The 114,820-nt window shown below is 60.3% G+C and carries 99 protein-coding genes and 1 tRNA gene (1 of these 100 running past the window's edge); 54 read left to right on the top strand and 46 right to left on the bottom strand.

What is annotated here, in order from left to right; translation table 11 throughout:
- Positions 1-613 precede the first annotated feature (613 nt).
- The 7 genes from ACP3TA_RS02030 to ACP3TA_RS02000 all read right to left on the bottom strand — a co-directional run bounded on the left by ACP3TA_RS02030 (position 614) and on the right by ACP3TA_RS02000 (position 10,021).
- Positions 614-1,498, bottom strand: coding sequence for an ATP-grasp fold amidoligase family protein (locus tag ACP3TA_RS02030; protein WP_033651313.1), 885 nt, complete (start codon positions 1,496-1,498; stop codon positions 614-616).
- A gap of 50 nt (positions 1,499-1,548) precedes the next feature.
- Entirely contained in the window at positions 1,549-2,844 is a 1,296-nt protein-coding gene (locus ACP3TA_RS02025; protein ID WP_072626982.1) for a lysine N(6)-hydroxylase/L-ornithine N(5)-oxygenase family protein, read from the bottom strand.
- A 1,042-nt stretch (positions 2,845-3,886) separates the two neighbouring features.
- Positions 3,887-5,089, bottom strand: coding sequence for a lactonase family protein (locus ACP3TA_RS02020; protein WP_080273418.1), 1,203 nt, complete (start codon positions 5,087-5,089; stop codon positions 3,887-3,889).
- Between the two features lie 232 nt (positions 5,090-5,321).
- Entirely contained in the window at positions 5,322-6,740 is a 1,419-nt protein-coding gene (locus tag ACP3TA_RS02015) for a cytochrome c (protein WP_047026457.1), read from the bottom strand.
- The gene (locus tag ACP3TA_RS02010; protein WP_033644658.1) at positions 6,737-8,392 is read right to left on the bottom strand and encodes a GMC family oxidoreductase; all 1,656 of its coding nucleotides are present in this window, start codon (positions 8,390-8,392) and stop codon (positions 6,737-6,739) included. Before ACP3TA_RS02010 ends, ACP3TA_RS02015 begins: the two co-directional genes overlap by 4 nt.
- A gap of 3 nt (positions 8,393-8,395) precedes the next feature.
- The gene (locus ACP3TA_RS02005; protein WP_033644660.1) at positions 8,396-8,968 is read right to left on the bottom strand and encodes a sorbitol dehydrogenase family protein; all 573 of its coding nucleotides are present in this window, start codon (positions 8,966-8,968) and stop codon (positions 8,396-8,398) included.
- A gap of 977 nt (positions 8,969-9,945) precedes the next feature.
- Positions 9,946-10,021 (bottom strand) — tRNA-Phe (locus ACP3TA_RS02000).
- Positions 10,022-10,723: 702 nt separating this feature from the next.
- On the opposite strand from ACP3TA_RS02000, the gene speF reads away from it, so the two are divergent.
- Positions 10,724-12,889 (top strand): ornithine decarboxylase SpeF, encoded by a 2,166-nt coding sequence (gene speF, locus ACP3TA_RS01995; protein ID WP_163966516.1) that lies wholly within the window; start codon positions 10,724-10,726, stop codon positions 12,887-12,889.
- Between the two features lie 48 nt (positions 12,890-12,937).
- Here the strand turns inward: speF and mltC are convergent, their stop codons facing one another.
- From mltC to mutY, 3 genes are all read right to left on the bottom strand, one after another.
- Positions 12,938-14,014, bottom strand: coding sequence for a membrane-bound lytic murein transglycosylase MltC (gene mltC, locus ACP3TA_RS01990; protein WP_033644661.1), 1,077 nt, complete (start codon positions 14,012-14,014; stop codon positions 12,938-12,940).
- 63 nt (positions 14,015-14,077) lie between these two features.
- Complete coding sequence (locus ACP3TA_RS01985) at positions 14,078-14,350, bottom strand: oxidative damage protection protein (protein ID WP_004937404.1); 273 nt, start codon at positions 14,348-14,350, stop codon at positions 14,078-14,080.
- A complete protein-coding gene (gene mutY / locus ACP3TA_RS01980; protein ID WP_089197427.1) occupies positions 14,347-15,447 on the bottom strand; it encodes an A/G-specific adenine glycosylase in 1,101 nt (366 codons plus the stop codon). The genes ACP3TA_RS01985 and mutY overlap by 4 nt, the downstream gene beginning before the upstream one ends.
- Positions 15,448-15,622: 175 nt before the next feature.
- Here mutY and trmB point away from each other — a divergent pair, with 175 nt between their 5' ends.
- The 5 genes from trmB to ACP3TA_RS01955 all read left to right on the top strand — a co-directional run bounded on the left by trmB (position 15,623) and on the right by ACP3TA_RS01955 (position 19,095).
- Positions 15,623-16,342, top strand: a complete 720-nt coding sequence (gene trmB, locus ACP3TA_RS01975) for a tRNA (guanosine(46)-N7)-methyltransferase TrmB (protein WP_004937410.1) — start codon at positions 15,623-15,625, stop codon at positions 16,340-16,342.
- On the top strand, positions 16,342-16,668 hold the full coding sequence (locus tag ACP3TA_RS01970; RefSeq protein ID WP_004937412.1) for a YggL family protein: 327 nt from the start codon (positions 16,342-16,344) through the stop codon (positions 16,666-16,668). Before trmB ends, ACP3TA_RS01970 begins: the two co-directional genes overlap by 1 nt.
- A 215-nt stretch (positions 16,669-16,883) precedes the next feature.
- Positions 16,884-17,807 carry a glutaminase B gene (gene glsB, locus ACP3TA_RS01965; protein ID WP_046688541.1) on the top strand — a complete coding sequence of 308 codons (924 nt, stop codon included), beginning with the start codon at positions 16,884-16,886 and terminating at the stop codon, positions 17,805-17,807.
- 30 nt (positions 17,808-17,837) lie between these two features.
- Positions 17,838-18,560, top strand: coding sequence for a DUF2884 domain-containing protein (locus ACP3TA_RS01960; protein ID WP_046687803.1), 723 nt, complete (start codon positions 17,838-17,840; stop codon positions 18,558-18,560).
- Positions 18,561-18,660: 100 nt separating this feature from the next.
- A complete protein-coding gene (locus tag ACP3TA_RS01955) occupies positions 18,661-19,095 on the top strand; it encodes a DUF29 domain-containing protein (RefSeq protein ID WP_016930094.1) in 435 nt (144 codons plus the stop codon).
- Between the two features lie 37 nt (positions 19,096-19,132).
- Here ACP3TA_RS01955 and hemW read toward each other — a convergent pair whose 3' ends face one another.
- From hemW to ACP3TA_RS01925, 6 genes are read right to left on the bottom strand one after another with little or no spacing between them, the layout of a single operon-like run.
- Positions 19,133-20,275 (bottom strand): radical SAM family heme chaperone HemW, encoded by a 1,143-nt coding sequence (gene hemW / locus ACP3TA_RS01950; RefSeq protein WP_033644669.1) that lies wholly within the window; start codon positions 20,273-20,275, stop codon positions 19,133-19,135.
- A complete protein-coding gene (locus tag ACP3TA_RS01945) occupies positions 20,268-20,861 on the bottom strand; it encodes an XTP/dITP diphosphatase (protein ID WP_089197426.1) in 594 nt (197 codons plus the stop codon). The genes hemW and ACP3TA_RS01945 overlap by 8 nt, the downstream gene beginning before the upstream one ends.
- A gap of 17 nt (positions 20,862-20,878) precedes the next feature.
- Positions 20,879-21,169, bottom strand: a complete 291-nt coding sequence (gene yggU, locus ACP3TA_RS01940; protein ID WP_004948014.1) for a DUF167 family protein YggU — start codon at positions 21,167-21,169, stop codon at positions 20,879-20,881.
- Positions 21,166-21,720 (bottom strand): YggT family protein, encoded by a 555-nt coding sequence (locus tag ACP3TA_RS01935; RefSeq protein ID WP_033644671.1) that lies wholly within the window; start codon positions 21,718-21,720, stop codon positions 21,166-21,168. The genes yggU and ACP3TA_RS01935 overlap by 4 nt, the downstream gene beginning before the upstream one ends.
- Before the next feature lie 31 nt (positions 21,721-21,751).
- On the bottom strand, positions 21,752-22,573 hold the full coding sequence (gene proC / locus ACP3TA_RS01930) for a pyrroline-5-carboxylate reductase (RefSeq protein ID WP_089197425.1): 822 nt from the start codon (positions 22,571-22,573) through the stop codon (positions 21,752-21,754).
- A 19-nt stretch (positions 22,574-22,592) separates the two neighbouring features.
- Complete coding sequence (locus ACP3TA_RS01925) at positions 22,593-23,300, bottom strand: YggS family pyridoxal phosphate-dependent enzyme (protein ID WP_089197424.1); 708 nt, start codon at positions 23,298-23,300, stop codon at positions 22,593-22,595.
- A gap of 20 nt (positions 23,301-23,320) precedes the next feature.
- Between ACP3TA_RS01925 and ACP3TA_RS01920 the strand changes: the two genes are divergently transcribed.
- A complete protein-coding gene (locus tag ACP3TA_RS01920) occupies positions 23,321-24,343 on the top strand; it encodes a type IV pilus twitching motility protein PilT (protein ID WP_089197423.1) in 1,023 nt (340 codons plus the stop codon).
- On the opposite strand, the gene ruvX is transcribed toward ACP3TA_RS01920, so the two are convergent.
- From ruvX to ACP3TA_RS01890, 6 genes are all read right to left on the bottom strand, one after another.
- The gene (gene ruvX / locus ACP3TA_RS01915) at positions 24,340-24,762 is read right to left on the bottom strand and encodes a Holliday junction resolvase RuvX (protein ID WP_015379046.1); all 423 of its coding nucleotides are present in this window, start codon (positions 24,760-24,762) and stop codon (positions 24,340-24,342) included. The two genes, ACP3TA_RS01920 and ruvX, sit on opposite strands and share 4 nt — an antisense overlap.
- Positions 24,762-25,325 carry a YqgE/AlgH family protein gene (locus ACP3TA_RS01910; protein WP_004937452.1) on the bottom strand — a complete coding sequence of 188 codons (564 nt, stop codon included), beginning with the start codon at positions 25,323-25,325 and terminating at the stop codon, positions 24,762-24,764. Before ACP3TA_RS01910 ends, ruvX begins: the two co-directional genes overlap by 1 nt.
- Positions 25,326-25,470: 145 nt before the next feature.
- Positions 25,471-26,421 (bottom strand): glutathione synthase, encoded by a 951-nt coding sequence (gene gshB, locus ACP3TA_RS01905; protein ID WP_033644677.1) that lies wholly within the window; start codon positions 26,419-26,421, stop codon positions 25,471-25,473.
- Positions 26,422-26,431: 10 nt separating this feature from the next.
- Positions 26,432-27,163 carry a 16S rRNA (uracil(1498)-N(3))-methyltransferase gene (gene rsmE, locus ACP3TA_RS01900; RefSeq protein ID WP_033644679.1) on the bottom strand — a complete coding sequence of 244 codons (732 nt, stop codon included), beginning with the start codon at positions 27,161-27,163 and terminating at the stop codon, positions 26,432-26,434.
- A gap of 69 nt (positions 27,164-27,232) precedes the next feature.
- Positions 27,233-27,928 (bottom strand): deoxyribonuclease I, encoded by a 696-nt coding sequence (gene endA, locus ACP3TA_RS01895; protein WP_033644681.1) that lies wholly within the window; start codon positions 27,926-27,928, stop codon positions 27,233-27,235.
- Positions 27,929-28,029: 101 nt separating this feature from the next.
- A complete protein-coding gene (locus tag ACP3TA_RS01890; RefSeq protein WP_033644682.1) occupies positions 28,030-28,542 on the bottom strand; it encodes a SprT family zinc-dependent metalloprotease in 513 nt (170 codons plus the stop codon).
- Positions 28,543-28,891: 349 nt separating this feature from the next.
- Here ACP3TA_RS01890 and fumA point away from each other — a divergent pair, with 349 nt between their 5' ends.
- Entirely contained in the window at positions 28,892-30,538 is a 1,647-nt protein-coding gene (gene fumA, locus ACP3TA_RS01885) for a class I fumarate hydratase FumA (protein WP_033644683.1), read from the top strand.
- Positions 30,539-30,689: 151 nt separating this feature from the next.
- Positions 30,690-31,556, top strand: a complete 867-nt coding sequence (locus ACP3TA_RS01880) for a helix-turn-helix domain-containing protein (RefSeq protein ID WP_060660249.1) — start codon at positions 30,690-30,692, stop codon at positions 31,554-31,556.
- Here the strand turns inward: ACP3TA_RS01880 and ACP3TA_RS01875 are convergent.
- The gene (locus ACP3TA_RS01875) at positions 31,480-32,532 is read right to left on the bottom strand and encodes an XdhC family protein (protein ID WP_047573689.1); all 1,053 of its coding nucleotides are present in this window, start codon (positions 32,530-32,532) and stop codon (positions 31,480-31,482) included. The two genes, ACP3TA_RS01880 and ACP3TA_RS01875, sit on opposite strands and share 77 nt — an antisense overlap.
- An 8-nt stretch (positions 32,533-32,540) precedes the next feature.
- Complete coding sequence (locus ACP3TA_RS01870; protein ID WP_047573692.1) at positions 32,541-33,125, bottom strand: nucleotidyltransferase family protein; 585 nt, start codon at positions 33,123-33,125, stop codon at positions 32,541-32,543.
- Between the two features lie 208 nt (positions 33,126-33,333).
- Here ACP3TA_RS01870 and ACP3TA_RS01865 point away from each other — a divergent pair, with 208 nt between their 5' ends.
- Genes ACP3TA_RS01865 through ACP3TA_RS01855 form a run of 3 tightly spaced genes read left to right on the top strand, consistent with a single transcriptional unit; the run spans position 33,334 to position 37,906 of the window.
- Positions 33,334-36,123, top strand: a complete 2,790-nt coding sequence (locus tag ACP3TA_RS01865) for a xanthine dehydrogenase family protein molybdopterin-binding subunit (protein ID WP_047573695.1) — start codon at positions 33,334-33,336, stop codon at positions 36,121-36,123.
- Positions 36,120-36,674 carry a (2Fe-2S)-binding protein gene (locus ACP3TA_RS01860; RefSeq protein ID WP_015379038.1) on the top strand — a complete coding sequence of 185 codons (555 nt, stop codon included), beginning with the start codon at positions 36,120-36,122 and terminating at the stop codon, positions 36,672-36,674. Before ACP3TA_RS01865 ends, ACP3TA_RS01860 begins: the two co-directional genes overlap by 4 nt.
- The gene (locus ACP3TA_RS01855) at positions 36,671-37,906 is read left to right on the top strand and encodes a cytochrome c (RefSeq protein WP_122016813.1); all 1,236 of its coding nucleotides are present in this window, start codon (positions 36,671-36,673) and stop codon (positions 37,904-37,906) included. The genes ACP3TA_RS01860 and ACP3TA_RS01855 overlap by 4 nt, the downstream gene beginning before the upstream one ends.
- Before the next feature lie 63 nt (positions 37,907-37,969).
- Here the strand turns inward: ACP3TA_RS01855 and ACP3TA_RS01850 are convergent, their stop codons facing one another.
- Positions 37,970-39,346, bottom strand: coding sequence for an amino acid permease (locus tag ACP3TA_RS01850; RefSeq protein ID WP_004937488.1), 1,377 nt, complete (start codon positions 39,344-39,346; stop codon positions 37,970-37,972).
- Positions 39,347-39,977: 631 nt separating this feature from the next.
- Here ACP3TA_RS01850 and pdhR point away from each other — a divergent pair.
- From pdhR to yacL, 6 genes are all read left to right on the top strand, one after another.
- Complete coding sequence (gene pdhR, locus ACP3TA_RS01845; RefSeq protein WP_004937490.1) at positions 39,978-40,742, top strand: pyruvate dehydrogenase complex transcriptional repressor PdhR; 765 nt, start codon at positions 39,978-39,980, stop codon at positions 40,740-40,742.
- 165 nt (positions 40,743-40,907) lie between these two features.
- On the top strand, positions 40,908-43,571 hold the full coding sequence (gene aceE, locus ACP3TA_RS01840) for a pyruvate dehydrogenase (acetyl-transferring), homodimeric type (protein ID WP_089197421.1): 2,664 nt from the start codon (positions 40,908-40,910) through the stop codon (positions 43,569-43,571).
- A gap of 13 nt (positions 43,572-43,584) precedes the next feature.
- Entirely contained in the window at positions 43,585-45,465 is a 1,881-nt protein-coding gene (aceF, locus tag ACP3TA_RS01835; protein ID WP_033644691.1) for a pyruvate dehydrogenase complex dihydrolipoyllysine-residue acetyltransferase, read from the top strand.
- A gap of 233 nt (positions 45,466-45,698) precedes the next feature.
- Positions 45,699-47,123, top strand: coding sequence for a dihydrolipoyl dehydrogenase (gene lpdA, locus ACP3TA_RS01830; protein ID WP_033644926.1), 1,425 nt, complete (start codon positions 45,699-45,701; stop codon positions 47,121-47,123).
- A gap of 515 nt (positions 47,124-47,638) precedes the next feature.
- On the top strand, positions 47,639-50,236 hold the full coding sequence (gene acnB, locus ACP3TA_RS01825; protein ID WP_033644692.1) for a bifunctional aconitate hydratase 2/2-methylisocitrate dehydratase: 2,598 nt from the start codon (positions 47,639-47,641) through the stop codon (positions 50,234-50,236).
- A gap of 139 nt (positions 50,237-50,375) precedes the next feature.
- Entirely contained in the window at positions 50,376-50,738 is a 363-nt protein-coding gene (gene yacL, locus ACP3TA_RS01820) for a protein YacL (protein ID WP_004937507.1), read from the top strand.
- 32 nt (positions 50,739-50,770) lie between these two features.
- On the opposite strand, the gene speD is transcribed toward yacL, so the two are convergent.
- The 3 genes from speD to ACP3TA_RS01805 form a co-directional block, all read right to left on the bottom strand.
- Positions 50,771-51,565 carry an adenosylmethionine decarboxylase gene (gene speD / locus ACP3TA_RS01815; RefSeq protein ID WP_004937510.1) on the bottom strand — a complete coding sequence of 265 codons (795 nt, stop codon included), beginning with the start codon at positions 51,563-51,565 and terminating at the stop codon, positions 50,771-50,773.
- Positions 51,566-51,592: 27 nt separating this feature from the next.
- On the bottom strand, positions 51,593-52,456 hold the full coding sequence (speE, locus tag ACP3TA_RS01810; protein ID WP_016930071.1) for a polyamine aminopropyltransferase: 864 nt from the start codon (positions 52,454-52,456) through the stop codon (positions 51,593-51,595).
- A gap of 123 nt (positions 52,457-52,579) precedes the next feature.
- Positions 52,580-52,927, bottom strand: a complete 348-nt coding sequence (locus ACP3TA_RS01805; RefSeq protein ID WP_033644927.1) for a YacC family pilotin-like protein — start codon at positions 52,925-52,927, stop codon at positions 52,580-52,582.
- Between the two features lie 219 nt (positions 52,928-53,146).
- Between ACP3TA_RS01805 and cueO the strand changes: the two genes are divergently transcribed.
- Positions 53,147-54,841, top strand: coding sequence for a multicopper oxidase CueO (gene cueO, locus ACP3TA_RS01800; protein ID WP_122004413.1), 1,695 nt, complete (start codon positions 53,147-53,149; stop codon positions 54,839-54,841).
- Between the two features lie 98 nt (positions 54,842-54,939).
- A complete protein-coding gene (gene hpt / locus ACP3TA_RS01795) occupies positions 54,940-55,476 on the top strand; it encodes a hypoxanthine phosphoribosyltransferase (RefSeq protein ID WP_122004414.1) in 537 nt (178 codons plus the stop codon).
- 37 nt (positions 55,477-55,513) lie between these two features.
- Here the strand turns inward: hpt and can are convergent, their stop codons facing one another.
- Complete coding sequence (gene can, locus ACP3TA_RS01790; protein ID WP_015379031.1) at positions 55,514-56,170, bottom strand: carbonate dehydratase; 657 nt, start codon at positions 56,168-56,170, stop codon at positions 55,514-55,516.
- A gap of 211 nt (positions 56,171-56,381) precedes the next feature.
- Here can and ACP3TA_RS01785 point away from each other — a divergent pair, with 211 nt between their 5' ends.
- The 3 genes from ACP3TA_RS01785 to ACP3TA_RS01775 all read left to right on the top strand — a co-directional run bounded on the left by ACP3TA_RS01785 (position 56,382) and on the right by ACP3TA_RS01775 (position 59,527).
- Positions 56,382-57,305, top strand: a complete 924-nt coding sequence (locus ACP3TA_RS01785; protein ID WP_033644695.1) for an ABC transporter ATP-binding protein — start codon at positions 56,382-56,384, stop codon at positions 57,303-57,305.
- Positions 57,302-58,072, top strand: a complete 771-nt coding sequence (locus ACP3TA_RS01780; protein WP_033644696.1) for an ABC transporter permease — start codon at positions 57,302-57,304, stop codon at positions 58,070-58,072. The genes ACP3TA_RS01785 and ACP3TA_RS01780 overlap by 4 nt, the downstream gene beginning before the upstream one ends.
- A gap of 177 nt (positions 58,073-58,249) precedes the next feature.
- Complete coding sequence (locus ACP3TA_RS01775) at positions 58,250-59,527, top strand: polysaccharide deacetylase family protein (protein WP_033644697.1); 1,278 nt, start codon at positions 58,250-58,252, stop codon at positions 59,525-59,527.
- A 36-nt stretch (positions 59,528-59,563) separates the two neighbouring features.
- Here ACP3TA_RS01775 and panD read toward each other — a convergent pair whose 3' ends face one another.
- From panD to panB, 3 genes are all read right to left on the bottom strand, one after another.
- Entirely contained in the window at positions 59,564-59,944 is a 381-nt protein-coding gene (panD, locus tag ACP3TA_RS01770; RefSeq protein WP_004937544.1) for an aspartate 1-decarboxylase, read from the bottom strand.
- A gap of 145 nt (positions 59,945-60,089) precedes the next feature.
- Positions 60,090-60,944: a pantoate--beta-alanine ligase gene (gene panC / locus ACP3TA_RS01765; protein ID WP_046687790.1), complete on the bottom strand. Its 855-nt coding sequence runs from the start codon at positions 60,942-60,944 to the stop codon at positions 60,090-60,092.
- 23 nt (positions 60,945-60,967) lie between these two features.
- Positions 60,968-61,762 (bottom strand): 3-methyl-2-oxobutanoate hydroxymethyltransferase, encoded by a 795-nt coding sequence (gene panB, locus ACP3TA_RS01760; protein ID WP_004937548.1) that lies wholly within the window; start codon positions 61,760-61,762, stop codon positions 60,968-60,970.
- A 166-nt stretch (positions 61,763-61,928) separates the two neighbouring features.
- Here panB and qseB point away from each other — a divergent pair, with 166 nt between their 5' ends.
- Together qseB and qseC are read left to right on the top strand one after the other, a co-directional pair.
- Positions 61,929-62,591 carry a quorum sensing response regulator transcription factor QseB gene (qseB, locus tag ACP3TA_RS01755; RefSeq protein ID WP_033651337.1) on the top strand — a complete coding sequence of 221 codons (663 nt, stop codon included), beginning with the start codon at positions 61,929-61,931 and terminating at the stop codon, positions 62,589-62,591.
- On the top strand, positions 62,588-63,946 hold the full coding sequence (qseC, locus tag ACP3TA_RS01750; protein ID WP_047573704.1) for a quorum sensing histidine kinase QseC: 1,359 nt from the start codon (positions 62,588-62,590) through the stop codon (positions 63,944-63,946). The genes qseB and qseC overlap by 4 nt, the downstream gene beginning before the upstream one ends.
- Positions 63,947-63,951: 5 nt before the next feature.
- Here qseC and folK read toward each other — a convergent pair whose 3' ends face one another.
- The 6 genes from folK to thpR form a co-directional block, all read right to left on the bottom strand.
- The gene (folK, locus tag ACP3TA_RS01745) at positions 63,952-64,452 is read right to left on the bottom strand and encodes a 2-amino-4-hydroxy-6-hydroxymethyldihydropteridine diphosphokinase (RefSeq protein WP_004937558.1); all 501 of its coding nucleotides are present in this window, start codon (positions 64,450-64,452) and stop codon (positions 63,952-63,954) included.
- Positions 64,452-65,999: a polynucleotide adenylyltransferase PcnB gene (pcnB, locus tag ACP3TA_RS01740; protein ID WP_071883579.1), complete on the bottom strand. Its 1,548-nt coding sequence runs from the start codon at positions 65,997-65,999 to the stop codon at positions 64,452-64,454. The genes folK and pcnB overlap by 1 nt, the downstream gene beginning before the upstream one ends.
- A 61-nt stretch (positions 66,000-66,060) precedes the next feature.
- On the bottom strand, positions 66,061-66,972 hold the full coding sequence (gluQRS, locus tag ACP3TA_RS01735; protein ID WP_033644703.1) for a tRNA glutamyl-Q(34) synthetase GluQRS: 912 nt from the start codon (positions 66,970-66,972) through the stop codon (positions 66,061-66,063).
- Positions 66,973-67,167: 195 nt separating this feature from the next.
- Entirely contained in the window at positions 67,168-67,623 is a 456-nt protein-coding gene (gene dksA / locus ACP3TA_RS01730; protein ID WP_004937569.1) for an RNA polymerase-binding protein DksA, read from the bottom strand.
- 183 nt (positions 67,624-67,806) lie between these two features.
- A complete protein-coding gene (gene sfsA / locus ACP3TA_RS01725) occupies positions 67,807-68,514 on the bottom strand; it encodes a DNA/RNA nuclease SfsA (protein ID WP_004937572.1) in 708 nt (235 codons plus the stop codon).
- Positions 68,511-69,053 (bottom strand): RNA 2',3'-cyclic phosphodiesterase, encoded by a 543-nt coding sequence (thpR, locus tag ACP3TA_RS01720; protein ID WP_042785353.1) that lies wholly within the window; start codon positions 69,051-69,053, stop codon positions 68,511-68,513. The genes sfsA and thpR overlap by 4 nt, the downstream gene beginning before the upstream one ends.
- Before the next feature lie 190 nt (positions 69,054-69,243).
- Between thpR and hrpB the strand changes: the two genes are divergently transcribed.
- The 7 genes from hrpB to ACP3TA_RS01685 all read left to right on the top strand — a co-directional run bounded on the left by hrpB (position 69,244) and on the right by ACP3TA_RS01685 (position 80,939).
- The gene (gene hrpB, locus ACP3TA_RS01715) at positions 69,244-71,682 is read left to right on the top strand and encodes an ATP-dependent helicase HrpB (protein WP_175403936.1); all 2,439 of its coding nucleotides are present in this window, start codon (positions 69,244-69,246) and stop codon (positions 71,680-71,682) included.
- 118 nt (positions 71,683-71,800) lie between these two features.
- Positions 71,801-74,293: a bifunctional glycosyl transferase/transpeptidase gene (gene mrcB / locus ACP3TA_RS01710; RefSeq protein ID WP_033644705.1), complete on the top strand. Its 2,493-nt coding sequence runs from the start codon at positions 71,801-71,803 to the stop codon at positions 74,291-74,293.
- A 250-nt stretch (positions 74,294-74,543) separates the two neighbouring features.
- Positions 74,544-76,742, top strand: coding sequence for a ferrichrome porin FhuA (fhuA, locus tag ACP3TA_RS01705; RefSeq protein WP_426784486.1), 2,199 nt, complete (start codon positions 74,544-74,546; stop codon positions 76,740-76,742).
- Positions 76,743-76,790: 48 nt separating this feature from the next.
- On the top strand, positions 76,791-77,588 hold the full coding sequence (gene fhuC, locus ACP3TA_RS01700; protein WP_195880563.1) for a Fe3+-hydroxamate ABC transporter ATP-binding protein FhuC: 798 nt from the start codon (positions 76,791-76,793) through the stop codon (positions 77,586-77,588).
- Positions 77,588-78,496 (top strand): Fe(3+)-hydroxamate ABC transporter substrate-binding protein FhuD, encoded by a 909-nt coding sequence (gene fhuD / locus ACP3TA_RS01695; RefSeq protein ID WP_197771593.1) that lies wholly within the window; start codon positions 77,588-77,590, stop codon positions 78,494-78,496. The genes fhuC and fhuD overlap by 1 nt, the downstream gene beginning before the upstream one ends.
- A complete protein-coding gene (gene fhuB / locus ACP3TA_RS01690) occupies positions 78,493-80,481 on the top strand; it encodes a Fe(3+)-hydroxamate ABC transporter permease FhuB (RefSeq protein WP_046687784.1) in 1,989 nt (662 codons plus the stop codon). Before fhuD ends, fhuB begins: the two co-directional genes overlap by 4 nt.
- Positions 80,482-80,786: 305 nt before the next feature.
- Positions 80,787-80,939: a Hok/Gef family protein gene (locus ACP3TA_RS01685; RefSeq protein WP_004937610.1), complete on the top strand. Its 153-nt coding sequence runs from the start codon at positions 80,787-80,789 to the stop codon at positions 80,937-80,939.
- Positions 80,940-81,063: 124 nt separating this feature from the next.
- On the opposite strand, the gene metK is transcribed toward ACP3TA_RS01685, so the two are convergent.
- Positions 81,064-82,218, bottom strand: coding sequence for a methionine adenosyltransferase (gene metK, locus ACP3TA_RS01680; protein ID WP_033644710.1), 1,155 nt, complete (start codon positions 82,216-82,218; stop codon positions 81,064-81,066).
- Between the two features lie 908 nt (positions 82,219-83,126).
- Here metK and speA point away from each other — a divergent pair.
- The 3 genes from speA (at position 83,127) to ACP3TA_RS01665 (ending at position 86,706) form a co-directional block, all read left to right on the top strand.
- Positions 83,127-85,103 carry a biosynthetic arginine decarboxylase gene (speA, locus tag ACP3TA_RS01675; protein WP_028127388.1) on the top strand — a complete coding sequence of 659 codons (1,977 nt, stop codon included), beginning with the start codon at positions 83,127-83,129 and terminating at the stop codon, positions 85,101-85,103.
- A 194-nt stretch (positions 85,104-85,297) separates the two neighbouring features.
- On the top strand, positions 85,298-86,218 hold the full coding sequence (gene speB, locus ACP3TA_RS01670; RefSeq protein WP_004937606.1) for an agmatinase: 921 nt from the start codon (positions 85,298-85,300) through the stop codon (positions 86,216-86,218).
- A gap of 335 nt (positions 86,219-86,553) precedes the next feature.
- Positions 86,554-86,706 (top strand): Hok/Gef family protein, encoded by a 153-nt coding sequence (locus ACP3TA_RS01665; RefSeq protein WP_004937610.1) that lies wholly within the window; start codon positions 86,554-86,556, stop codon positions 86,704-86,706.
- A gap of 110 nt (positions 86,707-86,816) precedes the next feature.
- On the opposite strand, the gene ACP3TA_RS01660 is transcribed toward ACP3TA_RS01665, so the two are convergent.
- Positions 86,817-88,058, bottom strand: a complete 1,242-nt coding sequence (locus ACP3TA_RS01660) for an MFS transporter (protein ID WP_042785348.1) — start codon at positions 88,056-88,058, stop codon at positions 86,817-86,819.
- Positions 88,059-88,455: 397 nt separating this feature from the next.
- Between ACP3TA_RS01660 and ACP3TA_RS01655 the strand changes: the two genes are divergently transcribed.
- The 14 genes from ACP3TA_RS01655 to ACP3TA_RS01590 all read left to right on the top strand — a co-directional run bounded on the left by ACP3TA_RS01655 (position 88,456) and on the right by ACP3TA_RS01590 (position 101,425).
- Positions 88,456-88,773 (top strand): non-heme iron oxygenase ferredoxin subunit, encoded by a 318-nt coding sequence (locus ACP3TA_RS01655; RefSeq protein WP_004937614.1) that lies wholly within the window; start codon positions 88,456-88,458, stop codon positions 88,771-88,773.
- Between the two features lie 2 nt (positions 88,774-88,775).
- A complete protein-coding gene (locus tag ACP3TA_RS01650) occupies positions 88,776-89,084 on the top strand; it encodes a recombinase-like helix-turn-helix domain-containing protein (protein ID WP_019456046.1) in 309 nt (102 codons plus the stop codon).
- A 20-nt stretch (positions 89,085-89,104) separates the two neighbouring features.
- Complete coding sequence (locus ACP3TA_RS01645) at positions 89,105-90,148, top strand: aromatic ring-hydroxylating oxygenase subunit alpha (protein WP_033652735.1); 1,044 nt, start codon at positions 89,105-89,107, stop codon at positions 90,146-90,148.
- Entirely contained in the window at positions 90,145-90,900 is a 756-nt protein-coding gene (locus tag ACP3TA_RS01640; RefSeq protein WP_033644716.1) for an SDR family oxidoreductase, read from the top strand. The genes ACP3TA_RS01645 and ACP3TA_RS01640 overlap by 4 nt, the downstream gene beginning before the upstream one ends.
- 36 nt (positions 90,901-90,936) lie before the next feature.
- Positions 90,937-91,731, top strand: coding sequence for an IclR family transcriptional regulator (locus ACP3TA_RS01635; protein ID WP_004937625.1), 795 nt, complete (start codon positions 90,937-90,939; stop codon positions 91,729-91,731).
- Positions 91,732-91,840: 109 nt separating this feature from the next.
- Positions 91,841-92,782 carry a VOC family protein gene (locus ACP3TA_RS01630; RefSeq protein ID WP_047573726.1) on the top strand — a complete coding sequence of 314 codons (942 nt, stop codon included), beginning with the start codon at positions 91,841-91,843 and terminating at the stop codon, positions 92,780-92,782.
- A complete protein-coding gene (locus ACP3TA_RS01625; protein WP_241439494.1) occupies positions 92,779-93,990 on the top strand; it encodes an NAD(P)/FAD-dependent oxidoreductase in 1,212 nt (403 codons plus the stop codon). Before ACP3TA_RS01630 ends, ACP3TA_RS01625 begins: the two co-directional genes overlap by 4 nt.
- A gap of 23 nt (positions 93,991-94,013) precedes the next feature.
- Positions 94,014-95,270, top strand: coding sequence for an MFS transporter (locus tag ACP3TA_RS01620; RefSeq protein WP_426784485.1), 1,257 nt, complete (start codon positions 94,014-94,016; stop codon positions 95,268-95,270).
- 32 nt (positions 95,271-95,302) lie between these two features.
- Complete coding sequence (locus ACP3TA_RS01615) at positions 95,303-95,827, top strand: cupin domain-containing protein (protein ID WP_004937634.1); 525 nt, start codon at positions 95,303-95,305, stop codon at positions 95,825-95,827.
- Positions 95,827-96,645 carry an alpha/beta fold hydrolase gene (locus ACP3TA_RS01610; RefSeq protein ID WP_033644720.1) on the top strand — a complete coding sequence of 273 codons (819 nt, stop codon included), beginning with the start codon at positions 95,827-95,829 and terminating at the stop codon, positions 96,643-96,645. The genes ACP3TA_RS01615 and ACP3TA_RS01610 overlap by 1 nt, the downstream gene beginning before the upstream one ends.
- Positions 96,642-97,436 carry an SDR family oxidoreductase gene (locus tag ACP3TA_RS01605; RefSeq protein WP_033644722.1) on the top strand — a complete coding sequence of 265 codons (795 nt, stop codon included), beginning with the start codon at positions 96,642-96,644 and terminating at the stop codon, positions 97,434-97,436. The genes ACP3TA_RS01610 and ACP3TA_RS01605 overlap by 4 nt, the downstream gene beginning before the upstream one ends.
- A gap of 15 nt (positions 97,437-97,451) precedes the next feature.
- Positions 97,452-98,246 carry an aspartate dehydrogenase gene (locus tag ACP3TA_RS01600; protein WP_033644723.1) on the top strand — a complete coding sequence of 265 codons (795 nt, stop codon included), beginning with the start codon at positions 97,452-97,454 and terminating at the stop codon, positions 98,244-98,246.
- 16 nt (positions 98,247-98,262) lie between these two features.
- Positions 98,263-99,732 carry an aldehyde dehydrogenase gene (locus tag ACP3TA_RS01595; RefSeq protein WP_033644724.1) on the top strand — a complete coding sequence of 490 codons (1,470 nt, stop codon included), beginning with the start codon at positions 98,263-98,265 and terminating at the stop codon, positions 99,730-99,732.
- A gap of 52 nt (positions 99,733-99,784) precedes the next feature.
- On the top strand, positions 99,785-101,425 hold the full coding sequence (locus ACP3TA_RS01590; RefSeq protein ID WP_033644932.1) for a thiamine pyrophosphate-binding protein: 1,641 nt from the start codon (positions 99,785-99,787) through the stop codon (positions 101,423-101,425).
- 41 nt (positions 101,426-101,466) lie between these two features.
- On the opposite strand, the gene ACP3TA_RS01585 is transcribed toward ACP3TA_RS01590, so the two are convergent.
- Positions 101,467-102,219, bottom strand: a complete 753-nt coding sequence (locus ACP3TA_RS01585; protein WP_033654702.1) for a M48 family metallopeptidase — start codon at positions 102,217-102,219, stop codon at positions 101,467-101,469.
- A 238-nt stretch (positions 102,220-102,457) separates the two neighbouring features.
- Here ACP3TA_RS01585 and tkt point away from each other — a divergent pair, with 238 nt between their 5' ends.
- A complete protein-coding gene (gene tkt, locus ACP3TA_RS01580) occupies positions 102,458-104,452 on the top strand; it encodes a transketolase (RefSeq protein WP_033632127.1) in 1,995 nt (664 codons plus the stop codon).
- Positions 104,453-104,521: 69 nt separating this feature from the next.
- Here tkt and brnQ read toward each other — a convergent pair whose 3' ends face one another.
- From brnQ to ACP3TA_RS01565, 3 genes are all read right to left on the bottom strand, one after another.
- Positions 104,522-105,844 (bottom strand): branched-chain amino acid transport system II carrier protein, encoded by a 1,323-nt coding sequence (gene brnQ, locus ACP3TA_RS01575; RefSeq protein ID WP_046687774.1) that lies wholly within the window; start codon positions 105,842-105,844, stop codon positions 104,522-104,524.
- A gap of 213 nt (positions 105,845-106,057) precedes the next feature.
- Positions 106,058-106,939: a 2OG-Fe dioxygenase family protein gene (locus ACP3TA_RS01570; RefSeq protein ID WP_028127702.1), complete on the bottom strand. Its 882-nt coding sequence runs from the start codon at positions 106,937-106,939 to the stop codon at positions 106,058-106,060.
- 30 nt (positions 106,940-106,969) lie between these two features.
- On the bottom strand, positions 106,970-107,302 hold the full coding sequence (locus ACP3TA_RS01565) for a tRNA-binding protein (protein ID WP_004931561.1): 333 nt from the start codon (positions 107,300-107,302) through the stop codon (positions 106,970-106,972).
- A gap of 287 nt (positions 107,303-107,589) precedes the next feature.
- Between ACP3TA_RS01565 and ACP3TA_RS01560 the strand changes: the two genes are divergently transcribed.
- The 4 genes from ACP3TA_RS01560 to ACP3TA_RS01545 all read left to right on the top strand — a co-directional run bounded on the left by ACP3TA_RS01560 (position 107,590) and on the right by ACP3TA_RS01545 (position 112,676).
- On the top strand, positions 107,590-108,507 hold the full coding sequence (locus tag ACP3TA_RS01560) for a DMT family transporter (RefSeq protein ID WP_046687773.1): 918 nt from the start codon (positions 107,590-107,592) through the stop codon (positions 108,505-108,507).
- Between the two features lie 169 nt (positions 108,508-108,676).
- Positions 108,677-109,765, top strand: coding sequence for an ABC transporter substrate-binding protein (locus ACP3TA_RS01555; protein WP_046688539.1), 1,089 nt, complete (start codon positions 108,677-108,679; stop codon positions 109,763-109,765).
- 78 nt (positions 109,766-109,843) lie between these two features.
- Entirely contained in the window at positions 109,844-111,613 is a 1,770-nt protein-coding gene (locus ACP3TA_RS01550) for an ABC transporter permease (protein ID WP_046687772.1), read from the top strand.
- A complete protein-coding gene (locus tag ACP3TA_RS01545) occupies positions 111,606-112,676 on the top strand; it encodes an ABC transporter ATP-binding protein (protein WP_033652192.1) in 1,071 nt (356 codons plus the stop codon). Before ACP3TA_RS01550 ends, ACP3TA_RS01545 begins: the two co-directional genes overlap by 8 nt.
- 30 nt (positions 112,677-112,706) lie before the next feature.
- Here the strand turns inward: ACP3TA_RS01545 and ACP3TA_RS01540 are convergent, their stop codons facing one another.
- Positions 112,707-113,672 carry a PDR/VanB family oxidoreductase gene (locus ACP3TA_RS01540; RefSeq protein WP_096242582.1) on the bottom strand — a complete coding sequence of 322 codons (966 nt, stop codon included), beginning with the start codon at positions 113,670-113,672 and terminating at the stop codon, positions 112,707-112,709.
- A 41-nt stretch (positions 113,673-113,713) separates the two neighbouring features.
- Positions 113,714-114,820, bottom strand: the 3' portion of a protein-coding gene (locus ACP3TA_RS01535) for an NAD-dependent succinate-semialdehyde dehydrogenase (RefSeq protein ID WP_033644731.1). It continues 342 nt past the right edge of the window; only the last 1,107 of its 1,449 coding nucleotides appear in the window; its start codon lies beyond the right edge, outside the window; the stop codon is at positions 113,714-113,716.

Here is a 114,820-nt window from a genome sequence, read left to right as displayed (position 1 = left end):
ATATTAGCATCGGTACGCGCCCAGTAAAAACCTCTCCTTCGGGCGGGTATTTCAGTGGCGAAGTGCGGCCGGGGTCAGGCGGTGGCTGCCTGATGCTTCGCAGGGTTAATAGCAACTCATTGTTATTATTGGCAAGTCAGGAATAAGAAGGGTTACGATTAATTAGAAATGATTATGTTTTTTTGAGGGGGTAATCTGCTGATGGGTGCAAAAACACTCAATCATCAATGGGTGTTAGCGAAAAAAAAGCCCTATAAAATAGGGCAAAGACACACAACAACACCAGGGAAACTTTCCGGTATCTTATATTATAGCTTCCTATACATATAGAACATTTTATTATAAATATGTAAACGATTCTTATTAATGTTCTAATGCCATTGTTTTTCAAGGGGTTATGTCGCCCAAGGGGGAACGTTCCCGATGGCGGTGCAAGCCACTCCGCAGTGGATTAAGCGCAGGTGGCGGGGCGGTGCCGGCCCGCCGCCCCACAGTGAGATGCCGGCCCGCCGCCCCACAGTGAGATGCCGGCGGGCGGCCTGCGAAAACGCCGGCCGGTATCTCCTGTTTGATGGATGCGCAGGGGAATTGCGCCGCCTTTTGTTGATGATAATCAGTGCTGTTGCAGCGTCAGCATCTTGCCAAGCAAAACATCGGTCGGTGGCAGAATATCCGTATCCAGCCCGGCCGAGGGGGTAAAGGTCAGCTCACCGAAAATGATTTGGCCCTGAGAGATGTAGAAATCAACGCGCACGAACTCGAAGGGCGCTGACAAACGAGCGGCATACTCAAACAGCTCATCGTATCCCTCCGGTTTCACGAAGGCATCTATCTCCTCCTGGCTCAACGCCAGGCAGTCCTCGCTATAGCAAAGGAACTTGAAATCTTTGTCGAAGAAGTAATATTTCGGCGTCCCGGTATCCCTGCCGACGCACAGCAAGGTGCAGTATGGCACGCCGCGAAAACAATAAATTTTGTAGTCTTCAGGCCCGTGACCATTGGCCGATTCGATATACTTTTCTCCAATGATCTTTTTTTGTATCCCTTTGTAGTTGAGTTCTACATAGGTTTTCCAGTAATCGTCTTTCATCCAGCCATCGATCAGCTGGGAGGCGCTTTTAATGTTCAACGATTGTTTATTCTGGCAAATTAAATTATATCCTGAGCCGTGATTCCCCTTGATGACAAATTTCTCAGGCAGCGTTTCCCATGGGATCTCCTGTACCGAATCACAGGCAAAGTACAGCTCATTTAGGATCTCTTCACATCCTTTTGCCTTGATGTACTCTCTAACCGCATATTTATCTGCGCATTGAGTGACTAAGGCATTTTTACTGTAGTCATTCAACTTAAGGTGATTGATTTTTTCATTCCAGGTCGATGGCGCCTGCAAGTTCAGCGGTTTGCCAAATGCTCTTTTGTAGATCAATCTGGCCTTGAATTCGGGGGCCAATACGGCCAACTGATTCATAATGAACTTGTTTATTTGTCTTTTCATATCCGTAATTCCATCAAAGCATAGTGACAATGATTAAGACGTTCTTGTATTTAAAACGCGGGTGGCGCACCTTCACTGCGCCATTGAATGGCTGTCGGCGTTGTTCCCAGATCAAATGGCTGGTGGTCTAACGCCCGATTAAGAATGCGGGCCGAACGCCACGCCATCAGGCTCAGCTGAGGATCGGCAATGCCGTGATTATGCATACTGGCGTTCATCGCAAATAAGCAGTTCTCCGCCGGGCCTTCCCACTCAAAGGTAAAGTCCGGGGCTATGCGGTACTCGCCGTCCGCCGTGGTCAACAGTCGGTGGGCCAGAGGCGCAAGGAACTCAGGCGTCGCCGATTGATAACCGGTAGCAAAGATCACCACGTCCGCCTTGAAGGTTTCCTCGCCGTGATCGAGATGATGACGCGTTTCGAGTTGGTAGGCGTTATCCAGCGTGTGTTTTACGGCCGTCAGCGAACGGCTGGGCAGCAGGCGCACCCATAATTTCTCGCGCAGTACGTCGAAGCGGTGGTACATGGCGCGATAGATGGCCAGCAGCGACTCGCTGGTGATGCCGTCTGAGGTCATCTTTTGTTCGGCCAGCATATGCCGCTTGGCCGCGCTGTCCAGTGAGTAGAAACTCTCGACGTAATCTGGCGTGAAATATTCATTGGCAAAGGCCGCCTCATCAAGCGCGTTGTAATTGTTGCGTCGCGATATCCAGTCGAGTTGTTCTGGCTGCCCCCATTCCCCTTTAAAAATATTCAGGAACAGATCGGCGCCGCTCTGGCCGCCACCGACGATCGCCACGCGTTTGCCTGCCAGATTAGGGTTGCGCAGCATCATTTCGCTGGCGTGGAAACAGCGATCGTTTTGCGCCGTCACGCAATCCGGTAACTTTATTTTCTTGCCAATACCGATGCTTACGTGTCTGGCGTGGAAGATCTCCCGTGAGGTGGTCACCACGAACTGGCGTTGCCGATCGTCAAACTCGACTCGCTGAACGTCTTGATTGAACGCCAACGATCCCATCCCGCTTGCGGCCCAGGTGAGGTAATCGGCGAACTCTTCACGCGATGCGGTACGCTGTTCGGTCGTCAGGAAACGGTAGAATTTTCGGTTTTTTACCAGATAGTTGAGAAAGCTGTAGGGATTGGTTGGGGCAACCGCGCTCACCAAATCCTTTAAAAAGTTGGTTTGCATGTTGCAGTCAGCCAAAATCATGCCCGGGTGCCAGGAGAAATGAGGTTTGCGCTCAAGGAATTGCCCCGTAAATCCCTCGATTTCGCTCCCTAAGGCCGCCAGGCTAAGATTCGACGGGCCAAGGCCAATACCGATGATATCGAAACGCTGATTCATTAATAAGCTCCAGTATAATGAGAATAATACCCAGAAATACGGCTGCAAAGGGGTTGGCTTATAGCAACCAGGCTGCCTTTTTCTTATAAGTAAACGACATGAATTAAAAATAATTAAAAGATATGCGGGTTAAAAATGCGTCATTTTTAAATGCCCGTTTAGAATTCGGTAGCACATCAGGTAAAGGCTACGGGTGTATTTCTTTCCATGAAAGTCCCTGCGAAAGCTTGCGTATGTGTTTAATTAATATTCTTAAGCAATAATCTTAGAAACCGCGTTCATCATTCCATGTAAACGACACTCCGCAAAGAGGATAAGCCGCATGGGATTGGCATCGACTATTGACTGTTAACGTGTATACGCCGTTCTGCGTTCGGCTTGTGTTTCTTGAATCAGGTATTCGCTGCTTAGAATAGCGTTAAAAGGGATTCTGGGAAGGTGAAATAACATGATATTAGGCGTTGAGCGCTTTTTGAAAAGATGAAATTAAAGTGAAATTATGAAATCAGGCCGTTTTGATGGTATTTTTATCATTATATTCAATGTGTTATTATCTTTTGGATGCGAGAGCTATTGCGTCTTGGCGGCATGGGGTATCCGCTTTCACATCGGCCAATGCGCCCAGTTTTGTTGTTTGCGGGCCTGTATGGCGGGAAATTATCCCTATATGCATTAATTTCAATGAGTGAATGTTCATGTTATATACAGAGGCGCCTGTTGACGTTGGAAAAGCGCCAATTAAAAACCGATTGGCCGACAGTTGGACGTTTAGGTTCGTTTAGGTTCAGCGACGGCGTGACGTGCAAGGATATCCGTGTGCCGCCGGAACTTGCCTGAATGTAGCCGCCATGATATCAACCCGGTTTGAATTGTTTTGGCGTTTCTCTTTTATAATTCCTTTGCCGCTGATGATGATTCTCATTACCTGAGCGTTCACGTTATCGACACGTTAAACGCCATGGGAATGGGGTAAAGTATGGCGCTCGTGTGGGCAAGAGAATCGATGTTGGCGCTGCGACAAACGGATTGCCGCAGCAATAATTTACTCGTGGATAAATTTAACGTCAGTTGGCGTACCTATCTGGACGCTTACGCCGTTGCCATATAATTCGCCGGTATCCAGATCGCGTTGTAATACGGTAACGTTATTACTAAACACATTGGCGACTAGCAGAAACTTTCCGCTTTTATCGAAGGCGAAAGCGCGCGGTTCGATTCCGCCGGAAAGCGTGCGGCCAATCAGCGTGAGTTTGCCATTCTCCGGGTTAATTTTATAACCCACGATTTCGTTGGTTTTTTGGCGATTGCTCGCATAGAGGTATTTTCCGTCAGGGGAAAACGCCAGCCCGCCGCCGCCCTTTGCATCCGCGCGGGTGCTTTCCGTCAGCGCTAATGTCTGGATGTTCTCCAACCGATCGTTATTAATCTGGTAGGCAAAAATATTCGCCGACATTTCGCTGATCACGTAGGCGAATCTGCCATTTGCGGAAAAGATCATATGTCGCGGGCCGGTGCCCGGCGGAAACGACAAATCGTAATCCGGCGCGAGCCTGAACGGCGCGGCCTTATTTGCCGCGTCGTAGAAGAAGGCATGAATGATGTCGCCACCTAAATCGGCGGCGTACATCATGCGCCCATCGGGGGTGAAGTTGACGGAGTGAATATGGGCGCTGGCTTGCCGCTCGGCAACGGCCTCTGAGCCCTTGGTGAAGGGAAAGCGCTGCAGCACCTCGCCGAGTTCACCGTTCTGGAGAATGGGGGCCACGATGACGCTGGCATGCCCGGGGGCGTTGGAGTAATTGGCGGCCAATAAGTAGCGCCCGTCTGGACTGATGGCGGCATGCGTCGGCTCTTGTCCCTGCGAGTCGATGCCGCTGATGCGTTGCGGGTCGCCGCCTTTGCCGAGCCTGAGCGTGCTGATTTGGCCTTGCTGAGTTTCATTGGTGGTATAGGCAAATTGGCGATTTTTGCTCAGAACTATCCAGGAAGGGCTGTCCATTTTTATGCGATTCAATGGCAGCAGGCTGCCGTCTTCGTTGAGCGCCAACCGATACATCCCCTGGCTGGGATAAACGGGCGGCTGAACCCGATCGCCGTCTCTTTCCCCTGTCCAGGTGCCAATCAAAACGATTTGCGCGGTGCTGCCCGGCTGCGGCTGCGGCGGAGCGGCCTGGGTGATCCAGGCCGGCAATAATAAAGACAGAAAGGAAAACTTGGCGATGCTGGGGAACGTTGCGTTTTTCATGGTCGGGCTCCTGGCGTGATTGACTGTGTTTTGTGACCGAGGCGAACGGTGTACAGGGTTTATCGTCGTAGCGAGGCACCGCCCAGAATGAACAGGCAGACATAACCAAAATAGTGCAAAACGCCGGCGGGGCCTATTTTTAGCACATCATTGGCGTATGGCATCAGAGCCTTGCGCGCCGGCAGACAAGCTCCCTGCGGCCGCCAGCGTAGGGAGCTTTAATTGGCATGAATCACGCGCCGCGGCGTTTGCGCACCCGCCACGCGATGGCGGCCAGTAGCGCCAGCGCGCCGCCGCCCAACCCCGGTGCCATATAGGGCTGCATCTCGGCCAGCAACGGCGCTGGGCCCCCTCGTCTGAGGATCGCAACGTCTTCGGCGGTGACGTGCGCCGCGGGGTTGCCGTAATGTTGCAAGACATAGTTGCCGATCGCCGCAATCTGTTGGTCGTTCAAGGGATTGACATAGGATTGCGGGCCGAAATTCGGCATCAGGATATGTTGATCCCCGACGCGGCGCTCGACGCCGAACAAAATGGCCGAGATCAGATTGGAGGGATTGCGCGAGCCCGTCGCCGTGTTGTTGAACAGCGATGGATAGGCCTGGTTTTGACTGCCGCTGCCGTCGGGTTGGTGGCAGCTGGCGCAGTTGCCGCTGAACAAGGCGGCGCCGTCAATCACCGTCTCGTTGGCGGTCGGCGGATGCGCGCCGCGCAGCTCGGGTTCAACGTTGAACGGCTTGCCAAAGCTGTCTGCCGGCCGCGTATCGCGTCGATCTCTGATCGGCGGACTGTTTTTCAGGTAAGCGGCAATCGCGGCCAGATCGTCGTCCGACAAATATTGCAGGCTGTTTTCTATCGCTTCCGCCATGCCCCCCGCCGCCTGGTTTTTTCCCGCCGCGCGCCCGGTTTTCAAATACTGGATTAGCTCAGCCTGGCTCCATCCGCCAATGCCGCTGATCGGGTCGGAAGTAATATTGGGCGCATACCAACTGCCGACCATGGCGCCGGAAAGCGGTTGCCCGCTGTATTCAGCCAGTAACACGTTGCGCGGCGTATGGCAGGTATCGCAGTGTCCAGGGCCGTTGACCAGGTAGGCGCCGCGGTTCCATTGCGCATCTTCGCTGCTGTCGGCGCTGAAATGCCCCTCTTCCAGAAACAAACTGTTCCAGGCCGGCATGATAAAGCGCAGGTTAAAGGGGAAGGGCAGTTCGGTTCGCCTGTTGTGCTGAACGACGGGGGCGACGCCGTTCATAAAGTAGGCGTACAGCGCGTGAATGTCCTCGTCGTTCAATTTGACGTATGACGTATAAGGCATTGCCGGGTACAGCGGGGTGCCGTCCGCGCGAATGCCTTCACGCACGGCGCGGGCGAATTGCGCTTCGCTGTAGCGGCCAATGCCGGTTTCCTTGTCGGGGGTGATGTTGGTGGTGTAAATCACGCCTACCGGCGTGGCGATGCTGTAACCGCCGGCAAATCGCTCGCCGCCTCCCGTTTGGGTGTGGCAGGCCTGGCAGTCCGCTGCCACCGCGAGCCGCTCGCCTTTTTCAATCAGCTCGGCGCTGAAATACGGTCCTTCGTCGGCGGCGAACGCCGAGCCGCCGCCCGCCGCGAGGAGCAGCGCCAGCCAGGCTATCCTTGCAGGTTTTCTCATGATTTCACCGCCAGTTTGCGGGCAATGTCGTCCGCCGCTTTAAGGCCCAGGGCCGCCATCGTCAGCGTGCTGTTCACCACGCTGGCTGAAGGGATGGCGCCACCGCCGGGCAGCCACAGGTTCGGATGATCGTGCGCACGGCAATCGCCGTTCACCACGGAATTTTTCTCATCGTTGCCCATGATGGTGCCGCCCATAATGTGATTATTGGCATTCAGGCTGGTGGTGATGTTGAATTCATCGGCATCAAACAATTGGCCAATATGCTTGAGCTGCCGGTGCGCCGCTTCAGCCCCTTTTCGCACATAGTCCCCCACGTCATAGTAAATGTCCGGGCAAGGCAAACCGTGGGCGTCTTTGCGCGTTGCGCTCAACGTCAGACGGTTATTGGGATCGGGCAGCGGTTCCAGACTGATGGACAAATCGACGCCGTGCGCCGCGCGGCGGCGGATCTCGTCATCCAGCGCTTTCCCCACCAGGCCCTGCGCCAGGGCCTGACGCGTAGCCGGCAAAACGCGGTTGATGTTATTGAGGATCATCTTGTTGGCTGAGTAATGCTTGCGGAAATCCCCATCGCGCGGGCCGACCAAACAGCTGCTCTGCGCCGGGCCGCGTCCTGGCCACAGCGGCTCTTTCGCCAGGAAGGTGCAGTGAAAGCCGGAGTGATCCATCATATTGCGGCCAACCTGATCGGAGCTGTTGGCGATCCCATTCGGGTTTTGCGCATTGGCGGCCATCAACAGCAGGCGCGGGGTTTCGATGCCATTGCATGCCAGGACGAACGCGCTGGCGCTGGCTTTGTGCGACCGCTTTTGGTTGTCCAGCCAATGCACGGCGGTAACCTGATTTTGCCCATCGGTATCGATTTTGTACGCCACCGCTTCCGCCAGCACGAGCGCTCCTTTCATTTCGGCGCGTTCGATGTGATGGATGCCGTTATACATGGCGCCAATCGGGCAGATAGGTTGGCAGTTATTGTTGCCGCAGCAGGTGGGCCGCCCCTGCCATGGTCGCGTGCTGCGCCCTTGGGGGATCGGTACGGAGCGGTAACCGTGCGGGTTGACCACTTCGGCGAACCGCGTATCTCCGTGGGCCCAGGGCACCATATCCATGGGATAAGGCTTGCTGCGCGCTGAAGGCGATTGTTTGGCCGGATCGTTTGGGCCGGCGACGCCAATCGCCTCCTCCGCGCGGCAGTAGTAGGGCTCGAGATCGTCATAGGCGATGGGCCAGTCGCGGCCAACCCCGTACAGCGTTTTCATTTTGAAATCGTTTGGCAGATGGCGCCAGCAGGAGGCCGCCCAGTGCCAGGTCGTGCCGCCCACGGTGCGTAAATAGCCCTGCTTAAAGCTGTCCGCGCTTGGGCCACTTAACGCGACATAATCGTTTGGCGGAAAATAGAGCGGCGCGGTGGCGTAGGCTGATTGCGGGTACAAGCCTTGAAAATCGGAGCCCGCACGGTTATCAAACGGCATATTGCGCCAGTTTTCGACGGCCTGCGCGCGATCGATACGCAGGCCCGCCTCCAATACCAGCACGGAATAGCCTTGGCCGGCCAACTGGTCCGCCATCATGCCGCCGACGATCCCCGAGCCGACGATGACAATATCGGCCGAGGCATCGCCATCAGCCGTGAATACCGGTTTTTTCATGATTCAGCTCTCAGAGGGCAGTAAGGCGTTAACCTCAGGTGGGGCGACGGTCCACCAAAGCGGGCCGTTGCCGCAATAGGTGGGCACAATCAAGGCGTCTTTAACCGGGCGATACATCAGGGCATCTTTATAAGCGATGAGACTGGCGTTTGCCCCCTGGCCCACGGTACCGGTATACCAGGCGGTGACGATGGCCGAGACCAATGCCGAGAGCCCCAGTTGGCCGGCGATTTGCTGAAGTTGCCGGGCGCTTTGTCCGGCCTTCACGCGTGCGCTTAATCGCTCAACCTGTGATGAGAATTGCGGGTTTGCGAGGCTCAACGCAGTGAAAATACGAGCCGAAAGGCCAGGGTCAATATCCTGACGTTCTGTCAATTGCAGGGAGAGCGCGAAGAAACGGGCAAAAAGCAGGGGGTTTTGCGCGGCGGTATGCTGTTCCGCCAGCGTGAGGAATGGGGCGCCGGCCAATGCGGTGGCGACAAGCGTTGACGCCAGGCCGAGCAAGACATTTCTGCGGCTGACGCCCTTGCCATGTTGATCCGGCTGTTCGCCATTGTCTGATAAACCATATTCCATATGTTTTTTCTCAACGGGTGTTTAATGCCAGAGCCAAAAAAGGCCAAAATATCAGTGGGTGAGCAGGCTAAATTAAGCGTTCTATTACGGTGATATGACGATCTTCACCGATGTGATGTTTTAAGAACGCCTGTCGGTAAATTAGCAGCGGCAACGGACGGTATTTATCAAAAAATCACAAGGTGAGTGCCGACCGCATTTTTGGTTTATTTTTAATAACGGCAGGGGATTATGTGATGGGGCTCTGTTTAATTGATTGTTATTTAATGTTTTTATCGGTTTGTGGCTGTGGGTTTTTATCAGGCGCAGAATGAAAACATTAATGGTATCCCGTGTTTGCGTATTAATTCAAATGACGGCGAAAATAAGGAGGGTTGGGTTATGGCGCAAATGGAAATAATACAGTGCCGTAAACACAGGGCAGGGGGCGAGCATCAATTAAGACTGCGAATATAAAGGCCGAGATTTAGGTTAAAGAGATAGGAACAGGAGCACTTCTGCTCGGTATTCAAGGTCTCAGCGCTGGCGCCGCGTTGAACAGCGCTTTAGAGCTGGCCCGTAGGGTGAGGCCCTTGGCCGAATAATCGAACGCAGTTCGATGGAGAGTCCGTACCCCAGAAAGCGAAAAACCCAGCCATAGGCTGGGTTCTCTAAATATGGTGCCAGGACTCGGACAACCGGCGCTGGCGCCGCGTTGAACAGCGCTTTAGCGCTGGCCCGTAGGGTGAGGCCCTTGGCCGAATAATCGAACGCAGTTCGATGGAGAGTCCTGTCCCTGCAAAGCAAAAACCCAGCCATAGGCTGGGTTCTCTGAATAGGGCGACCGGACTCGGACAACCGGCGCTGGCGCCGCGTTGAACAGCGCTTTAGCGCTGGCCCGCAGGGTGAGGCCTTTGGCCGAATAATCGAACGCAGTTCGATGGAGAGTCCGTATCTCAGAAAGCGAAAAACCCGCCATAGGCGGGTTCTTCTAAATATGGTGCCCGGACTCGGAATCGAACCAAGGACACGGGGATTTTCAATCCCCTGCTCTACCGACTGAGCTATCCGGGCAACGGGGCGCATTAAACCGTATTGGCCGGATGGCGTCAATCGCTTTCTGTCACAAAGCCGATCGGTTGCTCTATTTTCAGGCAGCGAACCCGAAGCGCTAGAGCCTGTGGCGATATCGCCACCCAATAAATATGCATAAAAAACGTGTATTTATACCACTTTGTCAATATTGTTTTTTATTTTTGTTGTTAAATAACAATACATTACCTTTGCATTAACGCAGGCTCAACCCAGGTGATTCTCGCTTGAACCTCGTAACGAATCATGCAATCATTGCGCAAATTTTAGCACTCTCCGTTCCCTGACGGTGTTCCCGCTTCTTATAAGTCAGAGGGTTATTGGCATGACTGGTTTTGTCGCTCAAGCGCTGTCGCGCACCAGACCTCTGACGCCACCGTTCCGTCTTTGCTTGCTCCGAACGCCATCCGTCCGAATACGCCTGCCGATCATGCGGTAAGGCCGCCTGATGCTCGCTGTTAGGCATGCGTAAAGCCAGCGCTGCGGCCCTGATTTTACTGATGCCTGTCGGACGCTGCCATGATCAGTTCCCCCGATAGCCGCCTGATGATCCCCGATCATGAGCTGGTCACGTACGCCGCTTATGCTGCCGTGCCCGGGCATCGCTTTTACCGGGATAACCGCGTTATCTCATTACCGTGCCGATGGCACACCCTCATCCTTCACCGTTTGAGAGTCAGCATGATGAAAGAATTGAAAATCGCGACCAGCGCCAGCCTGGTCGCCACCATTGAGACGCTGCGCCAGATCGTGCGCGTAGAGCAGACGGACTACACCGACGTGGCGGCGGTAGTGGTATCGGTCGCCGACGTGAACGCCGGTATTCTGGCGCGCTTGCAGGCGACAGGATTCGACATTCCGACCTTCGTGGCGGTGGAAGGGGATGAGCATCTCTCGCCGGACTATCTGCCGTTTGTCAGTGGGGTTTTCGCGCTGCTGGCCGGCGCCAGCAAGCCGTTCTACATGGCGCAGTTGGAGGCCGCCGCCGACGCCTACGAGCAGGCGCTGTTGCCGCCGTTCTTCAAAACGCTGAAGACCTACGTCGAGATGGAGAATTCGACCTTCGCCTGCCCAGGGCACCAGGGCGGCGAGTTCTTCCGCAAACACCCGGCCGGCCGGCAGTTCTTCGATTTCTACGGTGAAACCCTGTTCCGTTCCGATATGTGCAACGCCGACGTCAAGCTGGGCGATCTGCTGATCCACGAAGGCTCGGCCAAGGATGCGCAAAAGCATGCGGCGCGGGTGTTCAACGCCGATAAAACCTACTTTGTGCTCAACGGCACCTCGGCGGCCAACAAGGTGGTGACCAACGCGCTGCTGACCCGCGGCGATCTGGTACTGTTCGATCGCAACAACCACAAATCCAACCACCACGGGGCGCTGATCCAGGCCGGCGCCACGCCGGTCTATCTGGAAACCGCCCGCAACCCGTTCGGCTTTATCGGCGGCATCGATGCGCGCTGCTTCGACGAGCGCTACCTGCGCGAGCAGATCCGCGAGGTGGCGCCGGAGAAGGCCACGGCGGCGCGGCCGTTCCGGCTGGCGATCATTCAGCTTGGCACCTACGACGGCACGATTTACAACGCTCGCCAGGTGATCGACACCATCGGCCACCTATGCGATTACATCCTGTTCGACTCCGCCTGGGTGGGCTACGAAGGTTTTATCCCGATGCTGAAAGAGTGTTCGCCGCTGCTGCTTGAGCTGGACGAGCACGATCCGGGCATCTTCGTCACCCAGTCGGTACATAAACAGCAGGCGGGGTTCTCGCAGACGTCGCAGATCCATAAGAAAGACGACCATATCAAAGGGCAAAAGCGCCACTGCAACCATAAGCATCTGAACAATGCGTTCATGCTGCATGCGTCGACCAGCCCGTTCTATCCGCTGTTCGCCGCGCTGGACGTCAACGCCAAGATGCACGCCGGCCCCGCCGGGCGCCGCATGTGGATGGACTGCGTCAAGCTGGGCATCGAGACGCGCAAACAGCTGCTCACGCGCTGCTCGCAGCTGAAGCCGTTTATTCCGCTGCAGGTGGCGGGCAAGGACTGGCAGGATTACGATACCGATCTGATCGCCAACGACGCGCGCTTCTTCACCTTCGTACCGGGGGAGACGTGGCACGGCTTCGAAGGTTACGCCCAGGATCAGTATTTGGTCGATCCGTGCAAGCTGCTGCTGACCACGCCGGGGATTGACGCCGCGACCGGCCAATACACCGAGTTCGGCGTGCCGGCCACCATTCTGGCCAACTTCCTACGCGAGAACGGCATCGTGCCGGAGAAGTGCGATCTCAACTCGATCCTGTTCCTGCTGACCCCGGCGGAGAACCCGGCCAAGATGGAACAGCTGGTGGAGATGCTGGCGCAGTTCGAACGCTATGTCGAAGAGGATGCGCCGCTGAGCGTGGTGCTGCCGACGGTGTACCGCAAGAACGAGCAGCGTTACCGCGGCTACAGCATTCGCCGGCTGTGCCAGGAGATGCACGATCTGTACGTCAGCTTTGACGTTAAGCAGCTGCAAAAGGAGATGTTCCGTCAGGATCATTTCCCGCCGGTGGTGATGAACCCGCAGGACGCCAACGTGGAGTTTATCCGCGACAACGTCGAGCTGGTGCCGATCGGCCAGGCGGAAGGGCGCATCGCGGCGGAAGGGGCCCTGCCGTATCCGCCGGGCGTGCTGTGCGTGGTGCCGGGCGAAGTGTGGGGCGGCGCGGTGCAGCGCTACTTCCTAGCGCTCGAGGAGGGCATCAACCGCCTGCCGGGCTTCTCGCCGGAGCTGCAGGGGGTCTACATCGAGAAAAAAGATCACGGCTGGAAGCGCATCTTCGGCTATATGATCAAGCCATGAAAAAAGGGCCGGTTCGCACCGGCCCTTCTTCTATCCACGCGGGAAGCGCTACTTTCTGCGGTAGCTCTTCTGCGCGGTATTCACTTTCACCAGATAGCGGCGCGACTCGGCTGCCGGGTGCTTGGTGGTCAGCGTTTGGTACACGTCGCCCGGCTGCATGCCGTTGATGATGCCCACCGCGCGCGTTCTGTCGCTGGAGAACACCCGCAGCACGCTGCCGGCGCCGCCGTTGTAAGCGGTGATCACCGCATAGCGGCGCGAGGTCGGGTTCTGAATGCCGCCCAGGTAGTTGTTCTGCAGGATCGCCAGGTAGGCGGTGCCGGTATCGATGTTGTTCTCCGGATCGAACAGGTAGCTGCGGCTCGGGGTGCCCCATTTACCGCGCATCTGGAACACATCCTTACCGGCGGTGTGCTGCACCACCTGCATCAGGCCCAGCGCGTCCGAACCGCTCACCGCATACGGGTTGAAGCTCGATTCGGTCTGCATGATAGCCAGGATCAGCGACTCGTCCACGCCATATTTTTCCGACGCCTTGCGCACCATCGGCAGATATTTATGCGCACGTTTGTCCAGGTGGTTCGGCACCAGTTGGATGGTGACCGAGTAGATGACGTGCAGGCCGGAGGTGCGTTTTTGCAGCTTGGTCTGCAGCAGGTAATCGGCGAAGTGCGCCGCGCGCCATTCCCAGCGGATCGGCGCCCCTTTGTTATCCAGCACCTGGCCGTACAGGAACGGCTCTTTGCTGATCTGGATATCGTTGGCGTCGGAATAGAGGTCGATCGAACCCGGATCGTCACCCATCAGCAGCGTGCTGATGATCGCCTGGCGCAGGTGCGCGGCCGGATCGGTGGTGGCGATGGTCTCGACGGTGATGGCGCCGGTGTCGAAGTTGATGTGGCTGCGGGTTTGGTATTGGTCGGTGTACTTGACGTAGTCTTTCGGCCCGGCGATCAGAACTTCGTTCAGACCCCAGATGTTCTCGATGTTGTGAGCGAATTGGCCCATCAGAATGTCGAAGCCGTTGGTGTCTTTGATCCAGGCTTCGTTGATTTCTTCACTTTTTTTGCCGGAACAGGAGATCAGCAAAGGCGCTATTACGAGCAAAGCTAAAATTTTCTTCATCTTAAAGCCGTTTGGAAGAAGTATAAGAGGATTGAAGCGGGCCAGCGCCTGGCCCCAACAGCGTTATTCGCTCGGCGGCGTATAGCCTTCGATGTGCACGTCGTGCCCTTCGAACAGGAATTTGATCATTTCCTCTTCCAGCAGTTTGCGGTCATCCACGTTCATCATGTTCAGCTTCTTCTCGTTGATCAGCATGGTCTGCTTCTTCATCCACTCGCCCCAGGCTTCCTTGGAGATCTCGTTGTAGATGCGCTTGCCGACGTCGCCGGGATAAAGCTGGAAGTCCTGGCCTTCGGCGTCGCGTTGAAGGAAAGTACAAAAAATGGTGCGGCTCATGCTAATTCCTCATCGATGGCGCTATCGCCATATAAGTTTTGTTGGATCGGGGGCTGCTTCGCCAGCTGTTGCAACAGGCGGTCCACCGGCGCTGCCAGCCCGACCGACGGCGGCTGCGCTAAGTTATACCAGAGACCCGCGCCCTCATCCATGCCGCTGCCCGCCGCGTCGAGCGACAGCCACATCGGCACGATATCGAGATGGAAATGGCTGAACGTGTGGCGAAACGCGGTCAGCTGTTCCAGGCGCTTGCCTTTCAGACCACGCTGCTGCAGCCAGAGTTCCAAATCCACGCGCGCGCTGAACTGCGGGAAGCAGAACAGGCCGCCCCACAGGCCCACCGCCGGGCGCTGCTCCAGCCACACGCGGTCGCCGTGCTGCAGCAATAAGAAGTAGGCGGTTTTTTCCGGCAGGGTCTGCTTGGGCTTCTTGCCGGGGTAGTTGGCCCAGCTGTGGTTGGCGTAAGACAGGCAGCCGACGTTGAGCGGGCAGAGCTCACACTTGGGCTTGGAGCGGGTGCAGACCATGGCGCCCAGATCCATCATCGCCTGGTTGAACTGGCCGACGCCCTGGGCCGGGGTGACTTCTTCGCTGATTTTCCACAGCCGGTTTTCGACCTCTTTTTTGCCCGGCCAGCCTTCCACCGCGTAGCAGCGGGCCAGCACGCGCTTCACGTTGCCGTCGAGGATCGGATAGTGCTGGCCCAGCGCCAACGATAGCACCGCGCCGGCGGTGGAGCGGCCGACGCCCGGTAAATCGGCGATTTCTGCGAAGGTTGTCGGGAACTCGCCGCCGTGCTGTGCGACAATGGTCTGCGCCGCTTTGTGCAGGTTGCGGGCGCGGGCGTAATAGCCGAGGCCGGTCCACAGATGCAGCACTTCGTCCAGCGGGCCCTCCGCCAGCGCGCGCACGTTGGGAAAACGGGCCATAAAGCGCTGAAAATAAGGAATGACGGTGGCAACCTGGGTCTGTTGCAACATCACTTCGGAGAGCCATACTTGATAGGCGGTTTTCTCCAGCTGCCATGGCAGGGTTTTGCGGCCGTAGCGCTGGTACCAGTCAAGCACCACCTGTGCGAATTGTTGTGCTTGCATCATGAAGAGTCGTTATCCGGCAGAAAATGAAGCGAGATTGCAGCATAGAGTCATGATGCTGTAAACCGGAACTTTCCGACGCCGCACGGCGGGTACAGAAGATGAACACTTGCTAAACCAATGTATCTTTGCATAATGCGCGTTTCCCTAATTGGCAGCCAAACAGACAGAAAGCACTATGATTAATGACGTCATCTCCCCGGAATTTGATGAGAACGGCCGCGCGATGCGCCGTATCCGCAGTTTTGTCCGCCGCCAGGGGCGGCTGACCAAAGGCCAGCAGCACGCGCTGGAGAACTATTGGCCGGTGATGGGCGTGGAGTATCAGGCTGACGCTGTCGATCTCGCCGCGCTGTTCGGCCGCGAAGCGCCGACGGTGCTGGAGATCGGTTTTGGCATGGGCGCCTCGCTGGTGACCATGGCGGGCAACAACCCGCAGCAGAACTTTTTAGGGATCGAAGTACACTCGCCGGGCGTGGGCGCCTGCCTGGCCGACGCCCATGAGGCGAAGCTGAGCAACCTGCGCGTAATGTGCCACGATGCGGTTGAAGTGCTGGAAAACATGATCCCGGACGGCTCGCTGGACATGGTGCAGCTGTTCTTCCCCGATCCGTGGCACAAGGCGCGCCACAACAAGCGCCGCATCGTGCAAACGCCGTTTGTCGAACTGGTGCTGCGCAAGCTGAAGACCGGCGGCGTCTTCCACATGGCCACCGATTGGCAACCTTATGCGGAACATATGTTAGAGGTTATGAACGGGGTCGCAGGCTACCGTAATCTTTCCAGCGATAATGATTATGTGCCGCGTCCGGATTCGCGCCCACTGACGAAATTTGAATTACGCGGCCAGCGCCTGGGACATGGCGTTTGGGACTTGATGTTTGAGAGGAAAGAATAATGGCTAAGAACCGCAGTCGTCGTTTACGTAAAAAGTTGCACATTGAAGAATTTCAGGAGTTGGGTTTCTCCGTAGCCTGGCGCTTCGCCGAAGGCACGTCGGTGGAAGATATCGACAGCACGCTGGATACCTTCATCGATGAAGTGATCGAGCCGAACGGTCTGGCGTTTGACGGCAGCGGCTACCTGCAGTGGGAAGGTTTGATCTGCCTGCAGAAGATCGGCCACTGCACCGACGAGCATCGCGAACTGGTGAAAAACTGGCTGGAAGCGCGCAAACTGACCGACGTTAAGGTCAGCGATCTGTTCGATATCTGGTGGGATTGATCGCGCTTGCCCGATGAGCGCGGCTTCGCGCCGCTTATTTCCCCCTAAATAATTGGATTCGCATCACGGCGGCAAGAGGGTGAGTCCCCAGGAGCTTACTTCAGTAAGTGACTGGGGTGAGCGCTCGCAGCCAACACAGATGCGGATTCAAGTATGACGGGGATGGATTTAAGGTGCCTTAACGGCGCCTTTGTTTTGCCTGGAGTGTGACCGAGGTGGTAACAACATTGGATAACGCGTTGCTGGAAGAGATCCTGCAACAGGTGCGCCCGCTGATTGGCCAGGGAAAAGTGGCCGACTACATCCCGGCGTTGGCGGAAGTGCCCGCCGATCGGCTGGCGCTCGCCGTGTGTACGGTGGATGGCGAACTGTTCCAGGCCGGCGACGCCGCGGAGCGCTTCTCCATCCAGTCGATCTCCAAAGTGCTGAGTCTGACGCTGGCGCTGACGCGCTATCAGGAGCATGAGATCTGGCGGCGCGTCGGCAAAGAGCCTTCCGGCCTGCCGTTCAATTCGCTGCTGCAGCTGGAGATGGAGCAGGGCAAACCGCGCAATCCGTTTATCAACCCCGGCGCGCTGGTGGTGTGCGACATGCTGCAAACCCGGCTCAGCGCCCCCAAACAGCGCATGCTGGAGGTGGTGCGCCAGCTGGCCGGCGAAGACGACCTGGCCTATGACCTGCGGGTGGCGCGCTCCGAGTTCGAACACTCCGATCGCAATGCGGCCATCGCCTATCTGATGAAGTCGTTCGGCAACTTCGAGAACGACGTGATCACCGTGCTGCAAACCTATTTCCACTACTGTGCGCTGCGCATGAGCTGCGTGGAGCTGGCGCGCAGCTTCGTCTATCTGGCCAATCACGGCCGCGATCTCAACGGCGAGACGGTGATCAGCCCGCTGCAGGCCCGGCAGATCAACGCCCTGATGATGACCAGCGGCATGTACGACGGCGCCGGCGAATTCGCCTATCGGGTGGGGATGCCGGGCAAGTCCGGCGTGGGCGGCGGCATCGTGGCCATCGTGCCGGGCGAATTGTCGATCGTCGTCTGGTCGCCGGAGCTGGATGCTTCCGGCAACTCGCTGGCGGGAACTGCGGCGCTGGAACTGTTGTCTCAACGTATCGGTCGTTCGATTTTTTAATCCCAATCTGGATGGGAGTCAGGAGAAGCTATGTTGAAGAAAACCGGGTTAGCCTTACTGCTGCTGGCGGCGACTGCCGCGCAGGCCCACGCCGAGTACCAATGCAGCGTTAAACCCCAGGACGATGTGATCATCAGCCCGCAGAGCGTGCAGGTGAAAGGCGCCAGCGGCGACCTGCAAATTTCGCCGGATGGTGACGTGATCCGCAACGGTCAGGCGCTGAGCCTGAGCGACAGCCAGCGGCAGAAAGCCTTCAGTTACCAGAGCGCGCTGCGCAAGCAGCTGCCGTGGATCGACGACGGCGCGCAGAAACACCTGGAGAAAGCCCGCGCAGCGCTGGATAAGGTGATCGTCAAAGAGCTGGGCAGCAACAGCAACGTGCGCAACCGGCTGACCACCCTGAATGGCCAGCTGAAACAGCAGATGAACCGCATCATCGAGCACCGCAGCGACGGCCTGACCTTCCACCACAAGGCGATTGACCAAGTGGAACAGGATGGCCGCAACATCGTGCAGCAGAGCATGGGCGGCGTGCTGCAGGACAGCCTGAACGAGATGGGCGTCAAACAGGCCGCCAACAGCGGCGGCAACCCGCTGCAGGCGATCATGGGCAATTTGGGCGGCTTGCAGAAGGCGATCCAGAACGAATGGAACAACCAGGAACAGGACTTCCAGAACTTCGGTCATGACGTGTGCAACCGCGTCACCGCACTGGAAACCCAGCGCAAGGATCTGCTTAACGCGTTGAAGTGATTTAAGAATCTTCTTGGTAGACCGTTTTTTGACCTTCTGAAGCTTATCTGACAGACTGATCAAACTACGTACAGATTTATGGATGTTTACGGAGGACGCTATGAGCCATACACGTTACGAAACCGATGTTGTTGCCTGGGCAAATGAACAGGCCGCTCTTTTGCGCTCCGGAAAATTGTCTGAGATCGATATTGAAAAGATCGCCGAGGAGATTGAGGACGTGGGGAAGAGCGAGCAAAGGGAACTTGCTAGCCGGATGACGGTGCTGATTGCACATTTGCTTAAATGGAAATATCAGCCGGCCAGGCGCGGAACCAGCTGGGAAAGAACGATTAAAGCGCAGCGCAAAGAGGTGCTTTACAGCTTGAAAGAGTCGCCCAGCCTAAAAGGTAAACTGAGCGATGCCGATTGGCTGGATGTCGTCTGGTCGAAGGCCGTTGCGCTCGCCACGGCCGAAACCGGGCTGGATGTGTATCCGGAAAACGGCATCTGGGAAACTCAGCAGATTCTGTCTCAGACGTTTTACCCGGATTAACACCAATAAAAAAGCGCTGATCATTCAGCGCTTTTTTTTACTCGTCGTCCGCCAGGAACAGTTCCAGCAGCGAGTTGAGGAACAGTTTGCCCTTCTCGGTGATCTGCCAGTGCTCCGCGGTTTCTTCCAGATAGCCTTTGGCCAGCGCTTCGTCCAGCTGCGGGCGAATGACGCTTTCCGTCAGCCCGGTGTAGTTGGCGAAGTCGGCGCGCGGCGCGGCTTCCAGCAAGCGGAAGCGGTTCATGAAGAATTCGAACGGCCGATCCGCCGCCGCCACCTCATGCTGCTTGTCCATGTAGTCGCCGCGCATAAAGCCGCGCGGGTGCTTGGTCTTGGCGGTGCGCAGGATGCGTCCGTCGCTGAAGGTCACCTTGCCGTGCGCGCCGCAGCCGATCCCCAGATAGTCGCCGAAGCGCCAGTAGTTGAGATTGTGCTGGCATTGGTAGCCCGGCTTGGCGTAGGCCGAGGTTTCATACTGCTGATAGCCGGCGGCGCTCAGCAACTGGTGGCCGCGCTCGAAGATGTCCCACAGCGCATCGTCGTCCGGCAAAACCGGCGGGCGCGAGCTGAACAGGGTGTTCGGCTCGATGGTCAGCTGATACCACGACAGGTGCGGCGGATTGAGGGCGATAGCCTGGCGCAGATCGTCCAGCGCCTCTTCCAGCGACTGATCCGGCAGGCCGTGCATCAGATCGAGGTTGAAGCTGCGCAGGCCGAGGCCGGTCGCCAGCGTCGCCGCGCGTTTGGCTTCTTCCGGGCCGTGGATGCGCCCCAGACGGTTCAGCTTCTCGGCACTGAAGCTTTGCACCCCGATGGAGATGCGGTTGACGCCGGCGCGCTGGTAGCCGCTGAAGCGATCGGCCTCCACGGTGCCGGGATTGGCTTCCATGGTGATTTCGGCGTCGTCGGCGACGCGAATGCGCGCCCGCACGCCGTCCAGCAAGGCTTGCATCGCCTCGGCGCTCAGCAGGCTGGGGGTGCCGCCGCCGATAAAGATAGTGCTGATTTCCCGGCCGCCGGCCAGCGGCAGGTCGGCATCCAGATCCGCCAACAGATGATCGACATACTCCTGATGCGGCACGTCACCCTTTAGCGCATGGGAGTTGAAGTCGCAGTACGGGCATTTCTGCACGCACCACGGGATGTGGATGTAGAGACTCAGCGGGGGCAGCTTAAGCATTGCGCATGGCTTCCAACATCAGCTTCAGCGCCTTGCCGCGGTGCGAAATCGCCCGCTTCTCGTCGCGGCTCAGCTCGGCGGCGGTGCGGCCCAGCTCCGGCACGTAAAAGATAGGATCGTAACCGAAACCGCCTTCACCGGCGGCCTGTTCGGTGATTTCACCGGCCCAGCTGCCGTGAAACACCAGCGGCGTCGGATCTTGCGCATGGCGCAGATAGACCAGCACGCAGTGAAATTGCGCGCCGCGCTGGCCCGGCGCCACGTCTTTCATCGCCGCCAGCAGCTTGTCGAGGTTCTGCCGATCGTCGGCGTCTTCACCGGCGTAGCGCGCGGAGTAGATGCCCGGCGCGCCGCCCAGCGCATCTACCGCCAGACCGGAGTCGTCGGCGATCGCCGGCAGGCCGGTGACCTGTGCCGCATGGCGCGCTTTCAGAATGGCGTTTTCGATAAACGTCAGGCCGGTTTCTTCGGCGGACTCCACGCCCAGATCGGTTTGCGCGACCACGTCCAGGCCGAAATCGGCCAACAGGTCGGCAAGTTCGCGCACTTTGCCCGGGTTACCGGTGGCAAGAACGACTTTTTGCATAATGACTACCTTGAAAATTATTCGATGAGCGCCGCGACCACGGCGGGGATCTGTTGCGGATTCACGATGCGTAACTGTTTATGCCGCCCCAGTTCGCCTTTCTCGATGGTGACGTTGCTTTTCGCCACTTTGAACTGCTTGGCGATAAACTTGATCAAATGGGCGTTGGCTTGACCGTCGACCGGCGGGGCGGTGATGGCGACTTTCAGCTCGTCGCCATGCAAGCCGATAATTTGGTCGCGGCTGGCTTTCGGCTGAATATATAGCCTGATCGCCAGCCCGTCCAGCACGGGAGTGACTGCACTCACAGCAGGAACCAGATCTCGCCGAACACATCCATGCCCAGGTAGTTGATCAGATAGAGGATCAGGATCACTACCATGGCGGAAAAATCGATGCCGCCCATCGCCGGGATGATGCGACGGATCGGCGCCATCAACGGTTCGGTCAGTTGGTACATCACGTAGTCGATCGGGCTGCGGCCCTGGCTTACCCAGCTCATCAGCGCACGAATGATCATCACCCAGAAGATCAGGTAGCCGGCGGACTTGACCAGCGAGATCAGGCCGAACAGCAGGTTATACGGGCTGAGCGACAGCGCGTGGCTTTGTATCAGCAGCAGCAGCGGGTACTTGATGGTCATCAGCAGGAACGCCAGCAGCAGCGAAGCGCTGTCGATAGGCCCAAGCGCTGGGATGATGCGGCGCAGCGGGCCGACCACCGGTTGGGTGATCTTCACCACAAACTGCGAGAACGGGTTGTAAAAATCGGTGCGCGTCCATTGCATCCAAATGCGCAGCAACAGCACCATCACGTACAGATCAATAACGGTCTTGACCAGGAAAGTCAGCGTTAGCATGAAGTGGTCCTTCTCCTTAACTCGGGGTTATTTAAAATAATTTTTCCATTTCTTGCGCACGGGAAACGGCGGCCTGCATCGCTTGCGCCACGGTTTCCGGCAGTTGGCGTTCGTTGAACACCCGCAGCGCTTCGGCGGTGGTGCCGCCTTTGGAGGTCACCTGCTCGCGCAGCGTGCCCAGCGGCGTATCCGGGTTGGCTTCAACCAGCGCGGCGGCGCCGGTAGCGGCCTGCTGCACCAGATCGCGCGCGGTCTGGCTGTCGAAGCCCATGCGTTCGGCTTCTTTTTGCATCGCTTCCATAAACAGGAAGAAATAAGCCGGGGCGCTGCCCGCGGCGGCGATCACGCCGTTGATGCCATTTTCGTCATCTACCCAGCAAACTTTACCGACCGAGGCCATTAAATCGCCGGTGTAGTCGCGATCCTGTTGGCTGACCTGCGCCGGCGCGTACAGCCCGCTCATGCCCTTGCCGACCAGCGACGGGGTGTTGGGCATGATGCGCACGATGTCCAGTTGGTCGCCGAGCAACTGATAGAAACGGCTGACCTGAATGCCGGCGGCGATCGACAGCACCAGTTTGCCGCCGAAATCGACCTGTTCGTGCAGCGGCTGACACACGTCGGCCATCATTTGCGGTTTGACCGCCAGCACCACGACGTCGGCTTCACGCGCGCAGGCGACGTTGTCGCCGCTGCTGACGATGCCGTAGTCCGCCGCCAACGCGTCACGGTTTTTCGGCGACGGGGCGCAGACGCTGATGGATTTGGCTGGATAGCCGCCCGCGACCAGGCCGGCGATGATTGCACGCGCCATGTTGCCGGCGCCGATAAAGGTAATCTTGCGATGTTGCATCAAATCCCTCGTCTGTTTGTCAGGCCTGCGAGTAGTCGCGGGCGCCAAAAATTGCGGTGCCGATGCGCACCAGGGTGCTGCCTGCGGCGATCGCCGCCGCCATGTCGTCCGTCATGCCCATCGACAGCGTATCGGCCTGCGGATAACGCTGACGCAGGGCGAGAAATGCGTCGTTCATCCGGCTGAATACCGCCAACTGCCGCTGATAATCCGTTTCCGGCGCCGGGATGGCCATCAGGCCGCGCAGCGCCAGATTCGGCAGCGCCGCGATCGCGTCGGCCAACGCCGGCAGTTCGTTCAACGCGATGCCGGATTTGCTCTGCTCATCGCTGATGTTGATTTGAATCAGCACGTTGAGCGGCGGCATGTCGGCCGGGCGCTGATCGCTCAGACGCTGGGCGATGCGCAGCCGATCCACGGTATGACACCAGGCGAAATGTTCCGCCACCAGCCGACTCTTATTGGATTGCAGCGGGCCGATAAAGTGCCACACCAACTCACCGCCCTGCGACGACTCGGCGAAATGCCGGATCTTGTCTACCCCTTCCTGCACGTAGTTCTCGCCGAAGGCGCGCTGGCCGGCGGCGATGGCTTCTTCGATCGCCGCCACAGGTTTGGTTTTGCTGACTGCAAGCAGAGCAACGTCTTCCGGCGTCCGCGCGCAGTTTTGCGCGGCGGCCGCGATGCGGTTTCTGACATCCTGCAGGTTCTGTTGGATAGTGCTCATTATTGACCCGGGAGAGTGATATGGATATCGATGAATTCGTGGCCCTTAGTGTAAAGCATAATGCTTCCGATCTGCACCTTTGTGCCGGTCATCCGCCGATGTTGCGCATCGACGGTGAACTGCAGCCGCTGGCGGCGGCACAAACGCTGACGGCGCAAGGCGCGCAGGCCCTCTGCGATGGATTGCTGAATGCGCAGCAGCGCGAGAGCCTGCGGCGGCTGGGGCAGGTCGATCTGGCGTTGCACAGGCCGAGCGGGGAGCGGTTGCGCGCCAACGTTTTTCAACAAAGCGCGGGGATTTCTCTCGCGTTGCGGCGTATCGCCGGGCAATCGCCTTCGCTTGCCGAGCTGGCGGCGCCGGCCATCGTCCCGGCGCTGCTGCGGCGCGCCGACGGATTGATCCTGGTCACCGGCGCCACCGGCAGCGGCAAGTCCACCACGCTGGCGGCGATGATCGACGAGATCAACCGGCACCAGCAGCGGCATATTTTGACGCTGGAAGATCCGATCGAGTTCCTGCACCGCAGCCGGCGATCGCTGATCCAGCAGCGGGAGATCGGCCGCGACAGCCACAGCTTCGATGCGGCGTTGCGCGCCGCGCTGCGCGAAGATCCGGATGTGATCCTGCTGGGCGAGCTGCGCGATACCGCCACCATCCGGCTGGCGCTCACTGCGACGGAGACCGGCCACCTGGTGCTGGCGACGCTGCATACCCGCAGCGCGCCGCAGGCGGTAGAACGGCTGGTGGACGTGTTTCCGGCGGAAGAGAAACCCTACGTGCGCGCCCAGCTGGCGGGCAGCCTGCAAGCGGTGATCGCGCAAAAGCTGATGAGGCGCCCCGGCGGCGGACGAGTGGCGATCTTTGAAGTGCTGACGGCGACGGCGGCGGTCAGCAACCTGATCCGTGAAGGGAAAACGCATCAGTTGGCAAGCGTGTTGCAAACCGGCGCGCAGTCCGGCATGCAAACCTTTGAGCAAGGTTTGCAGCAGCGGATCGACGCCGGTGTGTTGGGGGACTGCGCGGGGGAGGGAACGGGCGTTTAGCCCAGCTGCCGTTCGAACCAGCTTTCGAGGATAACCACCGCGGAGGCGGAATCCACGCTGCCTTTATCAAGCGCGCGGAAGCCGCCGCGATCGAACAGGTTGGCGCGCGCCTCCACGGTGCTCAGACGCTCGTCATGCAGATCGATCTGGATGCCGAAGCGGCCGTGCAGGCGGTTGGCGAACTTGCGCGCCTGGGCGGTAACGGGCTGTTCGGTGCCGTCCATGTTCAGCGGTAGGCCGACCACCACCAAATCCGGCTGCCACTCCTTCAGCAGTTTTTCGATTTTCAGCCAGTCCGGCGAACCGTCCTGCGCTTTGAAAGCCGGCAGGGCGCGGGCGCTGCCGGTCAACTCCTGGCCGACGGCCGCGCCGATGCTTTTGGTGCCAAAGTCGAAGGCGATAATGGTGCGGTTACTCATCAGGCGTGTCCTGCGTGGTTGGCGATGCTGCGAATGTCGATACCCAAAAGGTTCCCCGCCTCGCGCCAGCGGCTGGCGATCGGCGTGCGGAACAAAATGTCGGTGTTGGCTTCGATGGTCAGCCAGGCGTTTTCCAATACTTCCTGCTCCAACTGGCCCTTTTCCCAACCCGCATAACCCAGCGCCACCAGCACGTCGTCCGGTTGCTCCGGCGTGCCGAGCGTTTCCAGCACGTCTTTCGAGGTGGTGATCATGGTGTTGGGGGAAATTTGAATGCTGGCGCCAAAGCCGTGGCGCGGCGTATGCAGGATAAATCCGCGATCGTCCGCCAGGGGGCCGCCGGCGAACACCGGCTTGTCCAGGCTGATGGCCGGATCGCGCGCAGGCGGCATGATCTTCAGCTTGCTCAGCACCGTGGCTACCGTGAACTGCTCCACCGGTTTATTGATCACCAAACCCATGGCGCCTTCTTCATTGTGCTCGCAAATGTAAATCACCGAGCGCTTGAAGCGAGGATCCTGCAGCGTTGGCATGGCGATCAGAAAATGGTGCTGTAAATTCATGGCGTTAGTATAAGGTAATCAATGGGTGAGAAAATAAACAGCCGCCAGTATGCGGCTATACCCGCCGCCTTTCAAGCCGCGTTCAAAGGCGTGCTTTGGCGGGCGCGATGCAGGATAGCGGGCGGCAGGCCGCCCGCATGACGCATTACTTCGCCGCCAGGCGCTTTTCAATCGCGTCCATCAGCATGCCGGTAATCGAGATCGGGAATGCCGCCTCAATTTCGCGCGCGCAGGTTGGGCTGGTCACGTTGATTTCGGTCAGGCGATCGCCGATCACGTCCAGGCCGACGAAGATCAGCCCTTTCTCTTTCAGCGTCGGCGCGACAGCGCGGGCGATTTTCCAGTCGCTCTCGCTCAGCGGACGCGCTTCGCCGCGGCCGCCGGCCGCCAGGTTGCCACGGGTCTCGCCCTGCGCCGGAATGCGCGCCAGGCAGTAAGGCACCGGCTCGCCGTCGACGACCAGAATGCGTTTGTCGCCGTCCTTGATCGCCGGCAGGAAGTTCTGCGCCATGCAGAAACGGCTGCCGTGTTCGGTCAGGGTTTCGATGATCACCGACAGGTTAGGATCGTCCTGCTTCACGCGGAAGATAGACGCGCCGCCCATGCCATCCAGCGGCTTCAGGATGACGTCGCCGTGCTGCTGGTGGAATTTGCGGATGTGCGCGGCGCTGCGGCTGACCAGCGTATCCGGCGTCAGTTCCGAGAACCAGGCGGTGAACAGCTTCTCGTTGCAGTCACGCAGGCTTTGCGGCTTGTTGACCACCAGCGTGCCTTTGACTTCGGCGCGTTCCAGAATGTAGGTCGCGTAGATGTATTCGGTATCGAACGGCGGATCCTTGCGCATCAGGATCACGTCCAGATCGTGCAGCGCCAGATCCTGCTCGGCGCCGAAGCTGAACCAGCTCTCCTTGTCTTCCTTCACGCTCAGCAGGCGGGTGCGGGCGCGCCCGTCACCGGCGTGCAGATAGAGATCGTTCATCTCCATGTAGTGCAATTCGTAACCGCGGCGCTGCGCTTCGAGCAGCATGGCGAAGCTGGTGTCTTTCTTGATGTTGATGGAATCGATAGGATCCATCACGATGCCGAGCTTAATCATCTTTTCTCCTTTAACCCAGGTCGCCGAAGCGGACCTGCAGAGCGGTAATGGCGGTGAGCGCTGTGGTTTCGGTACGCAGAACGCGTGGTCCCAGCAGAATATCAGTAAATCCGTGGTCGGTGGTCATGGCGATTTCGTCGGCGGACAAACCGCCTTCCGGGCCGATCAGCAGGCGAACGCGGTCTACCGGCTGCGGCAGCGTGTTGATGCTGTGGCTGGCGCGCGGGTGCAGGTTGAGTTTCAGGCTGCCGTCCTGCTCGGCGCACCAGGCCTCCAGCGACATCGCCTCGCGGATTTCGGGAATGCGGTTGCGTCCGCACTGTTCGCAGGCGGCGATGGCGATCTTCTGCCATTGTTGGATTTTCTTCGCCAGACGCTCGCCGTCCAACTTGACGCCGCAGCGCTCGGAAAACAGCGGGGTGATGACGTTGACGCCCAGCTCGATGGATTTCTGGATGGTGAACTCCATCTTCTCGCCGCGCGAGATCACCTGGCCCAGATGCAGGTTGAGCGGCGATTCGATGTCCTCCACGCGGGCGTCGCCAAGGCGCACCAGCACGCTCTTTTTGTCCACCCGGACTATCTCGGCGTCGAACACCTGGTTGCTGCCGTCGAACAGCTGCAGCGCCTGGCCGGCGCTCATGCGCAGCACGCGCCCGACGTGGTTGGCGGCGTCCTCGCTGAGGGCGATCTCCGCCCGGTCGGTCAACGGCTGCGGATGGTAAATGCGGGGTATGCGCATGGGTAGTCTGATCCTGACGAAACGGCGCCGCGGGTTGGCGGCGCCATGAAAGATAAAGGCTATAGTAGGTTAGCTTTTCCGCTGCTGACAAGCCTGTTGAATATAGGGGTTGTGGTTGCCCTGCACCTTGGCGATACGTGCTTCACGCTGACATTCCCATTGGCTCACCGGATATTGCCGGTTCCACACCTCGAACAGTTGGGTTTGCTGGCGTGACAGCCGCAGCTGGTAGCGATCGCGCATGTAGAAGTAGGTGCGGGCAATGGCGCCGCGGGCGCGGGCGGGCGGCTCCGCCTGTTTATTCTTGAAGTCCACCTTCATTGGGCACTGCCCGTATTGGCCTGCGCCGCCGTTCCATTGGCTGTACATGAAGTTGTTGCGGTCGCCGTTCACTTCGCCGATCGCCGGCTGCAGGTTGTGCAGATCGGTTTCTATCTGGCGATAGGTGGCGTCCTTATTGCAGTTTTTGCGTCCGCCGTCTTGCCAGCACTGCAGTTGGTGGCCGAACTGCCAGGCCGGCACCACGTGTTCCCACTCGATGCGCTGCGCGCGCTGGGCGTTTTTACGCACCTGATAGCCGCAGCCGGCGAGATCCGGGATGCCCTTCTTGCCTTGCCAGTCGATGCGGCAGCCGCAGTAAAAGCTGCCCGGCGCATCCCGGTTAATCTTGGCCGCCGCCGCTTTGGCCTGAGAGAAGTTATTGATGCCGTGCGCCTGTACGGCGCCTGCGGCGAAAACCGCCATAAACAAAATTCTGCGAAGCATATTCCAAAACAGCTCAAAATTGGAAAAGCAGGCAGGGTAACGGAACTTGCCGGTAGTGGCAAATGGCGATATTTGCTTGTTTTAACGTATAAATCGTTTAACTAAAGGTTCTCGCTAGCAAGAAATTTCAGTTTTTCGCCGCACCGGCGGCAGCGGTATTCGCTTTCGCCGCGCAGCACGCGGTTATGGCGGCGAATGGTGAGCTGGTGCTGCCCACAGGCGCAGCGGTAGGGGAAGGTCTTGCTTTGCACCGAGGCGGTTTCGAAACGGTGAGTGCGGCTGGCGGGCGTCAGCAGCACGCTTTCCATCATCCAGCGCCATTCGCGGCCGTGCGGCGCCACCCGGCCGAATTGGCGAAACACCAGCAGGTGCGCCAGTTCGTGCGGCACCACTTCATCGATAAACGGCTGTTGGTTTTCCAGCAGCAGCACCGGGTTCAGGCGGATTTCCCAGCTTTGCAGCCAGGCGGTGCCCGCGCTGGTGCCGCGTTGCTGATAGACGATGCTGGGTTCGGGGAACTCGACGGCAAAATGCCGGCGGGCCAACTGCAGCTTTTCTCGCAGGCAGCGCATCACCGCTTGTTGCAGCGCGATGGGGATTCTCGGTTTGTTCATTGCGGCTAGCTTAAGCAATGGCGCGGCGGCTGACAATACGCACCGGCGCAAATCGCATCCGGCGCTTTTTCGCCACATTGATAAAGCGATCGCCACCGATGGATTGTAATCAATGTGTTAACTGCGGGATAATAAAGCGTGCATGATGAGCCTGTACCCGCAGTTCTCACCGAGCAAGGTTGAAACGCCGCCTGTGGCAATCCCTTACGCAAAGAGCGGTTATTTTGCGATTTGGCGCAATAACTGACTGATTAAAAATACGTAAGGTGAAGGCAGTTTTTTGACAAGGCGCCGCCTCGCGCGCCGCAAGTGTGAATTTAACGCAGCTGATGTTGCAAGTGAGAGATCAATGTCGAATAAACCGTTCCACTATCAAGATCCGTTCCCGCTGAAGAAAGACGATACCGAATATTACCTGCTGAGCCGCGACCACGTTTCCGTGAGCGAGTTTGAAGGCCAGGAAATACTGAAAGTTGCCCCTGAAGCGTTAACCCTGCTTGCCCAGCATGCGTTCCACGACGCGTCGTTCATGCTGCGCCCGGCGCACCAACAGCAGGTGGCCGATATCCTCAAAGATCCGGACGCCAGCGAAAACGACAAGTACGTTGCGCTGCAATTTCTGCGTAACTCAGAAATCGCCGCCAAGGGTATTTTACCGACCTGCCAGGACACCGGCACGGCGATCATCGTCGGCAAAAAGGGCCAGCGCGTCTGGACCGGCGGCGGCGATGAAGAAGCGTTGTCGCGTGGGGTGTACAACACCTACATCGAAGAGAACCTGCGCTATTCGCAGAACGCCGCGCTGGATATGTACAAAGAGGTCAATACCGGCAGCAACCTGCCGGCGCAGATCGATCTCTACAGCGTGGACGGCGAAGAGTACAAGTTCCTGTGCATCGCCAAGGGCGGCGGTTCAGCCAACAAAACCTATCTGTATCAGGAAACCAAGGCGCTGCTGTCGCCGGGCAAGCTGAAAAACTACCTGGTCGACAAGATGCGCACGCTGGGCACTGCGGCCTGCCCGCCGTACCACGTGGCGTTCGTCATCGGCGGCACCTCGGCGGAAGCGACGCTGAAAACCGTCAAACTGGCCTCGACCAAGTATTACGATGGCCTGCCGACCGAAGGCAACGAGCATGGTCAGGCGTTCCGCGATCTGGAACTCGAAGCTGAACTGCTGCAAGAAGCGCAGAACCTGGGGCTGGGCGCGCAGTTCGGCGGCAAATACTTCGCGCATGATATCCGCGTGGTGCGTCTGCCGCGCCACGGCGCCTCCTGCCCGGTCGGCATGGGCGTTTCCTGTTCGGCGGACCGCAACATCAAAGGCAAGATTAACCGCGACGGCATCTGGCTGGAAAAACTGGAGCACAATCCGGGTAAATTCATTCCTCAGGAGCTGCGCCAGGCCGGGGAAGGCGAGGCGATCAAGGTCGATCTCAACCGTCCGATGGCCGAGATCCTCAAACAGCTGTCGCAGTACCCGGTTTCCACCCGCCTGTCGCTGAGCGGCACCATCATCGTTGGCCGCGATATCGCGCACGCCAAGCTGAAAGAGCGCCTGGATCGCGGTGAGGGCCTGCCGCAGTACGTCAAGGATCACCCGATCTACTACGCCGGCCCGGCTAAAACGCCGGAAGGCTATGCGTCCGGTTCCTTGGGGCCGACCACCGCCGGGCGTATGGATTCCTACGTCGATCTGCTGCAATCTCACGGCGGCAGCATGATCATGCTGGCGAAAGGCAACCGCAGCCAGCAGGTGACGGATGCCTGCCACAAGCACGGCGGCTTCTACCTCGGCAGCATCGGCGGCCCGGCGGCGGTGCTGGCGCAGCAGAGCATCAAGAGCCTGGAGTGCGTGGAGTACCCTGAATTGGGCATGGAAGCGATCTGGAAAATCGAAGTGGAAGATTTCCCGGCGTTTATCCTGGTGGATGACAAAGGCAATGACTTCTTCCAGAAGATCCAGGCTGGCCAATGCGCCAGCTGCCTGAAATAAGCGTTGCCCCCTTCGCCGCTCGCGGGCGGTGAAGGGGGACTGTGTAAAGTCCTGTAGCTTGCTGGACGGCGAGTTTTAACCTGTATACCCTACGCGGATAGCACTAAAATTCGACTAATGGAATATCGGTAACATAAGGTTCGGCAAGCACATGGGAACGCAGGAAAGTCACATCAGGGAATTGCTGGTCTGGATTGAAGACAACCTGACCAATCCGCTGTCGTTGGATATCGTTTCCGCCAAGTCAGGCTATACGAAATGGTACCTGCAGCGCATGTTCAAGAAGCAGACCGGATTGTCGTTAGCCTCCTACATCCGCGCTCGTCGCCTCTACCTCGCCGCCTTCGCCTTGCGCTTCACGCAGAAGAGCATTCTGGACATTTCGGTTGAATATCAATTCGATAATCAGCAGACGTTCTCGCGCTGTTTCAAGAAACACTTCGCCGAGTCGCCCAGCGTTTATCGTCATGCCCGCAAACAGGACTTCAGCAATCTGGTGCGTTCACTCGCGGCCAGCCAGCCCGGCGATATTGAGGTTGAACGCGTCAGCATCGCCAGAGGGCAATACGCTTTTCACGGCAAGCAGTACGCTTACCACCTGGACATAGAGAGGTTGGATAAGTCGCATCTGCCGCAGCGCAGCGCGCTGCGGGCGCAGTTTTACACCTTGTTGGGCGAGCGCCCGACGCAAACCTATTCGTTTACCCAACTGGTGCCGGACGGCGAGCGGGTCAGGGTCGACTATACCCTGGGCGTGACGACGGACTATCCGCTGCGTGAAGGCGTGACGCTGGAGCCGCTGCCGGAGATCCACGGCGAGTTTTGCCGTTTTCGCTATTCCGGCAAGCCGGTGGCGCTCAATGATCACATCATTAAAATTTACACGCAGGTGCTGCCCGAAATGGGGCTGGCCCGCGGTGACGGGCCGGACATGACGGTGTTCAGCTATTCGCTGAGCGGGAAAGAGGAGCTGCATCTGGAGCTGCAGCATCTGGTGCCGGTGGTGCCGCTGCACTGATCCCGTCGGCGGCCGGCCGCCGGTTTTTCTGCTGCACGATCGCCGCCATCACCGCCAGGGCGATCTCCGCCGGCGTTTTGCTGCCCAGCGGCAGGCCGATCGGCGCATGGATGCGTTCCAACTCCTGCGGCGTGAATTCGGCAATCTGCTGCAACCGCTGGCGCCGCCGCGCGCTGTTTCTCAGCGATCCCATGGCGCCGATGTAAAACGCCGGAGTGTGGATCGCTTCCATCAACGTCAGATCGTCCATACGCGGATCGTGGGTCAGCGCCACGACGGCGGTATTGGCGTGGCAACCGCCGTCCTCAATGAACTTGGCCGGAAACTGGCGCAGCAGCGTCACGCCCGGTTTTAACTCGGCGGCGAAGTTATCCAGCGCCTCCGGGCGATTCTCGCACACCAGCACCTCAAACCCCAGCGCCACGGCGAAATCGGCGCAGTACAGCGCCACGCTGGACAGCCCGGCGATCAGCAGGCGCGGCGCGGCCGCGATATGCAGGGTAATCTGTTCGAGCCGGCGTTCCACCTGGGTGGCGCTGGTGAAATGACTCTGCTCGAGGCTGTGGCAGGCGTGGGGCAGCGTCAGGCGTTTGATCAGCGCGTGATGCCCTTCCAGCGCGCCGGCGATGCGTCGCAGGTAAGCGACGCTGGCTTCTCCCGCCGGCAGATACTCGATCAGCACGTCCAGCACGCCGCCGCACGGCAGCGCCACGTTGGGCGTCATACCGCCTTCGCCGTAACGGATCACCTGGCTGGCCGCCTGATACTCCCCGGCGGCCACGCGGCGCAGAAAGTCCTCCTCCACGCACCCGCCCGACAACGAACCGCTGTAGCGGCCGTCGCGGGTAGCCGCCATCAGCGCGCCCGGCGAGCGCGGCGAAGAACCATAGGTGCTGAGGACGGTGCATAACCAGACCGGCTGGTGTTGCAGCCAGCTTATCGCCTGGCTGACCACGGTGACATCAAGATGTTGCATAGGTGAATTTACTCGCTGGCCGGAAGTTGCGATGGAAGATCAATATCCTGCACGACGCCGGGGTGTTCAAGTGGCAACAGGTGCACCGCTGCGCCTTGCAACAGCCCACGGGCGCCATTATCGCCGCGCAGTTGGCAAAGTTGTTTGCGCAATAGGGCGGAAAAGCCGACCGGGTGACCGGGCTGTTGCGCATAGCTGGGGCGTACGATCGCGTGTTGCCGTAAGGCGCTCGCCACCTGCCGGAAAACGTCGGCGCCGACGAACGGCATATCGGCCAGATGGATCAGCCAGCCTTGCCAGTGTGGCGTGGCCGCAACGCCTGCGGCGATCGAGTCGCCGAGGCCCGCGCTGGCGAGCAGGGTAACCGGCACCTGATTGGCGGCGCAGGCTGCCAGCACCGGCAGATTATCCGGACGGGTCACCACCTGCACCGGCAGCTCGGAAGCCAGCGCCTGGCGCAGGGTGTGTTCGAACAGCGAACGCCGCTCGCCCGCCGCATCGGCAAACCCGGCGTTCAGTTTGTTGCCCTGGCCGCCGGCCCGAATAAAGCGCTCCCCGCGTCCGGCGGCGGTAATAATGATGCCCGTGATCATGGTTCAAGCCCGCGTTTGCGCAAATTATTTATTAGCGTACAAACCTTATGTGTTTTGCAAATGTTTTTTTGTTGAAAACAGCCTGTTAATCATCACATAATTTTAGTTATAAGCATATGCTTATGACGTCTACGGCAAGGTCGTCAGCGTTTGCGCAACAACACCGCGAACAAAAACCAATTACAAGAAAGACGTGAAGGACTTATTTATGAGCAATTTCAACCCGTCGCGGCGTCGCTTTATCAAAAGCGCCGTGATTGCGGGGGTATCCGTGTACCTCGCGCCCCTGTACAGCCGCGCCTACGCCGCGCTGTTCGAGCAAAAAATCCTCCAGTCGCCCAATTGGGATCCGCAGGCCAAGCGCGTGCGTTTCCGTATCGACGGCCGCGCCAAGGTCATGGGGCAGAAGGTGTTCGCGCGCGATATCCGCGCGGTGGACATGCCGCACTGGCCGCAGAAACAGGCGCACGCCTTCATTCTGCGCGTGACCAAGGCCGACCGGTTGTTCGAAGGGGTCGATCTGTCGCTGTTGGGGGACGATCTGCAGCCGGATCGCCTGGTGACGGCGGAAGATCTGGCGCGCGACGGCCTGGCCTTTCCGGCGTTCTACGGTGACGACATGCTGCTGCCGAGCGGCAAAACTCCGGCCTACCTCGGCCAGGCGGTGGCGATCCTGATCTATCACGACTTCGCCCGTTTCCGCTTCGCCAAGGACAAGCTGAAATTCCGCGAAGAAACCATCAAATACGGCGCGGTGACCGGCCCGCTCGAGCGCGATCCCTGGGGCAGCTTCCGCTATGTGCGGGTGGGGGGAGAACAACCGTTCGACGACGATCGCTTCTCCAGCCTGAAGGACACGCCGATCTTCCCGGTGTCGATGAAAAAACACCTGCCGGTGTGGCCGGAAGGGCGCGAGGGCGGCAAGCTGGATCAGGAGGGCATGCGCTATGCAGGGATGATCGCCGACGAGTTGGCGAATCCGCCGGCCGACTGGCTGGTAATGTCGCGCCGCTACACCACGCAGTCGATCGACACCTCGGCGCTGGAGCCGGACAACGCCAACGGCTGGTTCGACGCGCAGACGCAAACCCTGCATCTGGTGGTGCCGACGCAGTCGCCGCAGGAAGTGGCCGACGAGATGCCGCGCATGCTGGCCAAGCGCAATCCGCCGGTGAAACAGCTGATCCTGCACCCGTGCTACACCGTGGGCTACGGCTCGAAAGACCACTACAACTTCCCGTATTACGGCGCGGTGGCGGCGATGTACGGCGACGGTCACCCGGTGCGCCTGGCCAACGATCGCTTCGAACAGTTCCAGACGGCGTTGAAGCGCCACGCGTTCGACATGAACTACCGCATCGCGGTGAATAAGCAGACCGGCGTCATGCAGTCGTTCCTCGGTGACATGACCGCGGACGGTGGCGGCCGCAGCAACTTTACCCCTTCAGTGGTGATGGTCGGCGCAACCGCCGCCCAGTCGATTTACTACTTCCCGAAAAGCGATCTGTCGTCGGTCGGGCTGGCTTCACGCGCCATCGACGCCGGTTCGGCGCGCGGTTACGGCACGCTGCAGAGCATGGCCGCCACCGAGATGATGGTGGATGAGTTGGCCGCCGAGCTGAAGATTGACCCGATCGAGTTCCGCCTGCGCAACGTGCTGAAATCCGGCATGAAAAACACCCAGGGGGCGATCCCGGCCGGTGCGATCCGCGCCGATGAAGTACTGGAAAAGGCGGCGAAGCATGAGATATGGCTTAAGCGCGCCGAACGCAAGGCCGAGTTTGAGAGCCGCCATCCCGGCAAGCGCTATGGCGTCGGCTTCGGCTGCGTGCAGAAAGACTTCGGCACCGGGGCGGAAACCTCGTTCGCCCGGGTGGAGCTGAGCGAAGACGGCCGCATCACCCTGCATCACAGCGGCGCGGAGATGGGCACCGGCATGTCGACCTCGCAGTCGGTATTGTGCGCGCAGTGGCTGGGCAAACCGGCCGACGAAGCGCACTTCTCGGTCACCGACTGGTCGGTATTGCCGATGGTCACCAGCGGCGATCCTTACCTGATGTCGCAGGAAGAGCAGGATAAGCTGCAAACCAACCCCAACTGGACGCCGAGCTACTGTTCGCCGTCGAGCGCCAGCAACTCGGCCTATTACTTCTCGCACAGCACCCGCGAAGCGGCGCGCCTGATCTTCGATCACGGCCTGTGGCCGGCGGCGATGGCGCTGTGGCAGGCCGGTATCGGCGGCGGCCAGGCAGCGCCGCTGGTGGTGCGGCGCGAAGATGCGCGTTGGGTCGAAGGCGGCCTGACGGCGGCGGGCATGTCGGTGCTGAGCCTCGAGCTGCTGGCCAAGACGGCTTATCAGATGGGCGGCGTCACCGGCGCGGCGGTGCATGTGTTCAACCGCTGGCAGTGGGCGGAGGCCGATTTTACGTTGAACGGCAAAAGCGAACGCCTGCCGGTCGACGGCATGGCGCTGCGCAACGCCGGCGGCGAATTCAAACCGCTGGCGCGCGGGCAGGTCTATTATCCGCCGACCCAGCGCAACAATGCGGCGGTGACCTACTACAGCGCCGTCGGCACGCTGGCGGAAGTGGCGGTGGATATCGCCACTGGCCAGGTGGAGTTGCTGAATCACCACTCGATCATGGAGTGTGGCAACCTGATCGTGCCGGAACTGGTTTCCGGCCAACTGCAGGGCGGGCTGGCGATGGGCATCGGCCATGCGCTGCACGAATATTTACCGCTGTACGAAGACGGCCCGGGCAACGGCACCTGGAACTTCAACCGTTACCACCTGCCGCGCGCCAGCGACGTGGCGGTATGGAAACAGAGCGGCGACATCCTGCCGGCGCTGTCGGAAACCGATCCGCCGAAAGGCATGGCGGAAGTGGTGATGATCCCGATCGTGGCCGCGCTGGTCAACGCCATTGCCGACGCCACCGGCCACCGTTTCCGTGATTTGCCCGTTCGTGCAGAAAATATTCGTGAGGTATTACAATGAGCATTAAAACCCAGCCGATTTCCCTGACCATCAACGAGAAACAGTATGGCCCGATCGAGGTGCCGGAAGGCTTGATGATGATCGATTTCCTGCACGAGTATCTCGATTTGACCGGTTCGCGCCTCGGCTGCGGGCAGGGCATTTGCCACGCCTGCGTGGCTATTGTCGATCACCCGAGCGGCACCAGCGAAGAGGTGCGCACCTGCATCACCGGCGCGCATTTCTTCAACGGCAAGAAAGTGCGCACCGTCGAAGGCCACGCCAGGGTGGACGAACAGGGGGAGGTGGTTGAGCTGTCGCCGATCCAGCAGGCGTTTCTGGAGCACTACAGCTTCCAGTGCGGCTACTGCACGCCGGGCTTCGTCAACGCCGCCACCATCTTCGTGGAAAAGCTCAAGCGTGAACCGATCGCCCGCGATCAGCTGGAGAACGCCATCGAGCAGGCGCTGGACAGCCACATCTGCCGCTGCACCGGCTACGTGCGCTACTACGAAGCGGTGCGCGACGTGGTGCTGAAAACGCCGGGCCTGCTGAAGGAGACGGCGCAATGAAAAAACGTCTCGCAGTGTTGATTGTGCTGGTGGCGATCGTGGTGATTGCGCTGTTGTGGTGGCGGGAAAACCGCCGTTACGACGGCCCGGTGCAGCAGGTGACCGCCAGCGCCGAACAGATCGCGCGCGGCCGCTATCTGGCGCAGGCCGCCGACTGCGCCGCCTGCCATACCGCCAGCGGCGGGGCGCCGTTGGCCGGCGGCTATCCGCTGGACACGCCGTTCGGCACGATTTACGGCAGCAACCTGACGCCGTCGGCCGACCACGGCATCGGGCGCTGGAGCAAGGACGACTTCTTCCTGGCGCTGACGCAGGGCGTGGCGCCGGGCGGGCGGCACCTGTACCCGGCGATGCCTTACACCTCGTACAAGGGCATTTCGCGTCAGGACGCCGATGACATCTACGCTTACCTGATGACGCGCCCGGCGGTGGACGTGGCCATTCCGGCCAACGACATGCCGTTCCCGTTCAACCAGCGCATGGCGCTGATCGGCTGGAATCTGCTGTTCCGCAGCCAGGATCCGCTGCCGGCCAGTTCGCAGGGCAGCTCGCCGCAATGGCAGCGCGGCCGCTATCTGGCCGACGTGCTGGGCCACTGTGGCGAATGCCACACGCCGCGCGGCGCGCTGGGACAGATGGATCTCGGCAAGCCGATGCAGGGCGGCGATCTCGGCCGCTTCATGGCGCCGGACATTACGCCGCACGGCTTGGCGCAGCGCGGCTGGACGCCGCAGGACGTCAGCCGCTTCCTCGGCACTGGCCTCGCGCCGCAGGGTTCGGCCTTCAGTGAGATGCATATGGTGGTGGATCTCAGCACCCGTCATTTGACGCCGGAAGATCATCAGGCGCTGGCGCTGTATCTGATGGGCGAGCAGCCGCCGGCGGCGGTGCCGGTGAAAATGGGCCAGGGCAGCGATGCCGGGCGCATGACCTATCTGGATCAGTGCGCCGGTTGCCATGCGCGCGAAGGTGAGGGCAAACCGCATGTGGCACCGGCGATGCGCGATAACGCCACGCTGCGCCAGGCGGACGGCAAGAACCTGATCGTGTCGGTGCTGGACGGCCTGCCGGCCCAGCAGTTCCCGAACGGTGAAAGCATGCAGAGTATGCCGGGTTTCGGCGAGCGTCTGAGCGATGCTGAAGTGGCGGAACTGGTGAATTACCTGCGGGTGACCTGGGGCGGTTTGCCGGCGGACGTCACCGCCGAGCAGGTGAAAGCGCTGCGCAAGTAAGCGGCGTTCAGACGAAAAAAATGGCCCGCATCTGCGGGCCATTTTATTGCGCGGTCACGGGATTCAACGGCTGGTGACGCCGTCGACACGTTGGCTGCGCTGTTTGATGGCGTAACCGACGGCCAGGATCGCCACCCATACCGGGATCAGCAGCACCGAGATTTGAATGCCCGGCGTCAGGTACATGATCACCAGGATGCCGGCCATGAACAGCAGGCACAGGTAGTTGCTGAACGGGTACCAGAACGCTTTGAACTTCGGCACCACGCCTTCGCGGTTTTTGGCGGCGCGGAATTTCAGGTGCGCCAGGCTGATCATCGCCCAGTTGATCACCAGCGCCGATACCACTAACGCCATCAGCAGTTCGAAGGCGCGGCCCGGGATCAGGTAGTTAATCAGCACGCACAGCGCGGTGGCGAGGGCGGAAATGCCGATGGCTACCACCGGCACGCCGCGGCCGTCGACCTTCAGCAGGCTTTTCGGGCCGTTGCCCTGCTGCGCCAAGCCGTACAGCATGCGGCTGTTGCAGTAGACGCAGCTGTTGTAGACCGACAGCGCGGCGGTGAGCACCACGATGTTCAGCACGGTCGCCACCAGGTTGCTGTTCAGCGCGTGGAAGATCAGCACGAACGGGCTGCCGCCTTCAACCACTTTGCCCCACGGGTACAGCGACAGCAGAATGGCCAGCGAACCGATATAGAAGATCAGGATGCGGTAGATCACCTGATTGGTGGCTTTCGGAATGCTTTTTTGCGGGTTGTCGGCTTCGGCGGCGGTGATGCCGACCAGCTCGAGGCCGCCGAAGGAGAACATGATCACCGCCATCGCCATCACCAGGCCCATGACGCCGTTCGGGAAGAACCCGCCCTGCGCCCACAGGTTGGTGACGGTGGCTTCCGGGCCGCCCATGCCGCTGAACAGCAGGTAGGCGCCGAACACGATCATGCCGATAATCGCCACCACTTTGATGATGGCGAACCAGAACTCCATCTCGCCGTAAACTTTGACGTTGGCCAGGTTGATGGCGTTGATCGCCAGGAAGAATACCGCGGCGGAAACCCAGGTGGGGATCTCCGGCCACCAGTACTGCACGTAGATGCCGACCGCGGTCAGCTCCGCCATCGCCACCAGGACATACAGCACCCAGTAGTTCCAGCCGGAGGCGAAGCCGGCGAAGTTGCCCCAGTATTTGTAGGCGAAGTGGCTGAAGGAGCCGGCGACCGGCTCTTCCACCACCATTTCCCCCAGCTGGCGCATGATCAGAAACGCGATGAAGCCGCCGATGGCGTAGCCGAGGAGCACTGACGGGCCGGCCATTTTTATTGTTTGAGCGATACCGAGAAATAACCCGGTGCCGATTGCGCCACCTAAGGCGATGAGCTGAATATGGCGGTTTTTCAGGCCGCGCTTCAGCTGGTCACCATGCTGTTGACCATCCATCAATCTAACCCTCTGTCGTTGTGAATGCCCACCTGCCTGTAAAGCAGTGGTTACGATGTGTGTTTTGTTTTATTTACGGCGTTATAGCTATTAATTCCACGGCGCCGCTACCGTTTGGCAGAGAATAATGTTATGCGCGTCGGTTTGCACCTGCTTTGTCGTGTGAGTGATTAAGATTGCAGCAGTTTAGGAAACAAAATGCGGGTTGTGTGACGGCAGGGGGGATTCAGTGCATGAAATAAGCAACAAATCACATAATGCGCAAAAATAACGTAGATCTGAACGGTGGGCCGCGTTCAAATAATGAACGAACCGCCGTTGCGCTGTTCGCCAAATAGCCATTCATTAAAGCGTAATAACCATGCAATAAAACTCGGGCAAAAAGTTTGCACTCTGCCTTGCGTAAGGTTTGGTAAAAGTTAAATCCCCAACCCGCCGCGTAAATGGTAATACCATCACGGCGTTACCGGTTTGCAGCGGGGTTTTCAGCGGGGTGTTAAAATGTGCGGGTAACCTGATTTCGATCAAGGCCCGTATGGACAGGAGGTGAATACTTTGTTACTTTACCGTCACGTTTTTGAAATTGGTATTACCAATTGACTCCGCGCCATTCGCAGAGAAGAATTCACTCATGGCCTACAGCAAAATCCGCCAACCCAAGTTGTCAGATGTTATCGAGCAACAGCTCGAATACCTGATCCTCGAGGGGACACTGCGCCCAGGCGAAAAACTGCCTCCGGAGCGCGAGCTGGCGAAACAATTTGATGTCTCCCGTCCTTCTCTGAGAGAGGCCATTCAGCGCCTTGAAGCGAAAGGGCTGCTCCTGCGCCGTCAGGGCGGCGGCACCTTCGTGCAAACTAATCTGTGGCAGAGCTTCAGCGATCCGCTGGCCGAGCTGCTGGCCGACCATCCCGAATCACAGTTCGATCTGCTGGAAACCCGTCACGCGCTGGAAGGCATTGCCGCCTATTACGCGGCGCTGCGCGGCACCGATGAAGATCTGGCGCGCATCCGCGACTGCCACATCGTGATTCAACAGGCTCAAGACAGCGGCGATCTCGACGCCGAAGCCGATGCGGTCATGCAGTATCAAATCGCCGTGACTGAAGCCGCTCACAACGTTGTGTTACTTCACCTGCTACGCTGCATGGGGCCGATGCTGGAACAGAACGTGCGTCAGAACTTTGAATTGCTCTACTCGCGCCGTGAGATGTTGGCAAAAGTGAGCAGCCACCGCGCCGGAATTTTTGAGGCGATTGTGGCACGCGAGCCGGAAAAGGCCCGTGAAGCCTCGCATCGCCACTTGGCGTTTATCGAGGAAATCTTGCTGGATCTCAGCCGGGAGCATACTCGGCGCGAGAGATCGCTGCGGCGTCTCCAGCAACGCAAGGATTAAGAGCTGTCCTCTTCAGGGTACACCAGCCTGCGGGGGTTAAGTTCGAGGTACTTAGTTAAGTACTTAAGCGGCAACTAAACTGATGGGCCTGTCTTCGTGTGTTTTTTCACAGAGCACAGGAAGACAGGCTCCAAACAAACCATTAGACAGATAAGGAATACCACCATGTCAGAACGTTTAAACAATGACGTGGATCCGATCGAAACCCGCGACTGGCTGCAGGCGATCGAATCGGTCATCCGTGAAGAGGGTGTTGAGCGAGCTCAGTTTCTGATTGATCAGGTATTGGGAGAAGCCCGCAAAGGCGGCGTTAACGTTGCGGCCGGTGCTGCAGCGCACAACTACGTCAACACCATCGCGGTAGAAGACGAACCGGCTTACCCAGGCAACCTGGATCTGGAACGCCGCATTCGCTCTGCGATCCGTTGGAACGCGATCATGACCGTTCTGCGCGCATCCAAGAAAGACCTGGAGCTGGGCGGCCACATGGCTTCCTTCCAGTCTTCCGCGACCTTCTATGAAGTCTGCTTTAACCACTTCTTCCGCGCACGCAACGAGAAAGACGGCGGCGACCTGGTCTACTTCCAGGGCCACATCTCTCCGGGCGTTTACGCGCGCGCCTTCCTTGAAGGCCGCCTGACCGAAGAACAGATGAACAACTTCCGTCAGGAAGTGCACGGCAACGGCCTGTCCTCTTACCCGCATCCTAAGTTGATGCCGGAATTCTGGCAGTTCCCGACCGTATCCATGGGCCTGGGCCCAATCAGCGCCATCTATCAGGCGAAGTTCCTGAAATACCTGGAACACCGCGGCCTGAAAGACACCTCTGAGCAGACCGTTTACGCCTTCCTGGGCGACGGCGAGATGGATGAGCCGGAATCCAAAGGCGCCATCACCATCGCCACCCGCGAGAAGCTGGACAACCTGGTGTTCGTCATCAACTGCAACCTGCAGCGCCTGGACGGCCCGGTCACCGGTAACGGCAAGATCATCAACGAACTGGAAGGCATCTTCTCCGGCGCAGGCTGGCAGGTGCTGAAAGTGATCTGGGGCGGCCGTTGGGACGAGCTGCTGCGCAAAGACACCAGCGGTAAACTGGTTCAGCTGATGAACGAGACCCTGGACGGCGACTACCAGACCTTCAAATCCAAAGACGGCGCTTACGTGCGCGAGCACTTCTTCGGCCGTTACCCGGAAACCGCGGCGCTGGTCAAAGACATGACCGACGACGAAATCTGGGCGCTGAACCGTGGTGGTCACGATCCGAAGAAAATCTTCGCTGCACTGAAAAAAGCGCAGGACACCAAAGGCAAACCGACCGTTATCCTGGCTCACACCATCAAAGGTTACGGCATGGGTGAAACCGCGGAAGGTAAAAACATCGCTCACCAGGTGAAAAAAATGAACATGGAAGGGGTTCACCACTTCCGCGATCGTTTCAACGTGCCGGTTGCCGATGCTGACATCGAAAAACTGCCGTACATCACCTTCGAGAAAGATTCCGAAGAGTACAAATACCTGCACGAACGTCGCCAGGCTCTGAAAGGCTATGTGCCTACCCGTCTGCCGGAGTTCACCCAGAAGCTGGAAATGCCAGCGCTGGAAGATTTCAGCTCGCTGCTGGAAGAGCAGAACAAAGAGATCTCCACCACTATCGCTTTCGTGCGTGCCCTGAACGTGATGCTGAAGAACAAGTCGATCAAAGATCGCCTGGTGCCAATCATCGCCGACGAAGCGCGTACCTTCGGTATGGAAGGTCTGTTCCGTCAGATCGGTATCTACAGCCCGAACGGCCAGCAGTACACCCCGCAGGACCGTGAGCAGGTTGCTTACTACAAAGAAGACGAGAAAGGCCAAATCCTGCAGGAAGGCATCAACGAACTGGGCGCAGCCTCTTCCTGGCTGGCCGCAGCGACCTCCTACAGCACCAACGATCTGCCGATGATTCCGTTCTACATCTACTACTCGATGTTCGGTTTCCAACGTATCGGCGACCTGTGCTGGGCAGCGGGCGACCAACAGGCGCGCGGCTTCCTGATCGGTGGGACCTCGGGCCGTACTACCCTGAACGGCGAAGGTCTGCAGCACGAAGATGGCCACAGCCACATCCAGTCTCTGACCATCCCTAACTGCATCTCTTACGATCCGGCTTACGCGTACGAAGTGGCGGTCATCATGCACGATGGTCTGGTGCGCATGTATGGCGACAACCCGGAAAACGTGTACTACTACCTGACCACGCTGAACGAAAACTACCACATGCCTGCGATGCCGCAGGGTGCGGAAGAAGGTATCCGCAAGGGTATCTACAAGCTGGAAACGCTGGAAGGCAGCAAAGGCAAGGTGCAGCTGCTGGGCTCCGGCGCCATCCTGCGCCACGTGCGCGAAGCTGCGCAGATCCTGGCGAAGGACTACGGCGTGGGTTCCGACACCTACAGCGTGACCTCGTTCACCGAACTGGCGCGCGACGGCCAGGATTGCGAGCGTTGGAACATGCTGCACCCAACCGAAGCGCCACGCGTGCCTTACATCGCTCAGGTGATGAACGAAGCGCCGGCGGTAGCCTCTACCGACTACATGAAACTGTTCGCCGAACAGGTTCGTACTTATGTGCCGGCCAGCGATTATCGCGTACTGGGCACCGACGGCTTCGGTCGTTCGGACAGCCGCGAAAACCTGCGTCACCACTTCGAAGTCGATGCGTCCTACGTGGTGGTTGCTGCTCTGGGTGAACTGGCTAAACGCGGTGAGATCGAAGCTTCCGTGGTTGCTGATGCAATCAAGAAATTCGACATCAACCCGGAAAAAGTTAACCCGCGTCTGGCCTAAGAGGTACTGAATAATGTCTATCGAAATCAACGTACCGGACATCGGTGCAGATGAAGTCGAAATCACCGAGATTCTGGTGAAGGTCGGCGATAAAGTTGAAGCGGAACAATCGCTGATCACCGTGGAAGGCGACAAGGCTTCCATGGAAGTGCCCTCCCCGCAGGCGGGCGTGGTGAAAGAGATTAAAGTGGCGGTCGGCGATAAAACCGAAACCGGCAAACTGATCATGATCTTCGAAGCGGCAGGCGCAGCGGAAGCTGCACCGGCGGCGAAAGCGGAAGAAAAACCGGCGGCAGCAGCTGCCCCGGCTGCCGCTGCGGCCAAAGACGTTGCCGTGCCGGATATCGGCGCCGACGAAGTCGAAGTGACCGAGATCCTGGTGAAAGTGGGCGACAAGGTGGAAGCCGAGCAGTCCCTGATCACTGTGGAAGGCGACAAGGCTTCCATGGAAGTCCCTGCGCCGTTCGCGGGCACCGTGAAAGAGATCAAGATCGCGACCGGCGACAAAGTGAAAACCGGTTCCCTGATCATGGTGTTCGAAGTGGCCGGCGCCGCTTCCGCTGCGGCCCCGGCTGCGGCGCAAGCACCGGCTGCCGCCGCAGCGCCTGCGGCCTCTGCGGCTAAAGACGTCGCCGTGCCGGATATCGGCGGTGACGAAGTCGAAGTGACCGAGGTGATGGTCAAGGTGGGCGACAAGGTTGCCGCCGAGCAGTCTCTGATCACCGTGGAAGGCGACAAGGCCTCCATGGAAGTGCCAGCGCCGTTCGCGGGCACCGTGAAAGAGATCAAGATCGCGACCGGCGACAAAGTGAAAACCGGCTCCCTGATCATGGTGTTCGAAGTGGAAGGCGCTGCGCCTGCCGCTGCCGCCGCTCCAGCCGCTAAAGCGGACGCTGCGCCGGCGCCGGCCGCCGCTAAAGCCGCCGCTCCGGCTGCGAAAGCTGAAGACAAAGGCGAGTTCGCCGAGAACGCGGCCTACGTGCACGCGACTCCGGTCATTCGTCGTCTGGCGCGTGAATTCGGCGTTAACCTGGCGAAAGTGAAAGGCACCGGTCGTAAAGGCCGCATCCTGCGCGAAGACGTTCAGGCTTACGTGAAAGACGCGGTGAAACGCGCTGAAGCGGCCCCGGCTGCTGCCGGCGGCGGTCTGCCAGGTATGCTGCCATGGCCGAAAGTGGACTTCAGCAAGTTCGGCGAGATCGAAGAAGTCGAAATGGGCCGCATCCAGAAGATCTCTGGCGCGAACCTGAGCCGCAACTGGGTGATGATCCCGCACGTGACTCACTTCGACAAAACCGACATCACCGATCTGGAAGCGTTCCGCAAGCAGCAGAACGAAGAAGCGGCCAAGCGCAAGCTGGACGTGAAGTTCACGCCTGTCGTGTTCATCATGAAAGCCGTCGCTGCCGCTCTGGAGCAGATGCCGCGCTTCAACAGCTCGCTGTCCGAAGACGGTCAGAAGCTGACGCTGAAGAAATACATCAATATCGGCGTGGCGGTAGATACCCCGAACGGCCTGGTGGTTCCGGTGTTCAAGGACGTGAACAAGAAGAGCATCACCGAGCTGTCTCGCGAGCTGATGACCATCTCCAAGAAAGCGCGCGACGGCAAGCTGACTGCGGGCGAGATGCAGGGCGGCTGCTTCACCATCTCCAGCCTGGGCGGCATCGGGACAACTCACTTCGCGCCGATCGTCAACGCGCCGGAAGTGGCTATCCTGGGCGTCTCCAAGTCTGCGATGGAGCCGGTCTGGAACGGTAAAGAGTTCATGCCGCGCCTGATGATGCCGATGTCGCTGTCCTTCGACCACCGCGTTATCGACGGTGCCGATGGTGCGCGCTTCATCACCATCATCAACAACATGTTGTCCGACATTCGCCGTCTGGTGATGTAATGCAAAAGGGGCGCAGCATGCTGCGCCCCTGACGATTCTGTAGCAGTTTTGTCGGATTTTGCATAACTCGACAAAATTGTTGAGACACGGGTCACTCGAACACGCTTTGCAGATTATTAACAATTCTGTAAACTGCTCGCGGTGTAAGCGTCCCGGTGGATGAAGGGCGTTATGAGATCGATTAGCAATAAAAATGACGTCTGACCCGCCGGACAATCAATTAAGAGGTCATGATGAGTACTGAAATTAAAACTCAGGTCGTGGTACTTGGGGCGGGCCCGGCAGGTTACTCTGCAGCCTTTCGTTGCGCTGACTTAGGTCTTGAAACCGTTCTGGTTGAACGTTATTCCACTCTGGGCGGGGTTTGCCTGAACGTGGGATGTATCCCTTCCAAAGCACTGCTGCACGTTGCCAAAGTGATCGAAGAAGCCAAAGCGCTGGCCGAACACGGCATCGTTTTCGGCGAGCCGAAAACCGACATCGACAAAGTGCGCGTCTGGAAAGAAAAAGTCATCACTCAGCTGACCGGCGGTCTGGCTGGCATGGCGAAAGGCCGTAAAGTGAAAGTGGTCAACGGCCTGGGCAAGTTCACCGGCGCTAACACCCTGGTTGTGGAAGGCGAAAACGGCCCAACCACCATCAACTTCGACAACGCCATCATCGCTGCAGGTTCTCGTCCGATCCAACTGCCATTCATTCCTCATGAAGATCCACGCGTGTGGGATTCTACCGATGCGCTGGCGCTGAAAACCGTCCCAGAGCGTCTGCTGGTTATGGGCGGCGGCATCATCGGCCTGGAAATGGGCACCGTATACCATGCGCTGGGTTCACAGATCGACGTCGTTGAAATGTTCGATCAGGTTATCCCGGCGGCAGATAAAGACGTGGTGAAAGTCTTCACCAAACGTATCAGCAAGCAGTTCAACCTGATGCTGGAAACCAAAGTGACCGCGGTAGAAGCCAAAGAAGACGGCATCTACGTCACGATGGAAGGTAAAAAAGCGCCGGCAGAGCCACAGCGTTACGACGCGGTGCTGGTGGCGATCGGCCGCGTGCCGAACGGCAAACTGCTGGATGCCGGCAAAGCCGGTGTTGAAGTTGACGAGCGTGGCTTCATCAACGTCGACAAACAGCTGCGCACCAACGTGCCGCACATCTTCGCCATCGGCGACATCGTCGGTCAGCCGATGCTGGCGCACAAAGGCGTGCACGAAGGTCACGTCGCCGCAGAAGTTATCGCCGGCATGAAGCACTACTTCGATCCGAAAGTGATCCCATCCATCGCTTACACCGAGCCGGAAGTGGCGTGGGTGGGTCTGACCGAGAAAGAAGCGAAAGAGAAAGGCATCAGCTACGAAACCTCCACCTTCCCGTGGGCGGCTTCCGGCCGTGCGATCGCTTCCGACTGTGCAGACGGCATGACCAAACTGATCTTCGACAAAGAAACTCACCGCATCATCGGTGGCGCGATTGTCGGCACCAACGGCGGCGAGCTGCTGGGTGAAATCGGTCTGGCTATCGAGATGGGCTGCGACGCGGAAGACATCGCGCTGACCATCCACGCTCACCCGACCCTGCACGAATCCGTGGGCCTGGCGGCGGAAATCTACGAAGGCAGCATCACCGACCTGCCTAACCCGAAAGCCAAGAAGAAGTAATTCTGCTGGTTTGACCGGTTAACAAGCGGCTCCTGAGAAGGGGCCGTTTTTTTTTTGCTCAGATGCAGAACGCGGTTTTTTGTGGCCGCTGCGCCAAATTCCGATCCTCATGCTTATATCCATTTCAATTATGTGGATATAATGCCCTGTTTGTCCGGCAGCCGATTACGCTGCGCTCAACGATTCAGCAAAGATTTAATGTTGCTTTTATGTGAACGAATTAACAACCGTTTCAAATCCTGATATGCTGGCTGAGCGGAACCGGGCACTGTACCTTACAGTCCAGGACATCGACAGCAGTGCCCCGTCAGGATAGATGGCATCAATATCGCCGTGCGCTCTACCCATCAGTCTTTCATGCTGTAACGCTGTTTGACCGTGCTTGTTTGCCCCAATCACCGTTTCGGGGCCTTTACGGGCCGATCGCCTAGCCACAGAGTGAAACCCAAAGGGTATAAACCCGGTTTGCATATACGCCAGGCACAATAAATGACAATGAGAGCGAGGAGAACGTCGTGCTAGAAGAATACCGTAAGCACGTAGCCGAGCGTGCTGCTGAGGGCATCGCCCCTAAGCCGCTAGACGCCACCCAAATGGCCGCGCTGGTCGAACTACTGAAGAATCCGCCAAAAGGCGAAGAAGAATTCCTGTTAGACCTGCTGATTAACCGTGTTCCACCGGGCGTCGACGAAGCCGCCTACGTCAAAGCAGGTTTCCTGGCGGCCATCGCCAAAGGTGAAGCGACATCCCCCCTGGTTACCCCCGAGAAAGCCATTGAACTGTTAGGCACCATGCAGGGCGGCTATAACATTCATCCGCTGATCGAAGCCCTGGACAACGAAAAGCTGGCGCCGATCGCCGCCAAAGCGCTGTCCCACACGCTGCTGATGTTCGACAACTTCTACGATGTAGAAGAGAAGGCGAAAGCCGGCAACGCGCACGCCAAGCAGATCATGCAGTCCTGGGCCGATGCCGAATGGTACCTGTCGCGCCCGGAGCTGGCGGAAAAGATCACCGTCACCGTGTTCAAAGTGACCGGCGAAACCAACACCGATGACCTGTCCCCGGCGCCGGACGCCTGGTCGCGCCCGGATATCCCGCTGCACGCGCTGGCGATGCTGAAAAACGAACGTGAAGGCATCGTGCCGGATCAGCCGGGCAGCGTCGGCCCGATCAAACAGATCGAGCTGCTGAACAAGAAAGGCTTCCCGCTGGCCTACGTCGGCGACGTGGTCGGCACCGGTTCCTCCCGTAAATCCGCCACCAACTCGGTGCTGTGGTTCATGGGCGACGACATCCCGCACGTGCCGAACAAGCGCGGCGGTGGCGTGGTGCTGGGCGGCAAGATTGCGCCTATCTTCTTCAACACCATGGAAGATGCCGGCGCCTTGCCGATCGAAGTGGACGTGTCCGAGCTGAACATGGGCGACGTGATCGACGTTTACCCGTACAAAGGTGAAGTGCGCAACCACGAAACCGGCGCGCTGATCGCCAACTTCGAGCTGAAAACCGACGTGCTGCTGGATGAAGTGCGCGCCGGCGGCCGTATCCCGCTGATCATCGGCCGTGGCCTGACCACCAAGGCGCGCGAAGCGCTGGGTCTGCCGCACAGCGACGTGTTCCGCATCGCCAAACCGGTAGCCGCCAGCAACAAAGGCTTCTCGCTGGCGCAGAAAATGGTCGGCCGCGCCTGCGGCGTCGCCGGCATTCGCCCTGGCGAATACTGCGAGCCGAAGATGACCTCCGTCGGCTCTCAGGACACCACCGGCCCGATGACCCGCGATGAGCTGAAAGACCTGGCCTGCCTCGGCTTCTCCGCCGATCTGGTCATGCAGTCGTTCTGCCACACCGCCGCGTACCCGAAACCGGTCGACGTGACCACGCACCACACGCTGCCTGACTTCATCATGAACCGCGGCGGCGTCTCGCTGCGCCCGGGCGACGGCGTGATCCACTCCTGGCTGAACCGCATGCTGCTGCCTGACACCGTCGGCACCGGCGGCGATTCCCACACCCGCTTCCCGATCGGCATCTCCTTCCCGGCCGGTTCCGGCCTGGTGGCGTTTGCCGCCGCGACCGGCGTGATGCCGCTGGATATGCCTGAGTCGGTGCTGGTGCGCTTCAAAGGCAAAATGCAGCCGGGCATCACCCTGCGCGATCTGGTGCACGCCATCCCTTACTACGCGATCCAGCAGGGGCTGCTGACCGTCGAGAAGAAGGGCAAGAAAAACATCTTCTCCGGCCGCATTCTGGAGATCGAAGGCCTGCCGGATCTGAAGGTCGAGCAGGCGTTTGAGCTGACCGATGCGTCCGCCGAACGTTCCGCCGCCGGTTGTACCATCAAGCTGGACAAGGCGCCGATTGAAGAGTACCTGAACTCCAACATCGTGCTGCTGAAGTGGATGATCTCCGAAGGCTACGGCGATCGCCGTACGCTGGAGCGCCGTATTCAGGGCATGGAAAAATGGCTGGCGGATCCGCAGCTGCTGGAAGGCGATGCGGATGCGGAATACGCAGCGGTGATCGACATCGATCTGAACGAGATCAAAGAGCCGATCCTGTGTGCGCCGAACGATCCTGACGATGCGCGACTGTTGTCTGACGTGGCCAACAGCAAAATCGATGAAGTGTTCATCGGTTCTTGCATGACCAACATCGGCCACTTCCGCGCGGCGGGCAAGCTGCTGGATCAGCACAAGGGCCAGCTGCCGACCCGTCTGTGGGTGGCGCCGCCAACCAAGATGGATGCGGCTCAGCTGACTGAAGAAGGCTACTACAGCGTCTTCGGCAAGAGCGGTGCGCGTATCGAGATCCCGGGCTGCTCGCTGTGCATGGGCAACCAGGCGCGTGTGGCGGACGGCGCGACGGTGGTCTCCACCTCGACCCGTAACTTCCCGAACCGTCTGGGCACCGGTGCCAACGTCTATCTGGCGTCTGCCGAACTGGCCGCGGTAGCGTCCCTGCTGGGCCGCCTGCCGACGCCGGACGAGTACCAGACCTATATGGCGCAGGTCGACAAGACGGCGGCGGATACCTACCGCTACCTGAACTTTGACCAACTGGGTCAGTACACCGAAAAAGCCGACGGCGTGATCTTCCAAACCGCCGTGTAAGCCGCTATATTGCGCAACTGTTTAACGGGAGGCCTTGGCCTCCCGTTTTATTTTGCTCAGTTGCCAACTTTGCGAGCGCTCACTGAGTTAGTCCGCCATTTATGTTTACACTAAGAAAAAGGGCTCAGGAGGGCATGCTATGGATTACGAATTTCTGCGTGACGTCACCGGTCAGGTGATCGTCAGATTTTCGATGGGGCATGAAGCGATTGGCCACTGGATCAACGAAGAAGTTAAAGGCGATTTCAACCTGCTGGATCGGATTGAAGCCGGTGCGGCCGAGGTCAAAGGCAGCGAGCGCCAATGGCAGCTGGAAGGCCATGAATATACGCTGCTGATGGATGGTGAAGAAGTGATGATCCGCGCCAATCAGCTGGAGTTCGAGGGTGATGAAATGGAAGAGGGGATGAACTACTACGACGAAGAAAGCCTCTCATTCTGCGGCGTTGAGGACTTCCTGCTGGTGTTGAAGGCCTATCGTTCTTTCATGCTGAAGTACTAAGCATCAGGGCGCGGCGTGCCGCGCCCTTTCCATCACAGATGCGGAATATTGCGGCCGTAATAGATTTCCTGCATCTCTTTCCATAACAGATCGGTGATCTGCTTGCGTTCGGCTGCGCTCAACGCCTCCGGCTCCGCGTTAAACAGGTAGTGCTTCAGATCGAAATCTTTCAGCAACATCTTGGTATGGAAGATATTTTCCTGGTAAACGTTCACGTCCATCATGTGGTACAGCGCCTTGATGTCCTCCGACATAAAGTTCTGGATCGAATTGATCTCATGATCGATGTAATGTTTCACGCCGTTCACGTCGCGGGTAAAACCGCGCACGCGATAGTCCATGGTGACGATGTCGGATTCCAGCTGGTGAATTAAGTAGTTCAGCGCCTTGAGGGGCGAAATGACGCCGCAGGTCGAGACCTCGATATCGGCGCGGAAGGTGCACAGCCCGCCTTCCGGATGGCTTTCCGGGTAGGTGTGCACGCAGATATGGCTCTTGTCCAGGTGCGCGACGACCGTATTCGGCAGCGGACCGGGGTGTTCCGACGTATCGACGTCTTTCGGATCGATCGGCTCTTCGCTGACCAGGATGGTGACGCTGGCGCCCTGCGGCTCGTAGTCCTGACGCGCGATGTTCAGAATATTGGCGCCGATGATCGAGCAGGTTTCGCTCAGGATCTCGGTCAGCCGGTTGGCGTTATATTGTTCGTCTATGTAGGCGATATAGCCATCGCGATCGTCCGCGGTTTTGGCGTAACAAATATCGTAAATACAAAAACTCAGGCTCTTGGTCAGGTTGTTGAAGCCGTGCAGTTTTAGCTTATGCAATTTGGGCCACCTCCTTTATCTTCTCGCTTAACGTGTTACGTTCAGGGCATTGAGCAAATATTGCGGCAGGGCAAAGCTGCCGACGTGAATTGCCGGGTTGTAATAACGGCAGTGTAGGCCGCTTTGGTTAAAGCGCTGTTGCAGGGTTGGCAGATCGCGCTGGCGCAGCGCCGGGTTCTGGCTCGCCCAGGCGAAGGTCATGATGCCGCCGTAATAGGTCGGGATCGCCGCCTGATAGAAGCTGACGTCGCTAAAGTAGCGGCTCAGTTTGGCGTGGCTGTTGACCGCCTCGTCCTGCTGCAGGAAACAGACGCCGTTTTGCGCGACGAAAATGCCGCCCTCATTCAGGCAGCGGGCGCAGCCTTCATAAAACGCCGAGGTGAACAGGCTTTCGCCGGGGCCGATCGGATCGGTGCAGTCGGAGATGATCACATCGAACGTTTCGTCGGTTTGATTCACGAAGTTGACGCCGTCGTCAATCACCAGCTTGAAGCGCGGATCGTCATAGGCGCCGGCGCTGTGGTTGGGTAGGTACTGGCGGCAGAACTCGACGACGCCGGCGTCGATTTCGACCATGGTGATCTGCTCAACGCCAGGATGCCGGCTGACTTCGCGCAGCATGCCGCCGTCGCCGCCGCCGATGATCAGCACTTTCTTCGCCTGGCCGTGCGCCAACAGCGGCACGTGGGTCAGCATTTCGTGATAGATGAACTCGTCACGCTCGGTGGTTTGCACCACGCCGTCGAGCGCCATCACGCGCCCCAGCACCGGGTTCTCGAAGATCACCAGATCCTGATGATCGGTCTTCTCGCGGTATAGCACCTTCTCTACCGAAAAGTACTGGCCGAAGCCCGTATGCAGCGTTTCGTACCAAATTTCTTTCTGGGTCATGTGCGGGAAACTCCGTAATAACAGCCATGAAAAATCGGCGCAACATCATAGCTAACTCTGCCTGGCGATGCACGGTTGAATTTCAGACAGAGAGAGCGGAGGGCGGACGGGCGAGGGGGAAGATTAATTGGCGTAGGCCAGCAGGCTCAGGGAGTCGCGCGCCAGCGATTTGCACTTCTTGGGCGTTGGAATGGCGATGCCGCTCAGATCGCGATAGCTGTCTTCGCCCAGCGCCTTCATGTTAAAGCTGTTGTAGTTGCTCAAATCCCAGCGGTTTTGTTGCGCGAAATAGACGATGGCGCGTTTGATTTGCGCATTTGGCAAATCGTTGTAGCCGCAATCATTTTTCAAATAAATAAATACCGCCGTCAGATCGGCCAGATCTTCCGCCTCGGATTCATTCAGCGCCAGACTGGCGTTGGAGAAGCCCAGCATCGCCAGCAACAGCATCGTTAACGTTGTTTTTTTCATCATGAAATAGGCCTGTTTGTCGTCTGCAGACGTTACCACACTTGTCTGTAAAGGCACCAAATTTTATTGCTGACGGGCGCTGCCATAGCGCTCACCCACGGCGCGCTCTTGATTGTGAGGCATAGCTTAAAATACCGCCAGGAAAGGCTTGACCTTCCGCCTGGGGGAAGGTTTAGGCTGGCTGCGTTGAGTTATGTCACTGAGAAAAGGGAGTCAGCGATGTTACGCCGTGATTTTATTAAATTGACCGCTGCATTGGGCGCCGCGAGCGCATTGCCGTTATGGAGCCGGGCCGCCTTAGCGGCCGAGCGGCCGGCCCTGCCGGTGCCCCCGTTGTTAACGCCCGACGCGCAGGGAAAGATTGCGCTGGCGCTGCAAGCGGGGGAAACCCGCTGGTTGCCCGGCGCCGCCACCAAAACCTGGGGATTCAACGGCGCGCTGCTCGGGCCGGCGGTGAAGCTGCAGCGGGGTCAGCCGGTGACGGTCGATATCAAAAACAGCCTGGCGGAAGCCAGTACCGTCCACTGGCACGGCCTGGAAATCCCCGGCGACGTCGATGGCGGCCCGCAGGCGTTGATCCATCCCGGCGCAACGCGCACGGTGAATTTCACCGTCGATCAACCGGCGGCCACCTGCTGGTTCCACCCGCATACCCACGGTAAAACCGGCAGCCAGGTGATGATGGGGCTGGCGGGGCTGGTGCTGCTGGAAGACGATGAAAGCGCCAAACTGCCGCTGCCGAAAACCTGGGGGCAGGATGACGTTCCGGTGATCCTGCAGGATAAGCGGCTGGGCAAAGACGCGCAGATCGAATACCGCCTGGACGTGATGAGCGCGGCGGTGGGCTGGTTTGGCGATCGCATGTTCACCAACGGCGCGCAGTATCCGCAACATCTGGCGCCGCGCGGCTGGCTGCGCCTGCGTTTCCTCAACGGTTGCAACGCCCGCTCGCTGAATCTGGCGGCCAGTGACAACCGTCCGCTGTACGTCATCGCCAGCGACGGCGGTTTCCTGGCGGAACCGGTGAAGCTGACCGAGCTGCCGATGCTGATGGGCGAGCGCTTTGAAGTGCTGGTCGATGCCTCCGACGGGAAAGCGTTCGACATCGTGACGTTGCCGGTGAAACAGATGGGCATGACGCTGGCGCCGTTCGATCGGCCGCTGCCGGTGTTGCGCATTCAGCCGTCGTTGGCGCAGGGCATCAAAACCATGCCGGACAGCCTGGTGAAGCTGCCGACATTGCCTGCCACTGCCGGCATCCAGGAGCGTTGGCTGCAGCTGATGATGGATCCGCAGCTGGATATGCTCGGCATGCAGGCGCTGATGGATCGTTATGGTCATCAGGCGATGGCCGGCATGAGCATGAATCATGGCGCGACGGGCGCTGGAGACATGAAAGGCATGGATCACGGTAACATGAAGGGCATGGAGAAGGGCGGCATGCAGGGCATGGACCACGGCGACATGAGCAGCATGAAAGGCATGAAAGGCATGAAAGGCATGGATCATGGCAAGATGGCCGGGATGGATCATGGCGGCGCGCAGGGCAACGCCAAACCGTTCGACTTCAGCCACGGCAACATGATCAACGGCAAGGCCTTCGATATGACCAAACCGATGTTTGCCGCCAAACGGGGCCAGTATGAAAAGTGGACCATTTCCGGCGAGGGCGACATGATGCTGCACCCGTTCCACATTCACGGCACCCAGTTCCGTATTCTGTCGGAAAACGGCAAACCACCGGCGGCGCATCGCAGCGGCTGGAAGGACACGGTGCGCGTCGAAGGTTGGCGCAGCGAAGTGCTGGTGCGCTTCGACCATCCGGCAAGCAGCGAACATGCGTATATGGCCCACTGCCACCTGCTGGAGCATGAAGATACCGGCATGATGATGGGCTTTACCGTCGGCGAATGATCGCGGCCCGTCGCTCAGGTGGCGGTGCGCTCGCGTCGCCACCGGCGAAAGGCTATGCTAAACTCTGCGCCTTTCTTCCGGCAACTGACCTGAATACTATGAAACACACTGTAGACGTAATGATTTCCGAGCAGGAAGTTAAGATCCGTATCGCCGAACTTGGCCGCCAGATCACCGAACATTACCGCGACAGCGGCAGTGACATGGTGCTGGTTGGGCTGCTGCGCGGCTCCTTCATGTTCATGGCCGATCTGTGCCGCGCGATTGACGTGCCGCATGAAGTCGACTTCATGACGGCTTCCAGCTACGGCAGCGGCATGTCCACCACTCGCGACGTGAAGATCCTCAAGGATCTGGACGAAGACATTCGCGGCAAAGACGTGCTGATCGTGGAAGACATCATCGATTCCGGCAACACGCTGAACAAAGTGCGCGAGATTTTGGCGCTGCGTGGGCCGAAATCGCTGGCGATTTGCACCTTGCTGGACAAGCCTGAGCGCCGTGAAGTGCAGGTGCCGGTCGAATATGTCGGCTTCTCGATCCCGGATGAGTTCGTGGTGGGGTATGGCATCGACTACGCCCAGCGCTACCGTCACCTGCCGTACGTCGGCAAAGTGGTGCTGCTGGACGAGTAATTGATGTGGGGCGCGGCCTGCCGCGCCCGCGGCGGGATTATACGCCTTTATCCTGCTTCAGTTTGGCTATCGCTTTGCGGTAGCCCATCTCCAGGCTCTCGCGGCTGGTCGCCAGCACTTCCATATCGCGCAGACGGCCGTCCTGAATGCCGTACACCCAGCCGTGGATCATCACCTTCTGGCCGCGTTTCCAGGCCGATTGCATGATGGTGGAGTGGCCCAGGTTGTATACCTGCTCAATGACGTTGATCTCGCACAGCATGTCGAAACGCTGTTCCGGCGGCAGCTCGCCCAGCAGCGAACTGTGCTTGTACCACAGATCGCGAATGTGCAGCAGCCAGTTGTCGATCAGCCCCAGCTCCGGGTTTTCCACCGCGGCCTGCACGCCGCCGCAGCCCAGGTGGCCGCAGATGATGATGTGTTCGACCTCCAGCACATCTACCGCATACTGCACCACCGACAGGCAGTTAAGATCGGTGTGGATAACGAGGTTCGCCACGTTGCGATGGACGAACAGTTCACCCGGCTCGAGGCCGGTCAGGCGTTCTGCGGGAACGCGGCTGTCAGAGCAACCAATCCATAAGAAGCGGGGCTTTTGCGCCTGGGCTAAACGTTCAAAAAAATCCGGGTCTTCCTGACTGATATTGGCCGACCAGGCCTGGTTGTTGGCGATAAGCTCTTCGATTTCTTTCATGGAGGTGATTGACCCGTAACGAACAGATTGCGTTGGGGTAATATAGGGTAAGCGTCACAATTTGGAAATCGGAACAGTGGTGCAACCTCATTTACCGCACGGATTCGACGCAGTGAAAACGCCGTCGATGCTAGGATTATTGTTATTGTTTCAAGCCTCGCAAACAGGGGGCGCGGCGGCATACTCATCGTTATAAGGTACTATTTTACATATGAATTATGCACTGGAATTAGCGCAGCTGACCAAGACTTACGCCGGTGGCGTCAAGGCGCTGCGCGGCATCGACCTGAGCGTCGAGGCGGGGGATTTTTATGCCCTGCTGGGGCCAAACGGCGCCGGAAAGTCCACCACCATCGGCATCATCAGCTCGCTGGTGAATAAAACCGCCGGCAGCGTGCGGGTGTTCGGTTACGACATCGATAAAGACATCGTCAACGCCAAGCGCCAGCTTGGCCTGGTGCCGCAGGAGTTCAACTTCAACCCGTTTGAGACCGTATTGCAGATCGTGGTGAACCAGGCGGGTTACTATGGCGTCACGCGGCGTGAAGCGATGGCGCGCGCCGAAAAGTACCTCAATCAGCTGGACTTGTGGGGCAAGCGCAACGAGCGTGCTCGCATGCTGTCCGGCGGCATGAAGCGCCGTCTGATGATCGCCCGCGCGTTGATGCACCAACCAAAGCTGCTGATCCTCGATGAACCGACCGCCGGGGTGGATATCGAGCTGCGCCGCTCGATGTGGGGCTTCCTGAAAGAGCTGAACGCCCAGGGCACCACCATCATCCTCACCACCCACTATTTGGAAGAGGCGGAGATGCTGTGCCGCAACATCGGCATCATCCAGAACGGGGAGCTGGTGGAAAACACCTCGATGAAGGGGCTGCTGGCCAAGCTCAAGTCGGAAACCTTTATCCTCGATCTGGCGGCGAAAAGCCCGCTGCCGAAGCTGGACGGTTACCGCAGCCGCCTGACGGATACCTCGACGCTGGAAGTGGAGGTGATGCGTGAACAGGGGCTGAACGGCCTGTTCGCCCAGCTGAGCGCGCAGGGCGTGCAGGTGCTGAGCATGCGCAACAAGGCGAACCGCCTGGAAGAGCTGTTTGTCACCCTGGTTAACGGCAATGGAGAGAAAGCATGACGCGTTTGTATTGGGTGGCCTTACAGAGCATCTGGGCCAAAGAGGTGAACCGCTTCGCGCGCATCTGGATCCAGACCCTGGTGCCGCCGGTGATCACCATGACGCTGTACTTCATCATCTTCGGCAACCTGATCGGGTCACGCATCGGCGATATGCACGGCTTCAGCTACATGCAGTTCATCGTGCCCGGCCTTATCATGATGGCGGTGATCACCAACTCCTACGCCAACGTCGCGTCGTCGTTCTTCAGCGCCAAATTCCAGCGCAACATTGAGGAACTGCTGGTGGCGCCGGTGCCGACCCACGTGGTGATCGCCGGTTATGTCGGCGGCGGCGTGGCGCGCGGTATCTGCGTCGGCGTGCTGGTGACCATCATCTCGCTGTTCTTCGTGCCGCTGCAGGTGCACGCCTGGTGGGTGATTGCGCTGACGCTGTTGCTGACGGCGATCCTGTTCTCGCTGGCGGGGCTGATCAACGCGGTGTTCGCCACCACTTTCGACGACATCAGCCTGATCCCGACCTTCGTGTTGACGCCGCTCACCTACCTGGGCGGGGTGTTCTACTCGCTGTCGCTGCTGCCGCCGTTCTGGCAGGCGGTGTCAAAGCTGAACCCGATCGTCTATATGATCAGCGGTTTCCGCTACGGTTTCCTCGGCATCAACGACGTGCCGCTGGCGTTCACCATGGCGGTGCTGGTGGCGTTTATCACGGTGTTCTACCTGCTGTCCTGGTACCTGATCGAACGCGGCCGCGGCCTGCGCAGCTGATCCTGATGCGCCCTCGTTTTCCCGGCGGGGGCGCTTTTCCCGATTTGGCGCAGGCGGCGCGTAAATCAATAGAATCGCTCAAATAACCGCTAGTTCCCCGCTGTTCAAATCGTGCTATGCTGGCGCTCCACATTTCCTTCATTTTTGTCATTACGCACTCGTAAGCAGAACATCATCATGCGGCCTCAATACAAGTTGGCGACTGGGTTACTCGGCATTCTGATGTCGTTGGTTTCCCCTGTGAGCCTGGCGAATCTGCTGTCGGAAGACGGCGCGGTTAAATCTGAATACATGGAAGCGCAGCGCGACAGCGAAGTCTATTCGCTGGTGGGCGAGCATGTGATCCCGGTAGGGGAAGTGAAGCGCGGGCAGCTGATCCAGGTGTTCCCGGCGGATGCGGAATACTACGAATTCAAATTCGGGCACGGCACCGGCTTTATCGATAAAGACGACGTGCGCGAGCTGAAGAAGTCGCGCAAGGTGCAAGACGATCTGGGCGAGCTGAACAAGCCGCTGACCAACCAGAATCTGATCACCCAAAAGGCGATCGACGTATACACCGCGGCGGACAAGGACAGCGAGGTCTTCGGCACGCTGGAAGGCAATCTGCGTTATCCGATCATCGGCAAGCTGAAGGATCGGCTGAACAATACCTGGTACGAGGTCAACATCGGCGATCGGCTGGGGTTCGTCAATGAGCTGGACTGCGAGATCGATAACGGCATACCGGTGCTGACTTACCATCACCTGCTGAAAAACGAAGAGAACAAGCGCTTCCGCCATACTTCGACCACCACCTCAGACGTGGCGTTCAGCAACCAGATGACCTACCTCAAGCAGGCGGGCTACGACACCATTTCGCTGTATCAGCTGGAAGCCTACCTGAAGAATCAGATCAACCTGCCGGGCAAGGCGATCGTGCTGACCTTCGACGACGGGCTGAAATCGGTTTATCGCTACGCTTACCCGGTATTGAAGGATTACGGTTTCCGCGCGACGGCGTTCATCATCTCTTCGCGCATCAAGCGTCATCCGCAGAAATGGAACCCGGACTCGCTGCAGTTTATGAGCGTCTCGGAGCTCAAGCAGATTCAGGACGTGTTCGACGTGCAGTCGCACACCCACTTCCTGCATCGCACCGACGGCAATCGCCAGCCGATTTTGCTGAGCCGTTCGCTGCACAATATCGAGTTCGATTTTGAGCGTTCGCGCCGCGCGCTGTCGCAGTTCAACCCGCACGTGCTGTATCTGTCCTACCCGTTCGGCGGCTATAACCAGCGGGCTATCCAGGCGGCGCAGGACGCCGGTTTCCATCTGGCGGTGACCACGGTGCAGGGCAAGGTGAAGCCGGGGGATAATCCCTATACGCTGAAGCGGCTGTATATTCTGCGCACCGACTCGATCCAGACCATGGCGGATCGGATAGCCAACAAGCCGGGTACGGTGGTGCAGTAAGGAAAAGAACGGGCGCGCGAGGCGCCCGTTTTACCGTCAGGCGACCTGAACCGGCACGGCTTTCGCCTTGCGCTGCAGGTTGTTGTCACCCTCGAAATAGGCGACCTTCGGGTGATGTTGGCGGGCGTCAGCGTCGGTCATTTGCACATAGGAGCAGATGATCAGTTTGTCACCCACGCAGGCGCAGCGCGCGGCGGCGCCGTTGACCGAAATGATGCGCGAACCGCGCTCGGCGGCGATGGCGTAGGTGGAGAAGCGCTGGCCGTTATCCACGTTGTAGATATCGATCGCTTCATATTCCAGAATGCCGGCCGCTTCCAGGAAATCCTGATCGATGGCGCAGGATCCTTCATAGTGCAAGTCAGCCTGAGTGACTTTGACGCGATGCAGCTTGCCTTGCAGCATAGTACGTATCATAGCTTTACCTAACTGAATATCGGCCTTCACAGGCGTTGGGGTTGAACATCTCTCCTGCATCCCTGCAATCTCTATCGTCACCGATCGTCCCGCCATTGTCTACCTATGGTCATGGCGGAAGGATGACGACAGTATAAAAAATGACTTACAGCGTCAGGTCAACCTGCTGGTTGTCGATAAGCCGCGCTTTGCCCAGCCAGGCGGCCATCAGCACCACCGCCCGTTGGCTGTCCACCGTCAGCGGCTGCAGGCTGTCGGCATCGCGAATAAACAGCTCATCCGGCGTAAAGCCGGCGGCGCGTAGTTGCTCGGCGGTCTGTTCCAACAGCGTTTCGACATGGCGCTCGCCATTGGCCAGCTGCTGCGCCAGCGCGTTCATGATTTTGCTCAGCTGCGGCGCAACCTTGCGCTCTTCGGCGGTCAGGTAACCGTTGCGTGAACTGAGGGCCAGGCCGTCTTTGGCGCGCACGGTCGGCACGCCGACGATGTCGATGTCGTAACCCATGTCCGCCACCATTTTGCGGATCAGCGCCAATTGCTGGTAGTCCTTCTCGCCGAAACAGGCCAAATCAGGCTGCACCAGGTTGAACAGCTTGCTGACGATGGTGGAAACGCCGCGGAAGTGGCCCGGCCGGCTTGCGCCTTCCAGAATGGTGGAGATGCCCGGCACGTCGACATAGGTTTGCTGCTCCAGCCCCTGCGGATAGACCGCGGCCGGGGCCGGCGCGAACACCAGATCGACGCCGCGGCGGGTCAGCTTCTCGCTGTCTTCCTGCAGCGTGCGCGGGTAGCGCGCCAGATCGTCCGGGCGATCGAACTGCATCGGGTTGACGAAGACGCTCACCACCACCACGTCGGCGCGGGCGCGCGCTTCATCGACCAGCGTCATATGGCCGTCGTGCAGGTTGCCCATGGTCGGCACCAGTGCGATGCGCTTGCCGTCCTGGCGCCAGCGGCGGATCTGCTGACGCAGCAGCGGCAGGGTTTCGATAATAATCATTGGGTGACTCCTGGAACCATCGCTTAGTTAAAAGAGTGTTCAGCCGCCGGATAGAGGCCTTGCTCTACTTCCTGAATGTAGTGTTGCACCGCCGTGCGGATATCGCCGCTTTGCGCCAGGAAGTTCTTGGCGAATTTCGGCGTGTGGCCGCCGGTGATGCCGAAGGCGTCGTGCATCACCAGGATTTGGCCGTCGGTGCCGTTGCCGGCGCCGATGCCGATGACCGGAATGGAGAGCGCTTCGGTGATCTGGCGTGCCAGCTCGGTCGGCACGCACTCCAGCACCAGCAGCTGAATGCCGGCCAGCTCCAGATTCTGCGCATCCTGCAGCAGCTGTTTGGCGGCCAGTTCGTCGCGCCCTTGCACCTTATAACCGCCGAACACGTTGACCGACTGCGGCGTCAGCCCCAGGTGGCCGCATACCGGCACCGCGCGTTCGGCGAGCATTTTCACCGTGTCGCACAGCCAGCTGCCGCCTTCCAGTTTCACCATGTTGGCGCCGGCGCGCATCAGCTCGGCGGCGTTGGCGAAGGTCTGTTCCGGGGTGGCGTAACTCATGAACGGCAGATCGGCCAGCAACAGGCAGGCCGGCGCGCCGCGGCGCACGGCGCGCGTGTGATAGGCGACGTCGGCGACGGTGACCGGCAGCGTGGAGTCGTGGCCCTGCAGCGTCATGCCCAGCGAATCGCCCACCAACAGGACTTTAATGCCTTGCTCTTCAAACAGCTTGGCAAAGCTGGCATCGTAGGCGGTAAGGGTAGCAAACTTGCGTTGCTCCTGTTTCCACTGGCGCAAATGGGTCACGGTGGTGGGTTTCATCACAACGTCTCCTGAAACGGGCCGTGCGGCTTACGCAGGCCCAGGCTGCAAAAAAGTGCAGCCATTCTACTGTAACCCGATCGGGGTGGGTAGCGCGGATCGCCATGCTTAAGCGGTTCTTAAGAACCTTGTGGTGCAATGGCGTCATGACTCAAAAGGGATACTCATGCGAATTCTGCTGATCGAAGATGACAAACTGATCGGGGACGGCATCAAGGCCGGGCTGACCAAACTCGGCTTCAATCTGGACTGGTTCACCGACGGCGCGGTTGGTAAAAACGCCCTGGGCAGCGCGCCGTATGACGCGGTGATCCTCGATCTCAGCCTGCCGGGCCTCGATGGACTGGATCTCCTGCGCCAGTGGCGCCAGGCCGGGCAGGATGTGCCGGTGCTGATCCTTACCGCCCGCGATGCGTTGGAGCAACGGGTCAGCGGGTTGCAAAGCGGCGCCGACGACTATCTGTGCAAACCGTTCGCGCTGGCCGAAGTGGCGGCGCGCCTGCAGGCGCTGATCCGCCGTCGTCACGGCCAACTGATGCCACAGCTGACGCACGGCAACGTGGTGTTCGACAGCGCCACCCGCAGCGTGAGTTGCAACGGCGAACCGGTGACGCTGACGCCGCGCGAATTGGCGGTGCTGGAGCTGTTTCTGCACAACAAAGGGCGCGTGTTGGCGCGGCCGTTGATCCAGGAGAAGCTGTACAACTGGGACGACGAGGTGAGCAGCAACGCGGTGGAGGTGCATATTCACCACCTGCGGCGCAAGCTGGGCAACGGCTTCATTCGTACTATCCACGGTGTGGGCTATACGCTGGGGGATGCCCCGTGAAGCGCCTCAGCCTGCGGCTGCGTCTGATCCTGATTTTCAGCCTGTTGGCGCTGCTGACCTGGTGCACTGCCAGCGTGGTGGCCTGGGTGATGTCGCGCAATACCATCAACGAAGTGTTCGACACCCAGCAGATGCTGTTCGCCAAGCGGCTGGCGACCGCCAACCTCGGCGATCTGCTGGCCGATGAAAGCGCGCGCAGCCTGCCGAAAACCAAGAAGCTGGTGCATCATGGCAAACGGGGCGAGCAAGATGATGACGCGCTGGCGTTCGCCATCTTCGATCGCCAAGGCAAGATGCTGCTCAACGACGGCGAGAACGGTGCCGACTTCCTGTTTGACGGGGAGCGTGAAGGTTTTACCGACGGCGAACGCAAAGGCGATGACGACAGTTGGCGCCTGGTATGGTTGACCAGCCCGGACGGGCGCTACCGCATCGTGGTCGGCCAGGAGTGGGATTACCGGCGCGATATGGCGCTGGGCATGGTGACCGGCCAATTGGTGCCCTGGCTGGCGACGCTGCCGGTGCTGATGTTGCTGATTGCGCTGATGGTCGGGCGCGAGCTGCGGCCGCTGCGTGCGGTGGCCGCCGGTTTGCGTCGGCGCGCACCCGATGACGCCACGCCGCTGGATGCGCGCCAGGTGCCAACCGAGGTGCGCCCGCTGGTGGATGCGCTCAACGCGCTGTTCGCCCGCATCAATGCGTTGCTGGTGCGGGAGCGGCGTTTCACCTCCGATGCCGCGCACGAATTGCGCAGCCCGCTGGCGGCATTGCGGGTGCAGACCGAAGTGGTACAGTTGGCGGGGGAGGATGCGCCGATGCGCGAGCACGCGCTGGACAATCTGACGGTCGGCATCGATCGCGCCACCCGGCTGGTGGATCAGCTGTTGACGTTGTCGCGGCTGGATTCGCTGTCGGATCTGGCCGAGCTGGCGCCCATTGACTGGAACGAACTGGTGATGATGACCCTGGCGGAACAGGATCGGCTGGCTCATGCGGCGGGCGTGACGCTGCGTTATGAACAGCAGGGAACGCCGCCGGTGCGTCAGGGGCAGACTCTGCTGCTGTCACTGTTATTGCGCAACTTGCTGGACAACGCGGTGCGTTACACCCCGCAGGGCGGCGCGGTCACCGTGACGTTGAGCGAGCGCTCGCTGACGGTAGAGGATGAGGGGCCGGGGGTGACGACAGAGCATCTGGCGCGGTTGGGGGAACGCTTCTATCGCCCGCCGGGACAGGAGCAAACCGGCAGCGGGCTGGGGTTATCTATCGTGCAGCGTATCGCCGGCTTGCATGGTTTACAGGTCAGTTTCGCCAATCGCCCGACAGGCGGGTTCGTCGCGCGGCTGGCGCTGTAGGCGGGTCAGGATTTCGGTTTTGGCGAGTGCCACAGCGCCATGCCGTTTTCCGGCACGCGCTTGAGGCAGCTGGCGAGCGGTTCGCCATCGGGGAAAATCAGATCGGGGGCGATTTCCGCCAGCGGGTAGAGCATGAATTCGCGCTCTTTCAGGCCATAATGCGGTACGGTCAGGCGATCGGTATGGATCACTTTGTCGCCGTACAGCATGATGTCTAAATCGAGCGTGCGCGGCCCCCAGCGTTCATCCTTGCGCACGCGCCCCTGATTGCGTTCTATCGCCTGGGTATGGTCGAGCAGCTGTTCGGGCGGCAACAGGGTATCCAGCGCCACCACCGCGTTGAGAAAGTCCGGCTGGTTTTGCGGCCCCAGCGGCTTGGTGCGGTAAAACGAAGAACAGGTGACCAGCCGGGTGCGCGGGAGATGCTCCAGCGCCTCCAGCGCGGCGTTAACCTGTTGCAGCGGCTGCGCCAGGTTGCTGCCCAGCGCGATATAAACGCGGATCATTATGCCCCTTCTTTACGCGGTGCCCGGCGACGAGGACGGCGTTGACGTGCGCGACGCGGCGCCGGATCGTCACCCAGGGTGCTCAACATGGCTTTCTGCCGCGCCGGCGTGGCGTCCTGGAACTCACCCCACCACTCGGCCAGACGCAGCATCTCCTGATTGTCTTCCACTTCCGCACGCAGCGCCAGCAAATCATAGGCGGCGCGGAATTTCGGATGTTCCATCAGTTTGTGCGCGCGTTTGCCCTGACGACGAGACAGGCGCAGCTGCAGCTGCCAGATATCGCGCACCAGCGTGGTAATGCGTTTCGGGATCGCCAGCGAGCGGCACTGCTCGTCGAGCACATCGTTCATCGCCAGCGCGAAGGCGTCGTAGTACGCCAGGCCGCTTTCCTGCGCCAGTTTCTGCGCGTGCTCCAGCAGCGGGTACCACAGCATGGCGGCAAACAGGAAGGCCGGGTTGACGCGCATGTCGTTCTGCAGGCGATGATCGGTGTTCTTCAGCACCTGCACCAGAATGCGCTCCATCGGCGTATCGTGGTTCGGCGTGAAGTTGCGGGCGATCAGCGGGAATAGCGGTTGGAACAGCTGATATTCGCATAGCTTCAGGTAGGTCTGGAAACCGTAACCCGCCTGCAGCAGCTTGAGGGATTCTTCGAACAGACGCGCCGGTGGGATCTCATGCAGCAGCGAAGCCAGACGCGGGATCGGCTCGGCGGTCTCTTCACTGATGCGCATATCCAGCTTGGCGGCGAAGCGCACCGCGCGCAGCATGCGCACCGGATCTTCGCGGTAACGGGTTTCCGGATCGCCGATCAGGCGGATCACGCCTTGTTTCAGATCGTTCAGGCCGCCGACGTAATCGCGCAGGGTGAAATCCGCCACGCCGTAGTACAGGCTGTTGATGGTGAAATCACGGCGCTGGGCGTCTTCCTCGATCGAACCGAAGATGTTGTCGCGCAGCAGCATGCCGTTTTGCGCCTGCTGGGAGGAATTCTTGTCGGATTCCTGATTCTGTTCGTGGTGACCGCGGAAGGTGGCCACTTCGATGATCTCCGGCCCGAACATCACGTGCGCCAGACGGAAGCGGCGGCCGACCAGGCGGCAGTTGCGGAACAGCTTGCGCACTTGCTCCGGCGTGGCGTTGGTGGTGATGTCGAAGTCTTTCGGCTTTTTGCCGAGCAACAGATCGCGCACCCCGCCGCCGACCAGATAAGCCTCGTAGCCTGACTTGTTCAGGCGATAAAGCACTTTCAGCGCATTCTCGCTGATGTCTTTGCGCGAAATCGAGTGCTGTTCGCGCGGGATCACGGTCATCGAGTCGTTGCTCTCGGCGAGGGGGAAAGGCGGACGCTTGCGCGGCGTTGAGCGGCGGGCAGGGGCGTTGCTGCCGTTATCGGCGGCGCGCGGCTGCGGCGCAGGGCGGCTTGGCGCCGCGGCACGCTCTTCGCGGACTACGTTTTTATCGCCGGCCGCCGCGTCGTCGCGGGGCAGCTTGTCATCGCGGGTCAGTACCTTACGACAGAAGTTGGCTACTCGGGTAAAAATGGTACACCTCGATAGTGACTGATAAAAATGGAGCTAACAAAAAATAGCGGCTAATCATAGCTCACCATGGCTCCTTTGAGAATGCCGGCGTGTTTTCATCCAGAGGGATAGCCTCCTGACGCGGCACGTTTTCCAACCGCCAGTGTTCGATCGCCCAGCTCAATAATAATGGCAGGTCAAGATCTTGCCAGCTTTCCGGCAGCGGTTGGCGCAGAAATTTCAGCGCGGCGATCAGCACCGGCCGCGGATCGCCAGCGGGCAACGCCGGCGCATGGTTTTGCTTCGACAGTTTGATGCCGTTGGCGCCCAGCGCCAGCGGCAGATGCACATAGGCGGGCACCGGCGCCTGCAGCTGGCGGTAAAGGGCAATTTGGCGCACCGTCGGTTCGATCAGATCGGCGCCGCGGACAATCTCGGTCACGCCCTGAAAATGGTCGTCGATCACCACCGCCAGGTTGTAAGCGAACAGCCCGTCGCGGCGGCGAATGATAAAGTCTTCTCCCGCCAGCGCCGGATCGGCGTGCAATTCTCCCTGCAGGCGATCGTGGAACCGGTAAACGGGGGCGGTCTGACGCAAGCGGATGGCGGCGCCCTGCGGGCCGAGCTGCAAATCGCGGCAGTGGCCGTCGTACAATCCGCCGATTTGCTGGATGCGGCTGCGGGTGCAGGTGCAGTAATAGCTGAGCCCCTGGCGCTGCAACAGATCCAGCGCGGCGCGATAGGCGTCGTGACGTTGGGATTGATAGATGACCTGGCCGTCCCAGTGGAGACCATAATGTTCCAGCGCGGACAGGATGCGAGCGGCGGCGCCGGGGACTTCGCGCGGCGGGTCGATATCTTCGATGCGAACCAGCCACTGCCCGCGTTGGGCGCGAGCCTGAAGGTAGCTTCCCAGAGCGGCAATCAGCGAGCCGAAATGCAGATCCCCGGAAGGCGATGGGGCAAAGCGCCCCACATAATGACTTTCTTGCATATCAGAGGGGAGGGGTTCCCTTTTCTCTGTGCGGCGCACGCGGATGCGCACGCCGCAGCGGTAACATACTCGTTATGCTTGAAACTGCATCTGTGTTAGCTGCGCCTGCTTACCCGAATCACTTACTTGAGTAAGCTCATCGGCATGCGCATTCTTGCCGCCTTGATGCAGCTCCAATCATGTAGAGTAGCGGTATTAGCCGGCCATCTGCTTTTCGCGGATCTCAGCCAGCGTCTTGCAGTCGATGCACAGATCGGCGGTCGGACGCGCTTCGAGGCGACGAATACCGATCTCCACGCCACAAGATTCGCAGTAGCCGAAATCATCGTCTTCCACTTTCTTCAGCGTTTTCTCGATCTTTTTGATCAGTTTGCGTTCACGGTCACGGTTACGCAGTTCAAGGCTGAACTCTTCTTCCTGAGTAGCGCGGTCGGCCGGATCAGGGAAGTTGGCTGCCTCTTCTTGCATATGCGATACAGTACGGTCCACTTCGTCCCTGAGCTGGTTGCGCCACGCTTCAAGAATGCGCTTGAAATGCGACAACTGGGCGTCGTTCATGTACTCTTCGCCCGGCTTCTCTTGGTACGGCTCCACCCCAGCGATGGCGAGAATGCTCAAGGACGAGGTTTTACGGTTTTGCCCTTCTTGCATGTTGCTTCTCCTACATACACACGCACTATCGAATCCCCAATGCGGGGGAAAAACAGGCCGCTATAAATAACAGAAGGAAGGTAGGTTGGCAATTATTCCTGTCGCCCGCTTGACAATCGTGTGAAGGAAGGCGTATTTGGCGATCGTGCTGGCCGGTTGTCTATTTATAGGGACCCGGCTGCGCTAATCGATAAAAAACGGCAGCTTATCGCAGAGATAAATACCGTCAGGTGATAATTTTGCCCCATAGCAAACCACTTCCACTCCCAACTGCCGGACCTGTGCCAACAGCGCCGCATAGCGCTCATCTATATGATGTGCCGGTGCGACCTGCTCAATACCGCTGTGTAACACGGCAAAGAACAATACCGCCCGTTGCCCGCTTTCAACCACGCTGAGCAACTCACGCAGGTGCTTTTGCCCTCTGAGCGTTACCGCATCAGGAAAGTAACCACGTTGTTGTTGCAGTAATGTGACTGACTTAACTTCAATATAGCAGTTAACCCGATTTTCTGCCTGTAATAACAAATCGATACGGCTGTTTTCACCGCCGTATTTCACTTCGCCGCTAATTTTACTGTAACCGGATAATTCATTGATTAAATTGTGTTCGATAGCCTCGCGCACCAGCGCGTTGGCGCGCAGGGTATTGACGCAGATCCAGTGCCCCTGTTGGGTATGGGTCAGCTCCCAGCTGTGGGCGTATTTGCGTTTGGGGTTGTCCGAGGTGGAGTACCACACGGTGTCGCCGGGCGTGGCGCAGCCGGTCATGGCGCCGGTATTTGCGCAGTGCAGCGTAAAGGTTTCCCCTTCCGGGGTGATCACGTCAGCCAGAAAGCGTTTGTAACGTTTGATCAGCGTGGCGGAGCGCAGCGGTGGAGAAAAAATCATGGGGATGCCTGCTTGGCCAGCGGCCACTGTTCAAGGTGTTGGTAACGGGTGCGGCCGTTTTCGAACACCGATTCATACAAGGAAAAGGCGTCGGCGCTGAACGCCCAGCCCGGCGTCGCCGGCGGGATCGCCACCGGCTGGGTAGCGGCGCGCAGCAGCGTGATGTGCGGATGGAACGGCAGCGCGCTTTGATGGCAACCGCTGCGTGCGGCCTGCGAACGCAGCAGCTCGGCCAGCTGCAGCAATCCGCGCGGCGCGCGGCGGGTACCGAGCCAGACCACGCCGGGCCGCGGCCAATGGCCGAGATCGTCGAGCCGCATGCTGAAGCCGGGTTGAGCGATACGGCCGGCCAACTTACGCAGCGCCAGTTCTTTCTGTGCGCTGACTTCACCGAGAAACGCCAGCGTCAGGTGCAAATTGGCCGCCGCCACTGGCCGACCGGCCTCCGGTGCAAACGCCTCGGCGCGCCAGCGGACCACCTGCTGTTGCAGGGCGTCAGGCAAGGACAGGGCGAAAAATAGGCGGCGCGAATTGGACATAAGGGCTCGGCAAATGCATGACAATGCGGTCGGGAACAGCGGTAAACGTTACTGGCAGCGGCCCCGCGAGGGGCGCGGCGCACGAATGAGCTCCGTACTATAGCTAACGCCGCAACAGTTTGAAAGGTTACGGGGATAAAGCTAATGCTACACTGTACGCCGTTTAACGCTAATCACTACGGAGAATTCAGTGTCTTCATTGCCCGTCAGCGCAGTGCTCAATGAGTTGCTGGCTGCGCTGCAGTCTGCCCCGCAGGTGCTGTTGCACGCCCCGACCGGCGCCGGTAAATCCACCTGGCTGCCGCTGCAGATCATGGCTAAGGCCGGGTTGCCGGGGCGCATTATCATGCTGGAGCCGCGGCGGCTGGCGGCGAAGAACGTCGCCTATCGCCTGGCGCAGCAACTGGGGGAGGAGCCTGGCCAGACCGTGGGTTATCGCATGCGCGCCGAAAGTAAAAGCGGGCCGCAGACCCGGCTGGAAGTGGTGACGGAAGGCATTCTCACCCGCATGTTGCAGCAGGATGCCGAGCTGCAGGGCGTGTCGTTGGTGATCCTCGACGAATTCCACGAACGCAGCCTGCAGGCCGATCTGGCGCTGGCGTTGCTGCTCGATGTGCAGCAAGGGCTGCGCGACGATCTGAAACTGCTGATCATGTCGGCCACGCTGGATAACGCCCGTATGACGCAGCTGCTGCCGCAGGCGCCGGTGGTGGTGTCCGAGGGGCGCAGTTTCCCGGTTGAACGCCTGTATCAGCCGTTGGCCAGCCATCAGCGGCTGGAGGATGGCGTAACGGCGGCGGTGAAGCGCATGCTGGCCGAACAGCCGGGGTCTTTGCTGCTGTTCCTGCCGGGCGTAGCGGAGATCAACCGGGTGCTGGAGCGTTTGACCGGCGAAATGGCGAGTGATACCGATCTTTGCCCGCTGTATGGCGCTCTGCCTCTGGCGCAACAGCAAAAAGCGATTCAGCCGGCGGCGCCGGGCCGCCGCAAAGTGGTGTTGGCGACCAACATCGCCGAGACCAGCCTGACGATCGAGGGCATTCGGCTGGTGGTGGACAGCGGCCTGGAGCGCGTAGCGCGCTACGACGTGCGTAACGGCCTGACGCGGCTGGCGACACAGCGTATCAGTCAGGCCTCGATGGTGCAGCGCGCCGGGCGCGCCGGGCGTCTGGAACCGGGCATTTGCTGGCATCTGTTCGCCAAAGAGCAGGCGGAGCGCGCGGTGGAACATGCTGAGCCGGAAATTTTACAGAGCGATCTCACCGGCTTCTGGCTCGAGCTGCTGCAGTGGGGGTGCCATGATCCGGCGCAGCTGACCTGGCTTGACGCGCCTCCGGCAGCGGCATTGGCGGCGGCCAGGGCGTTGCTGTACCGGCTGGGAGCCACGAATGACGGCGACAAACTCACCGCGCCGGGGCGCCAAATGGCCGCTCTGGGATGTGAACCGCGGCTGGCGGCAATGCTGGTCGCCGGCGCGGCGCTGAGTGCCGACGGCCTGGCGACGGCCGCGTTGCTGGCGGCATTGCTGGAAGAACCGCCGCGCGGCGGGCAGATGGATATCGGTTATTGGCTGAGCCGCCCGCAGCCGAACTGGCGGCAGCGAGCCGCGCAGTTGGCCAAACGTCTGCCGCAACGTGCGGGGCAAGTTGACGCCGATTTGGCGCCGCGGCTGTTGGCGCTGGCATTTACCGATCGCATCGCCCAGCGTCGCGGTCAGGATGGCCGCTACCTGCTGGCCAACGGCCTGGGCGCGGCGATGAACCAGGACGAGGCGCTGTCGCGCGCGCCCTGGTTGATTGTCCCCAACCTGTTGCAGGGCCACAACAGCCCGGATGCGCGTATTTTGTTGGCGTTGCCGGTCGATATCGAGGCGTTGGCGGCGCAGCTGCCGGCGATGGTTATGCAGCGCACGGCGGTGGAATGGGATGAAGAGAAGGGCACGTTGCGCGCCTGGAAGCGCCAGCAGATCGGTCGTCTGACGCTGCGCGCGCAGCCGCTGGCCAAACCGGCGGACGAAGAGCTGCAGCAGGCGCTGCTCGACTGGGTGCGTGCGCAGGGGCTGGCGGTGCTCAACTGGGAGGGCGCCGCCGAACAATTGCGGGTGCGCCTGCAGTGCGCGCAAGCCTGGCTGCCGGAAGCGGAGTGGCCGGCGATGGGCGAAGAGCCGCTGCTGGCGGCGCTGGAGCAGTGGCTGTTGCCGTCGCTGAACGGCGTGCGCGATCTGCGCGGATTGAAGCAGGTCAACCTCGCCGAGGCGTTGTCCCGGCTGTTGGACTGGCAGCAAAAACAGCGGCTGGATAATGCATTACCCACTCATTACACTGTGCCGACCGGCAGCCGCCTGCCGATCCGTTATGAGGCCGGCAAACCGCCGGCGCTGGCGGTGCGTTTGCAGGAAATGTTCGGCGAGCAGCGCAGCCCGATGTTGGCTGAGGGTCGCATCCCGGTAGTGCTTGAGTTACTCTCACCGGCGCACAGGCCGTTGCAAATCACCGGCGATCTGGCGGCCTTCTGGCAAGGCGCCTACCGCGAGGTGCAAAAAGAGATGAAGGGCCGCTATCCGAAACACGTGTGGCCGGACGATCCGGCCACGGCGGCCCCGACGCGCCGAACGAAGAAATATCAGTAGGCCGCGATCGTTTAAGGTTTGGAATTCAGATGTTTCTTCTGTTCAGCGCCACGGCGTCGGCACAGATTAAGCGACTCATTATGGCCGGCAGTGTCGGCAAGCTCGGAGAACAACAGCCATGGCTGGGGATGACCGCGAGCCCATCGGGCGCAAAGGAAAACAACCAAAAAGCACCGCGTCGCGCAAGCCGCCGCGCCGTCGCCGAGACGACGATTATGACGATTACGAAGAAGACGAGTATGACGATGACGAGTATGAAGAGGAGGAGGAACGCATGCCGCGTAAGGTGAAAGCGACTCCGCCGCGTAAAAAACGCCGCTGGCTCGGCCTGTTTATCAAACTGATCCTGGTGCTCGCCGTCCTGTTGGCGATCTATGGCGTCTACCTGGACTCGCAGATCCGCAGCCGCATCGACGGCAAAGTCTGGCAGCTGCCGGCGGCGGTGTACGGCCGCATGGTCAACCTGGAACCGGGCATGCCGTACAGCAAGAAGGAGATGGTTAACCTGCTGGAAGGCATGCAGTACCGCCAGGTCAGCCGCATGACGCGTCCGGGCGAGTTTACCGTGCAGGCCAACAGCATCGAGATGCTGCGCCGCCCGTTCGACTTCCCGGATGGTAAAGAAGGGCAGATCCGCGCCCGCCTCGATTTCCAGAATAACCGCCTGGCGAAGATCGAAAACCTGGACAGCGGCCGCAGCTTCGGCTTCTTCCGCCTCGATCCGCGTCTGATCACCATGCTGCAGTCGCCGAACGGCGAACAGCGGCTGTTCGTGCCGCGCTCCGGTTTCCCGGATCTGTTGGTGGATACGTTGATCGCCACGGAAGACCGCCACTTCTATGAGCATGACGGCATCAGCCCGTACTCCATCGGCCGCGCGGTGCTGGCCAACCTGACCGCCGGCCGCGCGGTGCAGGGCGGCAGCACCCTGACGCAGCAGCTGGTGAAGAACCTGTTCCTGACCAACGAACGTTCGCTTTGGCGTAAGGCCAACGAAGCCTATATGGCGCTGTTGGTGGATTACCGTTACAGCAAAGACCGCATCCTGGAGCTGTATCTGAACGAGGTATACCTCGGCCAGAGCGGCAGCGACCAGATCCGCGGCTTCCCGCTGGCCAGCCTGTATTACTTCGGTCGCCCGGTGGATGAGCTGAGCCTCGATCAACAGGCGTTGCTGGTCGGCATGGTCAAGGGCGCGTCGCTGTATAACCCGTGGCGTAACCCGAAACTGGCGTTGGAACGCCGCAATCTGGTGCTCAAACTGCTGCAGAACCAGGGCGTGATCGACGGCGAGCTGTATGACATGCTGAGCGCGCGTCCGCTGGGCGTGCAGCCGAAAGGCGGCGTCATTACGCCGCAGCCAGCGTTTATGCAGATGGTGCGTCAGGAACTGCAGACCAAGCTGGGCGATAAGGTGAATGACCTGTCCGGCGTGAAGATCTTCACCACGCTGGATCCGGTGTCGCAAGACGCGGCGGAAAAAGCGGTCGAAGACGGCATCCCGGCGCTGCGCGCTGCGCGTCACCTGCAGGATCTGGAAGCGGCGATGGTGATCGTCGATCGCTTCAGCGGTGAAGTACGCGCCATGGTCGGCGGCGCCAACCCGCAGTTCGCCGGTTTCAACCGCGCCATGCAGGCGCGACGCCTGGTCGGCTCGCTGGCCAAACCGCCAACGTACCTGACCGCGCTGTCCGAGCCGGACAAATACCGCCTCAACACCTGGCTGGCGGATGCGCCGCTGTCGCTGAAACAGCCGAACGGCGCCGTCTGGCAGCCGAACAACTACGATCGCAAATTCCGCGGTCAGGTGATGCTGGTGGATGCGTTGGCCAACTCGCTGAACGTGCCGACGGTGAACCTCGGCCTGTCGGTCGGGCTGGATCAGATCAGCGCCACGCTGCAACGCCTGGGGATCCCGAAAGCGGAGATCAACCCGGTGCCATCGATGCTGTTGGGGGCGATCGGCCTGACGCCGATGGAAGTCGCGCAGGAGTACCAGACCATCGCCAGCGGCGGTAACCGTGCGCCGCTGTCGGCGGTGCGTTCGGTGATCGCCGAAGACGGCACGGTGCTGTACCAGAGTTTCCCGCAGGCGGAACGCATGGTGCCGGCGCAGGCCGCTTACCTGACGCTGTACGCGATGCAGCAGGGCGTGGCGCGCGGGACTTCCCGCTCGCTGTCGGTGAAGTTCCCGAACTACAACCTGGCGGCGAAAACCGGTACCACCAACGATCTGCGCGACAGCTGGTTCGCCGGCATCGACGGCAAGGAAGTGGCGATCGCCTGGGTCGGGCGCGACAACAACGGCCCGGCCAAGCTGACCGGTGCCAACGGCGCGTTGACCCTGTATCGTCGTTATCTGGAAAACCAGACGCCGCTGCCGCTGATGCTGCAGCCGCCGGAAGGCATTAACCAGATGAGCATCGACTCTGCCGGCAACTTTATCTGCGGCGGCGGCAGCTGGCGCACCATCCCGGTCTGGACCGACAATCCGCAGGGACTGTGTCAGGCCAGCCAGGCGGCGGTGCAGCAACAGCAGCAACCGGCGGCGGGTGAGCAAAAAGATGGCGATGGCGTCGCCGGCTGGATCAAGGATATGTTCGGCCAGTAATCGCTACCGGGGCGCCGGCCCGGTGAAAATTTTTGCTTTGTTATTAAGCCCGTAACCTTGGTTGCGGGCTTTTTTATTTTTCCGCTCGTTTTATTTCCCTGTTAACCGCATGGCTAAGCGCCTAATCCTTAACCTATTTGCCTTATGAATTCGGCTTGCAGTTTAATTTGGCTTCTGCATAAAATGCGACGCTTATAATAATTATTATCGTTTACATTCGTCATTTAATTATTCATCAGAGAAATCAACTATGCCGACCAAGCGTCTTTCATCATCCGTGGCCAAGCAGGGCCGCACCCCCGTCAGCGCGTTAGCGATCACCGTCGCTGCGGCGTTGGGCACGCTGGCGATGCCGGCTTTTTCCGCCGACGCCAAGCCGGCCGCCAAGGAAGACACGATTACCGTTGTGGGCGGTAGCAATACCGCCCAGCAGGAAAGCGCCTGGGGGCCGGTCGGCACCTATGTCGCCAAGCGCAGCGCCACCGGGACCAAAACCGATACGCCGATCGAGAAGAACCCGCAGTCTGTTTCCGTGGTGACGCGTGAAGAGATGGATATGCGTCAGCCGGATACGGTGAAGGGCGCGCTGGCCTATGCGCCGGGCGTATTTGCCAGCCGCGGCAGCTCCACGACCTATGATGCGGTGGCGATCCGCGGCTTCCCGGCCACCAACACCACTCAGTATCTGGATGGGTTGCGGTTGCTGGGCGACAACTACAGCGAAGCGTCCATCGATCCTTATTTCCTCGAGCGCGCCGAGCTGCTGCGCGGCCCGGTCTCGGTGCTGTACGGCAAAAGCAACCCGGGTGGTTTGGTCTCGATGGTCAGCAAGCGGCCAACCACCGAGCCGCTGCGCGAAATCCAGTTCAAAATGGGCACCGATAACCTGTTCCAGACCGGTTTCGATTTCAGCGACGCGCTGGACGATCAGGGTATCTATTCTTACCGCCTGACCGGCCTGGCGAAAGACAGCGATTCGCAGCAGAACATGAGCAAAGAGAAGCGCTATGCGATCGCGCCGTCCTTTAGCTGGCGTCCGGATGACAAAACCAACTTCACGCTGTTGGCCAACATTCAAAACGATCCCTATACCGGTTATTACGGCTGGCTGCCGAAGCAGGGCACGCTGATTCCGCTGCCGAACGGCGGTAAGCTGCCGACCGATTTCAACGAAGGCGAAGCCAGCAACTACACCTCCCGCAAACAGCGGATGATCGGCTACAGCTTCGAACATGCCTTCAACGATACCTGGGCGGTGCGCCAGAATCTGCGCTATATGCAGCTGGAAACCGACATGAAGAGCATCTATGGCAGCGGCGTTTCTGCGGCGACGCCGACGACGATTAATCGCGCCTATGTCCAGTCGAAAGAACACCTGAACAATTTCTCTGTGGATACCCAGGCGCAGGCGAAGGTGAAAACCGGCGATATCGACCACACGCTGTTGTTCGGCGTGGACTACATGCGCATGCGTAACGATATCAATGCCGCATTTGGCTCTGCGGACGGTCTGAGCATGACCCATCCGCAATACGGGAATGACGCGGTCAATATCAACTTCCCCTACCATTACCTGAACCGTCAGGAGCAAACCGGCCTGTATGTGCAGGAGCAAGGGGAGTGGAATCAGTGGCTGTTGACGCTGGGCGGGCGCTATGACTGGGCGAAGACCTCCGCTTACAACCGTGATGCGAGTTCGACGAGCCAGCAGACCGACCGGCAGTTCACCTGGCGCGGCGGCCTGAACTATCTGTTCGACAACGGCGTGACGCCGTATTTCAGCTACAGCGAGTCGTTTGAGCCGAATTTGGGCACGACGCAAGGGGGCAGTACGTTCAAACCTTCGATCGGCAAGCAGTATGAAGCCGGCGTGAAATACGTGCCGAAGGCTCGCCCAATCGTGCTGACCGGCGCCCTGTATCAGCTGACCAAGAACAACAACCTGACACCGGATCCTGATAACGCGCAGTTCAGCGTGCAGAGTGGCGAGATCCGTTCGCGCGGCGTGGAGCTGGAAGCCAAGGCGGCGTTGAATGCCAACGTCAACCTGATCGCCTCCTATACCTACACCGATGCGAAGTACACCAAGGACAACACCTATCAGGGCAAACCGACCGTCGAAGTGCCGAAACACATGGCGTCGCTGTGGGCGGATTATACCTTCCACGAAACAGCGGTGAGCGGTTTGACGCTGGGTTCCGGCGTGCGTTACGTTGGCTCCAGCTCGAGCTTCAACAGCGATAACACCACCTTCAAGGTGCCGGACTACACGCTGGTGGACGCCACCATTAAATACGATCTGGCGCGCTTTGGCCTGCCGGGCTCGTCCGTGGGCGTCAACATCAACAACCTGTTCGACAAGACTTACGTATCGAGCTGCTACCGCGACTACGCCTGCTACTGGGGCGCAGAACGCCAGGTGGTCGCCACCGCAACCTTCCGTTTCTAACCGGATAGCCGGGGCGGCGGCGCGTCGCCCCCGGTAAAAGCAGGATCTATGCAGGACAAACTTCTTAATCCCGGCGCGACGTTCGCGCTGGATAACGCCAGCTTCGCCGTTCCCGGCCGGGTGCTGTTGCAACCGTTGTCGCTCCGTTTTCCTCAGGGCAAAGTCTGCGGCCTGATCGGCCATAACGGTTCCGGTAAATCCACCCTGTTGAAACTGCTCGGGCGGCACCATTCGCCCAGCGGCGGTCAGGTCTTGCTCAATCGGCAGCCGTTGGCGCAGTGGGACAGCAAATCCTTCGCCCGCCAGGTGGCCTACCTGCCGCAGCAGTTGCCGGCGGCGGAAGGCATGACGGTGCGCGAGCTGGTGGCCGTCGGCCGCTATCCGTGGCATGGCGCGCTGGGGCGTTTTGGCGCCAACGATCGCCAACAGGTGGAAGAGGCCATCGCGCTGGTGGGGCTGAAGCCGTTCGCCCACCGCCTGGTGGACAGCCTGTCCGGCGGCGAGCGCCAACGCGCCTGGCTGGCGATGATGGTGGCGCAGGACAGCCGCTGCCTGTTGCTCGACGAGCCGACGTCGGCGCTGGACATCGCGCACCAGGTCGAGGTGCTGGCGCTGATCCAGCGCCTGAGCCGCGAACGCGATCTCACGGTGATCGCCGTACTGCACGACATCAATATGGCGGCGCGCTACTGCGACCATTTGGTTGCGCTGCGCGGCGGTGAAATGATCGCTCAGGGCGGCCCGCTGGAACTGATGCAGGGGCCGGTGCTGGAGCAAATTTACGGTATTCCTATGGGCACGTTGCCGCACCCGAGCGGCGGCGCGCCGGTGAGTTTTGTCTACTGATGTCCTCTGCATTCACTTCTTCTCACGATCCGCTGCGCCGCCGCCTGTTGATGGCGCTGGCGCTGTCGCCCATGTTGGGATCGTTGCCCGGGCGAGCGGCAGATGCGCCGCCGGATATCGCGCGCGTTGCGGCGCTGGAATGGCTGCCGATCGAGCTGCTGTTGGCATTGGGCGTGACGCCGCTGGCGGTGGCCGATGTCCATAACTACAACCTGTGGGTGGCGGAGCCGAAGCTGCCGGCGACGGTCGTCGACGTCGGGCAGCGCACCGAACCGAATCTCGAACTGCTGCAGCAGCTCCAGCCTTCGCTGGTGTTGCTGTCGCAAGGCTATGGCCCGACGCCGCGAAAAATCCAACCCATCGCGCCAACCATGAGCTTCGGCTTCAACGACGGCAGCGGCAAACCGCTGACCGTCGCCCGCCAGTCGCTGCTGGCGCTGGGGCAACGATTAGGCATAGAAAGCCGGGCGATAAACCACCTGGCGCAGTTCGACAGCTTTATGCAGGATGCGCGTCAGCGCCTGCAAAGCTACACCCGGCAACCGTTGCTGCTGTTTTCCCTGATCGACACCCGCCATGCGTTGATCATCGGCCAGAAAAGCCTGTTCCAGGAAGCGATGGACCAACTGGGCATCCGCAATGCCTGGCAGGAGCCAACCGACTTTTGGGGCACGGCGGTGGTGGGGATTGAACGGTTGGCCACGGTGCGTAACGCCCGAGTCATTTATCTCGATCACGGCAATCAGGCGATGATGGACAAGGTCAGCGCGACGCCGCTGTGGCAGTCATTGCCCTTCGTGCGGCAAAACCAGCTGCGGCAGGTGCCGGCGGTGTGGTTCTACGGTGCCACGCTGTCGACGATGCGGTTTTGCCGCCTGTTGGCGCAGGCTCAGGAGAGTGCGGCATGAATGCGGGCATTCGGAAATTGCCGCTGACGCTGATCCTGCTGTTGCTGGCGGCGGCAGGCGGTTTGACGATATACAACCTGACGCAGCAACTGCCGCCGGCGCAATGGGCGCGGGCGCTGAGCGCGCCGGACATCGACGACGTGCGGCAAATGCTGTTCCATTACAGCCTGCTGCCGCGGTTGACGGTGTCGCTGTTGGCCGGGGCCGGTCTGGGATTGGTCGGCGTATTGTTCCAGCAGGTGTTGCGCAATCCGTTGGCGGAACCGTCGACGCTCGGCGTGGCCGCCGGCGCGCAGCTCGGCCTGACCATCGCCACGCTGTGGGTGCTGCCGGGGGGCGAGTTCACTCGTCAGCTGGCCGCTATGGTGGGGGCGATCGCGGTGGGCGGGCTGGTGTTCGGCGTCGCCTGGGGCAAGCGGATGTCGCCGGTGACGCTGATTCTGGCCGGGCTGGTGCTGGGGCTTTACTGCGGCGCAGTCAACAGCCTGTTGGCGTTGTTTAATTACGATCAGCTGCAGGGCATGTTCCTGTGGGGCACTGGCGCGTTGAACCAACAGGACTGGAGCGCGGTGCAGTTTATCCTGCCGCGTTTGCTGGTGGCCGGTGCGCTGGCGGCGCTATTGCTGCGCCCGCTGACGCTGCTGGGGCTGGACGACGGCGTGGCGCGCAACCTGGGGTTGGGGCTGTCGATGGCGCGCTTCTGCGCCCTGGGGCTGGCCATCATTTTCAGCGCCATGTTGGTGAGCGCGGTGGGCGTTATCGGCTTTATCGGCCTGTTTGCGCCGCTGATGGCGAAGATGCTGGGCGCTCGCCGCCTGGCGCATCGCATGATGTTGGCGCCGTTGCTGGGGGCGTTGCTGCTGTGGCTGACCGATCAGGTGATGATTGGGGTGGCGCAGGTGTGGCGTGAGATCCCGACCGGGGCGGCCACCGCGCTGTTCGGCGCGCCGCTGCTGCTGTGGTTGCTGCCGCGTTTGCGCAGCGCCGCCACGCCGCCACCGATGAACCTTGGCGACAAGGTGCCTGCCGAGCGCGGGAATCTGCCTGGCTGGGCAGCGCTGGCCGGCGTCGTGCTGTTGATCGGCCTGACGTTGGCGCTGATGCTGGGCAAAAACGCCGGCGGCTGGCACTGGAGCCTGGGCGAGGAGCTGGACGCCTTGCTGCCGTGGCGCTGGCCGCGGGTGCTGTCGGCGTTGGCGGCGGGCATGATGCTGGCGGTCGCCGGCACGCTGATCCAGAAGCTGACCGGCAACCCGATGGCCAGCCCGGAAGTGCTGGGCATCAGCTCCGGCGCCGCTTTTGGCGTCGTGATGATGCTGTTTATGGTGCCGGGCGACGCCTTCGTTTGGCTGTTGCCCGCCGGCAGTCTGGGGGCGGCCGTTACGCTGCTGATCATCATGATTGCCGCCGGCCGCGGCGGTTTCTCGACCGAACGCATGTTGCTCGCCGGCATCGCGCTCAGCACCGCCTTTACCACCGTCATCTTCCTGCTGCTGGCCAGCGGCGATCCGCGTATGGGGGGCTTGCTGACCTGGCTCTCCGGTTCAACCTATTCGGTGGAGCCGGCGCAGGCGCTGCGCACCGCGCTGATCGCCGCCGGATTGATGATATTGGCGCCGCTGTGCCGCCGCTGGCTGACCATTCTGCCGCTCGGCGGCGCCACCGCCCGTTCGGTGGGGATTGCGTTGACGCCTGCGCGATTGACCATCCTGTTGTTGGCCGCCACGCTGACCGCCATGGCGACCCTGACCGTGGGGCCGCTGAGCTTTGTCGGGCTGATGGCGCCGCACATGGCGCGCATGTTGGGCTTCCGCCGCGCGCTGCCGCAAATGGTGATCGCCGCGCTGTTGGGCGGTTTGCTGATGGTATTTGCCGACTGGTGCGGGCGGATGCTGCTGTTTCCGTATCAGATCCCCGCGGGGTTACTGGCGACCTTTATCGGCGCGCCGTACTTCGTTTATCTGTTGCGTAAGCAGACGTCGTAAGCTTCACCCCTACTTTGCCTTCTTCGCCATCAAGGGCCCAGCGTTGCTGGGCCTTTTTTCAACGCCTTGCAAGGCGTTGCGTGTCGCTGCGCAAGAAAGACATTTAACGTGAAAAGGAACGCGGGAAGAGAGGGGGAGGTGAATATACTGCGTGCGGGTGCTCTGGATCTTTGTCTCTGGAGCCTGCGTGAAAGATACAAAGAGAAAAGCCCCGAGTCGATATCCATCAACCCGAGGCCTACTCTAACGCATCACAACGTTAAGTTAGCCTCTTACCCGCCGCGAGGCAAGGAGAAGAAGGCATGATGCCGAACAAACGGAGCCTGTTAAAATTGGTGGTTATTTGTGCCACGGTAATATCACTGGCATGGATAACCCGCAGCACGCTGTGTGAGCTGCGTATCCGATCGGGCACTACGGAGGTTGCGGCCATTTTGGCTTACGAATCCGAACGGTAAGGCAACCCGGCGGCGGGGGCCTTGCCTCCGCCGGCCGGCAGTCGATGCGTTGATCCATGAGCACCCATCCGTTCAAAAAAAACGGCGAGCCTTGGCTCGCCGTTTTTCATGTTGATGTCGGGGCTTATTTCAGGCCGGCGGCATCGCGCAGCTGCGCAGCTTTGTCGGTCGCTTCCCATGGGAAGTGTTCGCGGCCGAAGTGGCCGTAGGCGGCGGTTTCGCGGTAGATCGGCTGCAGCAGATCCATCATCTGGATCAGGCCGTATGGGCGCAGATCGAAGAATTCGCGCACCAGCAGCGTCAGTTGTTCGGTTGGCACTTTCTCGGTACCGAAGGTTTCCACCATGATGGAGGTCGGTTCCGCTACGCCGATAGCGTAAGACACCTGGATCTCGCAGCGATCGGCCAGGCCGGCGGCGACGATGTTTTTCGCCACGTAGCGCGCCGCGTATGCCGCGGAACGGTCAACCTTGGACGGGTCCTTACCGGAGAAGGCACCGCCGCCGTGGCGAGCCATGCCGCCGTAGGTGTCGACGATGATCTTACGGCCGGTCAGGCCGCAGTCGCCCATCGGGCCGCCGATAACGAAACGGCCGGTCGGGTTGATGTGGTATTTGGTGCCCGCCGTCAGCCATTCCGCCGGCAGTACCGGCTTGATGATCTCTTCCATCACCGCTTCTTGCAGATCTTTCAGCGAAATGTCTTCTGAGTGCTGGGTGGACAGAACGACGGCGTCGATGCCGACGATTTTGCCGTCGTCGTATTGGAAGGTCACCTGGCTCTTCGCGTCCGGGCGCAGCCACGGCAGGGTGCCGTTTTTACGCACTTCGGATTGGCGCTGCACCAGACGGTGCGCGTAGGTGACAGGCGCAGGCATCAGCACGTCGGTTTCATTGGTGGCGTAGCCAAACATCAAGCCCTGATCGCCGGCGCCCTGCTCGAGAGGATCGGTACGGTCAACGCCCTGATTGATATCCGGAGATTGCTTGCCGATGGCGCTCAACACTGCGCAGGAGTTGGCGTCAAAGCCCATGTCCGAATGAACGTAGCCGATCTCGCGCACGGTCTTGCGGGTGATCTCTTCGATATCGACCCAGGCGCTGGTGGTGATTTCACCGCCGACCAGCACCATACCGGTTTTCACGTAAGTTTCGCAGGCGACGCGCGCTTTCGGATCTTGTTCCAGGATGGCGTCGAGGACGGCATCGGAGATCTGGTCGGCGATTTTATCTGGATGTCCTTCGGAGACGGATTCGGACGTGAAGAGGTGTTTAGCCATTGTGTTCTTTACCTTGCATAAGACGGGTTAGAAATTACTGCACAGCGCTGGAGATCCGGCATCGAAGCGAAGGGTCTTCCGCTGATGGCGCGAGATGCATCCTGCAACGCCCCTCAGGCAAAGCCGTTAAGCAGTTTATCAGTTAACCAGTATAGATGGATTAACATCTGGACGTCTATTTTAGGTCAGGGTTTAGCCAGATTGCCAGTAATTTTTTGCGCTTTCGCTCTTTTGCGCAAACGGGTTGGCGCCATTTTCATCGCTTGAAACAGTTTTCGGCGAATTTTCATTTTGCTTTTTCACCTGCTTACCGGTATAAACTGCGCGCGCGGTTCATTTGCTGCACAGTACGGCGGTCTGGCGTGGGGGAAGGTGCGATAAACTTCCGCTTTGCATTCGTCGGCATTGCGCTATTATCCGTCGCGGGCGTTCGCCGTGGCGCCGCCGCTTCATCGAACGGTCACGTTCTTACACTATTTTAGAGGCTGGGTCGTTCACTGTGAACGGCGCGCGTGGAGGTGGTTGGATTAATGATCCGTTGTCTACCGGTTGTTGGTTCTCAACAGCAGTGCCGTTCTGGCGCACATTCTTCTGCTATTTCCCGTCTTGTCTCTCTGTCACTTACCAGGTGCGATAAACACTTGGCCGCTACTCAGGATTCTCGGGCCGGCTAACGGTAGTCTGAAGAACTGAACAAGGGTAGCCTGCAGCCTTCCTGTGGGATGTTTCTTGGCCCGATTCACGAGGTTTGAACAGGGTGTCTTACAATTATATGAGTGATAAACCGATCGCTGACCGCGAACGGCAGTTCTCTTCGCTGCCGCCGGCGCGGCTTGTTGGGTTGTTCTCGCGGGTTGTAGCTGCGATAGTGGCTGACGGTTTCGTCAGTACGGAATGTGAGGCGAACCATGTCTGATGATCTGTTGATTCACCGTCCGCCGGTTGCGGGCGAGTCTTTATCTTTGCGCTCCATGCAGGAGGTTGCCATGAATGATCGTAATGCCAGCAAGATGCTGCGTACTTATAACGTCGCCTACTGGGGCAACAATTACTATGACGTCAACGAGCTGGGCCATATCAGCGTGTGCCCGGATCCGGATGTCCCGCAGGCGCGCGTCGATCTGGCAGAACTGGTGAAAACGCGCCAGAAAGACGGCCAACGTCTGCCGGCGCTGTTCTGCTTCCCGCAGATCCTTCAGCATCGCCTGCGCTCTATCAACGCCGCGTTCAAACGCGCGCGTGAGTCCTTCGGTTACCAGGGCGGCTATTTCCTGGTGTATCCGATCAAGGTGAACCAACATCGCCGCGTGATTGAATCGCTGGTGAACTCCGGCGAACCGCTGGGGCTGGAAGCCGGCTCCAAGGCCGAACTGATGGCGGTGCTGGCGCATGCCGGCATGACCCGCTCGGTGATCGTCTGTAATGGTTATAAAGATCGTGAATATATTCGTCTGGCGCTGATCGGGGAAAAGCTGGGGCACAAGGTGTACCTGGTGATCGAGAAGATGTCCGAGATCAATCTGGTGCTGGAAGAAGCCGAGCGGCTGAACGTCATACCGCGCCTGGGCGTGCGTGCGCGTCTGGCATCGCAAGGCTCCGGCAAATGGCAGTCGAGCGGCGGCGAAAAATCCAAGTTCGGTCTGGCGGCGGTGCAGGTGCTGAAGCTGGTGGAAACCCTGCGTGAAGCGGGCCGCCTCGACAGCCTGCAGCTGCTGCACTTCCATTTGGGTTCGCAGCTGGCCAATATTCGCGACATCGCCACCGGCGTGCGCGAATCGGCGCGCTTCTACGTTGAGCTGCACAAGCTGGGCGTCAACATTCAGTGCTTCGACGTGGGCGGCGGCTTGGGCGTCGACTACGAAGGCACTCGTTCGCAGTCCGATTGCTCGGTCAACTACGGCCTGAACGAATACGCCAACAACGTGATTTGGGGCATCGGCGACGCCTGTAACGAACACGGCCTGCCGCACCCGACGGTGATCACCGAGTCCGGTCGCGCCGTGACCGCGCACCACACGGTGCTGGTCTCCAACGTGATCGGCGTAGAGCGCAACGAGTTCAGCGAACCGCAGCCGCCGGAAGCCGACGCGCCGCGCGCGCTGGAAAGCATGTGGGAAACCTGGCTGGAAATGAACGAGCCGGAAAACCGCCGCTCGCTGCGCGAATGGCTGCACGACAGCCAGATGGATCTGCACGACGTGCATACCCAATACGCGCACGGCATGCTGGACCTGACCAAGCGCGCCTGGGCCGAGCAGCTGTATCTGAACATCTGCAACAAGATCCAGCAGCAGCTCGATCCGAGCAACCGCGCACACCGCCCGATCATCGACGAACTGCAAGAGCGCATGGCGGACAAGTTCTACGTCAACTTCTCGCTGTTCCAGTCGATGCCGGATGCCTGGGGCATCGATCAGCTGTTCCCGGTGCTGCCGCTGGAAGGGTTGGATAAGCCGCCGGAAGGCCGTGCGGTGCTGCTCGACATCACCTGCGATTCCGACGGCACCATCGACCATTACGTCGACGGCGACGGCGTGGCGACCACCATGCCGATGCCGCCATACGATCCGGAGAACCCGCCGGCGTTGGGCTTCTTCATGGTCGGCGCGTACCAGGAGATCCTCGGCAACATGCACAACCTGTTCGGCGACACCGCCTCGGTTGACGTGTACGTGTTCCCGGACGGCAGCGTCGAGACCGAGCTGTCCGACGAGGGCGATACCGTGGCGGATATGCTGGAGTACGTGCAGCTCGATCCGAGCGCGCTGCTGTCCAAGTTCCGCGATCAAGTCAAAGAAACCGATCTGGACAGCGAGCTGCAGGCGCAGTTCCTGGAAGAGTTTGAAGCTGGCTTGTACGGCTACACGTATCTGGAAGACGAGTAACCGCCTTCTTCAGGGGGGCGATATCGGCCCCCTTGAAGCATGAACAAAATGCGGCCATAATCTGCCGTATCGGTAGCACCGAAACACACATCGAATAAATCCCTTTCTCGTCGGGCTAACGACGCGGGAGGGATTTTTTTTTGTCACGGCCCGGCGTCTGCGCCCGGCAACTTGTTGAACTACGAGGGTTTACTATGAGCACCTTAGGCCATCAGTCCGATAATTCATTAGTGTCCAACGCCTTTGGTTTCCTGCGCTTTCCGCTGAACTTCATGCCTTACGACAGCGATGCAGAGTGGGTCATCACCGGCATTCCGTTTGACATGGCGACCTCCGGTCGCGCCGGCGGCCGTCACGGCCCGGCGGCCATCCGCCAGGTGTCCACCAACCTGGCTTGGGAAGGCAACCGTTGGCCGTGGAGCTTCGATCTGCGCGATCGCCTGAACGTGGTTGACTGCGGCGACATCGTGTTCAACTTCGGCGATGCGCAGGACATGAGCGACAAGCTGCAGGCGCACGCGGAGAAACTGCTGAAGGCCGGTAAGCGCATGCTCTCGTTCGGCGGCGACCACTTCGTCACCCTGCCGCTGCTGCGTGCGCACGCCAAGCATTTCGGCAAGCTGGCGCTGGTGCACTTTGACGCCCATACCGATACCTACGCCAACGGCAGCAAGTTCGACCACGGCACCATGTTCTATCATGCGCCGAACGAAGGCCTGATCGACCCGCATCACTCGGTGCAGATCGGCATTCGCACCGAGTTCGATCACGACAATGGCTTTACCGTACTGGACGCCGCGCAGGTGAACGATCGCAGCGTGGACGACCTGCTGACCCAGATCAAAGGCATCGTCGGCGATATGCCGGTGTACCTGACCTTCGACATCGACTGCCTGGATCCGGCGTTCGCACCGGGCACCGGCACGCCGGTGATCGGCGGCCTGACTTCCGATCGCGCGCTGAAACTGGTGCGCGGCATGCAGTCGCTGAATATCGTCGGCATGGACGTAGTGGAAGTGGCGCCGGCCTATGACCAGTCCGAGATCACCGCGCTGGCCGCGGCGACGTTGGGTCTGGAGATGCTGTACCTGCAGGCGGCCAAGAAACACGCCTGACGCCAGGCCACGCCTCGCTGAAAAAGCGGCTCCCATCGTATGGGGGCCGCTTTTTTTATTTCATTTGTCGCCATCCGTGCGGCGATTTTCAGTCTGTTGCAACGCCTTTGCGCAATTTTGCGCAGAAATGAAACGGAGTCAGTAAAAAGGAACCGGGATAACGGGGAGGATGAATATACTGCGGGCGGGTGCTCTGGATCTTTGTATCTAGAGCCTGCGTGAAAGGTACAAAGAGAAAAGCCCCGAGTCGATATTCATCAACCCGAGGCCTACTCTAACGCCAGCAACGTTAAGTTAGCCTCTTACCCGCCGCGAGGCAAGGAGAAGAAGGCATGATGCCGAACAAACGGAGCCTGTTAAAACTGGTGGTTATTTGTGCCACGGTAATATCACTGGCATGGATAACCCGTAGCACGCTGTGCGAGCTGCGGATCCGATCGGGCACTACGGAGGTTGCGGCCATTTTGGCTTACGAATCCGAACGGTAAGGCAACCCGGCGACGGGGGATGTCTCCCGTCTGCTGGTTGTTGGCGTCCAGATCCATGAGCACCCTCTCAAGGCCGTTGGCTTTCTCTGCCGCAACGGTGCGGGAACAGGCTATGCCCGCTTCACCTGGCGCGCCAGCAACATGCGGCCAAACAGTGCGCCGCCCGCCAGCAGCGTCAGCAGCTGCGAGGCGATCAGTACCGCAAAGCCCGAGGATACCTTGCCCTGGCTGGCCATCACCATGCCCATCGCCATCGGCACGAACGCCGAGAACAGATTGCCGATGCCGTTGATCAGCCCATAGGCGCTGCCGACCGCCTCCGGCCGCGCATAATGCTGCAGCAGCGTGGGGATCGCCGCGCCCTGCGCGCCCCAACAGGCGTTGGCCGCCAGCAGGAAGAAGGCGATCCAGCCAAGCTGATGGCTGTTCATTACGCCATAGATGCACAGCGCGGTCGCCGCGCCGCCAAAGACGAAGATCAGCGGCGCCTGATAGGGGCGGATACGATCGAGCAGCACGCCGCCGAGGTATTTTGAGGCGATGCTGACGATGAAAGGCAGTGCGGCCATCCACCCCATCTGCTTGATGGAGAATCCTTTTTCATCGGTCAGGTAGGCCGGCAGCCAGGCGCTGGACCCCCACAGATAGCTGAGCGTGGCGATCTCGATCAGCAGGATCCAACCGAGCATCGGCGTGCGCCAGGCCAGCGCGAAGGTGTGCCAGACGCGGCTCAACACCGGCTGAGGATCGGCGGGGCGTGAAGATGAGGGTAAGGCGAGCGGATGAACGAACAGCCGCACCAGCGCCAGGCCCAACAGCAGGTTGAGCAACGCCAGCAGGTGAAACGACATCGCCCACCCGAAGTGCGCCATCAGAAAACTCACCAGCGGAAAGCCGATCACCAGCCCCAACGAGACGCCCAGCGCGCTGACCGCGTTGGGTTTGCCGCGTTCGTCGGCGGCGAAATGATCGCTGATGTACATGGTCTTCAGCGAGAACAGCGGTCCTTCGCTGACGCCAAGCAGCGCGCGCACCGCGCACAGCAACAGCAGCGATCCCGCCAGCGGCGACGCGGCGGTGAGCAGCGCCCACAGCACGACGCTCAGCGTCAGCGCGCGGCGGTAACCCATCAGCGTTTCCAGAAACGGCGTCAGCAACATGGCGGACAGGCCGTAACCGAGTAAAAACACCGTCATCAGCGTGCCCTGATGGGCGCGGTCACCGCCGAGTTGAAAGTGTTGCAGGAAGTCGGGATTGACCAACATCACGGCGATATTAACCCGATCCGCATAGGCGATAACGATCAGAAACAACAGGGCAATCACCCCAAACCAGCGTTGACGTTGTTGCACGGCGCGTTCCTCAGTGCGAGCGGTTGACGAATTCAGGCAGCAGTAAACTCACCTGCGGATGCCATTACGCGCAAACGCGGGGATGAGGCCGATTTATGTAAATTTATTGTTATAAAATTGGGTGTAAAAGACAGCGAGAGCACTCTTTTACGCGCAATGCGTCGTCGGAATCAACGCAATTTTTGCCATAAATTAGCTGAAGAGCGCACAACTGACATAGGTTTTTCATATCGGTGCATTATTTCGTGATCCTTCCCGCATTTGTCATTTTTAAACAACCTTTCATTAACATTTGCCGCGCCACTCGCTTGACGAAAGTTTCGCCAGACTTATAGTGACTGTATTAAATAAGAAACTGAGTTTCATATATGAAACAATCAGATAGAGGATAAAAGCAATGAGCTGGAAGAATGTGTGCGAAGTGTCTCAGGTGAAAGAAGATTTTCCTTTCTCCGGCAAAGTGGAAGGCAAAGAGATCGGGGTTTACCTGCTCGACGGTAACTACTATGCGCTGGAAGACGTCTGTCCGCATGCTTACGCCTTGCTCAGCCAGGGGTTTGTAGACGACGGCAAGGTTGAGTGCCCACTGCACGAAGCGCTGTTTGACGTGCGCACCGGCCAGTGCCTGCGTGAGCCGGGCGGCCGCGATCTGCAAACCTATCCCACCCGGGTGGTCGACAACCAAATCCAGATCACCTTTATCGCGGAGGAGTAATCATGCAGCACATCACCGATTTCAATCCCTGGCTGCCGGACACCCAACAGGTGACGCCGGCCCGCGAAGGCGGCAACGGTCAAATCCATCAGCCGGGCCAGTTCCGCAACGTTGTGTGGCAAAACCGTGCCCGGGTGCCGGACGGTTTCGAAACCGCGCTGGTGGCGGCGCTGGAAACGATTTTCGATCAGGGCGCGGAAGAGCTGGAACAGATCGTCAGCGCGTTGAATCAGCGCCGCCTGTTCGATCGCAGCGGCCAGCCGTGGAATGAGGCGACGTTCCGCGAATTCCTTCACGTTAACGGTTTCTGATCGACACCCGGGAGAAGACAATGACAGCAAACACAACATCCTCCGAACAGAGCTTGCAGGACTATCTTGACCAGGGGCTGCGCGGCATGTGGTATCCGGTGCTGGCCAGTTGGGAAGTAGGCAACAACCCGGTCGGCATCACCCGCCTTGAGCAACAAATCGTGGTGTGGCGCGACGGTGAAGGCCAGATACACGCGTTGGAAGATCGCTGCCCGCACCGCGGCGCGCGGCTTTCCATGGGGTGGAACCTCGGCGATCGCATCGCCTGTTGGTATCACGGGGTGGAAGTCGGCGGCGACGGGACGGTGAAAGACGTGCCGGCGGTGGATCGCTGCCCGCTGGTGGGGCAAAAATGCCTGCGCGCTTACCCGGCCAAAGAAGCCTACGGCGCGGTGTTCCTCTATTTTGGCGTGACGGCGGATGAAGCGCCGGCGGAGCTGACTTTCCCGCAAGAGCTGGCGGACGAAGCGTCGTACAGCCACTTCTTGTGTACCGCCAGTTGGAACTGCAACTACCAATACGCCCTGGAAAACGTGATGGATCCGATGCACGGCACCTACCTGCACTCTTCCTCGCACTCGATGGCGGAAGGGGATCGCAAGGCGGACATGGGGCTGGAGCCGACCGATAGCGGGTTTATCTTCAAGAAAAACGGCCAGATCGGCGTCAACTTCGACTGGGTGGAGTTCGGCAACAGCGGCGCGTATTGGATGCGTCTGTCGATCCCGTACAAGAAACGTTTCGGGCCGGGCGGCCACTTCTGGATCATCGGTATGGTGGTGCCGGAAGACAAGGATCACTGCCGGGTATTCTTCTGGCGCATCCGTAAGGTCAAAGACTGGCAGCGCGACATGTGGCGCTTCATGTATCGCAATCGCCTGGAATCATTGCATTGGGACGTCCTCGAGCAGGATCGCATCGTGCTTGAAAACATGGCGCCTAATGCCCGTGGCCGCGAATACCTGTACCAGCACGACGTCGGTCTGTCGCGCCTGCGCCGCCTGATGCAGAAAGAGGCGCAGAAACAGCTGGCGACGCTGCGCGAGCGGGAGGCGGCGCAGTGAACGGCCTGCTGAACGGCAAGCGCATCGTGGTCACCGGCGCGGCGCGCGGTCTGGGCTACAGCTTCGCCGCCGCCATTGCCGCTGCCGGCGCGCAGGTGGTGATGTGCGACATTTTGGCGGATGAGCTGGCGGCGAGCGGCGCCGCGTTGCGCGAGCAGGGCGCTCAGGTGGAAACGCAAATCATCGATCTGGCCTCACCGGATTCGATCCGTTCGGCGTTCGAGAAGATCGCCACAGGCGGCGGGATCGACGGGCTGGTGAACAACGCGGCGCTGGCGACCGGCGTCGGCGGTAAAACCATGATGGAATACGACATCGATCTGTGGGATCGGGTAATGCAGGTCAACGTGCGCGGCACCTGGTTGGTGAGCCAGGCGGCAGTGCCGCTGCTGGCGCGCAACCCGCACGCCAAGATCGTCAACGTGGCGTCGGACACCGCGCTGTGGGGCGCGCCGCGCCTGATGGCCTATGTCGCCAGCAAAGGCGCGGTGATCGCGATGACGAGATCGATGGCGCGCGAGCTGGGCCCGCAGGGCATCTGCGTCAACGCTATTGCGCCGGGCCTGACGCGGGTGGAAGCCACCGAGTATGTGCCCGCCGAGCGCCATCAGCTGTATGAGCAGGGGCGCGCGCTGGCCGGGGCGCAGCATCCGGACGATGTGAACGGCACGGTGCTTTATCTGCTGTCGCCGCTGGCGGATTTCGTCACCGGCCAACTGCTGCCGGTCAACGGCGGCTTCGTATTCAACTGAGGCCCGCAGGGCTGGCGCACAGCGCAGGAGCGAGAGATGGCGGACGAGCAAGCATGTAAGTATCTGATCCCGGGACTGGATCGCGGGTTGCAGTTGCTGCTGGCGTTTGGCGAGCAGCATAAGGAAATGACCTTTGCCGAGTTGCATCGCCTGGTTGATATGCCGAAGGCCACCGCCTACCGCGTGGTGCAGACGCTCGAGCACCTGGGCTTCCTGGAGCGCAATCCGCGCACCAATACCTTCGCGCTGGGCATCAAGGTGCTGCGTCTCGGCTTTGAATACATCGCGTCGCTGGACGTCGCGCAGGCCGGCCAGCCGGTGATCGAACAGCTGCGCGATCGCAGCCAGTGCAGCAGCCATCTGGCGATCCGCGACGGGCGCGACGTGATCTATATCGCCCGCGTCAGCGCCGCCGGTTCTCAGATCAATCAGGTCAGCGTCGGCACCCGTTTGCCGGTGCACCAAACCTCGCTCGGCCGCATGTTGTTGACCAGCGCCACCCGCAGCGAGTTCGAACAACTCTATCCGGACGCGCAGCTGCCGGGCAACGCGCCGGGCACCCCGGCGGATCGCGAAACGCTGTGGCAGATGGTGCAGCAAGACAAGGCGCGCGGCTATGTAATCGGCGAATCGTTCTTCCGCCACGGCATCTCCTCGATCGTCTACCCGATCTTCAACCGTGAGCAGCGGGTCGAGGCGGTGGTCAGCATCATGGTGCCGTCCGATGAGATCCCGAAAGCGGATCGCGAGCGGCTGCGCATGGAAGTGCGCGATGCGGCGGAGAAAATTTCCGGCTTCCTCGGCGCGCCGCCGCAGGCCAACGTCGGCTAACCGACAGGACCGACTCTTTCACTCAGGCAGGGATAAGGCCCACAGCAAACAGGGGCCGGGGTTCAGTCATGCCTGAAAACCGTATACAGCGAGAACGTGAGGCTGAGCAATGAGCGTAATCGGAATCGAAAAACTGGAGTTTGGCGTCGAAGATCTGCCAACCTGCGAAAAATTCATGCATGACTTTGGCCTGCAGCCCGCCACGCAACATTGGGGCGAACCGCAGCGCGAATTCACTACCCTGAGCGGGGCGCGGGTCGTTCTGCACCCGTTGCAAAGCGCGGCGCTGCCTGCGGCGTTTGAAGGCGGTTCCACCCTGCGCCGCATGACCTGGGGCGTGGCATCGCCCGCGGATCTGGCGCGTCTGCAGCCGCGTTTGGCGTTGATGCCCGGCTTTCGTCAGGTGGGGGAAGAGCTGGAATGCCGCGATCCCAACGGCATGACGCTGCGCTTCGTCGTCAGCCGCCAGCAGGCGGTCGAAGTGCCGGTCACGCCGATCAACCAATGGGGCGACGTGCGCCGCATCGATCAACCCAGCCCGGTCTACTCGCAGGCGCAGCCGATCAATATCGGCCACGTGGTGTTCTTCGTTGACGATCTGGCGGCGACCGAGCGTTTCTACCGCGAGCTGTTGGATTTCCAGGTTTCCGATCGCTATATCGATCGCGCCGTCTTCCTGCGTACCCAGGCGCGCGGCGGCCACCATAACCTGTTCCTGCTGAAGCTGCCGAACCGCCCACGGGGCCTGAACCACGTGGCGTTCACCGTGCGCGATATCCACGAAGTGATCGGCGGCGGCATCGCCATGAACAAAGAGCAGTGGAGCACCTTCATCGGCCCTGGCCGCCACCCGATTTCCTCGGCGTATTTCTGGTACGTCAACAGCCCGACCGGCGGCGCGTTCGAGTACTACACCAACGACGATTATCTGACGGAAAACTGGCAGCCGCGCGAGCTGGAACATTCGCTGGTCTCCTTCACCGAATGGGCGGTAGAAGGCGGCATCGATCACGATACGCGCCGCCAGCATAAAAAGGCGCAAGCGTTATGAACCGGCCGGAACAGGCGGGCATTGTCATCGTCGGCGGCGGCCAGGCCGGCGGTTGGGCGGCCAAGACGCTGCGTGACCGGGGTTACAGCGGCCGGCTGACGGTGATAAGCGACGAACCCTACGATTTTTACGAGCGGCCGCCGCTGTCGAAAGCGGCGCTGCTGGATGCCGCTGCTCCCCTGAGCCGGCTGTTCAGCGAACAGGCGGTGGCGGAGCTGAACATCGACTGGCGTCGCCCGCTGCGCGCCGAGTCTATCGACGCCGAACAGCAAATCGTCACGCTCAGCGACGGGCGACGGCTGCAGTTCGAGCAGTTGCTGATCGCCACCGGCGGGCGGCCGCGTTTGCCGGGCGCCGCCTGGGCGCAGCACCCGCGCGTGATGACGCTGCGTTCCTGGGATGATGCGGCCCGGTTGCGGCAGGGCCTGCAGAGTTGCCGTCGCCTGGCGATCGTCGGCGGCGGTTGGATCGGGCTGGAGATCGCCGCTTCTGCGCGCCGTCTCGGCGTTGAGGTGACGGTGTTTGAGCGCCAGCCTGCGCTGTGCATGCGCAGCGTCGGCGCCGATGTCTCACAGGCGTTGCTCGAACTGCATCGCCGGCAGGGCGTGACGGTGTTGTGCGGCTGCGGCGAGATCTCGCTGGAAGATCGCGACGGCGCCGCCTGGATCGGCAGCGAAGTCAGCGATCCGCAGGCCTTCGATCTGGTGGTGGTGGGGATCGGCGTCGAGCTGAATCTCGAACTGGCGCGCAGCGCCGGGCTGGCTATCGAGTCCGGCATCGTGGTCGACGGCCAGGGGCGCACCAGCCATCCGGCGATCTTCGCCGCCGGCGATGTGGCGCGCCACCCGAAGCTTGGCCTGTGCCTGCAGTCCTGGGCCTACGCGCAAAATCAGGCCATCAGCACCGCCTGCGCAATGCTCGACGCCTTCGCCGCTCCGTATGACGACGTGGCCTGGCTTTGGTCGGATCAATACGACGTCAATATCCAGATCCTCGGCGTGCCGAGCGGCGGCGTGCACCATGTGGTGCGCCGCACGCCGCAGTCGCAGGTGTTCTTCACGCTGAACGCCGATCGGCAGCTGGTGCAGATGGTGGCGTTCAGCGACGCGCGCACCATCAAGCTCGGCAAGCGTTGGCTGGCGAGCGGCCGGGTGCTGGATCCGCAGCAACTGACGGATGCGGAGTTTTCTTTGATGGCGTTGAAATAACGCCCGAACCTCGGGAGCGTTTTATGACTACGCAAGACATTGACGCCCGCGCTGGACGGGCGGGGGAAACCGTTGCCGAAAATCCGCAGCAGCGGGTGCGCTGGTCGGTGCCGATCGCGCTGTTCGCCTGCGTGCTGCTGGCGTTTTTCGACAAGATCAGCATCGCGGCGCTGTTTTCCGACGCCGAGTTTCAGCAGGCGCTGGGCATCGGTTTTGACCCGGCGCGGCTGGGGTTGCTGATGAGCGCGTTTCTGTTCTCCTACGGCATCTCCTCGATGCTGCTCAGCGGCATCGGCGATCGGCTTAATCCGGTCAAAGTATTGATTGGCATGATGGTGGTATGGGGCGTGCTGATGGTGTTGATGGGGCTGGTGCGCTCCTATCACGCCATGATGACGCTGCGCATTCTGCTCGGCATCGCCGAAGGGCCGCTGCTGCCGATGGCCTACGCCATTATTCGTCAGGCCTTCCCGCCGCAGCTGCAGGCGCGCGCCACCATGCTGTGGCTGCTCGGCACGCCGCTCGGGGCCGCGCTCGGCTTCCCGGTCACCCTGTACATCCTCAATACCTTCGACTGGCAGGCCACCTTCTTCTTTATGACGTTTCTGACACTGCCGGTGATGTTGCTGGTGCTGTTCGGCATGCGCCACCTGAACGTGTCGCGTCCGGCGGCGTCGGCCAAGCCGGCGGTGTCCGAACGCCAACAGCATCGCCGCGAGCTGTTGCGCAGCCCGCATTTCTGGATGATTTGCCTGTTCAATATCGCCTTCCTGACCTACCTGTGGGGCATGAACGGCTGGTTGCCGAGCTATCTGATCAAGGGCAAAGGCATTCATCTGGAACATGCCGGTTACCTCTCTTCGCTGCCGTTCATCGCCATGCTGCTCGGTGAAGTGCTGGGCGCCTGGCTGTCGGACAAGCTGGATCGGCGTGCGCTGGCCTGCTTCCTGTCGCTGTGCGGCGCCGGCCTTGGCCTGGCGGTGGTGCTGCACCTGCAGGGCACTTACAGCGTGATCGCCGCCATGGCTTTCAGCACCTTTATGTGGGGCGCCGGCGCGCCGAATATTTTCGCGCTGTTGGCGAAGGCGACCAGCAGCAAGGTCAGCGCCACCGCCGGCGGCATTTTCAATGGACTGGGCAATTTTGCCGGCGCGCTGGCGCCGGTGCTGATGGGGGCGTTGATCGCCGCCACCGGCAATATGGATAACGGCCTGCTGTTCCTGGTGGTGATGGCGTTCGTCGGCTGCCTCATTCTGCTGCCGTTGCTGAGAAAGTACTGATTAATCAATCTTTTCAACAGAGGAGTGACAACATGTCTCAGGTTGAGAACAAAGCCGGCGTCAAGCCGCAGGATCTGTCGATGGAAAACTGGGTGGAGTCGCGCATCGCCCGTTTCGAAGGCCGCAAATACGACTGGAACGCGCTGAAATTCCAGGCCGATTTCGACCCGAAATACCGCCGCGCGCAGATGCGCTACATCGGCACCGGCGCCACCGGCGTGGCCAGCGACGCCAACACCATTCCGGCGGGCAATTTCACCTTCTCCACCATGGTGTTGCCGTCGAAGTGCGAGGGCCCGTTGCACCTGCACGACGACGTGGAAGAAGTGTTCTTCATGCTGAAAGGCAGCATCACGCTGATGATCCAGGATGGCGAAGAGTATTACGAAACCAGGCTGAAAGAGCGCGATTTGATCTCGGTGCCGGCGGGCGTGTATCGCGGCCTGTTCAACCACGGCGAGGAAGAGGCGCTGATGTGCGTGATGCTCGGCACCGCCAAACCGGAGATCCCGACTTATCCGGCGGACCACCCGCTGTCTAAAGTGAAGCGTAACTGATGAGCGGCCTGTCGCAACGCCAACGGGCGCGCTGCGGGGCGTATACCCTGAGCTGGCGCGAGGCCGGGCAGGGGCGGCCGGTGGTGTTGCTGCATGGCATCAGTTCCGGATCCGCCTCGTGGATCAAGCAGTTTAACGACAGCGGCCTGACGGACGGTCATCGTCTGTTGGCGTGGGACGCGCCGGGCTACGGCGGCAGCCTGCCGTTGGCGGATCCGCAGGCTGACGCCGCCGGTTATGCGGCGGCGTTGGCGGCGCTGATTGATGAACTGCAGCTGGCGCAGCCGCTGATCGTCGGCCATTCGCTGGGAGCGCTGATCGGCAGCGCCTACGCCGCCGGCTATCCGGACGGGCTATGTGGGCTGGTGTTGGCGGATCCGGCGCAGGGCTATGCCGCGGCGCCGGAGGAAAAACGCCGACAGGTGTACGGCCAGCGCCAACAGATGATGGAGACGCTGGGGCCGGTGGGCTACGGCGAGCAGCGGGCGGCGGCCTTGCTGCGCGAAGGTGCGGATCCGCAGGATATCGCCTGGGTGCGTAACGGCATGCAGCAGCTCGATCCCGACGGTTTTCTGAGTGCCGCCTGGATGCTGGCCAACGATGATATTGGCCGCTATCTGGCGCGCTATCGCGGCCCGCTGGAAGTGTGGTGCGGTGAACAGGATCGCATTACGCCGCCGGAGAAGGCGGCCGAGCTGGCGCGTGAGCAAGACGCGACGCTGCGCCTGATTGCCGCCGCCGGTCACGCCAGCTACCTCGATGCGCCGGCGTGTTTCAACCGCTATCTGCGGGATTTTACGGGAGCAATCCAACGATGAATTTTCAGCTTGAGGATCGGGTGGCGGTGGTGACCGGCGGCTCATCGGGCATCGGTTTCGAAACCCTGAAACTGCTGCTGGCCGAAGGGGCGAAGGTGGCGTTCTGCGGCCGCGATCCGGACAAACTGGCCGGCGCGGAGGCCAGCCTGCGCGCGGACTTCCCGCAGGCGGAGATCCTGGCGCTGCGCTGCGACGTGCTGGATGCGCAGCAGGTGGCGCAGTTCGCCGCTCAGGTGACGGCGCGTTTCGGCGGCGTGGATCTGCTGATCAACAACGCCGGTCAGGGCTTCGTCGCCCACTTTGACCAGACGCCGCGCGAAGCCTGGCTGCATGAGGCAGAGCTGAAGCTGTTCGGCGTGATCAACCCGGTGCAGGCGTTTTTACCGGCGCTGGAACGATCGGATATCGCGTCTATCACCTGCGTGAACTCGCTGCTGGCGCTGCAGCCGGAAGAACACATGATCGCCACCTCGGCGGCGCGCGCCGCGCTGCTCAATATGACGTTGACGCTGTCGAAAGAGCTGGTGGGCAAAGGCATTCGGGTTAACTCGATCTTGCTGGGGATGGTGGAGTCGGGCCAATGGCGCCGCCGTTTCGACGATCGCAGCGATAAAGATCAAAGCTGGGAGCAGTGGACGGCGGCGATCGCCGAACGCCGCGGCATCCCGATGAAGCGCCTCGGCAAGCCGCAGGAACCGGCGCAGGCGCTGCTGTTCCTCGCTTCGCCGCTGGCTTCCTTTACCACCGGCGCGGCGCTGGACGTTTCCGGCGGCTTTAACCGCCATGTGTAACAGGGGCCGAAAAAGATGAAGAAGATCATGATGATTGGCTATGGCGCGATGGCGAAGGAAGTGATCGCCCGTTTGCCTGAAGGCGTGGAGGTCGGCTGGATCCTGGCGCGCGCAGCTCATCATGCGGCGATCGATGAGGCTTTTGCTGGGCGCGTGCAGGCACTGACCCATCCGGAGCAGTGTTCGCAGCGGCCGGATCTGGTGCTGGAGTGCGCCAGCCAGCAGGCGGTGGCGGAGTTTGGCGAAGCGGTGCTGCAGCGCGGCTGGCCGCTGGCGCTGATCTCGACCGGCGCGCTGGCGGACGCCGCATTGCAACAGCGGTTGCAGCAGGCCTGCCGCAGCCATCACGGGCAACTGATCGTGCTGTCCGGCGCGGTGGCGGGCATGGACGGGCTGGCGTCGGCGCGCGAAGGCGGGCTGGAGAGCGTGACCTATCAGGCCAGCAAAAGTCCGGCCAGCTGGCGCGGCAGCCCGGCGGAACAGCTGATCGATCTCGATGCGGTGAGCGAAGCGCAGGTATTTTTTGAAGGGTCGGCGCGTGAAGCGGCGCGTTTATTCCCGGCCAACGCCAACGTGGCGGCCACCATTGCTCTCAACGGCCTGGGGATGGATGCCACTCGGGTGCGCCTGCAGGTCGATCCCGCCACCCGACGCAATACCCATCGCCTGCAGGTGTGCGGCGACTTTGGCGAGTTTCACATCGAGCTGAGCGGCACCCCGCTGGCGAGCAATCCCAAAACATCAACCCTGGCGGCGCTGAGCGCGGTACAAGCCTGCCGCCGTCTGGTGGACGGCGGTTTTATTGCCTGAACGGCAGGAGCGGAGCATGGAACGATTGAATATTTTTGTCGCCGGGCGCTGGCGTGAAGGGCGCGGCGAAGAGATGGCTTCGGTATTCCCGGCCGACGGCAGCGTCAACGCGCGGCTGCGCGCCGCTAACGTCGAGGATGTCAACGAGGCGGTTGAGGCGGCGGAAAAGGCCTGGCGCGCGCCGGAATGGCGTGGGCTGGTGCCGCACCAACGCGCCTCAATTCTCTACCGCGTGAGCAACCTGATCCTGGCGCAGCAGGAACAGCTGGCTGAGCTGCAGACGCGCGACAACGGCAAGCCGCTGGCGGAGACCCGCGGGCTGGTGGCCAGCGCGGCGGCGACCGCGCGTTACTTCGCCGCCGCTTGCGAAGTGCTGGAGGGCGAGCTGCCGACCCCGCGCAGCGCCGAAGTGATGACGCTCAGCCAATATCAACCGATGGGGGTGATCGCCGCCATTACGCCGTGGAACTCACCGATCGCCAGCGAAATGCAGAAGGTGGCGCCGGCGCTGGCGGCGGGCAACGCGGTGGTGCTCAAACCGGCCGAAGCCACGCCGCTGATGGCGCTGAAGCTGGCCGAGCTGTTCGAACAGGCGGGGCTTCCTGCCGGGCTGCTCAGCGTGCTGCCGGGCAAAGGTTCGGTGATCGGCGAGGCGTTGGCACGCCATCCGTTGGTGAAAAAGATCGCCTTTACCGGCGGAACCAGCACCGGGCGCCATTTGGCGCACATCGCCGCCGACAAGCTGATCCCCACCTCGCTGGAATTGGGGGGCAAATCGCCGACCATCGTGCTGGAGGACGCCGATCTTGAGCAGGCGGCGCGCGGCATCTGCTACGGCATTTTCAGCTCCGCCGGGCAGGCCTGCATCGCCGGCTCGCGGTTGTTCGTGCATCGTTCGCTGTATCAGCCGCTGCTGGCGCGCTTGACCGAACTGACGGCGGGGCTGCGCATCGGCAACCCGCTGGTGCCGGGCGTGCATCTCGGCCCGCTGATCAGCGCCAAACACCGGCAAAGCGTGGCGGACTACGTGGCGCTGGCGCGGCAGGAGGGCGGCCGGGTGGTCATCGGCGGTGAAGCGCCGGCCGATCCGCAACTGGCGAGCGGCAGCTATTACCTGCCGACCATTATTGAAGGTTTAAACAACGACGCCCGCGTCTGCCAGGAGGAGATCTTCGGGCCGGTGCTGGTGGCGCTGCCGTTCGACGACGAGCGACAGCTGATCGAACAGGCCAACGACTCGGTGTACGGCCTGGCGGCCGGCATCTGGAGCCGCGATTTCCCACGGGCGATGGCGCTGGCGGAGCGGCTGGAAACCGGCACCGTCTGGGTCAACACCTACAAAACGTTCTCGATTTCCACGCCGTTCGGCGGTTTCAAGGAAAGCGGGCTGGGCCGCGAAAAGGGCCTGAACGGCATCAAGGCCTACATGCAGCAGAAAAGCGTGTATCTGGCGCTGAGCCATCAGGTGAACCGCTGGAGCGACTAGGCCGACACCTCTACGCATAACCCTAATAACGACTACCCTAAGAAGGCAGATGATGAGCGATAAAATCACGGTTGGCGAGGCGATAGCCCGGACTCTGGAACAGTACGCGGTGTCGGCGATGTACGGCATCATTTCGATTCATAATCTGCCGATCGCCGATGCGGTGGGGCAGCGCGATAAAATTCGTTTCGTGCCGGCGCGCGGCGAAGCGGGCGCGGTCACCATGGCCGATGCGCATGGGCGCTTCTCCGGCCTGGGCGTGGCGTTGACCAGCACCGGCGCCGGCGCGGGCAACGCGGTGGGGGCGATGATTGAAGCGCTTAACGCCAACACGCCGCTGTTGCATATCACCGGCCAGGTAGAAAAAGCCTATCTGGACGCCGACGCCGGGTTTATTCATGAAACCCGGGATCAGCTCGGTTTTCTGCGCGCCTGCTCCAAGCGCGCCTACCGGGTCAATTCGCCGGAACAGGCGGTGGCGGTGATCCAGCGAGCGATCCTGGATGCGCAAACCGTGCCCTGCGGCCCGGTGGCGGTCGAGATCCCGATCGATATCCAAAGCAGCCTGGTTTCCCGCTCGGTGCTGACCGAAGCGTTGGCGCCGGCGCCGCTGCCGAAGGCGGACGATGCGGCGGTGGAGCGGCTGCATCAGCGGCTGAAACAGGCCAAGCGCCCGTTGCTGTGGCTGGGCGGCGGCGCGTTGGCCTGCGGCGATGCGGTGCGCAAGCTGGCGGACGCCGGCGTGGCGGTGATCTCCAGCACCCACGGGCGTGGCATTCTGCCGGACAGCCATCCGCGCAGCCTGCGGGCGTTCCACAACTCGCCGAGCATCGAGGCTATCCTGACGCAGTGCGACCTGACGCTGGTGGCCGGTTCACGGCTGCGCAGTAATGAGACCCGCACCTGGACGCTGCCGCTGCCGCGCCCGCTGGTGCAGATTGATATCGATCCGGCGGCGGCCAACCGCAACTACCTGGCCGATGAGCAGATCAATGGCGACTGTGCGGCGCTGCTGGCCGCGCTGGCGGCGCGGCTGAGCCCCGGCGAGAAGGTCAACGCCGAGTGGGATGTCGAGATCGCGGGGGCGGTGCAGCAGGCGGAGAGCGCGTTGCGTCAGCAGTCCGGTGAATACGCCAAACTCAACGACGCCATCGACGCCGCGCTGCCGCAGGACGGATTGCTGGTGCGCGATATCACCGTATCCGGCAGCGTCTGGGGCAGCCGTTTGTTCCGCGCGATCTCGCCGCTGTGCAACATTCACTCGCTGGCCGGTGCTATCGGCATGGGGCTGCCGATGGCGATCGGCACCGCGATCGCCAACCCGCAGCGCAAGGTGGTGGGGCTGGTGGGCGATGGCGGTTTGGCGCTGGGCCTGGGGGAACTGGCGACCATGGCGCAGGAACAGGTGAACATCACCCTGCTGATCATGAACGACGGCGGCTATGGCGTGATGCGCGGCATTCAGGACAAGTATTTCGCCGGGCGCCAGTATTACAACGAGCTGCATACGCCGGCCTTTACTCAAATAGCCGAAGCGATGGGGCTGAAAGCCTGGAAGGTCGAGGCGGCGGCGCAGTTCAACGGCGTGCTGGCCGAAGCGATCAACTACCCGGGGCCGTCGGTGGTTGAGGTGGACATGAAGCAGGTCGGGCCGCTGACCTTCGCCGGGCCGCCGCAGAAAACCCTGTATTGATACGATAAAAAACGCCCGGCGGTTGCCGGGCGTTCTCGTTGTTACTTCTCTGCCGCGATGCGATCGCGAATGTGCTGCGCGCGCGCTTGGGAAGACGGGTGATCGTCGAACATGCTGCTCTGACGGCCGGCTTCCATTTGGGCCAGTTTTTCGAAGCTGGTGGCCAGGCCGTTCGGATCGATGCCGCGCTTTTTCAGCAGATCGAACGAGTAATCATCCGCTTCGCTTTCCTGCTTCTGCGAGAACTGGGCGCTGACCAGCTTCTCGCCGATGTCCGCCAGCTGCGACTGCGACAGCGAGCCGATAACGCCGCCGGCGGAGGACGCCGCGGTGCGCAGCGCCACGGTGCCGTAAGCCACCTGCATCGCTTTACGGGTGTGGCCCAGCGCCACGTGGCCCATTTCGTGGCCCAGCACGCCTTCCACTTCGTTGTCGTTCATCATGTCCATCAGCCCGCTGTAGACGCGGATACAGCCGTTGGCCATCGCCCAGGCGTTGACGTCTTTGGTCACGTAGACCTTATAGTTGGCCGGGGTGCCGTTGATGTTGTCGCCCAGCGCCGCAGCGATTTTGTTGAGACGCTTGGCATAGGTGCTGTCGGCCGGCGCGATTTGTGCCTTGCTGTCCATCTCGGCGCAGGATTTATCACTCAGGGCCTTAACGTCGTTGTTGCTCAGGGTCGCCGCCTGGAACGCCTGCGCGCCGGACTGCATCAGGGTTTCGGTATTCAGGTTTTGACAGCCGGTTGCCAAGGTGGCAATGCCCAACGCAATCAAAGAGGTACGGATCTTCATAACGCCATCTTCCTGTGAAGGTAACAAGGTAAAAGAGTCATTTTGCTTTGAGGCTATCTTGCCGCAAGAGCCTAGTGTACGCCAGACGGGGCGAGAATAGTGTTATTCCGAAAAAGCGTCCAATCGTGCTAATAAGTGGTGAACTCGCTCTCATTTGGCATTAGGGATTGCCGTTGTGATGTGGAGTCTGAGAAAATAGGGAACTTGACTGCTTTTTTTATCCGACCTGGAGTAAAACATGTCCTCTCGTAAAGAGCTTGCCAACGCCATCCGCGCACTCAGCATGGACGCCGTACAAAAAGCAAATTCCGGCCACCCGGGGGCCCCTATGGGCATGGCGGACATCGCCGAAGTCCTGTGGCGCGACTACCTCAACCACAACCCGACTAACCCGCACTGGGCTGACCGCGACCGTTTCGTGCTCTCCAACGGCCACGGCTCCATGTTGATTTACAGCCTCCTGCACCTCACCGGCTACGACCTGCCGATGCGCGAGCTGGAAAACTTCCGTCAGCTCCATTCCAAAACCCCGGGCCACCCGGAGTACGGTTACACCCCGGGCGTTGAGACCACCACCGGCCCGCTGGGTCAGGGCATCGCCAACGCCGTCGGCTTCGCCATTGCCGAACGCACCCTGGCGGCGCAGTTCAACCGTCCGGGTCACGACATCGTCGACCACCACACCTACGCCTTCATGGGCGACGGCTGCATGATGGAAGGCATCTCGCACGAAGTCTGCTCCCTGGCCGGCACCCTCAAGCTCGGCAAGCTGACCGCCTTCTACGATGACAACGGCATCTCCATCGACGGCCACGTCGACGGCTGGTTCACCGACGACACCGCCCTGCGTTTCGAAGCCTACGGTTGGCACGTGGTGCGCAACGTCGACGGCCACAACCCGGACGCCATCAAGGCCGCGATTGAAGAAGCCCGCAAGGTGACCGACAAGCCATCGCTGCTGATGTGCAAGACCGTTATCGGCTTCGGCTCGCCGAACAAGGCCGGCACCCATGACGTGCACGGCGCCGCGCTGGGCGCCGCCGAAGTGGCCGCCACCCGCGAAGCGCTGGGCTGGAAATACGCCGCCTTTGAAATTCCGCAGGACATCTACGCCCAGTGGGACGCCAAGGAAGCCGGTCAGGCCAAAGAAGCGGCCTGGAACGACAAGTTCGCCGCCTACGCCAGGGCCTTCCCGGAACTGGCCGCCGAGTTCAAGCGCCGCATGAACGGCGAGCTGCCGGCGGACTGGAAAGCGGACGCCAAGGCGTTCGTGGAAAAACTGCAGGCCAACCCGGCCAACATCGCCAGCCGCAAGGCGTCGCAGAACGCGTTGGAAGCGTTCGGCAAGGTGCTGCCGGAGTTCCTGGGCGGCTCCGCCGACCTGGCGCCGAGCAACCTGACCATGTGGTCCGGTTCGAAAGCGCTGAACGTTGACCCGGCGGGCAACTACATTCATTACGGCGTGCGCGAGTTCGGCATGACCGCCATCACCAACGGCATCGCGCTGCACGGCGGCTTCCTGCCGTACTCGGCGACCTTCCTGATGTTCGTGGAATACGCCCGCAACGCGGTGCGCATGGCGGCGCTGATGAAGCTGCGCAACGTGTTCGTCTACACCCACGACTCCATCGGTCTGGGCGAAGACGGCCCGACCCACCAGCCGGTGGAGCAGTTGGCGAGCCTGCGCGTGACCCCGAACATGAGCACCTGGCGTCCGTGTGACCAGGTGGAATCGGCGGTGGCGTGGCAGTACGGCATCGAGCGCAACGACGGCCCGACCACGCTGGTGTTCTCGCGCCAGAACCTGACCCAGCAGCCGCGCACCGCAGAGCAGCTGGCGAACGTGTACCGCGGCGGCTACGTGCTGAAAGACTGCGCGGGCACGCCGGACGTTATCCTGATTGCCACCGGCTCCGAAGTGGGCATCACGGTGGAGGCGGCGGACAAACTGACCGCGGCGGGCCGCAAGGTGCGCGTGGTGTCGATGCCGTCGACCGACGCGTTCGACAAGCAGGATGCGGCGTACCGCGAGTCGGTGCTGCCGGCGGCGGTAACGGCGCGCGTGGCGGTGGAAGCGGGTATCGCGGACTACTGGTACAAGTACGTGGGCCTGAACGGCGCTATCGTGGGCATGACCACCTTCGGTGAGTCGGCGCCGGCGGAGCAGCTGTTCGCCGAGTTCGGCTTCACCGTGGACAACGTGGTGGCCAAGGCGCAGGCGCTGCTGAAGTAAGCCGCCGGGCGCAAGCCGATAAAAAAGCCGGTCATCATGACCGGCTTTTTTTATGGGCGGAAATCGCGATTACGACGCGGCCTTGACGCTTTCGGCGCTGCGCAACCGGTCGTAAGCCGCCGCCAGCAACAGCACCAACAGCGTAGGCTGCAGCCAGACCAGACCCTGCTCGGCCAGCGGCAGCTTATCGAACCAGGCGGGCAGCAGGCCGCTGAAGCTTGAAGCCTTCAGGCCATCGGCCAGGCCGAACACCAGGCTGGTAGCGATCACCGGCGCGAAGACGCGTCTGGCGCTGCGCCAGCGGTTCTGGCTGAAGCTGAGCAACACCAGCGCGATGCAAGGCGGGTAGATCGCCGTCAGTACAGGCAGTGAGACGCGGATCAGATTGGCCAGCCCCATGTTGGAAACCAGCATGGCGAAGAGGGCGAGGATGACCACCAGCGCGCGATAAGAAAGCGGCAGGTAGCGAGAGAAGAAGTCCGCGCAGGCACAGGTCATGCCGACCGCCGTCACCAGGCAAGCGATGAACATCAGCACCGCCATAAAGACGCTGCCCAGATCGCCGAAGGTGTGCTGCACATAGGCGTGCAGGATTGCCGCGCCATCCTGAGCACCGCTGCCGACCAGGCTGCCGCTGCCGGCGCCGAGCTTGAACATGCAGATATAGACCAGCGTCAGGCCGACGCCGGCGATCAGGCTGGCCCACAGGGTGTAGCGCAGCAGCAGGCCGCTGTCGCTGACGCCGCGTGAGCGGGCGGCGGTGACGATAATCGAGCCGAACATCAGCGCCGACAGCGTGTCCATGGTTTGATAACCCTGCACGAAGCCGGTGGAAAACGCCGCTGCCTGATAGCTGCCGACGGCGGAGACCGGCGCACCGGCGGGCCACACCAGGGCGGCGATGCCGAGCGCGGCCAGCGCCAGAATTTTCAGCGGCGCCAGAATATGGCCGACGTTATCGAGCAAGCGGCCGGGATACAGCGACACAACCATCGCCAGGGTAAAGAACAGCAGGCTGTAGATGAACTGCGGCAGGGCGCCGTTGCCGGTGAAGGGCGCGATGCCGAGGGCGAAAGAAACATTGGCGGTTCGCGGGGTGGCGAACAGCGGGCCGAGCGCCAGATAGCAGACGGTCGCCAACAGCAGGCCGGCGGTGCGGCCGATGGGGCCGGTCAGCAGGCTGATGCTGCCGCCGACGCGCGCCAGCGCGATCACGGCGATCACCGGCAGAGCGACGGCGGTCACCATAAACCCGAGTGCGGCCGGCCACAGATGTTCACCGGACTGCAGCCCCACCAGAGGGGGGAAAATGATGTTGCCGGCGCCGACAAACAGGGCGAAGGTCATAAAGCCCAGGGCGATAATGTCTTTCGGGGATAAACTCTTGGTCATAACGGTATGGCACTGCCTGTATTCATGAAATAAACGGCCTGGCTGCGAAATGAAGCGCTGCAGAAGGAGGCGCGTGGGGCTGCGTACGCCCGCAAAAATTTTCGTCCGGCAGGATATAATAATTCGGCGACAAAAACCTGATTAATACAGCGCTGTTTATCCTGGCGTGAACCGGCTGCACAGAGGGATCATGGCGGCCGGCCCGGCAGCGCGTTAGCTCGCGCGCGCCACCATGTCTATCGACAGCGGGATTTCGATATGCGGTTTAAAAGAGTCATACGCGAAGGAGACGTGGCCGTCTTCGACCGGTTTACGGGTGAAAAAGATCAGCATATCGCGGGTTGAATTCTTACGTTTGTCCTGCGCTTCCACCGGTGAGAGGCTGTGTTTGCGTTCATGGTCGACAATCAGCAGGGTATCGAGGAAATGCCGATGCTGTATTGCGCCCAAAATCCATTCCGGCCGGGCCCGATCGAATTTGATCCCGCTGGTTTCGCGCATATCGTGAATAAAGGTCTTGGCGCTGTCGTCGGTCATGTTGTCGCAGCCGAGGAAGGTCGTCATGGTGTGGTCGACGCCGTCGCTGTGCACGCCTTCCAGCGCCGGTTCGCCCAGCATCTGCGGCGTGGTGACGGTGCGCAGGTTGAACACCGTGCAGACGAACTTGTTGATCTCCTGATTAAGCCGGGGGCGCGGCGTCACGCTCACGCCATCGATCACGTAGGCTTTGAATTTCATCAGCGCCTGAAATGCCGTATTCAACTGCAGATCGTCGTTGATGCCGCGGAAATGGCGCACCTTTCCCGAATCGTAGCGGATGAAGTCTTCCTCGACCGAGAGCACGAAAGGCTGGAACTCCAGCCGCTCAATCCGGGCGCGATCGAAGTCGAAACAGAAACGGCCGTTTCTGGACTTGCGGAAAGGCAGCGTGGGATCGTCCGCCAGATTGGCGCTGACCTGCTGCAGCCTGGCGAAATCTTCCGGCCGCGCGCCCAGCGCCAGCAGGATTGCCTGCATGGTAGCGCCGGGGATAAAGGCTGAACGGTGTTCCTGGTATGCCTTCTTAACTTCATCAAGCAGAGATAACTGTCGCATTTCTCGGAGGCCTCACGAATGATGGGGCGGTTATAAAATCTTGCTGCCGATCTCCACGTCGAAATCGGGTTTCAGCAAGACGGTGCCTTGATCCCTGGTGACCGCGGCAAGAACCAGCACTTCGGATTTAAATCCGGCAACCCGCCTGGCGGGGAAATTAACGACGGAGATGACTTTTCTGCCAAGCAGATCATCTTCCTGATAGTTTTCGCATAATTGCGCCGAACTGTTTTTAATGCCAATTTCCTCGCCGAAATCAATGCGCAGCTTATAGGCGGGTTTTAACGCCTTGTCGTTATATTCCACGGAAATAATTTCGCCAATACGCATATCCAGTTTCATAAAATCAGTGATTTCGGCCATGAGTCAGTCCCGTTAATTAAATGGCTTCAGAAAGGCTAGCAAAGGGGAATTATCCCGACAATGTCGCCGATAGGGGAATATTTATACCTGATGTAGCAATTAATTTACATTATCGTAACGTAGCGCAATTAATTATAAGCTCGATGAATTATATGAAATTGAAACTTCATTATTCACCGGTAATTATGTGTGCCACCTGAACTTGGGCGTTCGCTCGGCACTGTTAAGCCCGTGTTAAATTGGTTAGTATGCCCTCATTCATCAACCGCATTCTTTCAGGTAGTGATATGGAAATAACCCCGCGTGAAAAACGCGATCGGCGAAAGGCATTTATCGCGCCGTTTTTCCTGATATTAATTTGGTCGACGGGTTTTATTGCCGCGCGTGCGGTGGCGGATCATGCCGATCCCAACCTTTTCCTGACCTTTCGCTTTTTGATCGCCGCCGCGGTATTCGCTTTGCTGGCATTGCATTGCGCCTGGCCCAAGGGGCGGCAGTTCGTGATGCACCTGCTGACCGGCATGTTGATGAATGGCGTTTATCTCGCTGCAAGCTGGTGGGCGGTGGCGAACGGCCTGGCGGCCGGGGTGATGTCGCTGATCGGCGGATTGCAGCCGTTGTTCACCGCGCTGATTTTCGCGTTGGTGCTGCGCAAATCGATAGGGTTACGCTCCTGGGCCGGGCTGGCGGTCGGTTTTATCGGCGTTGCGCTGGTGCTCTCCCCTCGACTGACCGGTATCGACGTCGGCAATATGGCGCTGTTGCCGATCCTGATGGGGTTTGGCAGCATCGTCGCGCTGACGATCGGCATCATGGTGCAGAAGTCTTCGCTGGCGGCGGCCGATCTGCGGGCGGCGGGCGCCATTCAGCACCTCGGCGCCGCGGTCGTGACCGGCGCGTTGGCGGCCGTGATGGGCTCCGGCGCCTGGGACAATTCGCCGACGCTGTGGTTCTCGCTGCTGTGGTCGGCCGGCGTGTTGTCGCTGGGCGGCACCGCGCTGTTTATCTGGATGGTGCGCCACGGCGATTTGACTCGCATTACCGCGCTGATGCTGCTGGTGCCGCCGGCGGCGGCGCTGCAGGCTTACGCGCTGTTTGGCGAGGCGCTGTCGCTGGTGCAGTTGGCGGGGTTTGCCCTGACCCTGCTGGGGGTCGCCATCGTACAGCGAATTCGCCTGCTGCGGCGTTCTCGCCTGGCCGAATAGTTTGCGACAGGAAGCGCCGTAAAGCCCGCGCTGCCGGGCTTTTTTATTGGCTGAAAAACGTCCAACCTCACAAAACCGAAAGATAACAAAGCAACGCCGTTGCCTCGTCACAGTTATTAACTATATGTTAATTTTTAGTTTATTAAATGTGATCAGGGGATGGATGATGATGATGAAAAAAATCAGCGCGACCGTAGCGACAATCACTTTGCTGGGCTCCGTTTCCGCCTATGCGGCCTTCCCGGCGGGCTACCCCGCCGACTACCAGAAACTGGTCGACGGCGCGAAGAAAGAAGGCAAGGTGGTGATTTACTCGACCACCGACACCAAGGCGGCGGCGCCGCTGATCCAGGGGTTCGAGGCGTTGTATCCGGGCATCAAGGTCGAATACAACGACATGAACAGCACCGAACTGTATAACCGCTTTATCAGCGAGCAGGCGGCCGGCGGCACCAGCGGCGACGTGGTGTGGAGTTCGTCGATGGACACCATTTTGAAACTGGCGGGCGATTACGCGCAGGAATACGCCTCTCCCGAGCAGGCTCAACTGCCGAAATGGGCGGTATGGCAAGATAAGGTGTATGGCACCACCTATGAGCCGGTGGTGTTCATCTATAACAAACGCTTGATCCCGCAGGGCGATGTGCCGGATTCGCACACGGCGTTGGCCAAGCTGATCGCCAGCCAGACGGACAAATTCAAGAAGAAAGTCACCACTTACGACATCGAAAAATCCGGCGTCGGCTTCATGCTGTCGGTGCAGGACTTCAAGGCCGATCCCAACTACTTCAAAACGCTGGCCGACGTGGCCAAGGGCGGGCTGGCGGTGCAATCCTCAACCGGCACCATGATGGAACGCGTTTCCTCCGGTGAAAACCTGATCGGCTTCAACATCCTCGGTTCGTACGCCGAGGCCCGCGCCAAGAGCGATCCGTCGCTTGGCATCGTCTATCCGAAAGACTATACCCTGGTGCTGTCGCGCGTGAGCTTCATCAGCAAAGAAGCCGGTCACCCTAACGCCGCCAAGCTGTGGTTCGACTACGTGCTGTCGGAGAAAGGGCAAAATATTCTCGCCAATCAGGCTGATATCCCTTCGATCCGCAACGATGTCGAAGGCAAGAACGACATCGACGGCATGACCAAGCTGCTGGGCAACGCGCTCAAGCCGATCCCGGTCGACGACAGCCTGCTGGAGTATCTGCAGCCGGCCAAGCGTCTCGACTACATCAAACAATGGCGCGCCGCCGCGGCGAAATAACAGGGACTGCATTCGGACGCGCGCCTGACGTACAGGCGCGCGCCCTTTGGTCGTCGTTTACAACCATAGGGAGCATTTATGCAAGCATGGCGCAGAAAGTGGCAGAGCCTGCCGCGCGGCCTGGTGGTGTTGATAACCGCGCTGGTTATCTATGTCCCCCTGTCATTTATCATCATTCAAAGCTTCCTCTCGGCTCCGTTTTTCTCTCCCTCCAAGGTCTTCAGCCTGGAGGCCTTCGAGTTCATCTTTACCGATCCGGATTTCTACAAGGCGCTGAGAAGCGGCTTTATTCTGGCATTCGGCCTGGTGATCATCGCTATCCCGCTCGGCGGCATTTTGGCCTTCCTGATGGTGCGCACCGATCTGCCGGGGCGGCGGCTCATCGAACCGCTGATTTTGGTGCCGATCTTCGTGTCGCCGATGGTGCTGGGCTTCGGTTACGTGGTGGCGGCGGGGCCGGTGGGCTTCTTCTCGCTGTGGGCGGAGGCGCTGCTGGGCTTCGTGCCGTGGAACATCTATTCGATGGCCAGCATCGTGGTTATCGCCGGGTTGACGCACGTGCCCCACGCCTACCTGTACATCTCCTCGGCGCTGCGCAGCGTGGGCTCCGACGTTGAAGAAGCGGCGCGCACCGCCGGCGCTACGCCGCTGCAGGTGATGACCGCCGTCAGCCTGCCGATGGTGCGGCCGTCTATCCTGTACGCCGGGGTTCTGCTGTTCTTCCTCGGGCTGGAGGTGTTCGGCCTGATGCTGGTGTTGGGCGATCCGGAAGGCAACCTGGTGCTGGCGACCTACCTGTATCAGTTGACCAACAAGCTGGGCACGCCGTCTTACCACCTGATGGCGGCGGTAGCGGTGGTGCTGATCTGCATCACCATTCCGTTGGTGATGCTGCAGCGCAGGCTGATGCGTACCGCCAACCGTTTCGTCACCGTCAAGGGCAAAGCCTCGCAGGCGCGCGCGTTGCCGCTGGGCAAATGGCGCTGGGTGGCCGGCGCGGTGGTGATGTTCTGGCTGACCGTGACCATCGGCGTGCCGCTGATCGGCGTGGTGCTGCGCGCCTTTATCTCCAACTGGGGCGTGGGCGTGTCTGTCTGGGACGAACTGTCGATCAACACCTTCCGCACCATCTGGGCGCAGCCCAACCTGCTGCGCGCCATCGTCAACTCGATGGCGATCGGGGTGATCGGCGGGGCGCTGGCGGTCGCGTGCTATCTGTTTATCGGCATCGCGATGCACCGCAAGCCGGACGGCGCCACGCGCTTCCTCGACTACAGCGTGCTGGTGCCGCGCGCGGTGCCGGGGCTGCTGGCCGGTTTGGCGTTCCTGTGGGTGTTCCTGTTCCTGCCGATGTGGCTGGATAAATCGCTCAAGGAAGGCTGGCTGTCCGTGCTGCCGATGGCCGAATGGCTGCGCGAGAACGTGATCGTCTGGCTGCGTTCGCTGCGCAGCACCATCTTCAGCGTCTGGCTGGCCTACACCGTGGTGTGGATGGCCTATGGCCTGCGGCTGATCTCTTCCACGCTGCTGCAGGTAGGGCCGGAACTGGAGGAAGCCGCGCGCAGCGCCGGCGCCAGCCGCGGCCAGATCACCCGACACGTTACCATTCCGCTGTCGCGCTACGGCCTGATCGGCTCCTGGCTGCTGATGTTCCTGATCTTTGAACGCGAATATTCCACCGGGGTGTATCTGCTGTCTCCGGGCACGGAAACCATCGGCTCGATGCTGGTTTCCCTGTGGGCCGCGGGCGCCATCGATATCGTCGCCGCGCTGTCGTTCATCAATATCCTGCTGGTGGTGCTGGGGCTGGGGATCGCCTTGCGCTTTGGAGTGAAATTACATGATTGAACTTTCGGTAGAGAACCTGCATTTGACCTATGGCGACAACCCGGTGCTGAAAGGGGTGTCGATGGATCTGAAACGGGGCGAAGTGGTCTCGCTGCTGGGCCCGTCGGGCAGCGGCAAAACCACGTTGCTGCGGGCGGTGGCCGGGCTGGAGAAGCCGAGCCAGGGGCGGATCGTCATCGGCGACAGCGCGGTTTACAACGGTAGCGCGCGCAGCGAAATTCCCGCCGAAGAGCGCAACCTGGGGCTGGTGTTTCAGTCCTACGCCCTGTGGCCGCATAAAACGGTGTTTGAGAACGTCGCTTATCCGCTGAAGCTGCGTAAGACCGCCTCGGCGGAAATCGCCCAACGGGTACAGGCGGTGCTGGATCAGCTCGGGCTGGGGCATTTGGCCAAGCGCCATCCGCACCAGCTCTCCGGCGGCCAGCAACAGCGGGTAGCGATCGGCCGTGCGCTGGTCTACAACCCGCCGGTGATCCTGCTGGATGAGCCGCTGTCCAACCTCGACGCCAAGCTGCGCGAAGAAGCGCGGGTATTTCTGCGCGAGCTGATCATCAAGCTCGGTCTGTCGGCGCTGATGGTGACCCACGATCAGAACGAGGCGATGGCCATTTCCGATCGCATCCTGCTGCTCAATAACGGCAAAATCGAACAGCAGGGCACGCCGCAGGAGATGTACGGTTCGCCCGCCACGCTGTTCACCGCCGAATTCATGGGCAGCAACAACCGGTTGCCTGGCAAGATCGTGGCGCTGGAAGATGGCCGGGCGCGCATCGAAGGTAAGGATTGGGCGCTGTGGGGCAAAGCGGGCGAAGGCGTGCAGGTCGGGCAGGAGGGCACGGCGGTGATCCGCGTGGAGCGCGTGCGGTTGGGTGAAGATCCACAGGGTAATCAGCTTGAGCTGCCGTTGCTGACCAGCATGTATCTCGGCGATCGCTGGGAATACCTGTTCCGCACCGTGGCCGAAGATTTCGTGGTACGCGCCTATGGCCACGAGGCGCGCGATCGGGCGCTGTGCCGGCTCTCCCTGCCGGCCGAGCATCTGTGGATATTCCCGAAAGCTTAACCAGGACGCCCGCCGTTGCGGGCGCTCCTTTTACAAATCCAGCACCAGCCGGCTGCCTTTGGCGCGCGAGCAGCAGATCAACAGGGTCTGCTGCGCCGCGCGTTCTTCCTCGCTGAGATACTGATCGCGGTGATCGGCTTCCCCTTCGACGATGCGGGTTTCGCAGGTGCCGCAAATGCCTTCGCGGCACAGGCACTCGACCTTGGCCGCCTTGCTGTTTTCCAGCGCCTGCAGGATGGTCATGTCTTCCGCCACTTCAAGCTCAATACCTGAGCGGGCCAGCACCAGCGTAAAGGCACCGCCCGCCGTGTCTTCGGCGGCGAAGGCTTCGCTGTGCAAGCGACCGGGGGCGATGCCCAGTTCGGCGGCGATCCGGTAAACCGCTTCGTTCAGCGCCGCCGGGCCGCAGACGTAGATATGGGCACCGGGTTCCACATCGGCCAGCGTGCGCGCCAGATCCAACCGGCCGCCAAGGCTGGAGACATGGCAACTGACGTTGTCTGCGAACGGCGCTTGCATCAGCTGCTGCTGGAAGGCGTTGTGCTCTTCACTGTGGAAGCAGTAGTGCAGATGGTAGCGTTGGCCGCTGCGTTGCAGCTCATGCAGATGGGCCATAAACGGCGTGATGCCTATGCCGCCGGCGATCAGCACGTGATGTTGCGCTTCCGGCGCCAGCGCGAACAGGTTATTCGGGGTGCTGATGGTCAGCGTATCGCCGACCGCCAACCGGTCATGCATGAAGTCGGAACCGCCTTTGGAAGGAGACTCGCGCCGAACGGCGATCTGGTAATGCTCGAGTTCGAACGGTGAGCTGAGCAGCGAATAGGCGTTGCTGTAGCGCTGCTCGCCGTCCTGCATTTGCACGATGATGTGGCTGCCGCCGCTGAAGGCGGGCAGCGGCCGGCCTTGCGGATCCGCCAGGGTAAAGCGCTTGACCCGTGCGGTGACGGTTTCGATGTCGACGACGCGGACATCAAGCATCTGATAGCTGGTCATTCATTGGCTCCAAAGCGCGGGCGTCCCCGCGCATGAAAAAGTTATACCGCCTGGCACAGGTATTTGAGCTCCAGATAGTCTTCGATGCCGTATTCGGAGCCTTCACGCCCCAGCCCCGACTGTTTCACCCCGCCGAACGGCGCCACCTCGTTGGAGATAAGCCCGGTATTGATGCCGACCATGCCGTACTCCAGCCGTTCCGAAACGCGCCAGATGCGCGCCGCATCACGGGTGTAGAAGTAAGCGGCCAAGCCGTAAATGGTGTCGTTGGCCTGGCGGATCGCCTCGGCTTCGTCATCGAATATCACCAGCGGCGCGACCGGGCCGAAGATCTCTTCTTCCAGCAGCAGCGAGCCGGGCTGCACGTCGCCCAGCACCGTCGGGGTGAAGAAATTGCCGCCCAGCGCGTGCGGCGTGGCGCCGGTCAGCACCTGAGCGCCTTTGCTCAGTGCGTCATCGAGCAGCTCCAACACCTTATCGCGCGCCTTGCGATTGATCAGAGGGCCAATCTGTACGCCGGCTTCGAAGCCGTTGCCGACCTGCAGTGCCGCCACGCGGGCGACAAACTTCTCGGCGAACTGCGGGTAAACGCCGCGCTGAACGTAGAACCGGTTGACGCAGACGCAGGTCTGCCCGGCGTTGCGATACTTGGCGATCAGCGCGCCTTCCACCGCGGCATCGATGTCCGCATCGTCAAATACGATGAACGGCGCGTTGCCGCCCAGCTCCAGCGACACTTTCTTGATGGTGTCCGCGCTCTGGCGCATCAGCAGCCTGCCCACCGGTGTGGAGCCGGTAAAGCTGAGTTTGCGCACCTGCGGGTGGCGAGTCAGCTCGGCGCCGATCGCCTGCGAATTGCCGGTCACCACGTTGAACACCCCGGCGGGAATGCCGGCGCGTTCTGCCAGCTCGGCCATCGCCAGCGCCGAATAAGGGGTTTCGTTGGCGGGTTTGACCACCAGCGTACAGCCGGCCGCCAGCGCCGGCGCAGCCTTGCGGGTGATCATCGCCGCCGGGAAGTTCCAGGGCGTGATCGCCGCGCACACGCCGATGCCCTGTTTCAGCACCATCAGGCGTTTATCGCTGCTCGGCGAAGGAATGATGTCGCCGTTGGCGCGCTTGGCCTGTTCGGCGAACCATTCGATAAA

Origin of the sequence: Serratia sp. 2C06 (assembly GCF_050037615.1) — a bacterium.
In the GTDB taxonomy this organism is placed as follows: domain Bacteria; phylum Pseudomonadota; class Gammaproteobacteria; order Enterobacterales; family Enterobacteriaceae; genus Serratia; species Serratia ureilytica.
The sequence above is the reverse complement of the archived record's forward strand: the minus strand, read 5'-3'. Positions and strand labels throughout refer to the sequence as shown.

Excerpts from the sequence above, each read along its gene's own strand:
- fhuA (WP_426784486.1), top strand. The coding sequence starts at position 74,544 with ATGCCGACCAAGCGTCTTTCATCATCCGTGGCCAAGCAGGGCCGCACC.
- ACP3TA_RS01920 (WP_089197423.1), top strand. The coding sequence starts at position 23,321 with ATGGATATCGATGAATTCGTGGCCCTTAGTGTAAAGCATAATGCTTCC.
- proC (WP_089197425.1), bottom strand. The coding sequence starts at position 22,573 with ATGCAACATCGCAAGATTACCTTTATCGGCGCCGGCAACATGGCGCGT.
- ACP3TA_RS01935 (WP_033644671.1), bottom strand. The coding sequence starts at position 21,720 with ATGCTAACGCTGACTTTCCTGGTCAAGACCGTTATTGATCTGTACGTG.
- mrcB (WP_033644705.1), top strand. The coding sequence starts at position 71,801 with ATGGCTGGGGATGACCGCGAGCCCATCGGGCGCAAAGGAAAACAACCA.
- endA (WP_033644681.1), bottom strand. The coding sequence starts at position 27,928 with ATGCTTCGCAGAATTTTGTTTATGGCGGTTTTCGCCGCAGGCGCCGTA.
- ACP3TA_RS01880 (WP_060660249.1), top strand. The coding sequence starts at position 30,690 with ATGGGAACGCAGGAAAGTCACATCAGGGAATTGCTGGTCTGGATTGAA.
- yacL (WP_004937507.1), top strand. The coding sequence starts at position 50,376 with ATGGATTACGAATTTCTGCGTGACGTCACCGGTCAGGTGATCGTCAGA.
- aceE (WP_089197421.1), top strand. The coding sequence starts at position 40,908 with ATGTCAGAACGTTTAAACAATGACGTGGATCCGATCGAAACCCGCGAC.
- ACP3TA_RS02020 (WP_080273418.1), bottom strand. The coding sequence starts at position 5,089 with ATGAAAAACGCAACGTTCCCCAGCATCGCCAAGTTTTCCTTTCTGTCT.
- ACP3TA_RS01955 (WP_016930094.1), top strand. The coding sequence starts at position 18,661 with ATGAGCCATACACGTTACGAAACCGATGTTGTTGCCTGGGCAAATGAA.
- sfsA (WP_004937572.1), bottom strand. The coding sequence starts at position 68,514 with ATGATTTTTTCTCCACCGCTGCGCTCCGCCACGCTGATCAAACGTTAC.
- brnQ (WP_046687774.1), bottom strand. The coding sequence starts at position 105,844 with ATGACCAAGAGTTTATCCCCGAAAGACATTATCGCCCTGGGCTTTATG.
- ACP3TA_RS01925 (WP_089197424.1), bottom strand. The coding sequence starts at position 23,300 with ATGAGCACTATCCAACAGAACCTGCAGGATGTCAGAAACCGCATCGCG.
- can (WP_015379031.1), bottom strand. The coding sequence starts at position 56,170 with ATGAAAGAAATCGAAGAGCTTATCGCCAACAACCAGGCCTGGTCGGCC.
- ACP3TA_RS01650 (WP_019456046.1), top strand. The coding sequence starts at position 88,776 with ATGCAGCACATCACCGATTTCAATCCCTGGCTGCCGGACACCCAACAG.
- ACP3TA_RS01785 (WP_033644695.1), top strand. The coding sequence starts at position 56,382 with ATGAATTATGCACTGGAATTAGCGCAGCTGACCAAGACTTACGCCGGT.
- ACP3TA_RS01605 (WP_033644722.1), top strand. The coding sequence starts at position 96,642 with ATGAATTTTCAGCTTGAGGATCGGGTGGCGGTGGTGACCGGCGGCTCA.
- fhuB (WP_046687784.1), top strand. The coding sequence starts at position 78,493 with ATGAATGCGGGCATTCGGAAATTGCCGCTGACGCTGATCCTGCTGTTG.
- ACP3TA_RS01985 (WP_004937404.1), bottom strand. The coding sequence starts at position 14,350 with ATGAGCCGCACCATTTTTTGTACTTTCCTTCAACGCGACGCCGAAGGC.
- hemW (WP_033644669.1), bottom strand. The coding sequence starts at position 20,275 with ATGCTTAAGCTGCCCCCGCTGAGTCTCTACATCCACATCCCGTGGTGC.
- cueO (WP_122004413.1), top strand. The coding sequence starts at position 53,147 with ATGTTACGCCGTGATTTTATTAAATTGACCGCTGCATTGGGCGCCGCG.
- gshB (WP_033644677.1), bottom strand. The coding sequence starts at position 26,421 with ATGATTAAGCTCGGCATCGTGATGGATCCTATCGATTCCATCAACATC.
- ACP3TA_RS01860 (WP_015379038.1), top strand. The coding sequence starts at position 36,120 with ATGAGCATTAAAACCCAGCCGATTTCCCTGACCATCAACGAGAAACAG.
- panC (WP_046687790.1), bottom strand. The coding sequence starts at position 60,944 with ATGATTATTATCGAAACCCTGCCGCTGCTGCGTCAGCAGATCCGCCGC.
- ACP3TA_RS01635 (WP_004937625.1), top strand. The coding sequence starts at position 90,937 with ATGGCGGACGAGCAAGCATGTAAGTATCTGATCCCGGGACTGGATCGC.
- ACP3TA_RS01850 (WP_004937488.1), bottom strand. The coding sequence starts at position 39,346 with ATGGATGGTCAACAGCATGGTGACCAGCTGAAGCGCGGCCTGAAAAAC.
- ACP3TA_RS01595 (WP_033644724.1), top strand. The coding sequence starts at position 98,263 with ATGGAACGATTGAATATTTTTGTCGCCGGGCGCTGGCGTGAAGGGCGC.
- folK (WP_004937558.1), bottom strand. The coding sequence starts at position 64,452 with ATGATCCGCGTTTATATCGCGCTGGGCAGCAACCTGGCGCAGCCGCTG.
- lpdA (WP_033644926.1), top strand. The coding sequence starts at position 45,699 with ATGAGTACTGAAATTAAAACTCAGGTCGTGGTACTTGGGGCGGGCCCG.
- ACP3TA_RS01960 (WP_046687803.1), top strand. The coding sequence starts at position 17,838 with ATGTTGAAGAAAACCGGGTTAGCCTTACTGCTGCTGGCGGCGACTGCC.
- ACP3TA_RS01945 (WP_089197426.1), bottom strand. The coding sequence starts at position 20,861 with ATGCAAAAAGTCGTTCTTGCCACCGGTAACCCGGGCAAAGTGCGCGAA.
- speF (WP_163966516.1), top strand. The coding sequence starts at position 10,724 with ATGAAAGAATTGAAAATCGCGACCAGCGCCAGCCTGGTCGCCACCATT.
- dksA (WP_004937569.1), bottom strand. The coding sequence starts at position 67,623 with ATGCAAGAAGGGCAAAACCGTAAAACCTCGTCCTTGAGCATTCTCGCC.
- ACP3TA_RS01645 (WP_033652735.1), top strand. The coding sequence starts at position 89,105 with ATGACAGCAAACACAACATCCTCCGAACAGAGCTTGCAGGACTATCTT.
- tkt (WP_033632127.1), top strand. The coding sequence starts at position 102,458 with ATGTCCTCTCGTAAAGAGCTTGCCAACGCCATCCGCGCACTCAGCATG.
- ruvX (WP_015379046.1), bottom strand. The coding sequence starts at position 24,762 with ATGAGTAACCGCACCATTATCGCCTTCGACTTTGGCACCAAAAGCATC.
- ACP3TA_RS01555 (WP_046688539.1), top strand. The coding sequence starts at position 108,677 with ATGATGAAAAAAATCAGCGCGACCGTAGCGACAATCACTTTGCTGGGC.
- ACP3TA_RS01620 (WP_426784485.1), top strand. The coding sequence starts at position 94,014 with ATGACTACGCAAGACATTGACGCCCGCGCTGGACGGGCGGGGGAAACC.
- fumA (WP_033644683.1), top strand. The coding sequence starts at position 28,892 with ATGTCGAATAAACCGTTCCACTATCAAGATCCGTTCCCGCTGAAGAAA.
- panB (WP_004937548.1), bottom strand. The coding sequence starts at position 61,762 with ATGAAACCCACCACCGTGACCCATTTGCGCCAGTGGAAACAGGAGCAA.
- ACP3TA_RS01625 (WP_241439494.1), top strand. The coding sequence starts at position 92,779 with ATGAACCGGCCGGAACAGGCGGGCATTGTCATCGTCGGCGGCGGCCAG.
- ACP3TA_RS02010 (WP_033644658.1), bottom strand. The coding sequence starts at position 8,392 with ATGAAAAAACCGGTATTCACGGCTGATGGCGATGCCTCGGCCGATATT.
- ACP3TA_RS02005 (WP_033644660.1), bottom strand. The coding sequence starts at position 8,968 with ATGGAATATGGTTTATCAGACAATGGCGAACAGCCGGATCAACATGGC.
- ACP3TA_RS01545 (WP_033652192.1), top strand. The coding sequence starts at position 111,606 with ATGATTGAACTTTCGGTAGAGAACCTGCATTTGACCTATGGCGACAAC.
- ACP3TA_RS01540 (WP_096242582.1), bottom strand. The coding sequence starts at position 113,672 with ATGACCAGCTATCAGATGCTTGATGTCCGCGTCGTCGACATCGAAACC.
- trmB (WP_004937410.1), top strand. The coding sequence starts at position 15,623 with ATGATTAATGACGTCATCTCCCCGGAATTTGATGAGAACGGCCGCGCG.
- speA (WP_028127388.1), top strand. The coding sequence starts at position 83,127 with ATGTCTGATGATCTGTTGATTCACCGTCCGCCGGTTGCGGGCGAGTCT.
- fhuC (WP_195880563.1), top strand. The coding sequence starts at position 76,791 with ATGCAGGACAAACTTCTTAATCCCGGCGCGACGTTCGCGCTGGATAAC.
- ACP3TA_RS01560 (WP_046687773.1), top strand. The coding sequence starts at position 107,590 with ATGGAAATAACCCCGCGTGAAAAACGCGATCGGCGAAAGGCATTTATC.
- mltC (WP_033644661.1), bottom strand. The coding sequence starts at position 14,014 with ATGAAGAAAATTTTAGCTTTGCTCGTAATAGCGCCTTTGCTGATCTCC.
- ACP3TA_RS01615 (WP_004937634.1), top strand. The coding sequence starts at position 95,303 with ATGTCTCAGGTTGAGAACAAAGCCGGCGTCAAGCCGCAGGATCTGTCG.
- ACP3TA_RS01910 (WP_004937452.1), bottom strand. The coding sequence starts at position 25,325 with ATGAATTTACAGCACCATTTTCTGATCGCCATGCCAACGCTGCAGGAT.
- aceF (WP_033644691.1), top strand. The coding sequence starts at position 43,585 with ATGTCTATCGAAATCAACGTACCGGACATCGGTGCAGATGAAGTCGAA.
- ACP3TA_RS01665 (WP_004937610.1), top strand. The coding sequence starts at position 86,554 with ATGCCGAACAAACGGAGCCTGTTAAAACTGGTGGTTATTTGTGCCACG.
- thpR (WP_042785353.1), bottom strand. The coding sequence starts at position 69,053 with ATGTCCAATTCGCGCCGCCTATTTTTCGCCCTGTCCTTGCCTGACGCC.
- ACP3TA_RS01630 (WP_047573726.1), top strand. The coding sequence starts at position 91,841 with ATGAGCGTAATCGGAATCGAAAAACTGGAGTTTGGCGTCGAAGATCTG.
- ACP3TA_RS01890 (WP_033644682.1), bottom strand. The coding sequence starts at position 28,542 with ATGAACAAACCGAGAATCCCCATCGCGCTGCAACAAGCGGTGATGCGC.
- metK (WP_033644710.1), bottom strand. The coding sequence starts at position 82,218 with ATGGCTAAACACCTCTTCACGTCCGAATCCGTCTCCGAAGGACATCCA.
- ACP3TA_RS01780 (WP_033644696.1), top strand. The coding sequence starts at position 57,302 with ATGACGCGTTTGTATTGGGTGGCCTTACAGAGCATCTGGGCCAAAGAG.
- ACP3TA_RS01685 (WP_004937610.1), top strand. The coding sequence starts at position 80,787 with ATGCCGAACAAACGGAGCCTGTTAAAATTGGTGGTTATTTGTGCCACG.
- mutY (WP_089197427.1), bottom strand. The coding sequence starts at position 15,447 with ATGATGCAAGCACAACAATTCGCACAGGTGGTGCTTGACTGGTACCAG.
- ACP3TA_RS01590 (WP_033644932.1), top strand. The coding sequence starts at position 99,785 with ATGAGCGATAAAATCACGGTTGGCGAGGCGATAGCCCGGACTCTGGAA.
- ACP3TA_RS01600 (WP_033644723.1), top strand. The coding sequence starts at position 97,452 with ATGAAGAAGATCATGATGATTGGCTATGGCGCGATGGCGAAGGAAGTG.
- ACP3TA_RS01550 (WP_046687772.1), top strand. The coding sequence starts at position 109,844 with ATGCAAGCATGGCGCAGAAAGTGGCAGAGCCTGCCGCGCGGCCTGGTG.
- ACP3TA_RS01775 (WP_033644697.1), top strand. The coding sequence starts at position 58,250 with ATGCGGCCTCAATACAAGTTGGCGACTGGGTTACTCGGCATTCTGATG.
- speB (WP_004937606.1), top strand. The coding sequence starts at position 85,298 with ATGAGCACCTTAGGCCATCAGTCCGATAATTCATTAGTGTCCAACGCC.
- qseB (WP_033651337.1), top strand. The coding sequence starts at position 61,929 with ATGCGAATTCTGCTGATCGAAGATGACAAACTGATCGGGGACGGCATC.
- ACP3TA_RS01970 (WP_004937412.1), top strand. The coding sequence starts at position 16,342 with ATGGCTAAGAACCGCAGTCGTCGTTTACGTAAAAAGTTGCACATTGAA.
- ACP3TA_RS01655 (WP_004937614.1), top strand. The coding sequence starts at position 88,456 with ATGAGCTGGAAGAATGTGTGCGAAGTGTCTCAGGTGAAAGAAGATTTT.
- gluQRS (WP_033644703.1), bottom strand. The coding sequence starts at position 66,972 with ATGCAAGAAAGTCATTATGTGGGGCGCTTTGCCCCATCGCCTTCCGGG.
- ACP3TA_RS01565 (WP_004931561.1), bottom strand. The coding sequence starts at position 107,302 with ATGGCCGAAATCACTGATTTTATGAAACTGGATATGCGTATTGGCGAA.
- hpt (WP_122004414.1), top strand. The coding sequence starts at position 54,940 with ATGAAACACACTGTAGACGTAATGATTTCCGAGCAGGAAGTTAAGATC.
- rsmE (WP_033644679.1), bottom strand. The coding sequence starts at position 27,163 with ATGCGCATACCCCGCATTTACCATCCGCAGCCGTTGACCGACCGGGCG.
- panD (WP_004937544.1), bottom strand. The coding sequence starts at position 59,944 with ATGATACGTACTATGCTGCAAGGCAAGCTGCATCGCGTCAAAGTCACT.
- ACP3TA_RS01585 (WP_033654702.1), bottom strand. The coding sequence starts at position 102,219 with ATGAAGATCCGTACCTCTTTGATTGCGTTGGGCATTGCCACCTTGGCA.
- ACP3TA_RS02025 (WP_072626982.1), bottom strand. The coding sequence starts at position 2,844 with ATGAATCAGCGTTTCGATATCATCGGTATTGGCCTTGGCCCGTCGAAT.
- ACP3TA_RS02015 (WP_047026457.1), bottom strand. The coding sequence starts at position 6,740 with ATGAGAAAACCTGCAAGGATAGCCTGGCTGGCGCTGCTCCTCGCGGCG.
- ACP3TA_RS01570 (WP_028127702.1), bottom strand. The coding sequence starts at position 106,939 with ATGCGACAGTTATCTCTGCTTGATGAAGTTAAGAAGGCATACCAGGAA.
- fhuD (WP_197771593.1), top strand. The coding sequence starts at position 77,588 with ATGTCCTCTGCATTCACTTCTTCTCACGATCCGCTGCGCCGCCGCCTG.
- ACP3TA_RS01875 (WP_047573689.1), bottom strand. The coding sequence starts at position 32,532 with ATGCAACATCTTGATGTCACCGTGGTCAGCCAGGCGATAAGCTGGCTG.
- ACP3TA_RS01610 (WP_033644720.1), top strand. The coding sequence starts at position 95,827 with ATGAGCGGCCTGTCGCAACGCCAACGGGCGCGCTGCGGGGCGTATACC.
- ACP3TA_RS01805 (WP_033644927.1), bottom strand. The coding sequence starts at position 52,927 with ATGAAAAAAACAACGTTAACGATGCTGTTGCTGGCGATGCTGGGCTTC.
- ACP3TA_RS01865 (WP_047573695.1), top strand. The coding sequence starts at position 33,334 with ATGAGCAATTTCAACCCGTCGCGGCGTCGCTTTATCAAAAGCGCCGTG.
- ACP3TA_RS02030 (WP_033651313.1), bottom strand. The coding sequence starts at position 1,498 with ATGAAAAGACAAATAAACAAGTTCATTATGAATCAGTTGGCCGTATTG.
- pdhR (WP_004937490.1), top strand. The coding sequence starts at position 39,978 with ATGGCCTACAGCAAAATCCGCCAACCCAAGTTGTCAGATGTTATCGAG.
- ACP3TA_RS01870 (WP_047573692.1), bottom strand. The coding sequence starts at position 33,125 with ATGATCACGGGCATCATTATTACCGCCGCCGGACGCGGGGAGCGCTTT.
- speE (WP_016930071.1), bottom strand. The coding sequence starts at position 52,456 with ATGACCCAGAAAGAAATTTGGTACGAAACGCTGCATACGGGCTTCGGC.
- ACP3TA_RS01855 (WP_122016813.1), top strand. The coding sequence starts at position 36,671 with ATGAAAAAACGTCTCGCAGTGTTGATTGTGCTGGTGGCGATCGTGGTG.